The sequence below is a fragment of the Kosakonia sp. HypNH10 genome (genome assembly GCF_029850615.1).
Classification (GTDB): Bacteria; Pseudomonadota; Gammaproteobacteria; order Enterobacterales; family Enterobacteriaceae; genus Kosakonia; species Kosakonia cowanii.
Map to the genome: position 1 here is coordinate 115,344 of NZ_JAOTIU010000003.1, position 115,343 is coordinate 230,686.

Genomic DNA, 115,343 nt, shown 5'->3' on the forward strand with positions numbered 1-115,343 from the left:
CAGTAAAGAAGTCCTGAGTAAAACGTTTCGTTGAATACAGCTTCTCTGCCGAACCTTATATTAGTGCCTCAAGCAGTAATGTCTCAGTTTTCTCAGTCAATGCCTGCGGGCGAAGTATATACATTAAGGAATTTTGCAAATGGCAAAGATTAAAGGTCAAGTTAAGTGGTTCAACGAGTCTAAAGGTTTTGGTTTCATTACTCCGGCTGACGGCAGCAAAGATGTATTCGTACATTTCTCTGCTATCCAGGGTAACGGCTTCAAAACTCTGGCTGAAGGCCAGAACGTTGAGTTTGAAATTCAGGACGGTCAGAAAGGCCCGGCTGCAGTTAACGTAACTGCTATCTGATTTCGACACCTCTGAGCTTGAGACGCGTTTCGCGTATCAATGTCAGTTATCAAGCCTCGCCACTGTGCGGGGCTTTTTATTTTCCCTGCTGCAACATTTGACGGTACACTTCGCCCTTTGAAAAAGTCTGTCTCCCCGGAGTGTTTATGCCATTCAGTTGCCCCCTTTGCCACGCACCGTTAAGCCGCCACGAGTGCGCATTTATCTGTCCGCAGCGGCATCAGTTCGATATCGCCAAAGAGGGCTACGTCAATCTATTACCCGTTCAGCATAAACGCTCCCGCGATCCCGGTGATAACGCTGAAATGATGCATGCGCGCCGTGCATTTCTTGACGCCGGACACTATCAGCCGCTGCGCGATAAAATATGTAGCCTGTTTGAAGAGACGTTGCCAGCAGAGGCGACGGCGCTGCTTGATATCGGCTGTGGGGAAGGGTACTACACGCAGGCATTTGCCGGGGTAGGCCGCGCGCGCGGCGCGCAAACTGTAGGTCTGGATGTCTCGAAAGCGGCGATTCGCGCAGCAGCAAAACGCTATCCGCAGGTGATGTTTTGTGTCGCCTCCAGCCACCGCTTGCCTTTTGACGATAACAGCATTGATGGGCTGGTGCGCATTTATGCACCCTGTAAAGCGCAGGAGCTGGCCCGCGTGGTGAAACCGCAGGGCGTGGTAATCACCGCCGCACCCGGGCCGCGCCATTTAATGGAGCTGAAGGGGCTTATTTATGATGAGGTGCAGCTGCACGCGCCAAACAGCGGTGAGATCGAAGGGTTTACGCTTATTTCCGAACAGTCACTCGCTTATGAAATGGAACTGACCGGCGAAGAGGCGGTTGCGCTACTGCAAATGACGCCGTTTGCCTGGCGGGCAAAGCCGGAAGTGTGGCAACAGCTGGCGGCGGCAAAAACGTTTCGCTGCCAGACGGATTTCACCATCCACTGTTTACGGCGGAAAAGCTAGCCAGCAAAGTGGCTGTAGAGGATCTGCACGCCGATACCAATGAGCACGACGCCGCCGAGGATCTCGGCGCGTTTGCCGAGTAGCGGGCCGATAAACCGGCCCACCATCATGCCAAGGGTCGACATGATCAGCGTTGCGCAGCCAATTGCCAGCGCGGTAGTGAGAATATTGACCTGCAGGAACGCGAGCCCGACGCCAACGGCCATTGCATCCAGGCTGGTGGCAATCGCGGTGGTGACCAGCAACCAGAAACCGTGGCGGTGCGGCATTTCGGCGTCGCAATCATCGTTACCGCGTACGCCTTCCAGCACCATCCTGCTGCCAAGAAACGCCAGCAGCACGAAGGCTATCCAGTGATTCCACTCGAGGACAAATTGTGAGGCGAGCATCCCGAGACCCCAGCCCAGCAAAGGGGTTATGGTTTCAATCGCGCCAAAGATAAGACCAGTGCGCAGGGCGTCGGAAAATTTAGGATTGCGGAGCGTCGCACCTTTACCGATAGAGGCGGCGAAGGCGTCCATCGACATACCAAAGGCGAGAAGCAGGGTGGCGGATAAATTCATCTGTGCGTCCTGACCGGGAGTTCCATATAACACACCACTGCCCCCAGTAAACAGCAGTTGGTGTGTCAATGGTCTCGCCTGACTGAAAATGTTCAGTCCGTACGTGCCACGTTTTGCAACGAGTATGTTGACACGTACATTTCCGCACGGCGGAAATCGGCTACTCCCCAACGACGGACGCACCTTACCATATTTTTAGAATATAAAACAACAGCAGAAGAATATTCATGGCGGGGCCCGCCGATAACGATTGTCATTTAGCTTGCGACGTGAAAATAACGTTAATAAACATAGGTAATTTCTTACAGGAAATATAGCAGAGGCTATATTAAAGCCTCTTTTTTGTGCAGGGTAAATCGAGAAGGGTATTGTTTAACTTATTGAGTTTTAACCATTAATCTGTAGATTTTTTCGAGGTCGTCTATATTTCGTACACGGATCAGTAATCGTCGCTGCTCTAATTGCATCACCAGCACGCCATCCTCCGATAAATTCATCTCTTTAATACGGTTATATTCAATCCATGCATTAGCAAAGAAGAAACCGTGTGATTTAAAGATGGCTTTCGGGGCGCGGATCCAAAAAAGGTAAATACCCAGCAGCGCCAGCGCAAATAATAACCACATGGTTAATGATGAACCACCATTGACGCTGTTGTTATAAATCAGAATAACCAGCAGGCCGACAAAAATGGCACCATCGGTACGGCTTCTGCGCAGCAGCGGAACGGTGAGCAACGTTTCGCCTTTTCGACGGGGCATCACCACCTCGTCATACAGCGCAAAAGCCAGCAGGGCGGCGACAAACAGCAGCAGCACGCTGTCCGTAATCGTCATCTCGTCTCCTTAAATAAAAAACCGGGGGCAATCACGCCCCCGGTTATGACAACGTCGTTTAAAGACCCAGCAGGCCGATAGCGTAGCCGACAATCCCAATCACGAAGAAGCCGACAATGATCCACAGCGGGTTCACTTTTTTACGCAGCAGCCACATACAGGCGAAGGTCAGCAGCAGCGGCACCAGACCCGGCATCAGCTGGTCGAGGATAGTCTGTACCGTGGTCACCGTGGTTTTACCGGTCTGGTCGGTAATTTCCGATACCACCAGCGGAATATTGACGTGTGTCCACTTGTTGACCAGCGCCCCCATCACAAACAGGCCGAGAATTGACGCCCCCTCGGTCAGTTTTTGCAGGAAACCACCGCCCATATCTTTAACGATATCGATCCCTTTGCGATAACCGTACGCAACGCCGTAATAACGGGTGGCAAGACGCACGATATTAAAGAGGAAGAAGAAGAGCAGTGGGCCGAGCAGGCTGCCGCTCATGGCGATCCCGGCACCGAGGGCTGCAAAGACCGGACGCACAGTACCCCAGAAAATCGGGTCGCCAACGCCTGCCAGCGGCCCCATCAGACCGACTTTGATACCGTTAATGGCACCATCATCGATCTCCGCGCCGTTGGCACGCTGCTCTTCCATCGCCAGCGTCACGCCAAGCACCGGCGCAGCAACGTAAGGGTGAGTGTTAAAGAACTCCAGGTGACGCTTAATCGCCTGGCGGCGGGCTTCGTTATTTTCCGGATAGAGGCGTTTAATCGCCGGTACCATCGAGAAGCAGAAGCCGAGCGCCTGCATACGTTCGAAGTTCCACGAGCCCTGGAAGAGGTTAGAACGCAGGAACACGCTGCGAATATCACTCTGGGTGAGCTTTTTCTCAGTCGGAGTTTTCGTCATATCAACCATGTCGTTCACCTGTTAATCCAGTTCGTTATCAAGATCGTTGGCACCTGCGGCCGGCGCAGCGCCGCCTGCAGAGCGGTTATATTTCGGGCTAAGCTGAATGTAGAGAATGGCCATAACGGCACCGATCACACCCAGCGAAACAAGGTTGAAGTTGGTAAAGGCCGCGGTCACGAAACCAAGGTAGAAGAACGGCATCAGATAGCCTGCGCGCATCATATTGATGACCATCGCATAACCGACCACCACGATCATGCCACCGGCGATATTCAGACCGCTGGTCACCACTTCCGGAATGGCGTTGAGCATGTTCTGCACTTCGCTGGTACCGACAGAGATAGCCACAATCACCGCCGGGATGGCGATACGCATCGCTTGCAGGAACAGGGAGGAGACGTGGATCCAGGAGAGGGCGGTAAGGTTACCGTTATCTGCGGCTTTATCTGCCGCGTGCTGGAAACCAACGGTAATGGTACGCACGATAATGGTCAGCACCTGGCCTGCCGCTGCCAGCGGGATCGCCAGCGCGATACCGGCACCAATACTCTGGTGGCCGCCGATAACCAGAATGGTGGAAATAATCGACGCCAGAGCGGCATCCGGCGCGACCGCCGCACCGATGTTCATCCAGCCGAGGGCGATCATCTCCAGAGTACCGCCGATGATGATACCGGTTTTCATATCACCCAGAACGATACCGACTAACGTACATGCCACCAACGGACGGTGGAACTGGAACTCGTCAAGTATCGACTCCATACCGGCAATACATGCGACGACGAACACCAGCACAATCTGAAGAGTGGTAATCTCCATTGTACTTCTCCTATAGCTAAATCAGACGTAAGTGTGAAAACTGAGTCAATCAGGTCGTCGCGGTTACTTCGCCACTTTGCTGATCAAATCCATCATTTTCAGTTTCGGATCGTTTGAAACTTTACGGACTTCCAGCTCAATGCCGCGATCGTTGAGTTTGCGAAACGCCTCAATATCTTTCTCATCGACGGAAACAGCATTGTTTACCTGGGTTTTGCCCTGACGATAGGCCATACCGCCAATATTAACCGAGGTAATTTTCACGCCGCCCTCGACGATGCGCTCGACATCGGTAGGGTTGGTGAAGAGCAGCATTACGCGTTCACCGGCATATTTCGGGTTGTTATAGACGCGGATCATTTTTGCGACGTCGACAACGTGAGCCGTTACGCCCGGCGGCGCGACCTGCGTCAGCAACGTTTTGCGCACGTTATCCGCAGCCACCTCATCGCTGACAACAATAATGCGGTTGACGTTGGTCTCTTTCGTCCAGCGAGTGGCGACCTGGCCGTGGATTAAGCGGTCATCAATACGCGCCAGACCGATGACCATATAGTCGTTCGGGCCCATTGGTTTCGCGGGGGTAGCGGCTTTCGGGGCTGCCGTCGGCTGAACCGCAGCGGGAGCGGGTTTTTCCACCGGCTGCGCTTTCAGCGCCTTCACGCCTTCGCGTCCGGTCTCGACGGCCAGCGCTACCAGCTCATCGAAGGTTGGGTTGTCATCACGCGCCATCAGCGTTTCGACCAGCATCGGAATGTTGACGCCTGCGATTACTTCATAATGCTCTTTATCGACGACAATGCGGCTGGCGGCGTTAAACGGGCTGCCACCCCATGTATCAACGAGAAACAGCACGCCCTGATTAGTATCCAGCTTTGCCAGCTGCGCCTGATACTTTTCGATCAGTGTTTCCGCGTTCTCGCCGGGAACAAAATCGATCCATCCGACATTCTCCTGCTCGCCGAGCAGCATCTCGGCGGTTTTAAGCAGTTGTTCTGCCGCCCAACCATGTGTGCCTATAACAATAGCAATAGTCACTTGCTACCTCCTTATTCTTGTCGTTAACATCCACGCGATGGATGTATTGTGAATCGGCACCAAAAAAGCGAATCGATTCAGAGATAAACTCAAAGAGAAGTTTAGGAACTTTCGCGAATTATTTTAGAGAGTGAAAAAATAATTTATGTGATGAAGATCCGTAATTTAGGTTTCATAAAATTGAAATTTTGTAGCGCAAAATATCCATACATTTTGCAAAGTCTGGTAAATCTTTGCCAGCTACCCAGGCTCTTTGCTATGTTTAACCTCCGTTTAAGTTACCAGGAGTAAAGGGCAGTAGCCCATCGTATGGATCGTCACCGACGTCAGTTCACTTTTTGGCCGTCCCGCGCCACGCATTCCGGTGAATTTCACCCCCTTTCAAATAGAGTCAATGTCATCACGCCTGCGCATTTTCGCGCGCCGTCTACTGTTTTCCTGAACAGGAGCCTGTCATGGAATTCTTAATGGATCCGCAGATTTGGATCGGTTTGTTGACGCTGGTTGTACTGGAAATCGTGCTGGGTATCGATAACCTGGTCTTTATCGCCATTCTTGCCGATAAACTGCCGCCGAAGCAGCGCGATAAAGCACGTTTGATCGGTCTGTCGCTGGCGCTGGTGATGCGACTTGGCCTGCTGTCGTTGATCTCATGGATGGTCACGCTTACCCAGCCACTCTTCTCTGTGTGGAACCTTACCTTCTCCGGCCGTGATTTAATCATGCTGCTGGGCGGTATTTTCTTACTGTTTAAGGCCACCACGGAGCTTCATGAACGGCTGGAAAACCGCGATCACGATGGCGGGCACGGCAAAGGCTACGCCAGCTTCTGGGTGGTGGTGACGCAGATCGTTATTCTCGATGCGGTCTTCTCACTCGATGCGGTGATCACCGCAGTCGGTATGGTCAATCACCTGCCGGTGATGATGGCGGCAGTAGTAATCGCCATGGCGGTAATGCTGCTGGCCTCGAAGCCGTTGACCAGGTTTGTGAACCAGCATCCGACGGTCGTGGTGCTCTGTCTGAGCTTCCTGCTGATGATTGGTCTGAGCCTGGTCGCAGAGGGCTTTGGCTTCCATATTCCGAAAGGCTACCTCTACGCCGCGATTGGCTTCTCCATCATCATTGAGTTCTTTAACCAAGTTGCGCGCCGTAACTTTCTGCGCAACCAGTCGCGCCTGCCGCTGCGCGCGCGCACCGCGGATGCGATTGTGCGTCTGATGGGCGGTCGTCGTCAGAATACGACGCAAACCGAGACGGACAGCGATGCTTCCGTAACAGTGCCGGAAGGGGCGTTTGCGGAAGAGGAGCGCTATATGATCAACGGCGTGCTGACGCTGGCTTCCCGTTCCCTGCGCAGCATTATGACGCCGCGCGGTGATATCAGCTGGGTGGATGCCAACCTGAGCGTTGATGAGATCCGCCAGCAGTTGCTCTCCTCCCCCCACAGCCTCTTCCCGGTCTGCCGTGGTGAACTGGATGAAGTGATCGGTATTGTGCGCGCCAAAGAGCTGCTGGTGTCGCTGGAAGAGGGCGTCGATGTTGCCGCGATTGCATCTGAATCGCCGGCGATTGTGGTGCCGGAAACCCTCGACCCGATCAAGCTGCTGGCGGTCTTGCGCCGCGCGCGCGGCAGCTTCGTGATTGTTACCAATGAGTTTGGTGTCGTGCAGGGGCTGGTGACGCCGCTGGACGTGCTGGAGGCGATTGCCGGTGAATTCCCTGATGCGGACGAAACGCCGGAAATTATTGCCGACGGCGACGGCTGGCTGGTGAAGGGCACCACCGACCTGCACGCGCTGCAACACACGCTGGATCTCGATAACTTCGTCAATGAAGAGGAAGATATCGCTACCGTTGCAGGCCTTGTCATTGCCGCGCGCGGGCAGATCCCGCCGGTGGGCGAAACTTTTGCCATTGCGCCGTTGCATATCACCGTGATGGAAGCGAACGACTACCGGGTCGATCTGGTGCGTATTGTTAAAGAGCAACCGGCTCACGACGAAGAGGAGTGATCCTCAATCGTCATCAGCGGTGCCAGCCGGTCGTCATGCGCGGCTGGCGTCGCATTCCCGGCTAACCACGCCGGGAAATTCTCAATGGGCATCGGCTGTGCAAAGAGATATCCCTGCAGTGACTGAACCCCCTGCTGACGCAAATATTGCGCCTGCTGCGGGGTTTCTACCCCTTCCGCCACCAGTTCAATATCCAGCCGCTGCGCGAGCGCGATAATAATATCGGTCACTCTGGAGTTCACCGCATCGGTGCCGATCGCCACGGTATAGGATTTGTCGATTTTCAGAATGTCCGGTTGCAGCTTCTCCAGCCAGCTCAGCGAGCTATTGCCGGTGCCGAAATCATCAATCGCGATCTTCACGCCGTTATGATGCAGCTCGCGCATCATGCGCGGATCCACATCCTGCAACGCATCACGTTCGGTCAACTCAATAATCAACTGCTGAACCGGATGGTGAACAAACCACAACCGGTGCAGATCTTTCAGTAACTCGCCATCGCGCAGATGGCTGGGGGCGGCATTAATGCCGATATGAAAGTGGGCGTCGTCCGGAAAGAGGTGGCGGTGTGCCTGCACCTCAGTCAACACATAGCGGGTCAGCGGGGCGATCAAATGCTGCGCCTCGGCGATAGGAATAAACACCTCCGGCGAAATCGCGCCCTGGCGCGGGTTGTGCCAGCGCAGCAGGATCTCCACGCCGACGCACTTCAGGCTCTGGGCATGCAGTACCGGCTGGCAGAAGAGCGCAAATTCGCGGCCGGTTAAGCCAAGGTTAATCTCGCGGGCGAAGCTCATACGGCTGGCGGTGGTAAACCAGGTAATCACGCTGGTTAATAGCGCAATCATCAGCGCCAGCGGCAGCTGTGAAGGCAGGTGTTGCAGCGCCAGCCGCGTTGCACCCGGGCCACTCACGCTCACTGAAAGAGGGAAGAATTGCGAGGTGCGCTGATAGCGCTTCTCATTTTCGGCCAGCGGTAAGCTTTCCAGCAGACCTTTTCCCTGTACCAGATGCCGCCCGGCGACGGAGATCGCAACGCGGGTGATAAGCGGCGGCTGCGGCTCGAGCATTAAGCGGCTCAGCAGTTCAATATTGACCACTTCCATCACGCCGCTCTGCCCGTCGGCGGCGGTGGGGAACCAGACGATCAGCACCGGGCGATCTTTCAGCAGGGATTGGTCCGTGGAGAGGACCAGCAGCGTGGTTTTCGCCGGCAGACTCGGTTGCAACTGATGGACAGGAACATGACGATCGCCAAAGATGCTCGAGCAGTAGAGAATGCCATCGTGGACCAGCGTAATGGAGCGCACCGTCTGCAGGCTGGCGGCGATTTTGCGCAGTTGCAGATGCACCCCGTCACAGGGTTTGCCGACCAGCGGCGAAACCATCTTACGGGTCGATTCCAGCGGCAGCAGCAGGCGATCAAAATTTACCACCGCATGATGGGTAAAAGAGGCGACGCGCTGCTGGTTGAGGTTGCGCTCGGAAATAAAGCGAAAGGCGAGGGTCAATATCAGCGCGACAATGCCCGCCAGCACGCAAACCGTGGCGCGCCGCTGTCGATAGCTTTTGATGATCCGCTGAGCCGTTTGCATGCGCCGATCGCCCGTATTATCCCTGGCCTGATTGCCATGCCAGCACAGTTGAAGTGTAGCGGGGAATTGCTCAGCTTATGCACAAACGGCGGGGAATATTCTCGAACTGTGGCGTAGCGGGTAAAAAAAACGCCGTTCGGTTGAACGGCGCTGAGGGCGGTGAGTTTAGTCGCACTGCACCTTGATCGCCAGACCACCGCGCGAGGTTTCACGGTACTTGGCGTTCATATCCTTCCCGGTCTCGTACATGGTTTCGATAACCTTGTCGAGAGAGACGCGCGGCGCGCTGGTGCGGCGCATCGCCATCCGCGCGGCGTTAATCGCTTTTACCGAGGCAATCGCGTTACGTTCAATGCAGGGAACCTGCACCTGGCCGGCGACCGGATCGCAGGTCAGACCGAGGTTGTGCTCCATACCAATCTCTGCCGCAACGCACACCTGCTCCGGGCTGGCGCCCAGCAGCTCTGCCAGACCCGCAGCCGCCATCGAGCAGGCAACGCCCACTTCGCCCTGGCAGCCCACTTCCGCACCGGAAATGGAGGCGTTCATTTTATAGAGCGCACCAATCGCTCCGGCAGCGAGGAAGTAGCGAATATAGATATCCGGGCTGACGGACTCAATAAAGTGGTCGTAATAAGCGAGCACCGCCGGCACGATACCGCAGGCACCGTTGGTCGGGGCCGTCACGACGCGACCGCCCGCCGCATTCTCTTCGTTAACCGCCAGCGCAAACATGTTGACCCAGTCCACGACGATCATCGGATCGTTGGAGAGCTTATCGCTGGAGACCAGTAGGCGGCGCAGGGCAGAGGCGCGACGCGGCACGCGCAGCGGACCCGGCAACACGCCTTCGGTGTTCATGCCGCGATCGATACAGGCGCGCATGGTGGTCCAGACGTTGGCGAAGTACTCTTCAATCTCTTTTTTCGAGTGCAGCGCCAGTTCGTTCTGCATCACCATCCCGGAGAGAGAAAGCCCGGTCTGTTTGCAGTACTCCAGCATCTGCGTCGCAGAGTTGAACGGGTAAGGCACAGAAACAGAATCGAGCGTCTCTTTGCCAAAATGCTCTTCATCAACGATAAAGCCACCGCCGATGGAGTAGTAGGTTTTGCTGTAAACGGCCTCATCGCCGTTCAGGGCGGTAATGCGCATGCCGTTTTCGTGCAGCGACAGGTTATCGCTGTGAAAACGCATGCCATCATTCTGCGGGAAGTCGACTTCATGGCGACCCTGTGCCAGCAGCAAGCGCCCACGGTTTTCCACATCGCGGATAAAACCGGGGATCGCATCAATATCGACAGTGGCCGGCTCGTTGCCTGCCAGACCCATAATAATGGCGATATCGGTATGGTGTCCTTTCCCGGTAAGGGAGAGTGAGCCGTAAACATCCACCACAACGCGGGTGGTGTTTTCCAGCAATCCTTTTTCGACCAGATCATCGACGAACTGCTTCCCGGCCTTCATCGGGCCAACAGTGTGGGAAGAGGAGGGACCAATTCCCACTTTGAACATGTCGAATAGACTAATCACATTTACACTCCTGACAGGGTTACTGGGTTTCCAGTAACGATGTAATAACTGCGCATAGTGTAAGAGGGAAGGGTGCCAGCAGGTTAACTATTCACATGAATTAAACTAATCGCTGGCCTCTATTAAACTAATAGCGAGTGCGCCGTCACAAAGTGCGCAAAACAGAGTATAGCGCTTATGGCCGCACGCCGATTTGCAGCGCCAGCGAGCGGATAATCCCCGCCGTCATGCCCCAGACAAAATAATGCTGATACCAGGATAACCACACCCGGTGGGCATTGCCGTGGCGATGCACATCCAGCGGATGATAACGCCCAAGTCGCAACGCTTCGGCAAGCGGCATTTCAAACACCGCCGCCACTTCATCTTCACTGGCGCGCCAGGGGAGATCCGGCGGAATAATGCCGACCACTGGCGTAACCTGAAAGCCGGTCACGCTATCAACGGGTGGCAGGACGCCAATCACCTCGACCGACTCCGGCGGGATCGCTACCTCTTCCTGCGCTTCACGCAGTGCGGCGGCAATAAGCGAGGCGTCGGTGCTGTCGACCGCGCCGCCGGGAAAGGCGACCTGGCCGGCATGTTTTCGCAGCATGGCTGAGCGCTGCGTCAGCAGCAGGCCCGGCTCTTCACGCCGCACAATCGGCACCAGCACCGCTGCCTGGCGCGCATTCAGGGTGGCGACATTAAGCTGCGGGCGCATCAGCTGAAAGCGTGATAAAAAGTTATCCAGAGTTAACACCGGTTGCTCCACGAATTACCTCTCAAGTTGCCGCAGGATACGGTTAACTTTATCAAAGGTTTCCTGATATTCCGCATCTTCGTCGCTGTCGGCGACAATTCCGCCGCCTGCGGAGCAGTAAAGTTGCCCGTCACAGGCGGTAATCGTACGGATGGTGATACTGGTGTCCATATTGCCGCAGACGCTGAGGTAGCCGATGCTGCCGCACCAGGCATTGCGCCGGTGCGGCTCCAGTTCATCGATAATCGCCATTGCCCGCACTTTCGGCGCACCGGTGATCGACCCGCCGGGAAACGCCGCGCGGAGCAGATCGCTTGCGTGTCGTCCGGGCGGCAGTTTCGCCGTCACGGTGCTCACCAGGTGATGCACCGCCGGGAAGGGTTCCACCACGAACAGCTCCGGCACCTGCACCGAACCCGGCACCGCCACGCGACCAATATCGTTGCGCATCAGATCGACAATCATCACATTCTCGGCGCGATCTTTTGGCGAGGCGGCAAGGCGGGCGGCCTGTTCAGCATCCGCTTGCGGATCCGCAAGACGCGGCAGCGTGCCTTTAATTGGACGGGTTTCAATCTCATCGCCGGTCAGACGAATAAAACGCTCCGGCGACAGGCTGAGGATCGCCCCTTGCGGCAAACGCAGGAAGGCGCTAAACGGTGCGCGATTCTCACCATTCAGGCGCACAAACGCCTGCCACTCATCGCCGCTATAACTCGCCTGAAAACGTTGTGCGAGGTTGACCTGATAGCAGTCGCCGCTGCGCAGCCAGGCCTGCACCTGGCGAAACTTTTCGCCATACTCCGCGCGGCTCATATTGGCCTGCCAGGCGGAGGTTAAGCGAAACCCGGGCTGTCGCGGCGCGCTCTGCGCCTCAAGCCAGGCCAGGCGCGCATTGACATCGCGGTGGCTTAACAGCGTTACGCGCTGCAATTTGTGATCAACAATCAGCGCCCAGTCATAGATACCGACCGCCATATCGGGGATGGCAATATCCTTTGCGGCCAGTGAGGGCAGTTTTTCAAAACGGCGGCCGAGATCATAACCAAACAGGCCCAGCGCGCCACCCTGGAAAGGAAGGTCGTTCGCGGGTTCAGCATGCAGACCGCATGCATCCAGCGCCTGTTGCAAAAGCCCAAGCGGATCGCCTTCTGACGCGCGTCCGTCCTGATAAGTGATATCGCCCTGCGTTGTCAGCGTCGTGAGCGGATCGGCGACTAAAATATCAAAACGGTTATGGGGATGATCGGCATGCCCCGAATGGAGCAGCATCGCCCACGGTTGCGCGCTGAGCGGTGCGAAATAGAACTCTGCGGCGTCACGGCGCCACGGGAGCGAGAGTTGGGCAGGCGTTAACTGTTTCATGATTCCTGGCTCTTGAGCGTCTTCGCTGGCGTAGTGCACAGACGCGTGGAATAATTAGCGCCGATAATTTATCAGGAGTTGACCATGTTTGCAGGATTACCCGCCCTCAGTCACGAACAGCAGCAGAAAGCAGTCGAACGTATTCAGGAGCTTATGGCCGGCGGCATGAGCAGCGGCGAGGCCATTACACTTGTGGCGCAAGAGCTGCGCGCCAGCCATACCGGTGAGCGGATCGTGGCGCGCTTTGAAGATGAGGAAGACGAGGAGGAGTAATTACACCGCCGCGATAATCTTAATCTCAACTTTATAACGCGGATTCATCAGCTTCGCCTGCACGGTGCAGCGCACCGGTGCATGGCCCGCCACCACCCACGCATCCCAGGCCCTATTCATCGCCGCAAAGTCATCGCTGTCGGCGAGAAAGATGGTGGCATCGAGGATCCGTGACTTGTCGCTGCCCTGTTTTTCAAGCACCGCGTCAATCTGCGCCAGCGTGTTGGCCGTCTGCTCAAAGGCGTCGGCGTCGAGGTTTTCCGGCACGCCAGTGTAGTAAAGCGTCTGGTTATGGATCACCACATCAGACCAGCGGGCTTCCGCGTCAATACGCACAATTGTCATCACCTTTTCCTTCCTGGTTACATAGATTCGCCGGGAAGAGTGCCACAAAAACCTGGCTGGCGTAAATCCGCGCACCCTGACATAATCACTGGCGATTTAACCAGGGGGTAGTGTGACGGACGATTTTGCAACAGACGGCCAGCTTGCCAAAGCGATACCGGGATTTAAACCGCGCGAACCGCAGCGCCAGATGGCTTACGCCGTGACCGAAGCGATTCAAAAAACGCAGCCGCTGGTGGTGGAAGCGGGGACCGGAACCGGTAAAACCTACGCCTATCTTGCGCCTGCATTGCGCGCCGGGAAAAAAGTGATCATCTCCACCGGTTCGAAAGCCTTGCAGGATCAGCTCTACAGCCGCGATCTGCCCACTGTCTCAAAAGCGCTGGAGTACACCGGCCGCACGGCGCTGCTTAAAGGCCGTTCAAACTACCTCTGTATCGAGCGTCTCGAACAGCAAGCGATTGCCGGTGGCGATCTGCCGGTGCAGACGCTGAGCGATGTCATTCTGCTGCGCTCCTGGTCTAACCAGACCAAAGATGGCGACATCAGCACCTGCGTCAGCGTGGCCGAAGATTCCGCCGCCTGGCCGCTGGTCACCAGCACCAACGATAACTGTCTGGGCAGCGACTGCCCGATGTACAAAGAGTGTTTCGTGGTGAAGGCGCGTAAAAAAGCGATGGAAGCGGATGTCGTCGTCGTCAACCACCACCTTTTTCTTGCCGACATGGTGGTGAAAGAGAGCGGTTTCGGTGAGCTGATCCCGGAAGCCGAGGTGATGATCTTTGACGAAGCGCACCAGCTGCCCGATATCGCCAGCCAATATTTTGGCCAGTCGCTCTCCAGCCGCCAGCTGCTCGATCTGGCAAAAGATTTCACCATCGCCTACCGCACCGATTTACGCGATACCGCGCAGTTGCAGAAGTGCGCCGACCGGCTGGCGCAAAGCGCGCAGGATTTCCGCCTGCAACTCGGCGAGCCGGGCTATCGCGGGAACCTGCGTGAACTGCTGGCCGATGCGCGGATACAGCGTGCGCTGCTGCTGCTCGATGACGCGCTCGAACTCTGTTACGACGTGGCGAAACTCTCCCTCGGTCGTTCAGCGGTGCTGGACGCCGCTTTTGAGCGCGCCACGGTTTACCGCGCGCGTCTCAAGCGGCTGAAGGAGTTCAACCAGCCGGGGTTCAGCTACTGGTATGAGTGCACCTCGCGCAACTTTACGCTGGCGCTGACGCCGCTGACCGTCGCCGATAAATTCCAGGAAGTGATGAAAGAGAAGAAGGGGAGCTGGATCTTTACCTCCGCGACTCTGTCGGTTAATGACGATCTGCATCACTTCACCGCGCGGTTAGGCATCGACGAAGCCGAGTCGCTGCTGCTGCCGAGCCCCTTCGATTATCCGCGCCAGGCGCTGCTCTGCGTACCGCGCAATTTGCCGCAGACCAACCAGCCCGGCTCCGCGCGCCAGTTGGCGGCGATGTTAAGGCCGATGATTGAGGCCAACAACGGTCGCTGCTTTATGCTCTGTACCTCGCACGCCATGATGCGCGATCTCGCGGAACAGTTCCGTGCCACTCTCAGCCTGCCGGTACTGTTGCAGGGTGAAACCAGTAAAGGGCAGTTGCTGCAACAGTTTGTTGACGCCGGTAACGCACTGCTGGTTGCCACCAGCAGCTTCTGGGAGGGCGTCGACGTGCGCGGCGATACGCTTTCGCTGGTGATCATCGATAAGCTGCCGTTTACCTCGCCGGACGATCCGCTGCTGAAAGCGCGGATGGAAGATTGCCGTCTGCGCGGCGGCGATCCCTTCGATGAAGTGCAACTCCCGGATGCGGTCATCACGCTCAAGCAGGGCGTCGGTCGCCTGATCCGCGATATTGACGATCGCGGCGTGCTGGTGATTTGCGATAACCGGCTGGTGATGCGTCCCTACGGCGCGGTGTTTCTCGCCAGCCTGCCGCCAGCGCCGCGCACGCGCGATATCCGCCGCGCAGTAGAGTTTCTTGCCCGGCCCGCAGCGGAGTAATTTTCCGCGAAGTGTGGTAAGATGCGCGCCATTTTGTTGAATCTGGACTGCTATACCCATGCGAATTCTGGCTATTGATACCGCCACAGAAGCCTGTTCTGTCGCCCTGTGGAATGACGGTACGACCTTCGCTCACTTCGAACTTTGCCCTCGTGAACATACACAACGGATTCTGCCGCTGGTCAGAGCCGCCCTTGCCGACGCCGATGTTAAGCTTACCGATCTCGACGCGCTGGCCTTTGGCCGCGGGCCGGGCAGCTTCACCGGCGTGCGTATCGGTATTGGTATCGCACAGGGCCTGGCGCTCGGCGCAGAGCTGCCGATGATTGGCGTTTCGACGCTGGCGACGATGGCGCAGGGAGCCTGGCGCAAAACCGGCGCGACCCGCGTGCTGGCCGCCATTGATGCCCGCATGGGCGAAGTCTACTGGGCTGAGTATCAGCGTGATGCCGATGGCGTCTGGCAGGGTGAAGCGACGGAAGCGGTGCTGAAGCCTGAGGCGGTAAGCGAGCGTCTGCAGCAGCTTGATGGCAGTTGGGCGATGGTTGGCACCGGCTGGGGCGCATGGCCTGAATTAGCAGCGAATAGTCCTCTTACGCTGACCGACGGCGAGATGTTACTGCCCACGGCGGAAGATATGTTGCCCATCGCGCGCCAGCTTTTTGCCGCGCAAAAATGGGTTGCCGTTGAACAGGCGGAACCGGTTTATTTGCGTAACGAAGTGGCGTGGAAGAAACTTCCTGGCCGGGAATGAATCTCAGTAGTACTAACTGAGTTAAGGGGTCGCATGATGGCGGGTCAAAAAAGGTTTATGCAGCTGTTACTGGCAGGGCTGGTAACGGTAGCGTTGAGTGGGTGCGTGACGGTGCCTGATGCGATCAAGGGCACCAGCCCGACACCGCAGCAAGATTTAGTGCGGGTGATGAATGCGCCAACGCTCTATGTCGGCCAGGAAGGGCGTTTCGGCGGGAAAGTGATCAATGTGATCAATCAGCAGGGCAAAACCCGACTGGAGATCGCCTCTGTCCCGCTGGATGAAGGCGCCCGCCCGGTGCTGGGCGAGCCCTCTGTCGGGCGAATCTATGCCGACATCAACGGCTTTGTTGACCCGGTCGATTTCCGTAACCAGCTGGTCACCGTGGTCGGGCCGATTACCGGTACCGAAGCGGGTAAAGTGGGCAGCGCCTCCTACACCTACATGGTGATGCAGGTGAACGGCTACAAACGCTGGCGCTTGCAGCAGCAAATCATGATGCCGCCGCAGCCGCTCGACCCGTGGTTCTCCGGCCCGGGAGCCTATCCGTGGCGCACAGGCTACGGTCCATGGGGCTGGTATCCGCCCGAACCCGCTCGTGTACAAACGGTCGTAACAGAGTAATCTCTTGTTTTGACAGGAAAAATAAACAGCGGCCCGGCCGCTGTTTTTGTTTCCTGTATTAGATGACAAAAATAATTAGTGACGCGCTTCGCAACCTTCCGTCCGGTTAATTTTCAAACTGGTACGCTGAGTTAATATAATGTTAATTTCTTGTTTATTAACTGGGGCTGCGATGACAACAAACACTCATTTTAGAGGTGATGCATTGAAAAAGGTTTGGTTAAATCGTTATCCCGCCGATGTGCCTGCGGAGATCAACCCTGACCGTTATCAATCCCTGGTTGAATTATTTGAACACTCAGCAGCCCGTTATGCCGATCAGCCGGCGTTTATCAACATGGGCGAAGTGATGACCTTCCGTAAACTGGAAGAGCGCAGCCGGGCATTTGCCGCCTACCTTCAGGAGGGGCTTGGCCTGCAAAAAGGCGATCGCGTGGCGCTGATGATGCCGAACCTGCTGCAATACCCCGTTGCGCTGTTCGGGATTTTGCGTGCCGGGATGATTGTGGTAAACGTTAACCCGCTCTACACGCCCCGCGAGCTTGAGCATCAGCTTAACGACAGCGGCGCGGCAGCAATTGTGATTGTCTCCAACTTCGCCCACACGCTGGAGAAGGTTGTCGACAAAACCCAGGTGCGGCACGTCATCCTGACCCGCATGGGCGATCAGCTCTCGACGGCGAAAGGGACGGTGGTCAACTTTGTCGTTAAATATATCAAACGGCTGGTGCCGAAATATCATCTGCCGGATGCCATCTCGTTTCGCCGCGCGCTGCAAAACGGCTACCGCATGCAGTATGTTAAACCGGAACTTGTACCCGAAGACCTGGCGTTTCTGCAATACACCGGTGGCACAACCGGCGTGGCAAAAGGGGCTATGCTGACCCACCGTAATATGCTGGCTAACCTCGAACAGGTGAACGCCACTTACGGGCCGTTGCTGCATCGCGGCAAAGAGCTGGTGGTCACCGCGCTGCCGCTTTATCACATCTTTGCCTTGACCATGAACTGCCTGCTGTTTATCGAACTGGGCGGGCAGAACCTGCTGATCACCAACCCGCGCGATATTCCGGGGCTGGTGAAAGAGTTGGGCAAATACCCTTTCACCGCCATGACTGGCGTGAACACGCTGTTTAACGCGCTGCTTAATAATGACGATTTCAGAAAGCTCGACTTCTCCTCGCTGCATCTTTCCGCCGGCGGCGGGATGCCGGTGCAGCAGGCGGTGGCGGATCGTTGGGTCAAACTGACCGGGCAGTATCTGCTGGAAGGGTATGGCCTGACCGAATGCTCGCCGCTGGTGAGCGTCAACCCGCATGACATTGACTACCACAGCGGCAGCATTGGCCTGCCGGTGCCGTCGACCGAAGCGAAGCTGGTGGATGACGACAATAATGAAGTCGCGCCGGGCGAACCGGGCGAGCTCTGCATTAAAGGGCCGCAGGTGATGCTCGGCTACTGGCAGCGTCCTGATTCAACGGATGAGATCCTGCGTGATGGCTGGCTGCACACCGGCGATATTGCGGTGATGGATGACGAGGGCTTCCTGCGCATTGTCGATCGCAAAAAAGATATGATTCTGGTCTCCGGTTTCAACGTCTATCCGAACGAGATCGAAGATGTGGTGATGCAGCACCCCGGCGTGCTTGAAGTGGCTGCCGTTGGCGTGCCGTCCGCGAACAGCGGCGAAGCGGTGAAGCTATTTGTGGTGAAAAAAGAGGCTTCCGTAACTGAAGAGGCGCTGATCGCTTTCTGCCGCCGACAGCTTACCGGCTATAAGGTGCCGAAGCAGGTGGAGTTCCGCCCGGAGTTGCCGAAATCGAACGTCGGAAAGATTTTGCGACGAGAATTACGTGACGAAGCGCGTGCCAAAGTGGACAATAACGCCTGAGCTATCCGTTAGCCTCCCGAACGCCGGTTAAAGCCGGCGTTTTTTATGGGCGCAAACTGAAGAGAAAATGATTTGAATTACCAGATGATAACGACGAACGACGCGCTGGCAGCGATATGTGAAGCCGCCAGTGCGTTTCCAGCCATTGCCCTCGATACAGAATTTGTCCGCACCCGCACGTACTACCCGCAACTGGGTCTGTTGCAGATGTATGACGGCGAACGTGTCACGCTTATCGATCCGCTGACCATTACCGACTGGACGCCGTTTCGCGATCTGCTCACCAATACGGCAATCACCAAGTATCTGCATGCGGGAAGCGAAGATCTGGAAGTATTCCTCAATACGTTTGGCGTGCAGCCGCAGCCGATGATTGATACGCAGATCCTCGCGGCATTCTGCGGTCGTCCGATGTCATGGGGCTTTGCCTCAATGGTGGAGGAGTTTACCGGAACGGCGATTGATAAAAGCGAATCCCGCACCGACTGGCTGGCGCGTCCACTGACCGAGCGTCAGTGTGACTATGCGGCGGCGGATGTCTGGTATCTGCTGCCTATCGCCGGAAAACTGCTGGCGGAAACCGAGCAGGCGGGCCGACTGGCTGCCGCGCTCGATGAGTGTCGTTTAATGATGCAGCGCCGCCAGGAAGTACTGGCACCGGATGAGGCATGGCGTGAAATCACCAATGCCTGGCAGCTGCGCCCGCGCCAGCTGGCCTGTTTGCAACTGCTGGCATCCTGGCGTCTTCGCAAGGCGCGCGAACGCGACATGGCAGTGAATTTTGTCGTGCGCGAAGAGCATCTCTGGGCAGTGGCGCGCTATATGCCGGGCAGCCTCGGCGAGCTGGATAGCCTTGGTCTCTCCGGCAGCGAAATCCGTTTTCACGGTAAAACCCTGGTGGCACTGGTGGCGCAGGCGCAGGAGTTGCCGGAAGAATCACTCCCTGAACCGCTGCGTAATTTGATGGATATGCCTGGCTATCGCAAAGCGTTTAAAGCGATTAAAGCGCAGGTGCAGGCAATCAGTGAAAGCGAAAATATTAGCGTTGAGCTGCTGGCTTCGCGTCGCCAGATTAATCAGTTATTAAACTGGCACTGGAAATTGAAGACGCAAAATAGCCTGCCGGAATTAATCAGCGGCTGGCGCGGTGAATTGATGGCCGATCGTCTTAATGCTTTATTAGCGGAGTATCCGCAATAAGACTGTAAATAATTACAGTATATTTGAGCGGATAAATAAAAAGGCAGAATCTATTCTGCCTTTTTTTATTGCCCTTATTGCGGAGATTATTTCGTCTCTTCCGCTTCCGGCAAGGTGACGTTCAACTCCAGAATAGAAATATCGTCCCCTTTCTGCTCCAGTTGTACCGTGACCATTTCCGGATCGATCTGCACATATTTACAGATGACTTCCAGAATATCGCGCTTCAGCTGCGGCAAATAGTGGGGTTCAGCGTCGCTGCGGCGGCGCTCTGCAACAATAATCTGCAGGCGTTCTTTAGCGATGCTGGCGGTATTCTTTTTTCTGGAGAGAAAAAAGTCGAGTAATGCCATAACTTATCCTCCGAACAGGCGTTTGAGGAAACCTTTCTTCTCTTCTTCAATGAAGCGGAAAGGACGATCTTCTCCCAGCAGACGTTCCACGGCATCGGCGTACGCTTTACCTGCGTCAGCATTGGTATCCAGAATAACCGGCTCGCCCTGGTTGGAGGCCCGCAGAACAGACTGATCTTCCGGGATCACGCCAATCAGTTTGATGCGCAGAATTTCCAGCACATCTTCCATGCTCAACATGTCGCCACGGTTAACGCGGCCAGGGTTGTAGCGGGTGAGCAGCAGATGCTCTTTAATCGGCTCTTCACCTCTCTCCGCACGACGTGATTTGGAAGCCAGAATCCCCAGAATACGGTCAGAGTCACGCACGGACGATACTTCGGGGTTAGTGGTGATAATGGCTTCATCGGCGAAGTAGAGCGCCATCAGCGCGCCGGTTTCGATGCCAGCCGGTGAGTCGCAGACGATAAAGTCGAAGTCCATTTTTTTCAGATCTTCTAATACCTTATCAACGCCTTCACGGGTGAGGGCGTCTTTGTCGCGCGTCTGCGATGCCGGGAGAATATAGAGGTTTTCAGTGCGCTTATCTTTAATCAACGCCTGATTCAGCGTTGCGTCGCCCTGGATAACGTTAACGAAATCGTACACAACGCGGCGCTCGCAGCCCATGATCAGGTCAAGGTTACGAAGGCCAATATCGAAGTCGATAACGACCGTTTTCTTGCCCTTCTGGGCTAAACCAGTAGCGATGGCCGCGCTGGAGGTGGTCTTGCCAACGCCCCCTTTACCCGAAGTAACAACAATAATGCGTGCCATAGGAGTTCCTTGTTAAAAGGGCTTAATCTAAGGGTTGAATTGTCAAAGCGTTACCTGCCAGTTGCAGACGCGCCGCTTTGCCATAAAATTCGGCCGGGATTTGATCGCTCAGCCAGTACTCACCCGCAATGGAGACCAGCTCCGGCGTCAGGTGGGTACAAAATATTTGTGCTTCATTATCACCGCTTGCGCCCGCCAGCGCGCGCCCGCGCATCATGCCGTAGACGTGGATATTGCCATCGGCAATGAGCTCCGCGCCTGCGCTCACGTGGCTGGTGACAATCAGGTCGCAGTTCTGCGCATAAATGCGCTGACCTGAGCGCACCGGGGTATCAATCAGCCGTGTTTTAATCGCCGGCGTGGCGACGGATACTGGTTCAGCAACGGGCTCCGGGCGCGGTTGCGCCTTCTCTTTGCCTTCCGACAGAATAGGAAAGCCAGCGCGTTCAATTTCCGCTTTCAGTTCAGCGTCTTTACAGCCGCTAATACCAACAACATGCAGGCCGGTGGCAGCAATGCTTTTTTGCAATTGCGGCCAGTCAATCGGACCTACCAGTGCTGAGACATTCACCACCACGGGAGCATGCTGCAAAAATGCAGGAGCCTGAGCGATTTTGTCTTCTAACGCCTGACGAATAACCTCGGGTTTTGCATCATGCAAATGAACCACAGATAAGGTAAAACTACTGCCTTTAAGCTCGATGGGCGTGTTTGACATCCTGACCTTACTCATTTTGCTCTAAACACCCGAAAACGGGGTGATATTCTGAAGACTACCGGGCATGTTATAGTCCCTGTTATATTCAGGCAAGTAACCACCTCCTAATTCCGAGTAAAAGTATGTTTTGTGTGATCTATCGAAGTGCCAGGCGTGAACAGACTTATCTGTATGTCGAGAAAAGAGACGATTTTTCCCGCGTGCCGGAAACATTAATGCAAAGTTTCGGCCAACCGCAGTTAGCAATGATTTTACCGCTCGACGGCAGTAAAAAATTAGCCGGCGCGGATCTGGAAAAAGTAAAAGCCGCGCTCAGCGAGCAGGGATATTATTTACAGATGCCACCGCCGCCGGAAAATTTACTTAAAGCCCATCTCGCGGCGAACACTAAGCAATAACCCTCTCTAAAGGCGGCGGATTATTCCACCGCCTTTTTTTAACTCACTTAATCCCTCTCATTTTGCGATTTGACAAACCGCCGGGCGGCGCGGATAGTCATTTTTCGCTCATGTTCAACGTGTTACCGGAGAGGCAAAACATGTATCAACATCATAACTGGCAGGGCGCTCTGCTGGATTACCCGGTGAGTAAAGTGGTATGCGTCGGCAGTAACTATGCCAAGCATATAAAGGAGATGGGCAGTGCGACGCCGGAAGAGCCGGTGCTGTTTATTAAACCTGAATCCGCATTGTGCGACCTTCGACAGCCGCTGGTGCTGCCGACTGAGCTTGGCTCGGTGCATCATGAAATTGAACTGGCGGTGTTAATTGGTGCAACGCTGCGCCATGCCACCGAAGATCATGTTCAACAAGCGATAGCGGGCTACGGCGTGGCGCTGGATCTGACCGCGCGCGACCTGCAAAGCAAACTGAAAAAAGCAGGGCAGCCGTGGGAGAAAGCGAAAGGGTTTGATAACGCTTGTCCCATCTCGGGTTTTATCCCCGCCGCTCAGTTTGAGGGCGATCCGCAAAACAGCTCGCTGGAGCTGAAAATTAACGGCGAGATCCGCCAGCAGGGCAGCACTGCAGACATGATCCACAAAATCGTGCCGCTGATTGCCTATATGAGTAAATTTTTCACCCTGAAAGCCGGGGATGTGATCCTCACCGGTACGCCGGAAGGCGTCGGGCCGCTCAGCAGTGGTGATGAACTCGAGCTGCGTCTCAACGAACACTCTCTCTCGACCCGCGTGCTTTAATGCTTTTGCCGCTCATTCGGGCGGCAAAACTTGCATCCCTCTGCCAGAGTGGTTATAAGGTGCACCCTGGTTACCAACGGCGGATTTTATCATGAGCGACACTCCTTTCTGGCAAAGCAAAACTCTCGACCAAATGACGGACGCGGAGTGGGAGTCGCTCTGTGACGGCTGCGGGCAGTGCTGCCTGCACAAACTGATGGATGAAGATACCGACGAGATCTACTTCACCAACGTCGCCTGCCGCCAGTTAAATATCAAAACCTGCCAGTGCCGTAACTACGAGCGCCGTTTCGAATATGAACCGGACTGCATCAAGCTGACCCGTGAGAATCTGCCGACCTTCGAATGGCTGCCGCCAAGCTGCGCCTACCGCTTGCTGGCTGAGGGGAAAAATTTGCCGGTCTGGCACCCGCTGCGTACCGGGTCGAAAGCGGCGATGCATGCTGAACGTATTTCGGTTCGCCATATTGCGGTGAAAGAGTCCGAAGTGCGCGACTGGCAAGCCCATATCCTGAACAAGCCGGACTGGGCGGATTAAGACTCTGCTTCCCATTACTGCTTTCATCAATAAAAAACGCTCCCGAAGGAGCGTTTTTTTTTACCGACCAAACAGGTCGCGTTTCTTCGGCTTAAAGAACTGCGCAATCAGTACCAGCAGCGCCACCACCAGATAGGCGACGAAGATCCCCAGCAGCCACTGCGGCATGTCGAGGTTCAGAAATTCCCACTGACGCTGCGCGCAATCGCCGGAGGCGACAAACACCTGCGGCAGCCATTTATCCAGCGGCAACCAGCTCGGGAAGCGCGCGGCGAAATCGCAGGTCATAAAAGGGGAGGGGTGAAGCTGGATCTGCGTGTGTTCCCACGCCAGCTGGATGCCGCGAATGGCGCTATAGATCCAGATGGCAAGGGCGGCAAAGCGAAGCGGCGTTTTTGGCGCAATGGCACCGACGATACCGGCACCCATCACACCAAACAGGGCGCAGCGCTCGTAAATGCATAACACGCACGGTTTCAGCAACATGACATGCTGGAACCACAGCGCTGTCATCTCAAGCGCAAAGGCGGTTAACGCCATCAGCAGCCAGGCGCCGCGCCCGTGTGAGCACTTATTTAAATATCGCAACATAATCATTTCCCTGGAGATGCGTAGAGACCGCAGTGTAAACGAAATCAATCTCAAGGCCACTAGCGGGGGCAAAATAATGCGTAATGGAATGTTTAGTCAGCAAAAAGTGAAACATCGCCTACGTCATTTTGGTCGATTTACAGTTAATTATTTGGATTTAAGGCATATTTGCGCGAAATATTCATGTAACAAATTCGCCAAAATAAAACGTTGATCGCCTTTTTTCTTCCACCCCTACGCTACCTGCCCACTGCATGCTTTGGTATGATGAGTGCTCATTGCTTAGCTGTGTTATGGAAATCTTATATGGTCATTAAGGCGCAGAGCCCGGCGGGTTTCGCGGAAGAGTACATCATCGAAAGTATCTGGAATAGTCGCTTTCCTCCCGGGTCGATTCTTCCTGCTGAACGCGAGCTCTCTGAACTGATTGGCGTCACTCGTACCACACTGCGTGAAGTTCTGCAGCGACTTGCCCGGGATGGCTGGCTTACTATCCAGCATGGCAAACCGACAAAAGTGAATAACTTCTGGGAAACCTCAGGTCTGAATATTTTGGAAACGCTGGCACGTCTGGATCACGAAAGCGTACCGCAGTTGATCGATAACTTGCTGTCCGTGCGTACCAACATTTCCACGATTTTCATTCGTACTGCGTTTCGCCAGCATCCTGAAGATGCGTTAAAGGTGCTCGCTACCGCGCGTGCAGTAGAAGATCACGCCGATGCGTTTGCTGAACTGGATTACAACATTTTTCGCGGGCTGGCGTTTGCTTCCGGCAACCCGATCTATGGTCTGATCCTGAACGGCATGAAAGGGCTCTATACCCGCATTGGTCGCCACTACTTCTCCAGCCCGGAAGCGCGTAGCCTGGCACTCGGTTTTTATCATCGGTTGGCAGAGATCTGCGAGCATGCCCAGCACGACCAGGTTTACGAACTGGTTCGTCGCTACGGTCATGACAGCGGAGAGATCTGGCATAAGATGCAGAAAACGATGCCTGGCGATCTCGCACTACAAAGTCGATAGTGACAAAAAACCCCTCACAAGAGGGGTTTTTTTATATCACAGCACGTTGCTTCGCGGCGGACAGCGCTCCAGCAGTTCCACGCTGCCATCTTCGTTTTGCTGCTCCAGCAGAACATCAAATCCCCATAAGCGATGCACATGTTTCAGCACTTCGCGGCGACCTTTATCGAGCGGGGCGCGGTTATGCGGAATGTAACGCAGGGTCAGCGAACGATCGCCGCGCAGATCGACGTTCCAGACCTGAATATTCGGCTCAAGATTACTCAGGTTGTACTGGGATGAAAGTTTCGAGCGGATCTCGCGGTAGCCCTCTTCGTTATGGATGGCGGCAATCTCCAGGTAGTTATTACGATCGTCATCCAGCACGGTGAAGAAGCGGAAATCACGCATGATCTTCGGCGACATAAACTGGCTGATAAAGCTCTCATCTTTGAAATCACGCATGGCGAAATGGAGCGTCTCCAGCCAGTCGGAACCGGCGATATCCGGGAACCAGTAGCGATCCTCTTCCGTTGGTGACTGGCAGATGCGCTTAATATCCTGGAACATGGCAAAGCCAAGGGCGTAAGGGTTAATGCCGCTGTACCACGGACTGTTGTAAGGCGGCTGGAATACCACGTTGGTATGGCTGTGCAGAAACTCCAGCATAAAGCGGTCAGTCACTTTTCCTTCGTCATACAGGTGATTAAGGATGGTGTAGTGCCAGAACGTCGCCCACCCTTCATTCATCACCTGCGTCTGCTTCTGCGGGTAAAAATATTGGCTCACTTTGCGCACAATACGCAAGATCTCGCGCTGCCACGGCTCCAGCAGCGGCGCATTCTTCTCCATAAAATAGAGCAAGTTCTCCTGCGGCTCCGCCGGATAGCGGCGCGCCTGGGCGACGGCCACCTCTTCATCGCGTTTTGGCAGGGTGCGCCACAACATATTTACCTGGCTTTGCAGATACTCTTCCCGGCTTTTTTGCCGTGCTTTCTCCTCCTGCAAGGAGATTTTCTGCGGACGCTTATAGCGGTCAACGCCGTAATTCATCAGTGCATGACAAGAGTCGAGCAGTTTTTCCACTTCGACCACGCCATAGCGCTCTTCGCAATCGGTGATGTATTTGCGCGCGAAGATCAGGTAATCGACAATCGAGCTGGCATCGGTCCAGCTGCGGAACAGGTAGTTATTTTTGAAAAACGAGTTGTGCCCGTAGCAGGCGTGCGCCATCACCAGCGCCTGCATGGTGATGGTGTTCTCCTCCATCAGATAAGCGATACAGGGATTGGAGTTAATCACAATCTCGTAAGCCAGGCCTTGCTGGCCATGCTTATAGAGCCGTTCGGTTTCAATAAACTTCTTGCCGAACGACCAGTGGGGATAATTGATAGGCATGCCGACGCTTGAGTAGGCATCCATCATCTGTTCTGAGGTGATCACTTCGATTTGATGCGGATAGGTATCCAGCCGGTAGAGTTTCGCCACCCGGTCAATCTCTGCCAGGTAATCATCCAGCAGCTCGAATGTCCAGTCGGGTCCATCGCTCAGACGAATAGAATCCTTATTCATTGAGTCAATCGTAGCCATTAGCGCGCCCTCATTGTTCTCGACACTCTCTGTATGGAGCATCTCATTTCAAGCATAGAACACTGATTTAAAAGTGTACGCCAGCCCTCACCAAATCTTCACGATATTCCCGCTCGCTCACCGCGTAAAAAGGTATAGTGGCAAAATATTATGCTGCGGCGATAGAGTGCGCAGCAGGAGATGCTGAATATCCGCAGCCCTTACCGGGCGGCGATGTTGTGAGGAACATCACCATAAAAAAGCCATATGTTGAATAATATTTTCATCTGAGTTATCAATTTGTAATCAGATGATTGTGCTTTACTCACGGGAGAAGGGATATGCGAGTTGTTGTATTGGGCAGCGGCGTTGTTGGCGTCACCAGCGCCTGGTATTTACGCCAGGCCGGACATGATGTCACCGTAATCGATCGCCAGCCGGGGCCTGCACTGGAGACCAGCGCCGCCAACGCCGGGCAGATCTCGCCGGGCTATGCGGCACCGTGGGCTGCGCCCGGCGTGCCGCTGAAAGCGATCAAATGGATGTTTGAGCGCCACGCGCCGCTCGCCATCAAGCTCGACGGCTCCTCATCGCAGCTCAAATGGATGTGGCAAATGCTGCGCAACTGCGACACCCGCCACTATATGGAAAACAAAGGGCGCATGGTGCGTCTGGCTGAATATAGCCGCGATTGTCTGAAACTGCTGCGGGAAACCACCGGCATCCAGTATGAAGGCCGCCAGGGCGGGACGCTGCAACTCTTCCGCACCGCCGAACAGTATGAGAACGCCACCCGTGATATCGCCGTATTGCAGGAAGCGGGCGTGCCGTATCAGTTGCTGGAATCGGCGCGTCTGGCCGAGGTGGAACCAGCGCTGGGCGAAGTGGCGCACAAGCTGACCGGCGGTCTGCGACTGCCCAATGATGAAACCGGCGATTGCCAGCTCTTCACTCAACGGCTGGCGCAGATGGCCGAAGCCGCCGGGGTAGTGTTCCGCTTCAACACGCCTGTCGATCGCCTGCTTTACGAAGGCGAAAAGATCTACGGCGTGAAGTGCGGAGAAGAGGTGGTAAAAGCCGATGCTTACGTGATGGCTTTCGGCTCCTGGTCCACCGGCCTGCTGAAAGGGATTGTCGATATTCCGGTTTATCCGCTCAAGGGCTACTCGCTGACCATCCCGGTGGCGCAAGAGGACGGCGCCCCGGTTTCCACCATTCTTGATGAGACTTACAAAATCGCCATTACCCGTTTCGATCAGCGTATTCGCGTCGGCGGCATGGCAGAGATCGTCGGGTTCAATACCGAGCTGTTACAACCGCGGCGCGAAACGCTGGAGATGGTGGTGCGCGATCTCTTCCCGCGCGGCGGCCATGTTGAGGAGGCGACCTTCTGGACGGGCTTACGTCCAATGACGCCAGACGGCACGCCGGTGGTTGGCCGCACGCCGTTTAAAAATCTGTGGCTCAATACCGGACACGGCACGCTCGGCTGGACAATGGCCTGCGGCTCCGGGCAACTGCTCAGCGATCTGATGACCGGTAACACACCGGCTATCGCCGCAGACGATCTGAGCGTGGCGCGTTATCTTCCGGGGTTCACGCCTGCGCGTGCCCAGCATCTCCACGGCGTACATAGCTGACAGGCGTAAGGAATAGACATGTCTCGTCCGGTTCTGGCGACCCTGGATTTACAGGCGTTAGCCAATAATTTGCAAATAGTACGCCGCGCGGCACCCGACGCCAAAGTCTGGTCGGTGGTTAAGGCAAATGCCTACGGTCACGGCCTGGAGCGCATCTGGTCAGCGCTCAATAAAACCGATGGCTTTGCGATGCTCAACCTTGAAGAGGCGATCCTGCTGCGCGAGCGCGGCTGGAAAGGGCCTCTTCTGATGCTGGAGGGCTTTTTCGATGCAGAGGAGCTGGCGCTTTATGACCAGTACCGTCTCACCAGCGGCGTTCACAGCAACTGGCAACTTAATTTACTGAAAAATGCGAAGCTGCAGGCACCCCTTGATGTCTACCTCAAAATCAACAGTGGTATGAACCGCCTCGGTTTTCTGCCGGAGCGCGTACACAGCGTCTGGCAGCAGTTAAGCAGCTTTGCCAGCGTCGGCAATATCACTTTGATGTCGCACTTTGCTGAAGCGGAGCGTCCGGACGGTATTTCTCAACCGATGCGGCGCATTGAGCAGGCGGCAGAAGGGCTGCCGCTACCGCGATCGCTCGCCAACTCTGCCGCGACGTTATGGCACCCGGAAGCGCATTTTGACTGGGTTCGCCCCGGCATTATCCTTTACGGTGCCTCACCATCGGGCAGGTGGCAGGATGTGGCGAACAGCGGTATTCGCCCGGTAATGACGCTGAGCAGTGAGATCATTGCCGTCCAGACGCTGAAGAGCGGCGACGCCGTCGGCTACGGATGCCGTTACCGTGCGCAGACGGAGCAGCGTATCGGCGTGGTGGCGTGCGGTTATGCGGATGGTTATCCGCGCCAGGCACCCACCGGCACACCGGTGCTGGTGGATGGCATTCGCACCACGGTAGTTGGTGCGGTCTCAATGGATATGCTGACGGTCGATCTCACGCCGTGCCCGCACGCCAGCATCGGCGCGCCGGTGGAGCTGTGGGGCAGGGATATCAAGATTGATGACGTGGCGGCGGCGGCCAATACGGTCGGGTACGAGTTGATGTGCGCCTTGGCACCGCGTGTACCCGTTGTGACAATGTAACTTTCAGCGAGGCGCTTACTCCGCCTCGCTTTCCACCACTTTAACACCCACTTTTGATACTAAATTTTCACTCTTCTCGGCGACTGTCCAGATCATGCCGGCAAACTCAACCTGATCGCCCACCACCGGAGCAGCACCCAGCAGTTGTTGCACAATCTCACCGAGGGTTTGCTGGTTATCGCGATGCTCAAGCCCCTCATCAAGACCATAAATCATCGCAATGTCGGCAAATTTGGCATTCGCTTCGAGGATAAAGTCACCAAAGAAGCGCTGATCCAGCGACACCGGCGGTGATTCACTGAAGAGCTTCCCGAGAGCCGGAAGATCTTTTTCGCGGCCAATCACGCAGAGCACATCGCCTTCGCGTAACCGGGTGCTGCCGGTCGGGTGCAGCAGGCTGTTATCACGGAACAGCGCCGCAATGCGCGTCTCTTCCGGCATGTGCAGGTCGCGCAGCGCCGCGCCAACGCACCATTTGTCGGCACTCAGTTGATAGACGAACTGCTCGAAGGGGTTATCCGGGTGAATATCCAGCCCGACACGCGAAACCGGCCAGCCCACCGGCGGCACCACCACTTTGGCTTTTTTCGCCGCCCAGCCCAGAGACGTTCCCTGGAATAGCAGCGAAATCAGCACCACGAAGAAGGCGACATTAAAGAAGAGGCGGGCATTGTCCAGCCCGGCCATCATCGGGAAGGTGGCAAGAATAATCGGCACCGCGCCGCGCAAACCCACCCAACTGATAAAGACGCGCTCGCGCAGGTTGAAACCGCGAAACGGCAGCAGGCTGGCGAACACGGAAAGCGGGCGGGCGATAAAGATCATCCATGCTGAGAGGATCAGCGCAGAGAGTGCAATCGGCATTAAATCAGACGGCGTCACCAGCAGGCCTAGCACGAGGAACATCGCAATTTGCGCCAGCCAGGCGAGACCATCGAAGTTTTGTAGAATGCCGAAGCGATTACGAATCGGGCGATTGCCCAGCACGAATCCGCATAAATAGACCGCCAGGATCCCGCTGCCGTGGAGCGCCGTGGTAACAGAGAAGATCAAAATCCCGCCGCTCAGCGCTAATAAAGGATAGAGCCCAGGCGGCAGGGCAATGCGGTTGATCATCTGTTGCAGCAGGTAGCCGCCCGCGCCGCCAAGCAGTATGCCAAGGCCGAACTCGCGCAGAATGTGCAGGAAGAAGGTGAAATCAATATTGGCGTGGTGGCTCTGGATCATCTCAATCAGCGTGATGGTCAGAAACACCGCCATCGGATCGTTGCTGCCGGACTCAATCTCAAGCGTCGAGCCAACACGCTCGTTCAGCCCTTTACCGCCGAGCAGCGAGAAGACCGCCGCCGCATCAGTTGAACCGACAATCGCGCCAATCAGGAAGCCTTCCATAATATTGAGCTTGAAGAGCCAGGCCGCCATCATGCCGGTCAGCCCTGAAGTGATCAGCACCCCGACAGTTGCCAGCGAGAGCGCGGGGCCGAGCGCAACGCGAAAAGAGCTGGCGCGGGTACGCATACCGCCGTCGAGCAGGATGATCGCCAGCGCCAGGTTACTGACCATATAGGCCAGCGGGTAGTTGTCGAAGGGAATGCCGCCGATGCCGTCAACGCCTGCCAACATACCAATCGCCAGAAAAATGACCAGAATCGGAATACCAAGGCGGGATGAGAACGAACTCAATAAAATACTGCAGGTTACCAGTACAGAACCCAGAATAAACAGACTAATTATCGCCCCAGCGTCCAATGGTATGCTTCTCCTTCTCTTCTCGGTGAGATCCCGGCACCGACCGGGATTTATTACGGCACATTATAATAACGGCAGAAAAAGCAATTTAATAAGGGCATTAAGGGCTTTTTTTACGCCGAGATTGTGGGATGGCCTGTGAGGGTCAGCGTTGATTTTTCAGCGTGTTGCAAGATGGCGTGCGCACCCAGCGGCAACGTGACGGTTTTCGCTTCGTGTCCGAAGTCCAGCCCGGCGATCACCGGGATTGCCACCCGTGAACGTAACCAGGCCACCATCTTCTCTAAAGTGTAGCCCGCATCGTAATCGTTGGGTTGCGCATGGGAGAAACTGCCGAGGATCAGCGCGCGCTGCTGCGCCAGGATCCCGCTGTAGAGCAGTTGCAGCAGCATGCGTTCAACGCGGTAAGGATGCTCATTGATATCTTCAACCACCAGAATGCCGCCGGGCACCGTCGGCAGCCACGGAGTGCCAATCAGTGAAGTCAGCATGGCCAGGTTTCCGCCCCATAATCTTCCTTCAACATGGCATTGCGGCCCGTCGCCATCCCATTCAATGGTGTAGGTTTTATTGCGTATTGCCCGCCAGAAGTGCTCCTGCGTAAAGGCATTGAGCGGCTCGGCACCAAAATTGCCCGCCAGCATCGGGCCGCTAAAGGTGATGGTACCGCCAGCCGCCAGCAGGCCGCACTGGATAGCGGTAAAGTCGCTGTGGCCGCAAATCACCAGCGGTTGCTGCTGCTGGCGTTTGACCAGCGCCTGCCAGTCAATGTCGGCCAGCAGACGGCTCGCGCCGTAGCCACCGCGTACCGGCATAACGATCAGATTCTCCCCAACCAGGCGGGCGAGGTCATTGATGTCCGCCAGCCTTTCAGCTTCGCTACCGGCAAAACGCTCCTCGCGTCGCGTAATCACCTGTTGATTGTTGACCTGGTGACCCTCGCGGGTAAGCCGCTCAACGGCCAGCGCCGCAGCACGCTGATTAATGCAGTACCCGGAGGGGGCAATTAAATGGAAAGTGGACATGGCATTTCCTTGCTGACATCTCTAAACAAACAGTTATCATGCCGCTAACCCTGGTCATTGTCATCCGCCGTGATGTACAGCTTATATAAGGATTTTCTGGCGTGAAATTAAGATGGTTTGCCTTTTTAGTGGTGCTGCTGGCGGGCTGTAGCTCGACAAAACAGGATTATCGTAATCCCGACTGGAACCCGGAAGTGCCGGTCAAACGGGCGATGCAGTGGATGCCGATTAGTGAAAAAGCTGGCGCGTCGTGGGGCGTTAGCCCGGAACTGATTACGGCGATGATTGCCGTGGAATCCGGCGGCAACCCGGAGCTGGTCAGTAAATCGAATGCGGTGGGTCTGATGCAGCTGAAAGCGTCAACGGCGGGGCGCGAAGTCTATCGTCGTATGGGCTGGAGCGGGCAACCCTCGACGCGCGAGCTGAAAAACCCGGAGCGCAATATCTCAATGGGCGCGGCCTACCTGAGCATTCTTGAACATGGGCCGCTTGCCGGGATCAAAGATCCGCTGGTGATGCAGTATGCGCTGGTGGTCTCTTATGTGAATGGCGCGGGCGCGCTGCTGCGCACCTTCTCTTCGGACCGCCAGGAGGCGATTGACGAGATTAACTCGTTAAGCCCGAAGGGCTTTTTGCAGCACGTAGCGGAAAAACACCCCGCGCCGCAAGCCCCGCGTTATATCTGGAAAGTACAAAAAGCGATGGATGCGATGTAATTAGCGCACCCGGCTGGCGCGTTCGCGCGCCTCGCGCTCCAGCGCAAAGATGATGCGCTGGAGTTCGCGCTCGACGCCCGGGCTGACATTTAAAAAGCGGAAGCTCAGTCTCGGCGTAGCGATGGTGTCATTTTTACCATCCACAACTTTGCGCTCGCCCACGGCAATCAGCTGCGCATCAAAGTAGAACTGCCCCCACGAAGCCATATCCAGCTCAACCTGCGAGAATCGCATGCCTGGCTCGACATTTTCCGGCAATTCACCATCAAGCAGTGCACCCATGCCGCCCAGCGAGAGATCAAACAGACGAAAACGCAACTGGCTCTTATCGGGCAGTTTCGCTTTGCAGAAGTAAGCCGGGTGGAGCGGGGCGCTAATACGGAAATATTCCCGACGTTGAATAAACCACAGCGTTTCCGGGAGCGGCGTAATAAACGCAGGCAGATCCTGATAATTGCCGGTGGTGAGCGCATTAAGCGTGAACTCAACCTTTGCGCCATGGGTTTCAGCGGTAATAGTCACTTTACCGGCACGTTGAACAGCGCTGTTCTCATACTCCTGACTGCCAAAATCCATCACCAGCGCCTCGGGGTTCACCTCGAGAATTTTGCTGATAAATTGACCGCTACCCCAGCTGATACAAACCGGCACCTGCGTTTTTTGCAGGTCGCGCAACACACCCAGCACGGCCAGAGGATTTTGTTTCAGGAACTGCTCACTGTAATTGCTCACGCCGAATGGCTCCTCGATACTGACACAACGTCGATGGTTTATCGGCAATCTATGCCAGAACTTAATACAAATGGTAGAAATTATTTCATTAAATTATGAATTAAATCTGTGAGATGACAGCGCTTTTGCGCAAGACATCTATACTGTACGCAACGCACTACATGGTGGTGTGTTCATTTACACGTCATAAACGAAAGGAGAAAGTGAATATGGGTATTCTCGCGTGGATTGTATTTGGCCTGATTGCGGGCGTAATCGCGAAATTCATTATGCCAGGACGCGACGGTGGCGGCTTTATTCTGACCTGTGTGCTGGGGATTGTCGGGGCAGTGGTCGGTGGTTGGCTGGCAACAATGTTCGGTTATGGCGGCGACATTACGGGCTTTGACATGCACAGTTTTATCGTCGCGGTGATCGGCGCGATTGTCGTGCTGGCGGTTTTCCGCCTTGTACGCCGGTAACGGATCTTCTCTGAAAAAAGGCCGCATAGTTATGCGGCCTTTTTTTATACGCTACTGCGCCACTTTCTGCGCCGCCGGCTCAGCGACAGGCGTGGCATTTTCCGCAGGCTGTTTTTGCGGCACGCTGTTGCACGGTTTCTCTTTCGGGCAGATGAGATCGAGCATTTTTAGCGTCACGCCATTACTCCAGCCAAAGCCATCCTGCAACGGATATTCACCGCCGCCGCCGCCCGTACCGGTGGAGCTGACATCATATTTTTCCACCAGCTTCTGCTCGCGATCGTAAGTGTGCTGAACATTGGTCAGGAAACGCCAGCTAACACTCATCGCCAGTTTTTGATGGTCATAGTTCTGCAACCCGGCGGCTGCGACCCACTGCAACGGCGCCCAACCGTTCGGTGCATCCCACTGTTGACCACTTTTAACAGTAGTCGTGGTGATGCCGCCCGCTTTTAACAACCGCGCCTCGGTTACCGCCGCCACTTTGTCGGCGCGATCTTTCGCTGCCGCGTTAACAAACAGCGGATAGAGCGCCGCGGCGGTCAGCTGATTGCGCACCTTTTTGGTTTTCAGATCGTAATCGGCGTACCAGCCCTCTTTCGTATTCCACAGATTGGTCTCAATGGCTTTTTGCCGGGCGGTGGCCAGCGCGTCATAGTGGCTCGCTTTAGCGCTATCGCCAGAGACCTGATAAGCGCGAGAGAGCATTTTTTCCATCTTAAACATCAACGCATTGAGATCGACCGGCACAATGGTGGTGGTGCGAATCGTGCCAAGTTGTTCAGGATCGTCCATCCAGCGGGAGCTGAAGTCCCAGCCGGAAGCCGCAGCGGCGCGTAAATCACGGTAGATCTCCGTTGCCGGGCGATTCGGGTTGTTTTTCGCTGTCGTCACATCTGCCAGCCACGACTCCGGTCTCGGCGTTGAGGAATCATCCCAGTAGCGGTTCAGAATGCTGCCATCGCTTAATTTCACCACGCGCTTATTCGCCTCGCCCGGCTGTAGCGCATCGGCACCTTCCATCCAGTACTGATACTCTTTCTCCATCTGCGGTAACCAGGTTTTCAGCACCTCATCACCGTCATGCGTCGCCAGTAACTCCACCATCAAAGAGAAGAAGGGCGGTTGAGAACGGCTGAGGTAGTAGCTGCGGTTGCCATTCGGGATATGACCCCAGGTATCAATTTCATAGCCGAAGTTGGCGACCATATCCTCGATTTTGTCCCAGTGGCCGCTTTCGGCAAGGCCGAGCATGGTGAAGTAGCTATCCCAGTAATAGACTTCGCGAAAACGCCCGCCGGGCACGACATAGGGTTTAGGCAGCGGTAAAAGTGAGTCCCATTTGCCCGCGCTATCGGTGGTGCGCGTCAGTTCTGGCCATAAGCCGTTGATATGCTCACGCAGGTTTTGTCCGGCAGGCGGCACATAGGGCTTGCCTTTTTCCGGCAGCGTAAAGTTCACCTCGACAAAATGGCGCAGATCAAAGCTGCTCTGGTTCCGCTGCATGCGGTAATCCGCAAGGATCATCAGTGGGTCGCTCTTGGGAACCGCGTCGGCAAAGGTTTTTTGATCGGGGAAGAGTTTTGCGCTTTGCACATCACTGAATAACGGACCGAGAAGGATGTCGGGAGTTTGCGGCGGGTTTTGCGCTTCAGCCGCGAATATTGGGGCATTTGCGGCAAGTAATGTTCCACCCAATGCAAGTTGCATGACCAGAAAGAGGGTGCGCGGCTGGCGCAAAACAGGTTTTATCATTGATGTCTCCTTAACGAGCAAGCAGCGGACCGCTGCATTCAACCTTGACCAAAACCATAGACGAATCTCAGACAATTCGTGTGCTGTGCCCGGCATTTTGTGTCAATCCGGAGAAATTACCTTTCGCCTCTGAGCGATCCGGCTGTTCAGGGCGTGCCGGGGTAGCGAAGGCTTTGTCTTTACAGAAGAGAAGGCAGCTAGCAAAGAGAACGTACAGCCGATTGTCTTATTTTTAATCAATCAGCCTTAGCTGAATGGATTCGGTTAAGCGTGCTTTATTAGAGTTTAGTCACACTGAATGAAATAAAGTGCAGCCGTCACCTTGTAAAAGCGATTTACTGCAGTAATAGTTTTGTCTGTAACTATCTTTTTTGCTGAATAACAGAATTAAAAGTTGATATATTTCGCAAAAAATCTGGTTGCAGCGAAGAAAAGTCCCAAATAAACATTCTTAGGGCAAAGGTTAGCCAGTCAATGTGGAATATGGGCTACCAAATATTGTAGTATTCGTTCACTGCTTTTGACTTTTAGGAATTATCCTATCTCATATTTCAGGTTGGATACTACCAGATAATGCATATAAAATTTTTATTATTATTCATTACTTTAGGATTATAATTCGCGGTGATGGATTCATGTCAGAACAAAATTTTGCCGTTTTCCTGCTTAAGTGAAATTATTTCTTGAGATTTATCCTAATTTGCAAAAGAATTAAGTAATAGTTTTTCAACGGCTCGGCAATGATATTGAATTGAATTATCCGATCTGTAAAATCATGTCACGATAGTCAATGAAAAGTAATATTGTTGCGGCGGTCCTTGCGGACAGGCTCGTGCGGTAGCTATGCCCTTAATTCATTATCAGGTCGTTTATCGGACAAGGAACTGAGTCACTCATAACGATTTCATTTCCCCTCTCCATAACGATGCACGTCAACACAGTAATATATTTGCAATGGAAAAAACCCTATGAACATGCGAATCGTATTGGCTCTTCTTTTTGTATTTGGCGTCTCTGGCTGTGTAAAACATCCGAAACCCGCGCCTTCCGACGACACGATTGTTACCAGTGAAGTGAATGGCGTAACCCTGACCCACCGTTATGCCGTGCTGCCGCCGAAGGAGTTCGAACCGGTTAAACAAGATTACCGCGCGCTCTACCCGGCATCTGTCATGAGCAAACCTGATTTCGGCGGCAAAGTAATTCGCCAGCTGGAAGCGGGCAAAACCTACGTTGTGCTTGGTCAGGTTGAACACTTCTGGATGGCGCTGGCCGATGAAGGTCAGGAAGAGCTGATTGGCTACGTGCCGATGCGTGCGGTCGTTAAAAGCGATCTGTACGAAAAAACGCTGCGTAACGATCGCCGCAAAGTTCAGCGTAAAAAAGCGAACTGCGTAACGGTCGACGGCAGCGGTAAGGCTTGCAAAAACGTTAAATCCGGGACCTGGATCATCGATTAATCCAGCCGTGATGAGTACCTGCTATGAATAATAATTCGGTTGTACGCCAGATTAGCCTGGTGTTTTTCTTTGTGCTGGCCACCCTGGCCAGCGGTTGTGGATCGTCTTCACACAGCGTACCTACCAGCTATAACCTTCAGTTCAGGGCTCATCCGCAAATCAATGAGTCCGCTCCCCTTAAAGTCAGGGTGTTGCTGTTGAAATCGGACGCGACATTTATGTCCGCCGATTTCTGGTCGCTGCAAAACAACGCCGATACCGCACTGGGCGGCAATCTGCTGAACAGTGATGAGTTCTTCCTGATGCCCGGTCAGCTGTCAAAAACGCTGACCGGCAACAGTTCGCCCGAAGCGCGCTACATTGGCGTGATGGCGGAGTATCAGGCGCTGGACGGCAAAAAATGGCGAATCTCCCTGCCGCTTCCGGTACAGGGGGAGTCTCACTTCTATGAGTTCTGGAAATCGTCAGAAGATGCGCTGGAAGCCAACATCTTTCTCGACGTTAACGGAATACGCGTGATTTCCAAATAGCGCCATCCTGACAGGAATACAGTATGAATAAAGCAGAAAAGGTCGTCTGGACCGAAGGTATGTTTCTGCGTCCTCACCATTTTCAACGCGCGGAAAGCTATCTTCAGCATCATATTCGCGAGTGGGGAACCCTGCAGCGCCCCTATCTTTGGGGCTACCTTGATATCGAACTCGACGACGCGATGCTTCGCCAGGGGTGCATTGCCGTCAGTTATGCCAGCGGCTTACTGCCAGACGGCACCTTCTTCTCTTTCAACGATGCTCGCCAGGCACCAACCCCGCTGGTGATCCCGGATAACCTCACTAACGAACGTGTCGTGCTGGCGCTGCCAGCCCGTCGCGGCGGTCGCGATGAAGTGATTTTCAGCGAAGAGAAAGATTCGCTGGCGCGCTACGTCACCTGGGAGAGCGAAGTCGATGATGACAACGCCATGTCCGTTGGTCCCGCTGCGGTGCAGTTTGGACGCCTGCGCCTGAAACTGATGCTGGAGAAGGACCTCAGCGCAGAGTGGACGGCAATCGGCGTGGCGCATGTGCTGGAGAAGCGCAACGACAACCAGGTGCGCATCGACAACCGCTATATTCCGCCCATGTTAAATGCGGTCAATAATCCTTCGCTCTACGCGGTGATGAACGATCTGCAGAGCCTGCTGATGCAGCGCAGCCAGCAGATTGGGCAGCGTCTGCGCCAGCCTGGACGTTTCAACACCTCTGAAATGGTGGAGTTCTCGCTGCTGGCACTGATTAACCATCACGTCGGGCAGATGTCGCACCTGAAATCGCTGCCGATGATCCACCCGGAAGAGTTATGGCGCAGCTGGCTGGCGTTTGCCACCGAGCTCACCACCTGGACCGCGGCGCGTTCACCGGAAGAGACGCTGCCGATTTATGACCATGACGATCTCGCCGGCTGCTTCAGTAAATTGCAGCTGATGCTGCGCCAGGGGCTGTCGCTGGTAATGGAAGAGCATGCCATCCAGCTGCCGCTCACTGAGCGTACTCATGGCCTGAACATCGCCACGCTGCCAACCACCACCATGGCGCGCGAGTTTGGTTTTGTGCTGGCGGTGAAGGCCAGCGTTCCGGGCGAAATTCTGCAAACTCACTTCCCGGCGCAGATGAAAGTCGCGCCAGTGACCAAAATCCGCGATCTGGTGCAGCTTCAACTGCCTGGCATGAAGCTTCGCAGCATGCCTGTTGCACCGCCGCAAATTCCATGGCACGCCGGTTATAACTATTTTGAACTGGAAAAGGGCGGCGAGCTCTGGAACGAAATGGAAAAATCGGGCGCTTTCGCACTGCATCTGGCGGGCGAATTCCCCGGTCTTGATATGGAATTTTGGGCCATCCGTAGCCCGACGGAATAACACAGCGAGCGCACACTATGCAGCAACAACACGCCTCCGGCAGCGATGCCGTCCTGGCAGGAGCAAGTGGTAACAATGCGTTGGTGGCGGCCGCAAATCCGCTGCTCAATGCGATACCGCAGATCCGCTACTCGGTCTCTCATGACGATCAGAGCGGGCTACGTCAGCACCTGATAGATGAAATTCGCCGTTTTGAAGTGCGCTGCCAGCAATCCGGCCTGGCGTACGAAGTCATCGTGGGCGCACGCTACTGTCTTTGCACCGCTCTGGATGAAGCCGCCGCGCTCACACCGTGGGGCAGCCGCGGCGTGTGGTCCGGCAGCGGCCTGCTGGTGACGTTTCACAACGAAACCTGGGGCGGGGAGAAGTTCTTCCAGCTGCTGGCGCGTCTGTCGCAAAACCCGCGCGAGCATATCGCGCTACTGGAGTTAATCAACTTCTGCCTGCTGCTGGGTTTTGAAGGGCGCTACCGCGTAATGGATAACGGCCGTACACAGCTTGAAACCATCAAGCAGCGTTTATGGCAGATGATCCGCGGCGTGCGGGGCAACTACCCACCGCCGCTCTCGCCGCATCCGGAAGATCAGCCGGTAATGCGCAAACTGTGGCGTCCGGTGATCCCACTGTGGGCCTGCGCCGGGCTGGCCGGTTTCCTCGCCTGCCTCTTCTATATCGTGCTCAACTGGCGGCTGGGCGATAACACCAATCCGGTACTGGCGAAGATCTACCAGACGCAGCTGCCGGAAGTTTCAGTTCAGCAGCCGGTACAGCATGTGCAGCCGGTGCTTAACCTGCGCGAGTTCCTGCGTCCTGAGATCAAGGCCGGCCTGGTGGCGGTGCGTGATGAGGCCGATCGCAGCGTCGTGACCCTGAAAGGTGACGGGCTGTTTGCGTCTGCATCCACGGTTGCGCGCGATAGCTACGAGCCGGTCATCGACCGCGTTGCGCAGGCAATGAACAATGTCAGCGGTAAGATCCTGGTGGTCGGCTTTAGCGATAACGTGCCGATTCGCAGCGCACGTTTCGCCTCCAACTATGAACTGTCGCTTGAGCGCGCGCGCTCTGTGCAGTCGCTGCTGCAAAAACACCTTTCGCAGCCGGAGCGTGTGAAAGCCGAAGGGCGAGGGGAGATGGATCCCATCGCGCCGAACAACTCGGCCGAAAACCGCGCGCGTAACCGCCGTGTCGAAATTACCTTGCTTGTGTCGCCGGAAAATACGGCCGCCGAGCTGAACGGACTGCCGCAAGGAAACTAATGGATGAACATGTTGCTTTCATTGCTGACTAACCGCATTTTGTGGGGTTTCCTTGGCGTTACCGGGCTGGCTGCGGTTATCTGGATGATCGGGCCGCTGCTGTCGGTCGTCGATTCCCGACCGCTGGAGTCCGAACAAAACCGCATGATCGCCATTGCGGTGATGTACCTGATTTGGGTTCACAGCCACATTGTGCCGCGTCTCTATAATGCGTGGCTCAACCGCAAGCTGATGGACAACCTTAAAAGCGAAGAGGCGAAGGATCCTTCTGAGCGTCAACGTCTGACCAGCGACGACCAGGTGCTGAACGACCGTTTCGAAGAGGCGGCACAGGTACTGAAAAAAGCGCACTTTAACCAGCCGGGCCAGCGTGGCCTCTGGACCCAGCGTTTCAGCACTCAGTACCTCTATCAGCTGCCGTGGTATGTCATTATCGGTGCACCAGGCTCCGGTAAAACCACTGCGCTGGTGAACTCCGGCCTGCAATTCCCGCTCGCCGACCGCTTTGGCAAAACCGCGCTGCGCGGTATTGGCGGAACGCGCAACTGCGACTGGTGGTTCACCAATGAAGCCGTCCTGCTTGATACCGCCGGACGCTACACCACGCAGGAGAGCGAGCAGGTTCAGGACGCCAGTGAATGGAATAAATTCCTCGGCCTGCTGCAGAAATACCGCCGCCGTCAGCCGATCAACGGTGTGATTATTACCATCAGTATCGCCGACCTGCTGACCCAGTCGGCTGAAGCCTCGCGCGAGCAGGCGCTCAATCTGCGCAAACGTCTCACCGAACTGCATGAGCAGCTAGGCATCCGTTTCCCGGTCTATGTGCTGGTAACCAAAGCTGACCTGCTTAAAGGCTTCCGCGCCTATTTCTCCGGCTTTGATAAAGCGCAGCGCGATCAGATTTGGGGCTTCACCTTCCCGTGGGAAAAAGCGAAGCTCGCCGATTTCGATCTGCAGGGCAGTTTTATTCAGGAATTTGCCTTGCTGCAACAGCGTCTGGACGCCGGGTTGCCGGATACGATGCTGCGTGAGAGCGATCCGCAGGCGCGTGCCGAGTGCTTCCTCTTTCCGCAAGAGTTTGCCGCGCTGCGTCCGCTACTGTCGGACTATCTGGATACGATTTTTGCCCGCTCCAACTTTGAGACCGAGTTCTCGCCGCGCGGTATCTATTTCGCCAGCGGTACGCAGGAAGGTTTGCCATTCGATCGGGTGATGGGTGAGCTTAACCGCGCCCTCTCGCTGCCGCAGGGCAAGTCGGGCGATAACTGGGATTCCGTCAGCAAAGATGAGCCGGTGCCGGGTGGTAAAGGGCAGAGCTTCTTTATCAAGCACCTCCTGCAGAACGTTATCTTCCAGGAAGCGGGGATCGCCGGGCAGAACCGCTGGTGGGAACTGCGCAGCCGTGCAGTCATCTGGTCTGGTTATGCCGCGCTGCTGGCGCTGCTGGTTATTCTCAGCGCGCTCTGGTTCACCAGCTACGGCAACAACAAAGATTACCTTGATGAAGTCCAGGCGAAAGTGCCGGCGCTCGATCAGGAGATCAAAGCGCTGCGTAACCGCCAGCAGGGCGATCTGTTTGCCTTACTGCCGCTGCTGAATGGCCTTGCCGAGCTGCCGCAGAGTGAAGAGTTCGACATCAATCATCCGCCGATTACCCGCCGGATGGGGCTCTATCGCGGTAACGATGTGTCGGATGCCTCCCAGGCGCTCTACCGAAAAGCGCTGGAGCAGATGCTGCTGCCGGAAGTAGCAATGCGCGTCACCACCTGGCTGCGTAACGACAACGGCAGTGACGTCGAGTACAGCTATGAAGCGCTGAAAGCGTATCAGATGCTCTACCAGCCGAAACATTACGATGGCAAATTCCTGCACTCATGGGTGATGCTCAACCTGGAACGCAATCTGCCGCAGAACGTAACCAAAGCACAGATCCGCCAGCTGGAGTGGCACCTGACGCAGTTGCTGGAGGAGCAGATTGTCGCTTCGCCCTATGCAAAAGATGACGCGCTCATCAGCCGCGAGCAGGCGTTGATTAACCAGCAGCCACTCTCAACGCGTGTCTATGGACGCCTTAAACGCCTGCTGGAGCGTGATGAAAACCTCAAGCCGGTGTCGCTGGCTACGCTGGGTGGTCCGCAGAGTGAACTGGTCTTCTCGCGCAAAAGCGGCAAGCCGGTGAACGACGGCATCCCGGGTCTCTATACGCCAAATGGTTACTGGAACAGTTTCAATGCGCAGATAGCGCCGGTGACCGCCTCCCTGCATGAAGATGACGCCTGGGTATTAGGCTCAACCACGCAGCCGGAAGATAAACAGCAGACCGATAATGCGGTGCGCCAGCTCTACGCTCGCGACTTCATTACCATCTGGGACAGCTTCTTAAGCGACATTCAGCTGAATAACAGCGCCGATCTCAATCAGCGCATCAATACGGCGCGCGTTCTCTCCAGCAATAACTCACCGCTGCGCCGTCTGGTGGTTAACCTAAGCCAGCAGCTGACGCTGGTGCGCGATGACCCTGCTGCGGCGGAGAAAGAGAAAAACCCTGAAAGTAGCAATCGCGGTACACAGATGCTGGAGTCGCTCTTCAGTAATCGTGAAAACAGCGCTGCGGGCAACGCGGCCGCTAACCAGACGCCTGAACAGCGCGTGACCGAGCACTTTGCGCCGATCATTGAACTGGCGCAGCCGCTGGAGAAGGGCGGTAAAACCATCGTCTTTGATGATTTCCTTAAGCAGGTTGATGAACTCTATCGCTACCTGACGGCGGTGCAGGATGCAGCCAACAGCGGTATGCCAGCGCCGGGTGGAGAGGCGATCAGCCGCCTGCAGGCCAGCGCAGGGCGCTTGCCTGGCGGCCTGCAAACCATGTTCAGCAACATGGCGGTCGGCGCGAGCAGCGATACGCAACGCCGTGATATGGAGAATGTGCGTAAGCGTATCAGCGTCGAAGTGGGCAGCTTCTGCCGTCAGGCAATCGCCGGGCGTTACCCGCTGGTGCGTTCTGCCAGCGCTGAAGTGACGCCGGACGATCTGGCGCGCATGTTCGCCCCTGGTACCGGCCTGATGGATGTCTTCTTTCGCGATAATCTGACCAATAAAGTCGATACCACGCAGGCCACATGGCGCTTTATGCCGGGCATCGACGGCAAAACGCTGCCGGGAAGCGAAGGGGTGCTGGTCCCGTTCCAGCAGGCGCAGTCGATTCGCGACGCCTTCTTTGCCAATGGCAGTGCAACACCCTCTTTTCGTACCACGGTGCGTACAGTGCGGATGGATAACACTATCCTCAATATGACGCTGGATGTGGACGGGCAGATCCTGCGCTACAGCCATGGGCCGCAGGCGGTACAAATTGTTAGCTGGCCGGGAACAGGCGGCACCAACCAGGTGCGCATGCAGTTGGGTCTGGCCAATGGTACAACCGCAACACTGGTGACCAACGGCGCCTGGGCGCTGAACCGCTTTTTCGATAAAGCGCGCGTAAGCCCTGGCAGCAGCAGCCTGAGCCGCCAGGCGACATTCACGGTTGACGGGCATCAGGTCACGCTGGAGTTTGCGCCTAACAGTATCCGCAATCCGTTCCAGCTCCCACGATTCGCATGTCCTTGATCCGCAAAGGAACGCCTAATGACTACGACTTCTGCAATTAGCTGGTATGGAAAATTGCCCAGTGCGGGTGATTTTCTCCAGCGCCGCTTTCCCGACGCTCTGCAGCGTCAATGGTCCCACTGGTTTCAGGTGGGATTGATGAACTGGCAAAAAGAGGAGCAGCGCGGCAGTGAACGGCAGTTCAGCAATGCGCCAATCTGGAACTTCGTTGTGCCGCCGATGCTGGGCGGACAGCAGGTTCAGATGGGATGCCTGCTTCCGGGGCGTGACAGCGTTGGTCGCCAGTATCCGCTCTGCGCGCTGATGGCGATTAACCCACTGGAGTGGTCGCCACGTCACCTGGCGCAAGCGGGTGACTGGTATCAGCAGCTCGGGCGCACCATGCTCCACGCCGTGCGCAACGGCTATTCACCGGAGCAGCTCGATCAGGCGCTGCTTGCTATCCCGCCGGTGCAGCTGGCGGAGCCGGAAGCGCGGTCGGAAATTCTTGATGTAATTGGTTATGAAGGCGATGGCGAATCATCGATCGGCTGGCAGCAGGCCGCCGAATGCTTTGATCCGCAGCGTCAGATCAGTTTCTGGTGGACCAACCGTAGCGATGGGTATCCGCTCTACACGCATGTGCACAGCGGCAACTTTACCGGTCAACTTTTTACGCTACTGTTTGAACCGGCAGGCGGCGCAAGACCCGGTCGTCACGGTCTTTACCCACCGATGTTTGATGAATAAGCAGGTTGCGGATGACTATTGAAACATTACTGGCTCCGGTTACTGCGGAGCAGCCGTGCGGCGAAAACCTTGAGTACGACGCCGATTTCCAGGCGATGGAGCAGGCGAGCCTTGGCAAAGCCGAGCAGCAGTTTGGCAGCACCATTATTCCGGCTGAACCGGCTGACTGGACGCGCGTGGAAAAACTGGCCACCGGCTTGCTTTCACGCACCAAAGATATCCGCGTGATGATGGCGTTGACCCACGCCTGGACACGCCGCCGCGGGCTTGAAGGGTATGCGGACGGCTTGCTGTTGCTGGGCCAGGCGCTCTCGCTGTACTGGGATCAGCTCTGGCCATCCCTGACCGACGGCGGCGAGTTTGATCCTTTCTACCGCATTAACGCGCTGGCCGGGTTAAGCGATAAATCATCGCTGACTACCACGCTGCGCCAGTCCGTATTACTGCGCAGCAACGGCGATGAGATTATCGTGCGTGATGCGCAGTCGCTGCTCGACGGCAGCAAAACCGAGTGTGCAGGCTATCCCGGTGGGCGGGTGCGCCTGATTGATGAGTTGACGCGCGGCGGTCAGCCTGGCATTGAAGCTATCGGGCAAATCGAAGGGCGTCTGCAAACCATCCGTACATGGCTGCTGGAACAACTGGGCGAAAGCGGGGTGCCGGAAATGGAACAGTTACTCAAGACCGTGGGTATGATTGCAGGTGTCAGCCGTGCTTCCCGCTCCGATGAGCCTGTGGAGAGCACGTCTGAGCCGCAACCAACGCAGAGCGCTGCGCAACCTGCGGCTGCCGTTCCTTTACCGGCGATGACCGACTGGCGTACCGCGCAGGTCGCCACGCGTGCAGATGCGCAGTTAATGCTGGAGAAGGTAAAACAGTACTTTGCCCAGCATGAGCCGAGCCACCCCGCACCGCTGATGATCGACCGCGTGCAGCGGTTAATCGAGCTGGATTTTATGGAGATCATTCGCGATCTGGCGCCGGACGGCGTCAATCAGCTACAAAATATTTTTGGGCGTCAGGAGTGACGCAAACCGCGTTATGACGGCAGGCGTGTTGCCTGTCATCAAACCTTCACCGCGTATATTCGATGGAGAACATCATGGCAATGAGTAACAGTGGTCAGAAATTTATCGCCCGCAACCGCGCGCCGCGCGTACAGATCGAGTACGACGTGGAAGTTTACGGCGCGGAGCGCAAAATCCAGCTTCCGTTTGTGATGGGCGTAATGGCGGATCTGGTAGGGAAACCGGTGGAGAACTTACCTTCTATTGAAGAGCGTAAATTCCTCGAAATCGACGTCGACAACTTCGATGAACGTATGAAAGCGCTGAAACCGCGCGTCGCGTTCAACGTAGACAACACCCTGACCGGTGATGGCCGTCTGAACGTGGATTTAACCTTCGAAAGCATGGATGACTTCCTGCCGGATGCCGTTGCCCGCAAAGTCGAACCGTTGAACAAGCTGCTGGAAGCGCGTACCCAGCTCTCTAACCTGCTGACCTATATGGACGGTAAAAACGGTGCTGAAGAGCTGATTGCAAAAGTGCTGCAGGATCCGACCCTGCTGAAATCACTCAGCCAGATGCCGAACAGTGACGAGAGCGCGCAAGGTAAAGAGGAATAATTGATGAGCAATCCTTCTCAACAACAAGAACTGCAGCAGGGTGCCCAGTCCTTTAGCCAGGACGAATTCAGCTCTCTGCTCAATAAAGAGTTTCGTCCAAAAACCGATCAGGCGCGTTCCGCGGTCGAAAGCGCGGTGAAAACCCTGGCGCAGCAGGCGCTGGAGAACACCGTTACTTTCTCGTCCGACACCTATCGCACCATTCAGAACCTGATTGCCGGTATTGACGAGAAGCTGTCGCAGCAGATCAACCAGATTATTCACCACGAAGATTTCCAGAAGCTGGAGAGCGCATGGCGCGGCCTGAGCCACCTGGTGAATAACACTGAAACCGATGAGATGCTGAAGATCCGCTTTATGAGCATCTCCAAGCAGGAGCTGGGTCGCAACCTGAAACGCTATAAAGGCGTCGGCTGGGATCAGAGCCCGCTGTTCAAAAAGATCTACGAAGAAGAGTATGGCCAGTTCGGTGGCGAACCGTTCGGCTGCCTGGTGGGTGACTACTACTTCGACCACAGCCCGCAGGATGTGGAGCTGCTGGGTGAAATGGCGCGCATTGGCGCTGCCTCACACTGCCCGTTCATCACCGGTACTGCACCAAGCGTGATGCAGATGGAGTCCTGGCAGGAGCTGGCGAACCCGCGCGATTTGACGAAGATCTTCCAGAACACCGAGTACGCTGCATGGCGTTCGCTGCGTGAGTCTGAAGATGCGCGTTACCTGGGCCTGGTTATGCCGCGTTTCCTCGCGCGCCTGCCGTACGGTATTCGTACCAACCCGGTCGACAGCTTCGATTTTGAAGAAGAGACCGATGGTGCTAACCACAACAACTACACCTGGTCGAATGCCGCTTACGCAATGGCGACCAACATCAACCGCTCCTTTAAAGAGTACGGCTGGTGCACCTCCATCCGCGGCGTTGAGTCCGGCGGTGCGGTAGAAAACCTGCCTTGCCACACCTTCCCGAGCGATGACGGCGGCGTGGACATGAAGTGTCCGACCGAGATCGCCATCAGCGATCGCCGTGAAGCGGAACTGGCGAAAAACGGCTTTATGCCACTGATCCACCGCAAAAACTCCGACTTTGCTGCCTTTATTGGTGCTCAGTCACTGCAAAAACCGATGGAGTACCACGACGCTGATGCCACCGCCAACGCGCGCCTGGCTTCCCGTCTGCCGTATCTCTTCGCCTGCTGCCGCTTTGCGCACTACCTGAAGTGCATCGTGCGTGACAAGATCGGCTCCTTCCGCGAGCGTGATGAGATGGAACGCTGGCTGAACGACTGGGTGATGAACTACGTCGACGGTGACCCGGCAAACTCCTCGCAGGAGACCAAAGCGCGTAAACCGCTGGCTGCTGCAGAAGTGCAGGTGCAGGAGATCGAAGACAACCCGGGCTACTACGCGGCGAAGTTCTTCCTGCGTCCGCACTACCAGCTGGAAGGTCTGACCGTTTCTCTGCGTCTGGTTTCAAAACTGCCCTCGCTGAAAACTAAAGAGGCGTAAGGCTGTAAGACCGTAAGCGCGCTGCGCTTACGGTCTATAAAAAAGGAGAGTTGTTATGAAAGGAATCACTGTTATTACGATGGGTTTGCTTCTCTTTTCTTCATTGTCGGTAGCAACGCAAAAAGTCTATCACTATCCTCAGGCGGAAGCGCTACCCGATGATAGTACGACTATATTTCCGCGAGATCCCGCGTTGCTAACTAGTCAAAATGTTAATTTGACGGGGGAACAGTTCCTTGCCTCATGGCATAACTGGGAAAACGAACGTGAACGCATCAAGGCGGATATGTATCTTCTTGGCGTACTGGATGCAACCGAAGGAAAACTGTGGTGTGGTTACCACCGAGTTAAATCTATTTCGATCCATGAATACTTAAATTATTTTTTCGATAAGCTACCAAAAGAACGGCTTAAAAAAGAGCGGGCTTCCGACTTAATTATTGAAGCGATGACTATCAATAATCGTGGTTGCAAAAAATAATTGAAATGCAGAAAATTAACCAACTTTTTATCTGGCTAAGTGCAATCAATAAATACTGGCAGGACTTCTTTCGGCGCACTTTGAATGCGGGAAAAACCGCGCTCCTGGTGTCTTGCTAACAAAGAGCGATAAATGGGTACCGAACACATCCGAGGTGTCAAGGGGGGCATTAAATTTGCAGCATTTATACTATAGGCCGGAACTGGATAGGCTAATAAAAGATGTTAATTAACTATGCGGGTCATACAGAGATTCAGCATTATCCAGGTGAATAATCTTCATAATTAATTAACATCCGCGAATTATTTTTCTTGTAAAAGAGAAAACGAATTTCTGAAGAAACACCCGTTTTTTCGGAATGTAAAGAGGCAGAGGTAAAATATGGACGGTTTTATTCAGCCCCATTCTTACCCATTTGCCATATAAGCGCTTTTTCGAAAGCAATATTTATCATTAACGAAGAGTAAATATTATGGCTATTGATATGTTTCTGAAGGTCGATGGAGTTACGGGCGAGTCTAAAGACTCCAACCACACCGGCTGGACTGATATCACATCCTTCACTTGGGGTGCATCACAACCAGGCAATATGAGCGTAGGTGGTGGTGGCGGTGCGGGGAAAGTTAACTTTAACGACCTGCACGTAAATGCACTGATTGATAAATCAGCTACCGCCATTCTCAAACATTGCGCAAGCGGCAAACACCTTACCAAAGTTGAACTGTCGGTCTGCAAAGCAGGCGGTCAGCAAGTTGAGTATGCACGCATCACTCTCGAAGATGTGCTGGTGACTTCCGTTCAGTACACAGGTTCTGACGATGGCGATCTGGTAGGTATTTCTTATGCCTTCCAGGCTGCCAAAGTTAAACAGCAGTATTGGGAGCAGTCATCTTCCGGCGGCAAAGGTGCAGAAACAAGCGCTGGCTGGAACATCAAGGAAAATAAAGAATCATAAGACCTGTGGCGATCCCGAAAGGGATCGCTTATTTAAAGGGAATTAGTATGCGCAATCATTTAATTTCAGTTAAGCGCTTATGGGAAAGCGATACATCGACAATTTCAACTTTTGAGATTTCAGGTAGTACAATCAAAGGATATTTTCTGGAGCGTCCAGGGCCAGATACTACAGCTTCTTGCCAATTAAAAAGAATCCCTGAAGGCTCTTATCGGCTAAAATGGCACAGTAGTAATATTGCTTCAGTTAAAGCGCATAACCCTGTGCCTCTCCTTTATAACTCTTCAGTGCCGCAATCGCGTTATATTTTGATTCACAATGGTAATTATCCTTACAACACTGAAGGCTGCTTGTTAATTGGTGGTAGCAAAGGCGATAATTTCGTTGGGGGAAGCGTGACAAAGTTAACAGAACTTAAAGAGTTCTTGAACCAAGAAGGCATTGATAGTTTTACCCTAACGATCACCTCTTGCTATGTTAATTGTGGAAACTAGCATGGAGAAAAATATGTTTAGAGCATTCCTTGTTACAGCTACTCTTATATTGTTTCCATTAAGCAGTTACGCTGTGGAGGTTTTTCATCATGGAATTCTACAAGCATATTGGCTTCAGGTTTTCAATAACGATGGTACAAAAAAAACAGCACAATTAAAGTACCGTTATTTCGTTGTTGGTAATACAGGCCATGTTGATAAAGTAATCAATCTTGATTTCGATGATAACACTGCAGTACTTAATGAATATTTCCCTCATTTGTCATTTGAATTTAAAAATTATTCAGAGGGGCATGCAGAGCAATCAGGAAATGTCACCATTGATGGACTGCAAAAACAGGTCGAATGTGACCGAACCACATACAATGCAAAAATGATTTCTTTTGTGCCCCTGAATGACTCTTTGCCGCCCATTGCGGCGCTTGAGAACAGTGCCAGTTGTGAATCCTGGCCTTGGGCAGAAACTTATATATTAAAAGAGGGTGTAAATGGCTCGCACTTTAAAAAACTGCCTGACAATGGTGCGTTAAATACCCTAGAGATCAAACCCGCTCAGCCGCTTATCAAAATCAAAACAGTAAATGATGAGTGGATACGTGCTGCTATTTTAGATGAGAAAAATGGCGGCCCTAAACGCAAAACAGAAGGTTTTATCAAGCTTGATCAACTTCGACCTGTTAATTAGCAATTTATTTCAGGAATGCAGTTGCGTAAGACACTATGGCATTTTCATTACGAACAACCATTAAATGGGACATCAATATGCCGGTATTAAGAACAGGTAGTAAAGGGCCGCAAGTCAAAGAGCTTCAAACCTTATTAAAGGAAAAAGGCTATTCCATCAGTACAGATGGTATTTATGGACCTCGTACCGAGAATGCAGTACGACTTTTCCAGCAAAAGAGCGGGCTCAATGTTGACGGCATTACTGGTCGACGTACATTGCAGGCGCTCGGTAAGACAGTAACGGAGCGCGCACCAGCACCGCCTGTCGGCGGATCGGTTGAGCGACAGCCATGCGCCGGGATGAACATGTCTCAGAGTGGTTTCGAGACGCTTTTTAAACTGGAAGCACAGCCTAATGTGAGTAATCATCTGCATTGGCCTAAAGGGGCGAGCGGGGTAACATTGGGGCCGGGTTACGACATGAAAGAACGTTCGGCTGCTTCAGTTAAATCGCAACTGCTTGCGCTTGGCTTGTCTAATGATGTCGCTGAAAAAGCGTCCGCCGGGGCGGGTAAATCAGGACATGATGCAAGAGCGTTTGCTAAAGATAACAAATACCTGATTGACCTTACTGCAGAGCAGGAAAAGCAGTTGCTGCGTTTGACGCTACCCAGTTATGTCGCTTCTGTACGTAACCGTATTACCGTTCCGCTAAGGCAGTATGAGTTTGATGCGCTGGTTTGCTTTGCCTACAATCCAGCAACATTTCTTAGTAAGGTCTGCAACTACATCAACAATGGTCAGGTTAGCGATGCCATGACGCTTATTAGTCAGATTGTCATGAGTGGTGGTGACAGGTTGAAAGGGCTAGTTGAGCGTCGCCGCACTGAAGTTAATCTTTATTTAAATGGAAAATACCTATGAGAGTTTCACTGCTTTCTGCGATCGTAATGATAACCGCAGGTATGGGGTTGACCACGGTAGCTCAGGCTGGAGTGCCGGAGACACTGAAAGGAGACTGGCGTGTTGTATCAGGCGAGCCTGATAATCTTGCAACGGTAGTTGTGAACACTAAAGTCGATGACCCTCGCTATGTTGGACGGGTGATTAATTTCAGCAACAATGCGGTGACTGGGGAGCTGGATGGTGCAGTGAACTGTCAGCAGCCCGCCTACACATCCGCATCTCCGATGACGCTTAATGAAGCGATAGCGAAAACGTCAGGTATGCGTAACTTTGCGCCCAAAACACCGGTTGCGAAAGACTTTGGGCTTAAAGCTTCGGGCGATGAGAAAATTACACCTATTTTGCTCAAATGCCAGAAAGGGTACTTAGGCCCCAATGGCGTATCGATGGACAACTGGGTAGCGTTACTCTCTAAAGATACGCTAGTAATGAACTGGGACGATAACAGTTACTTCGTACTAAACCGGGTGAAACCCGGCGAAAAAGTGAGTCCGGGCTTTTCATGTAGCGGAAATCTGAATGCCACTGAAAAAACCATATGCAGCGACAATGAACTTGCGTCATGGGATCGCAGTGTCTCGGAAGCGTTTAGAGTCCGTTTGTTGCAGCAAAAGGAAACCGATCCAAGTGATACGAAAACCTTAGCTGATATAAAATCTGCACAACGCACCTGGTTGGGAAAACGCAATCAATGTAAATCGGACGCTAACTGCCTTAAAAAGAGCATGAAAGAGCGCGTCGAAGCGCTGGTGGACGAGTCGCAATAAATATAGCTTTGTCACTGGATACGCTAAGCCAACATGCTAACCCTTTGATCATCGGGGTTAGCAATCTGTTTATGTCCCAATGCCCGTATTCAAACGCAGCCGCTTTACCCAAAACGGCGCCGTTTGAGTGCACATAACTCCAGCAGGAATACGCGATGCGATTCACTATTATCACCAATAAACCCGGTCATCAGCCGCCGCAAAGCCGCTGCGACTTTTATCCTCCGGGCGGCACCATTGGCCGCGGCACCGACAATAATCTGGTGCTGCCGGATAACGACCGCTCTATTTCCCGTCTGCAGGCCATTGTTCATATCTCCGGCACGGGCGAATGCCGTGTCACCAACCGCGGCAACGTTACGCGCGTTGTGCTCAACGACATTCCGCTGGAGCGCGGCCGCCAGGTCGAGCTTCAGGATGGGGACATTCTCGGTATCGATGAATACCGCATTGAAGTGAGCGATCTCATTCAGGACACGCAGCCGGTGAGCCGCATGGCCGAGGAGATGTATCCGAAGCCGACGCCTGCTCCGGCGGCGAAGCCTGCACCTGCACCGGCCGCTGCGCCGAAAAACGCAGCAGAGAGCGCGCCTGCCTCCGTGCCGACGGAGATTTGGGACAGCCTGATGCAGGAGTTCTCTATCTCCGACAGCATCTCCAGCAGCCGCGCCAAATCCGCCGAGCCGCAAAACCTCAATCCCTTTGCTGAACCGAAAGAGCCGGAGCGCAACCCGGAAGACCCGCTCTCATTATTGGGCAACCATGAGCCGCTGGTGGCACCAAAATCCCTCGATTCGGACAATCTGTTCAACGATGAGCAGCTGTTCAAAAATGACAGCATCTTTAATGACGCCACGCCATCGACCTTAGTCCCTCCGGTTGAACCGGTACAGGCACCGAAAGAGAGTATGTCTGAGAGTGACGAACTCGATCCGCTGGCACTGTTTGGCGGCAGCGGCAGTGCTCCGCAGGCGCGCAGCGACGATCCGCTCGGGCTGCTGAGCGGTGCCGTTCCGCTGGCGAATGCAGATGAGATTGCCCCCGCGAAACCGCAAGAGCCGGTGCAGCCGATCATTACCGATCTGCAGGCCAGCGAGCCGCCGGTAGAGCCGCAGCCGATTATTACCGATCTGCACGCGGAAGATTTGAGCGCTACACCGCTCTTCGCCGAAGAGGAGCCGCTGCCGCTACCGGAAGATGTACAGGAGCCGCAGGATTATGCCGGCATCACGCTGCCAACGCCGCAGGCGGTACAGCGCAGCGCGGCGCAGACGCCGAAAGGGCGCTTGCGTATCGATCCGGTGCAGAGCCCCGGCGCGAAAACAGCGCCTGCCAGCACGTCGGGCGGCAGCGGAGATGTGCTGCAGGGCGAGCTGCTTGAAGCGCTGCTTGAAGGGATGGGGCTTGGCGATATGCAGCCCGTTCCGCAGTTTGATAAAGAGAACATGCGCCAGTTTGGCCAGATGTTAAGTATGTTCTCGCAGGGCACCGTGGCGCTGCTCTCCTCGCGTTCGATCTTAAAGCGCGGCGTGAAAGCGGATATGACCATGGTGCTGGATGATGCAAACAACCCGTTCAAACTGCTGCCGTCGGGTAAAACCGTGCTGATGCAGATGTTCGGCAACCGCATGCCGGGCTTTATGCCGCCGAAAAAATCGGTGCGCGATGCGCTGATCGATCTGCAGGCGCACCAGTTGGGGATGATCTCCGGTATCCGCGCCATTATCGCGGCGATGCTGCAATCCTTTAATCCTGAGCAGCTGGAAGAGGATGCAAAACGTGACGGCGCGACCTCACGTCTTGGCGTGCTCTCCAACCGCAAGGCCGCGATGTGGGACTACTTTGTGCGCACCTATGCGCAAACCGCCGGTGAGATTGACGATGACTTCCATACCCTGTTCGGTGAAGCGTTCCTCCACGCTTACGACATGGAGGTTAACCAGTACAAAGACTCACAAAGCGGATCGGAAGAATGAATATCAGCACCGCCTCAATATCACGACAAGGCGAGCGTGCCAGTAATCAGGATCAGACCGGAGAAACTATCGGCGAGCGTGCCGCCTGTTTTGTCGTCTGCGATGGCATCGCCGGTTTGCCCGGCGGTGACAAGGCGGCCGAACTGGCGCGTAATGCCATCATCACCGAGTTTGACGGCGATGAGCACCTCAATGCCCAGTACATTCGCAACTACATCAACGGCGCGAATCGTGCAATCCGTAAAGAGCAGCAAGCGGTACGGGATTACAACCGCATGGGCACCACTATGGTCAGCCTGTTTATCGATCGCGATTACGAGCTGGCTTACTGGGCCCACGCCGGAGACAGCCGTCTCTATCTCTTTCGCCGCGGCTGGCTCTATCATGTGACCACCGATCACAGCCTGGTCCAGCAGATGAAAGACGCCGGACATCAGGTTGAAGGCATTAACGGTAACCTGCTCTATTTCGCGCTTGGCCTCGGCGAAGATGAGCGCGAGCCGAGCTACAGCGATGTGGTGCCGATTGAAGATGGTGACGCTTTCTTATTGTGTACGGATGGTTTCTGGCACGGCGTCACCGAAGAGCAGATGCAGCAGTCGCTGCATATGGTCAATACGCCCGACGAGTGGCTGACATTAATGAACCAAATCCTGCTGAAAAACGGTGCCGGGTCACAAACCCAGCAGGATAACTACAGCGCCGTGGCGGTGTGGATGGGTACGCCTCAGGAGACCACGCTTTTGCATACGATCTCTGAAGCCGCTCAGTTTTTCCCTCTTCGTGATTGATACAGCTTACAAGGACTTTTATGAAACTTTGGCTACCGGGTTTGGCCCTGCTTGCAGCATGTGGCAGCGCGCAGGCAGAAAACTACCGCATCGTGCAATCGCCTTCGCAAAAACTGGATGTCTGGATCGACAATGTTGAGGATAACACCCCCAAAAGCTGGTGCGGCAAGACGCTGCCGCTGCGCATTGTCACCGGCGGCGAGAAAAAGCCTTCCGTTCTGAATAACTTCTTACCGCGCCTTGGCGCGCTGCTGGAAAACCAGTGCGGTGCCCTGACGCAGGTACACTGGAAACTGACCGACGCGCAGGGCGCGACGCTGGCTGAAGGTACCGCAGATAAAGCCAAAGAGTGGCAGCCTGTAGTCACCTCAAACGGCGCAGCGCCAGCGCAGACCACTGCGCTTCAGCAGCCGGTTGGCCGCCCTGAAGATCTCTCCCCGCCCGCCAACCGTGCGCCGTGGCAGGAGTTCACTTTGCAGGATGGTTGCCATCTGCGCACCTTCTGGCAGGGCGATGCCAGCGCAGCGGCACTCTTCATCCCCGCTAAAGAGGATGGAAAATGCGAGAAGGGCGGCTGGCTGAACGGTCGCAGCGATGTTACCCAAGTCAGCAACGGCGCTGAAAAGAAAATTACCATGACCTTCGTTCACGGTTTCCCGGTGAGCGGCCTGAGCGACAAAGTGGACGCCGACCGTCTGCTGATCACTACCGTCAATAACGAACGTATGGTGGTAAGCGAAGGCAGCCTGGCGCAAAGCTGGATGATCCTGCCTTACGTCAACAGCCTCAATGGCTGGCAGGCCAACGGCACCGTCGCCGTAGAGATTTCACGTGAAGTTGCCAGCGATGCCACGCGCTTAAAAGCGCGGCTCGATGAAGTGCGTAAAGTCTGGACGCCGTGGTTCGAGCCGGGCACCCACCTCAATATTCTGCTGATTGACTCCCTGCATCCGCAGTTGCGCGATCCCGCAGTCGGGACCTACAAAACCGTCAACTAAGGAGCAGCCATGAACACCCTATTTCAACAACTGGCGGGCGAATCCCTGCAGGATAGCCTCGCGCAGCTTGAGAGCCGTATCCGCAGCCAGCCGGGCGACGCCGATTTACGCGCCGCGTTCGCGCAACTGCTCTGTCTTGACGGCAACTGGACACGCGCGCAGGCGCAGTTAAAAAGCTGGCAGGGGCTCAAGCCGCAGGCACAGCCGACCGTCACGCTGCTCGAGCAGGCGATTGAAGGTGAGCGTCAGCGTGCCGACGTAATGGCAGGGCGCGCGCGTCCGGTTGCGCCGGTCGAGCAGTATCCGTGGCTGGCAGAGATGATTAGCGCGCTGGATCCGCAAAGCAGTGATGCCGATGCGCTGCGTGATGCGGCGCTGGAGAAAGCCGAGGCTAATCCAGGGCAGCTCGCCATGCAGGATGGGCAGACGGTAGCGTTCGACTGGCTGATGGATGGCGACAGCCGCTTTGGGCCGGTATGCGAAGCGATCGTAAATGGCCGCTACTTCTGGCTGCCGTTTAGCGCCATCTCCGCGATGCAGTTTCAGCCGCCCGCCAGCGTCACCGATTTAGTCTGGCGTCACACGCTGGTGCGCCTGCGCGATGGTAGCGAACAGGTATGCCAGATCCCGGCGCGCTATCCGCTGGATGCTAACGCAGAAGATCGCTTCAAACTCTGTCGCGTCACCGAATGGCAGCAGCTGGCGGGCGAGTCAGCGCACTACCTCGGAATGGGACAAAAAGTGTGGCTCAATGACGGTGCCGAATATTCGCTGCTCGATCTCGCCACAGTGACCTTCGCTGCGGACGCGACGAATGAGTAACTCTGCGCAACATGATGAGGGCGATCTGCTGCGCAGCGGCTGGCGATCGCGTCGCGGTAAAGAGACCGTCGGCGCGCGCGACAAAATGCAGCCCTCGCTTCTCGATCGCCTGACCGATGACGCACCGGACAAAGCGCAGGAGCCGGCGAATAACAATCTGATCACCCACTCGGCGCTGCGCCGCAACGTGCTGCGCGATCTGCAGTGGCTGTTTAATACCATCAACAATGAAGCGCAGCAGGATCTCTCCGGCTTCGATGAGGTGCGCCGCTCGGTAGTAAACTTCGGGGTTTCGCCGCTGGCAGGCAAGCGGATGTCCGATATCGAATGGAATGATATTCAACGCAAGCTCACCGATGCGATCCTGCACTTTGAGCCGCGTATCCTGCCGCAGGGCCTGCAGGTGCGCTGCATCTCCGATACCAAATCGCTGGATCTGCACAATATCCTGTCGATTGAGATCAAAGGTCGTTTGTGGTGTGTGCCCTATCCGCTGGAGTTCCTTTTTCGCACCGATGTGGATCTTGAAAACGGGCATTTCGAGTTGAAAGACGCGGGGTAATTCATGGAAAGCAAATTACTGGAGTACTACAACCGCGAACTCGCCTGGCTGCGTGAGATGGGCCAGGAGTTTGCCGGACGCTACCCAAAAGTGGCCGGACGCCTTGGCATGCGTGGGATGGATGTATCCGATCCTTATGTCGAGCGCCTGATGGAAGGCTTTGCCTTTCTTACCTCCCGCGTACAGTTAAAAATGGACGCCGAGTTTCCGCGCTTCTCCCAGCGGTTGCTGGAGATGGTCGCGCCGAACTACCTGGCACCGACGCCCTCAATGGCGATTGCCGAACTGCAGCCGGACAGCGCCAAAGGCGATCTGAGCAACGGGTTTGTGGTGCCGCGCGGTACGATGATGGACAGCCAGGTGATGAAGAAGAATGGTGTCACCTGTAGCTACACCACCGCCCACGACGTCACGCTGCTGCCGCTGAAAATTAGCCAGGTTGAGCTTGGCGGCGTGCCTGCCGATCTCCCTCTGGCGCAGGTCGGTTTAAGCCAGCGCGGCGCGCAGAGCGCGTTGCGTATTCGCCTGAGCTGCGATGGCCCGGTCAATCTCAGCCATCTCGATTTCGACCGTCTGGAGCTCTTCCTGAGCGGGCCGGACATGCAGGCGCTGCAACTGCTTGAGCTGCTGATGGAGCACCAGGTAGGTATGGTCTGCCAGGCAAACGCGCCGCAGGCGGCACTGCATGTGCTGGCAGATGACGCGCTGCGCCAGGAGGGCTTTGAGGCTAACCAGTCTCTGCTGCCTGACGACCTGCGCAATTTTGACGGTTACCGCCTGCTGCAAGAGTATTTTGCTTTCCCGTCGCGTTTTCTCTTTATCAGCCTGCAGGGGCTGCGCACCATGCTGGAGAGCAGCGGCGAAGCCAAATCCTTCGATATCATTATCCTGCTTGATAAAGCGGACGGTCAGCTGGAGCGGGTGGTGGATAAGAGCCATCTGGCGCTGCACTGCACGCCGGTCATTAACCTGTTTCCAAAGATCGCCGAGCGGCAGAAACTGAGCGAAAGCCTGCACGAATACCATCTGGTGGTCGATAACATTCGTCCGCTGGATTATGAGATTTACTCGGTTGGCAAAATTCACGCCAGCGTTGATGGTCAGCGCGATGAGCAGACCTTCCGGCCGTTCTGGAGCAGCTGGAGCCAGGATGAGGGCAATTACGGTGCCTACTTCTCAGTGCGCCGCGAGCAGCGCGCGCTCTCTGAGCATGCCCAGCGCTACGGCACCCGCACCGGCTATATCGGCTCTGAGGTCTTCGCCTCGCTGGTGGATGAGCAGCATGCGCCGTGGCGAGAAGATTTACGCTATATCACCGCAGAAGTGCTGTGCACCAGCCGCGATCTGCCGCTGATGCTGCAGCAGGATATGGGGCAGTTTGTGCTGCCCGATTCGCTGCCAGTGAAATCACTCAAGCTGCGCAAAGGGCCGACGCCGCCGCGTCCGGCGCTGGCGGAAGGGCTCAGTACATGGCGTTTAATCAGCCAGCTGCAGATGAACTACCTCAGCCTGATGGATGGCGAAAACGGCGAAGGCGCTGCGGCACTGCGCCAGCTGCTCGGGCTCTATACCCGGCTGGCGGAAGCGCCGGTGGCGCGCCAGATTGAGGGCGTACGCCACTGCGTGCTGGAGCCGGTGCATCGCCGGGTGCCGGAGCCGGGGCCAATTGTCTTTGCCCGTGGTGTTGGCATTACCCTTACCGTTGATGAGCAGGCCTTCTCCGGCTTCAGCCCGTGGCTCTTTGGCAGCGTGCTGGAGCGCGTCTTTGCCCGGCTGGTCGGCATGAACAGCTTTACGGAGTTTACCCTCAAGAGCCAGCAGCGCGGCGAAGTGGGCTACTGGCCGCCGCGTATGGGCAAGAGGGCGCTGATATGACCGACACGCCCGCGCTCAAGCCTGCGATCGTCCGCCTGAACAGCTTGCCGGATGCCTTCTGGCAGAACGTGATGGCGACGCCGTGGCGTTACGATCTCTTTACTCTGCTGCGTCGTGTGGATGCGCGCGGCGGTGAGCGTTACCCGCTGGGGCGCGCGCCGCTGCCGCGCTTTGAGTCACTGCGCGTCGGGCAGACGCCGTCGCTTAGCTTCGCGCCGGCAACGCTCGCCGGGGTGAAAAAGCGCGAAGCGTCGCCTTTGTATGATGTGTCGATTTACAGCTTCGGCCTTTTTGGCCCTAACGGCCCGCTGCCCATCCACCTGACGGAGTATGCGCGCGAGCGTATCGACCACCATCAGGATGAGAGCATGAGCGCCTTTGCCGATCTGTTCCATCACCGGCTGACGCTGCTCTTTTATCGTGCCTGGGCCGATGCGCAACCGACGGTCTCTCTCGATCGCAAAGATAATAATCGCTTCGAGCACTATATCGCGTCGCTGATCGGCATGGGACAGCCAGGACAGCTGGAGAAGGGGACGCTCAGCCCCCATTCCCGCTTCGCGCTGGCAGGGCACTTAACCCGCAACGGACGCGATCCCGAGGGGCTGGCAAAGATCCTGCGCGGCTATTTCAACGTGCCGGTCCACATTGTGGAGAACGTTCCGCAGTGGATGCCGCTCAGCCCGCGCGAACGCGCGCGCCTGCAGGGGGGGCGACACGCGCCGCGTCTGGGGCAGTCTACCTTTCTTGGCGAGGCGGTGCGCGATGTGTGTCATAAATTTCGCATTGAGATCGGCCCGCTACCGGCTGAAACCTACCGGCGCTTTCTGCCGGGAGAGAAGTATGTCGCCGCGCTTCGCGACTGGGTGCGCCAGTATCTGGGCATTGAGTATCAGTGGGCGGTGAAAGTTATCCTGCGCAGCGAAGATGTTGTCGGCGCAGCGCTGGGCGGCGACAGCCGTCTGGGGTATAGCGCCTGGCTCGGTATGCAACCGAGACCAGAAGCGCGTGGAGATTTGGTATTTAGCCCGGAGGGGTAATCCTTCGATTTTGCATCCCTGTCTGACGTCTGCACATAATCATTCGCGTTGCGTTGCACGGTAAGCCGGCGTATCCCGGACGCTTACACCCGTAAGCGACAAAGGAGATGGGGCCGCCATCGACGAGACAGCACGAAGGATGAAGTGCTAATTAATTATGAATAATGGAAGAACCCATGTCAGAAATCAGCCGCGCCGTCTTATTCGGCAAACTCGACACACTCTTATTCACCTCGCTGGAGAGCGCCACCGCGTTTTGTAAACTGCGGGGTAACCCTTATGTGGAGCTGGTTCACTGGCTGCATCAGTTGATGCAGCAGTCGGATGGCGATCTGCAGCAGGTTATCCGCCACTTTTCACTTGATGAGCAGGCGTTAACGCGCGATATCGTCGCGGCGCTGGATAAACTGCCGCGCGGCGCAAGTTCCGTTTCCGACCTGTCAGAGCATATTGATACGGCGGTTGAGCGCGCATGGGTCTACGGTTCGCTGAAATTTGGCGTGACCCGCATTCGCGGCGGACATCTGTTAGCGGGGATCCTGAAAACGTGGAGCCTCGCCAACGTACTGAAAGGCATCTCCCCGCAGTTCGATCGCGTCAGCGCCGATGCGCTGCTGGATAATTTCGACACCATTTGCGCCAACAGCAAAGAGACGCAGCAGGCAACGGTTGCGCTGAATGATGAAAGCGGCGTTGCCGCTCCCGCTCAGCAGGGAACGCTTGCCCAGTATGGCCAGGATCTCACCGCGCGTGCGCGTGATGGCAAGATCGATCCGGTTGTCGGGCGCGATGAAGAGATCCGCCAGATGGTCGATATCCTGATGCGCCGTCGCCAGAATAACCCATTGCTGACCGGTGAAGCCGGGGTGGGTAAAACCGCCGTGGTCGAAGGCCTGGCGCTGCGTATCGCCAGCGGCGACGTGCCTGAGCCGCTGGTTGACGTTCAGCTGTGGCTGCTTGATATCGGCATGCTGCAAGCGGGCGCGGGGATGAAAGGGGAGTTTGAAGCACGTCTGCAGGCGCTGATTAACGAAGTGCAGTCCAGCCCGACGCCGATCATTCTCTTTATCGATGAGATCCACACGCTGATTGGCGCTGGCGGCCAGCAGGGCACCGGCGACGCCGCCAACCTGCTGAAACCGGCGCTGGCACGTGGACAGCTGCGCACCATCGGTGCCACCACATGGGCTGAGTATAAAAAATACATTGAGAAGGATCCGGCGCTGACCCGTCGTTTCCAGACCGTACAGGTCGCCGAGCCAGACGAAGAGAAAGCGGTACTGATGCTGCGTAGCACCGTGTCGGCGCTAGAGAAACATCACCGCGTACTGCTGCTGGATGAAGCCGTGGTTGCCGCCGTGAAGCTGTCGCATCGCTACATTCCGGCGCGTCAGCTGCCGGACAAAGCCGTTGCTCTGCTCGATACGGCCTGTGCCCGCGTTGCCGTTAGCCAGAGTTCACCGCCGCCGCAGCTGGAAGATTGCCAGCACCGCATCGACGCGCTGGACGTGGAGATCGAGATCGCTAACCGTGAAGCCAAAGTCGCCGTTGGCGACAGCGAGCGCGTGGTGAAATTGCAGGCCGATCTGGAGAAACTGGCCGCGCAGCGCGACGAGCTCACGCAGCGCTGGGAGCAGGAGCAGGCGCTGGTAGACAGCATTATCGCCCAGCGTGCGCAACTGCATACCGCGCCGGAAGAGGCGCTGACAGAGTTACGCGCCACCCTTACTGAGCAGCAAAATGCGCTGCGCGCGTTGCAGGGCGACGAGCCGCTGCTCTTTACCTCCGTGGATGCCAACGTAGTTGCCGCCGTGGTCTCTGACTGGACCGGCATTCCGCTGGGCCGGATGGTGAAAGATGAGATCGACGCGGTGCTGAAACTGGCCGATACCTTAAATGAACGCGTTATCGGTCAGCGTCACGGTCTGGAGCTGATTGCCAAACGTGTTCGCACATCGCGCGCGCGCCTTGACGATCCGAACAAGCCGGTCGGCGTATTTATGCTCTGTGGCCCGTCTGGTGTCGGTAAAACCGAAACCGCGCTGGCGCTGGCGGAGTCGCTCTACGGCGGCGAGCAGAACATCATCACCATCAATATGAGCGAGTTCCAGGAAGCGCATACGGTCTCTACCCTGAAAGGCGCGCCTCCGGGCTACGTCGGTTATGGTGAAGGCGGCGTGTTAACGGAAGCCGTGCGCCGTCGTCCCTACAGCGTGGTGCTGCTGGATGAGATTGAAAAAGCGCATCCCGATGTGCATGAGATCTTCTTCCAGGTGTTCGATAAAGGGTGGATGGAAGATGGCGAAGGTCGCCATATCGATTTCCGTAACACCATTATCATCCTCACCTCCAACGTGGGTACCGATCTGATTACCGGCATGTGCGCCGATCCTGAGCTGATGCCGGAGCCGGACGCACTGCGTGACGCGCTGCGCGCACCGCTGCTGCAGGTTTTCCCGCCTGCGCTGTTAGGCCGTCTGCTGGTGGTTCCGTACTATCCGCTGAGCGATGAGATGCTGGCGATGATCGTGCGTTTGCAGCTTAAGCGCATTCAGCGCCGTCTCGAAGAGAACCATGGCATCATTTCCGAAGTGGATGAGAGCGTGGTTGAGCAGATCGTTGCGCGCTGTACGGAAGTGGAATCGGGCGGCCGTATGGTTGACTCCATCCTTACCAACACTTTGCTGCCGCTTATGAGCCAGCTATTACTCGACGCCAGCGCGCGAGACGAGCATTATAAGCGTTTACGTGTCACGTTTGAGCAGGGTGAGTTTCACTGTCAGTTTGCGGCGTAACGCCATTATCAAGAGAGTTTTCCAATATGACGGATCACGATAACAACCGGAGTGTACCGAACGCGTTGCCACCGGGATATCGCTTCAATGAGTTTGAAATTAAAGAAGTGATCGGTGGTGGAGGGTTCGGCATCGTCTATCGCGCCTGGGATCACCAGCTTGAGCGAACCATCGCGATTAAAGAGTTTATGCCCTCTTCGCTGGCAGTGCGTAACGACGACATGACGCTGGTGCTGCGCAGCGAGCGTTTCAGCAAGGCGTTTACCGCCGGTTTGAACAGTTTTATCCAGGAAGCCCGTTTACTGGCCCGTTTTAACCACCCGAACCTGCTGCATGTGCTGCGTTTCTGGGTGCAGAACGACACCGCCTACATGGGGACGGTGTTCTACAGCGGCACGACGCTGTCGCGCCTGCGCGAGAAGAATCCGGCACTGATCAATGAAGCCTGGATCCGCCGCATGCTGCCGATGCTGCTGGGGGCAATCAAGACCATTCACGATGAGGGTTATCTTCATCGTGATATATCGCTGGATAATATCCAGATTCAGGAAAACGGCTTGCCGGTGCTGCTTGATTTCGGCTCCGCGCGCCGCAGTATTGGCTCAGTTTCTGATGAAACCGAAACCATGCTGCGCCCGGGCTACGCGCCGATAGAGCAGTATACCGATGACAACGACAGCGAGCAGGGGCCGTGGACTGATATCTACGCCCTGGGCGCCGTGCTGCATACCATGATTATCGGCTCACCGCCGCCGGTCAGCGTAGTGCGCAGCATTCAGGACACCTATGTCCCGCTGACCCAGCGCGGGCTGCCGGGCTACTCTCACGCGCTGTTGCAGGCAGTCGATCGCGCGCTGGCGCTGAAGATGGAAGATCGTCCGCAGTCGGTGGATGAGTTTGCCGCGCTGATTGAGATGCCGGTCGCCGGGATCGACGATGTGCTGAACGTGAAGCAGCCGGGCACCATGCTGGTGCCGGTTGAAGAGACGCCGGAAAAAGTCGAGGTTGCTGGCTGGCAGCGCTACAAACTGCCTGCGCTGGTCGCGGCAGGGGTGATTGTTGGTGTTGTCGCAGGTGCGCTGCTGTTCAGCAGCAGCTCGGAGCCAGAAAAGGCCGCGACGGAAACAGCAAGCAACACGCAGCCACAGCAGAACAGCACACCTGTTGAGCAGCCGCGCCAGACCGAGCCGGCCGCGCAACCTGCGACACCGCCAGCACAGAGCCAGAGCGAAACGCCGAGCGCCGCACCGGTGGTCTCGCAGGCACCGATAGCGCAACTCTTTGTTCGTATGAACGAGGGCGAGAAACTGACGCTCAACGGCGAAAGCCAGTCCGTTTCACCAGCCACCAACGGTTTTGCCTCCCTGAAAGTGAAACCGGGTCGCTACGAGCTGGTGCTGGAAGGCAATGGTCAGACTCGCAGCCAGACTATCGATATTGCCAACCCGGGCACCTGGCTTATCAATCCGCAGCCGCGTTAGTCGTTGTTCACCCGGGCACCCTGACCCGGTCACGCGCGGGAGCGTCATCCCGCGCGTATCATTTCACCTTGCCGCAGGGAGCAATGGCTTCTTCTTTTCATCACGACCTTAGTCTCGTCCGACATACAAAAAAGACAGAACTATGAATTTATTAACACACAGTAATAACGGTGGCAGTGAATTTACGTTTGTTGTCTCTCGTGCCAGTGCCAAAGCCGATGATAAGGTTCATACCGTCGCCGCCAGAAAGATCCGCGAGCTGGAGATGACGCTCACCGATTTTCACCTCGAATCTACCCAAATGTTAGACGTTGATGGCAATCCCGCCGTCGAGCTCTTTTATCAGTTCAGCAATGACAACCGGATAATTTATCAGCGGCAAACTATCATTTTGCTGGCCGATCCCGCTGCGGGTCAGAAAATGGTCAGCTATGTGGGGACCTGCCCGGGCGAATTCAGTGAGTCTTATCAACAGCAATATCAGGAAATTATTCAAAGCCTGAAATTCCATCGCGCTCGCTAACGCTGCACTGCCAGGCTCACCCTTCATCAAAATCAGATGTCACAGAGGACTTCACCATGCAAGACAGGATCACGGTCAAGCTGCCCGTAGACGGCCTGCTTTTCTGGAAACTCACCGGTCGCGAGGCGCTGTCTGAGGCGTTTGCCTTCTCCCTGACGGTGCTGGGCACCGACGCGCGTATCGACCGCAGCCAGCTGCTCGGCCAGCCGGTGACGGTGAATGTACCGACGCAGGGAATTGCCGGCGGCATGCGCCATTTCAACGGCAAAATCACCCGCGTGGCGGTGAGCGCCACGGAGATGTCCGGAACGCGGTATGCGGTCTACCGGCTGACGGTGGAGCCGGACGTGTGGCCGATGAAGCGCGACCGCAACCTGCGAATCTTCCAGGAGCAGACGGTGCCGCAAATCGTGAAAACCCTGCTTGGCGAATACCAGGTGAACCTTGAGGACCGCCTGACGGGAAGCTACCGGAGCTGGGGCTACTGCGTACAGTACCAGGAGAGCAGTTTTGACTTCATCAGCCGTCTGATGGAGCTTGAGGGCATTGCCTACCACTTCAGTCACGAAGCCGACCGGCATGTGATGGTGCTGACGGACGCCGCCACCGAACACCAGCCCTTCAGTGGGTACGAAACCATTCCCTACCACGCGACGCCGTCCGGCGGCAGCACCAGCGAAGAGGGCATCAGCCAGTGGGCGCTGGAGGACAGCGTGACGCCGGGCATCTACAGCCTCGATGACTACGACTTCCGCAAACCAAACGCCTGGCTGTTCCAGGCCCGGCAGAACCCGGCCTCGCCGCAGCCGGGGAGCATTGACGTCTATGACTGGCCGGGACGCTTTGTCGAGCACGGTCACGGGGAGTATTACGCCCGCATCCGCCAGGAGCGGTGGCAGGTGGAGCACCAGCAGATTCAGGCCACCGCCACGGCAACGGGTATCGCACCCGGCCACACCTTCGCACTTTATAACGCCCCGTTCTTCAGTGACAACGGCGAGTACCTGACCACCGAGGCAAACTACTTCCTCGAGGAGAACCGCTATGCCAGCGGGTCAGACGGCGAGACGGTGCACCGTACCGACTTCACCGTGATTCCCTCGTCGGTGGTGTTCCGCCCGGCACCGGTAACGGCGTGGCCGAAAACTCACGGCCCGCAGACGGCAAAAGTGGTCGGCCCGCAGGGTGAGAGCATCTGGACGGACAAATATGGCCGCATAAAGGTGAAGTTCCACTGGGACCGGCAGGCGAAAGGGGACGACACCAGCTCCTGCTGGGTGCGCGTGTCGAGCGCCTGGGCAGGCCAGGGCTTCGGCGGGGTACAAATCCCGCGCGTGGGTGATGAGGTGGTGATTGACTTCATCAACGGCGACCCGGACCGTCCGATTGTGACAGGGCGCGTCTACAACGAAGCGAGCATGCCGCCATGGTCACTGCCCGATGATTCAACGCGCATGGGCTTTATGACGCGCAGTAAGGATGGCAACAAAGACAACGCCAGCTATCTCTTCTTCGAGGATCGCCCCGGCAGCGAAGCCGTTGAACTGCACTCCGAAAAAGACATGAAGGTCTCCGTCGAAAATGACAAGACGGTCAACGTCGATGGCAACCGCACCACCACTATCCTGAAAGAGCAGAAAGATGATGTTACCGGTGATGCGTCGTTTTATTACCGTGCGAAGCGTACGACCACGGTCGATCAAGAGGAAACCACCACCTTTAATAACAGCCAGACGGAAACCATTAAGAATGGGCGTGCGCTGAATATCACCAGCGGTGGTGATGTTGTTAATATTAAGGATGGTCGTGTTACCGATGTAGCAGGCACGGATTTGCATCATGTGACTGAGCTCGTTACGGAAAAATTTGATGGCGGGCTTAACACTACTATTGCGAAAGGGGTCGCGCTTAATATCACGAGTAACGGGAGCCTACAAAATATAAAAGGTAATGTGTTAGTTAACGTTGAAGGGGATTATACAAAGCTGGTATCAAGAAAGATTGTGATAAAAGCACCCAGTATAGTTTTTGATTCTCCCTCGGTTGAGTATACACATAAAGAAGAGAAAAGTTTTTGGGAGGACTACTTTAGCTTCAAGCTTGTTTCATTGGCATTTAAAGGCGGCGATGCATCAGTATCTTTGTTGTCTTCTGCATTCAAAGGGATGGCCTATAATAAAACTGGCTTTGAAGTTTCTAAACAAGAAGGTAAGGTGGCATTTAGTACAGCTTTACATCATTCTCAAGCAACTTTCCGGAGCATGGCTTTTGCGCTCATGCTGTTAGTATGAATAGATTAAAAGGCAATATCATGGGTTTTTTACTGCTGATTGCAATGGCTGCTGTGTTTTTAATCATTATTTATAAGGGCACGGCAAAATACAATAAGTTAATGCACGATGGTCGCCCTATTATGGCAACGATAGAAAGTGTGACTCCGGTGAGTTCAGATGATGCAGGTAACACAACGATTGTTTATACTCTTAATATCGAAGGGCGACATGTTAAAGGTAAGGAGAAAATCGATACTTTTCATGCTCCACAATTACAGCCGGGCATGAGTATTAAAATAATGTACATAGATGATAATAACTATATGTTTGTTTTTAAAAAATGAAGACGCAAAATTCATAGATTGGGTTTATGTTAATTTATTTTGGAATTTGAGATTTTTCAACTAAATTTATGCGTCGTATAATTACATGGTCTATTCTTGTTTTCAAAAAAATCTTTGTTTTATCTTTTACATAAGAATATAGAGTGCGTTCTGTTGAGTATAATGTCTGTGTTTTCTGTATGCAGGATGAGTCGGACTGTGATTCGATGTGTTTATTTTACGAGTCCCCATACTTAATAAAAAGAGCAAGCGCCATGATTTATGCGCAATATTTACACTTTGTTTTTCCTGTCGTTATTTTTGTCATCGTTTTGTCAATAGTCATTCTTAACTATAAAAACGACCGAATTGAAAAGAAATACTTAGCAATCCAGTATGTGTTGAGACGACGATTACTAAAATAGTCCCCGATACGCCTTAGAAACTTGGCGTTGTTAATATCGAGGTGGATTATGAATTTAAGAGCGTAAATGGCACTGCTCATCGCAATAAAAATGCACGAACAGTGATAAAAACGATGGATTTATATAATTAAAAAATTGGCACAAAGGTTCCCATTGTTTATTTGAAGACAGATCCTTCCTGTAACATGCTAAATAAGAAGAATGAAATGCCACATTAGTTTATAAGTATTCATTTTTCGTGCTGGGTTTCATTTACGTGTTTTATCAATGAAGTCTGGCTGAAAATATAGATGATATTGGTTTGTTAGTAGATTTTGGATGCGTCTGATTTGAATGATTATGTACTAAAGTAAAATTTAATGCCTCGATGTGAGGCAGAGGTTTTATTCATAACTCTGCACCTACTTTTCCGGAAAAATTTAGCGTGGCTCACTTTTTGTTTAATTCATATTTTACTACTATCATAGGTATCGTCATTGTCTGCGCCGGAGTGATTGCTTATTGCTATCACACCGGCGCTATTTACGATAAGTTTAAAAAAGAGGGAATCAGAGTCGAAGCTAAAATAATAAGCAAAGAAAAAATAGGTGCGTCAGGCACAGGGAATACAAAATTCCGTATGATTGTTGAGTTTCCAACCGAGGATGGCATCGTTAGGGCAACGGCTAAAAGATTTTTCACACCTGAGGATCTTATTAAAGTGATGAGAAACAATACCGTTATTCTTTACTATATGCCTCATGCGCCACAAAACGTTCTTCTCATGCCAAACGAAATGGAATGAAGATTTATACTTAAAAGGCCATCTGTTCTTCGGTGTTAATATGCCGACCACCAAAGCACACAATATTAAATAGAAATCAATATGCGAGGCGGATGGATGTCTGAATCGACATTATGGAGTATTGCCCTTTCAGTAATTGTAATAGGTTGGATGGCTTGCAGTGTTATTAAAACAGGTGTTGATGACACGAAGTTTCGAGCCAAAGGGGTAAAGGCAGAAGCGCGGATTATTAATAAAAAAAACATAGGGGTCTCGGGTACTGGCAACATGAGGTTCAAAATGGAGCTTGAGTTCCAGACAACGAATGGAACTACTCGCGCCTGGGCTACGCGGTTTTTTACGCCTGAAGAGCTGATAAAAATAATGAGGAAAAATACTGTCTTATTGTATTACTTGCCGGAAAACCCTAAACAGGTGTTTCTCGTGCCAGAGGATATGGACTAGAGTGTGCTTAATTTTGTTCTGCCCCAACTTAAGATAACGACGTCAATATCTATAGCGCGAAACCTGCGTAGGAGACAATGAATGACTAATTTTTTATGGAAAGAGCATAAAGCGATATGATGGGGTTGCTATTAGCACTCGGGATATTTGCCAGTATCATTATATTGTGTTTTATGTCAGTCGCCAGAAGAGAGAAAATCCTTCGTGAAGGAAGGCCGGTTATGGCCATAATCGAAAAGATAAGACCTGTTGCCACTGATGATGCTGGAAATACAACAGTAGTATATACCTTGAATGTTGAAGGGCGTAAAATTCAGGGGCGAGAAAAAATTGATACCTTCTATGCTCCCCAAATGCAGAAAGGTATGAAAATAAAAATGATGTACATTGATGATAAGAACTTTGTTTTTATTTTTGATAAGTAGTTCTTCTGAAAAATAACTCACTATAGTGGTTTCTTAAAAAACCAGTCTCATAAGTTATTCTTTTTTTAAATTGGATTTAGAGGAGGGTTAATGGCTCTGGAGGAGTACTCTGAATATTTTATGTATGGGGGTGTCATTTTAACAATAACAGTCACCGTATTTTTTTTCTTATTAGAAAGACAACATAAAAGCGATGTTTCAGGAATAAAGCATTATCTCTCCAGCAATCGTTGGCAGGGTGAGGTAATGCAAACAAACATTGAATCGTGGAAAAAAATAAACGCCAGGTACGGGAACGATCATTTTTATGATGTTAACTTTTTCCTGCCCAATGACAAGCAATTATACACAGCGAAAAGCCTAATTGCCTCTGATCAAGCGCATATGCTGAAAAAGGGATTGACTATAAAAGTTAAAAAAGGGGCGAAAGGTAAAATGGCCGTCATTTCAATATGCTTCAATAATGAGTGTTAATTGTGATGGGTAAAAAAGATAGAGTTGTTATTAACTTTTATGAGCTACAAATACAGTTGAAAGATTAATGCAATATATAATGATGATAAAAGTTAACCTAAAATAAACTAACGATATAATTTTTATAATGTCTGTATATCTATGTGGTTACAGCTATTATAATCGTTGTTGAATAATATGTTCTTTTTACTTTAATCGATTTTTGAGCTTCCATTTTGATAGGCACTATGATCAGTAGGATCGTCGATTATTTTATGTGAGGGCAAAGCGTGTCTATTGGCAATGATATTGGGTTGTTGTTAAGTATAGCTGCACCTTGTGCATTAATAGGTTGGGTGTACTATACCGGATCTGTCTATGATAATTTTAAAAAACATGGGGGCAGGACTGTAGCCAAGATAACAAATATAAAGCAGACCTCCACTTCAGGGGCGGGTTCACTACAGTGCGTTTTTAGCTTGTCATTTAAAACATTCGATGGGAAAGAAATTCATACAAACCACACTCAGGTTGTCACAGTGCTGGATTTAATGAAGCTTGAGCGCGAAAGGAAACTAGATATTTACTATAATAAAAAGGATCCGGAAAAAGTTTGGCTGATTTTGAAAGGGCATTATTAATTTTGCATATCTCATCACAGTTGTTATATAGATTTTAGAGTGGTTATGGGGGGTATGTAATCGAATGTTCTCATTCTGAGTGCAATAATAAATTTTTCTGCAGTATAACAGTTTTAAATATATTCGATGCTGATGACTTTTTCTACCAATAATTTGTAAAATTCAGGACGTCTGTATGCTTATCCCAGGCAAGGTGAGATAAACTTATGACTGAGTTCATGTTTGAAATTATTATTTGTGTGCTCATCTTTTCCTTCTTCATCGCTTACGGTTTTTATCTGACAAATAAAAGAGATAAATTGATGGAAGTGGGACGGCCTGTGCTTGCAGAAATTATCAATATTAGACCTGTAAGCAGTGATGGCGCGGGCAATACAACCGTTGTATATGTCCTTAATATAGGAGGCCATCTTTTAAAGGGGACTGAAAAAATTGATACATTCTACGCCCCTCAGTTGCAGAAAGGTAAAAAGATAAAGTTGTTTTATAAAAATGACAAAGAATACATGTTTGTGTTTGATAAATGACCTAAACTCCATTTGTTTTTATTGTGGATGGTTGCATGTGAGCATAGTGTCGAATTGTTCAGGGAGGCGATGGTGTATATTTCTTACTTTGTAACTTATCCCTTGCTCGTTCTATTTTTGGGTATGTTTGTTTTCTTTTGTTATAACTTTATTATGGCAGGCAGAAACGCTGTAACCATAGAGCCTGAGGATTCTGTAGAGGGTTATGGTGAAATAATTAAAATTCGTAGCACCAGTGGCGGAAACGCTTCCTTCGTTAACGTTCTTATCCAGGTGAAATTAATAACAGCTAATGATAAAGTCGTCAACACAGAGGGAAAGGCTGTAATCGATGTTACTAAAATTTCGGAGTATCAAAAAGGTGCGAAAGTGCCATTGGTTTACTCAAGAAAAGATCCTATGAAGATCAAGCTTAAAATACCTTCTCCCCTGGATAGATAAATTAATGGTGTCGTCAGTTATGCCGTAAGGAGGGTTGAGTATGGAAATTTTTTATATAATTTTGATAATCTTCATAGGTCTCTTATTTGGCGTTTTTCCTATGGCAAGATTCCTCTACACTTCGTTATATCCATATCTTAAAAGTGTTTTTATGCAAGAGGCTGTCTTAAATACTGGCATAAGCGTTAACGCGCTAATCATTCACGCCTCTCAAACTAGCAGTTATGATGGACATCTACCGATTTACAGGTTGACACTAAGTTTTGAGACACTGGAACAGCAAACGATAGAATCGACAATCATGAAACCGCTGAATTTTAGCGAAATCGAACGGTTTACTGCCGGAAACTACACGATCATTAAGTACGATCCAATCAATCCTGATCATATTGCTATTACAGATAAACCATTAGTTTTAGGTGATTGAAATTAGTGCATTTTACTTGGCTATCCACCAAAGCAATTTGGCTTTAATATTTTTCGAAAGTTTGAGTGGCGTTTGGAATGCAAGCGTTGTTAATAATTAGTGGTTGCATTTAATGCTAAGAAGTTACAGCTTAATATTTGAGTAAAAATAATGACTGGCGATTGTCAATGAATTTTTATACTCGAAAAAAATACTGTAACATGTTTCTAAACCATGGAAATGACGCAATACAATGATGGCGCAACGGTTCCGATCGTTTATTTGCGCAGCGATCCCACACAAAATAAACATACTCTTGCGAGCGTACTGAAATACCCCTTTTCTCAGACGCCAACACCACTCTTAATCTTCCAAAGGAAGTTATATGAAGATTATCAAACCGCTGCGGCTAAGCGTGCTAAACCGTCCGTTCCGTTTGCATGGCCAGAACCATCTGGGCGTTGCCGTGATGGCGCTTGCTGATATGAGTGCTGCGCCAAAGCTTCGTCCCGAAGTTGAACTCTGGCAACTGGCGGCCAGCGAGCTGCAAACTAGCGGCGGCGTGCTGGATATGGCGATGCCGAAAGCGCGCGCTGAGTTTCTCGCTACCGGTTACGCGTATACGCAGCACCATCAGGATAAAACAGCCTGTGCGGTTCGCATCGAAGTCGACACGCTGACTAAAACCCTCGCCGTTACCGGCGATCGTTACTGGGCAGGCTCAAGGGCGACCGCACCGAAACCGTTTGAACAGATGCGCCTCGACTGGAGCCGCGCGTTTGGTGGTGAAGGATATGAAGAGAACCCGCACGGCATCGGCGCGGTGTTGGAAAACCATAACGGCACGCAGTTCCGTCGCCTGCCAAATATTGAAGCCCTGCAACAACGCGTAGTTTCGCCGCGCATGAAACCGGAGCCGGCAAGCTTTGGGCCGCTGGATCTGACATGGCCGCGCCGTTTCCGCCGGATGGGCAAAAACTACGATGCCCGCTGGCTGCAGAATGATTTCCCCGGTTTTGCCCCGGATATCGACTGGCGCGTGTTTAACGCCGCCAGCCCCGATCAGTGGTGGGAGGAGCGCGACTCGCTGCCGCCGCAGGCCGCCTGGCGCATCTGGAACATGCACCCGCAAAAGCCTGTGCAGGAAGGCACTTTACCGCCGTGGCAGGCGCGCTGCTTTATTCAGCGCCAGCGCGGGGAGGAGATCCTGTTTGATGAGATCGCGCTGCGTGCAACTACCGTCTGGTTCTTCCCCCACCTTGAGCAGATGGTGCTGATTTGGCACGGCAACCAGCGGATCAACGAAGATGATGCCGCCGATGTGCTGCACCTGATGCCGGCGCTGGAAAAAACGGGTGCGACACGCTCCGTTAATCACTACCGCAAAGTTCTCACTCAGCGTCTCGATAAAGAGAAGGGGGCACTGTTTGCCTTCCGCGAAAAAGATTTGGTGCCGGAAGAGGCCATTGGCCCGTGGATCGACAATGAGGTACAGCAAAATCACAGCCCGATGCGCGAGAACCAGAATGCGCGTGCCACGCAGTTGCGCGAGCAGCACCGGGCGCGGCTGGAAGCGCAGGGTAGCGATGTCAGCGACCTGATGAAAGCGTTTGAAGAGCCCGAATTGCCCAAACTTGATGAGCTGCCTGAGTTTATCGACGAGATGGAGCGTAAAGCAGCGGAAATGCAGCAGCAGGCCGAGGCACGTAAAGCGGAGATGGAAGCAAAATATCCTGACGCCGCAAGCGATGAAAATCGCCCGCGTGGCCCGGAATCGATGCACCGTATGAATGATATGCTCGAACGCAACGCTTCGCAGATGAGCGAGAAAAAGCTGGCGCAAAGCCGTGAAGCGCTGCATCAGATGTACCTTATGTCCGCTGCGCAACAGCCGCCGGCGATCAAACTGACCGGCGATATCGCCCTGATCATTCGCCAGCGCGCCGAACGCACCATGGCGCAGGGTGGCGACTTTAGCGGGCTCGATTTAACCGGGGCCGACTTCTCCGGCATGGATCTGCGTGGGGCAAACTTCACTGGCACCCTGCTGGAGTGCGCGAATTTGAGTGATTGTAAGCTTGATGGCGCGAACTTCTCTCAGGCGATGCTGGCGCGCGCCGATTTACAAAATGCCTCATTGCGCGACTGCTGCCTCGACAAGGCCAGCCTGGCGCTGGCGCAGTGTAAAGGCACCGGTTTTCAGGGTGCGCAGTTCAATGAAACCGAGATGACCGGCGCGTTGTTCGATACGTGTGACTTTAGCCATGCCCGCCTGAACAATCTGTTGTTGCGCGAAACAGGTTTCAGCGAGTGCTGCTTTAACCATGCCACTATTGATAGCGGCGTTTTTATGGAGCTGACGCTACCGAAGCCGGATTTCAGCCACGCGGTGATGAATAAAACCAGCTTTATCAAGTGCGAGCTTCAGCATGCCAGCTTCGCTGCGGCTCAACTGGAGAGTTGCTCATGGGTGGAAAGTCAGCTGGAAGAGGCGAATTTCGCGGGTGCCATGCTGGTGACCTGCGCCGTCGCTTCTGGCGGCACGCTTGCCAGAGCGAATTTTAGCGGCGCGCATCTCAAGCAGAGCAACCTGCGCCAGGCCGTGTTAACCGGCGCGCGCTTTACCCGAGCCAGGCTCAATAATAGCGATCTCAGCGAAGCGCAGTGCGAAGCGGCGGATTTTAGCGGCGCAACCCTCACCGGCAGCATGTTTATTCGTACCGATTTTCGCCGTGCACGTCTTAACGAAGCGAATCTGATGGGCGCGATGTTGCAGAAAAGCCGCCTCGAAGGGGCCGATCTCAGCTTTGCCAACCTGTTCCGCGCCGATCTGTCGCAATCTTTTACCAGCGAGACGACGCAGCTCCAGGGCGCTTATACCAAACGGGTTAAAACATTGCCGAAGCGTGACGGGGAGGTGATATGAAGAGATTAACGGCCGCAGAGCTACAGCAGAAAATTAAGGGCGGCGAAGCGATCATGGAACTCAGCCTCGACGACCTCGATCTGCAGGGCTGCGATCTCTCCGGCGCGATTTTTCAGGAGGTGTCATTGCAGGGAGCCAACCTGCAAGGCGCAAACCTCAAAGAGAGCGTTTTTACCGAATGCCAGCTGAGCGGCGCAAACCTTAAAGCCACCCTGCTGGAAGAGACGGTATTTAACCAGTGCGAGATGGCGGGCATCACCGCCAGCGGCGCGACGCTGACCCGCTGCGTCTTTAATGACTGCAATCTGGCAAAGAGTGATTTTTCGCGCATAAGCAGCGAAACCAGCCAGTTTATGCGCTGTGCGCTGGAGCAGAGCCTGTTCAGCGGCTCGACCTTCGATCGCTCCACCTTTTATGAGACCCCGCTTGGCGGAGCAAAGCTCGATAACTGCACTAATCTGATGACCACGCTGTTTGGCATCGATCTGCGTGATGTCGATCTGCATGATAGCCAGTTTGAGCGCACGGTCTTTTTCAACTGCGATCAGCGTGGCAAACACTATGCGAAGCATAAGTTCACCGGTTGCCAGTTTACCGATAACCAGCTTGATGGCGCTGATTTCAGTGGTGCACAGCTTACGCAGTGTAACTTTAAAGGCGCATCATTAAAGCAGGCGCAACTTCGTGGCGTGAATGCCACCCAGGCACTGTTTATGGAAGCGGACTTAAGCGGAGCGCAGGCGCAGGGCAGCCTGTTCGATCAGGCAATTTTTGTCGGCGCGACGCTCAACAAGGCCAGCTTTAAGCAGAGCCGCTTCTTCCAGAGCATCCTGCAGCAGACGGCAGCGCAGGAAGCGGAATTCACCCTGTGTGATTTGACCTATGCGGACTTCTCTGCCGCCGATGTCCGGCTGGCGGATTTTCGCGGTGCGACCTTTTCGCGCACCCGTTTTCATCGCGCCCGGCAGGACAATGCGCGCTTTGCCGATCGTAAAGGCATCCTTGAATATGACGAAGAGTTACTGGCGGCGGAAGCCTGGAGCGCCGAACGCCATAGCAGAATTTACGGAGACTCAGTATGACGAATATTAATCACCAGCTGCTGATGGCGGCGATCCCCGGCGGACAATTCTCCGCACAGGTCACTCACTGCTTTGAGGATGGCAGCCTGATGGTTGAAAGCGAAGGCCGCGGCTGGCACTGCCGTCGCGCCGTGAGCTGCGTCATCGCTCCGCAAGCGGGCGATACGGTGCTAATCAGCGCTGTCGATAACCAGATGTGGCTGCTTGCAGTGCTGGAGCGCCAGAACTCGACCTCTGCCGCAGAACTGAGCGTGCAGGGCGATTTGCATATTGCCAGCCAGGGGGCGCTGAGCCTGAGCAGTGAAGCACTCAATATCAGTGCGGCAAAAGGGGAGTGTCATATCAGCGAAATGAATTACAGCGGCGACAAGATCTCCGCCTGGGTATCCCTCTCGCGTATTGTCGGCAAACGAGCGGAATCGGTCTGGCAGACGGTGACGCAAATCAGCCAGCAGCTGTTTCGCACCACGCGCCAGACGGAGCATGTTCGCGCCGGGCAACTGGATATGAAAGCGGAAGATTATCTGCGCATGCACGCGCAGAATACGGTGATCACTTCAAAAGCGATCACCAAAGTCGATTCTGAACAGATTCATATGGGCTAAGGAGAGAGTATGTTTGCTAACTGCCAGCTGATGGGCGTTGACCTGGCGTTTCCGGACGTCTGTCTGACGCCAATGCCTGCTCCGACACCCATTCCCTATCCGGATATTGCGCTCGGGCCAACGGCGATTCCGAATGCGCTGAATATCCTTTTTATGGGGATGCCCGCGCACAATATGGCTACGGTCACGCCGCTCACCAATGGCGATAACCCTGGCGTCGCAACCGGCGTTGCATCCGGCACCGTGATGGGGCCATCCCGACACCTGACGGGCGCCTTCACCGTTCTGCTAAAAGGCACACCGGCGACGCGCTTAACCAGCGTAAGCCTGCAAAACTCCACTAATGCAATCGGCATGCGTATCGTGCCGAGCCAGTTCAAGGTATTGATGCTGGCACCTTAATCCAACAATTTAAGCAGAGCATTTTTATTAAAAATAGAGGCGCATCGGTTTCACCTGATGCGCCCTGACTATTTTCGAAAACAGCAATTTATTATAAAAATGCTGAGTTATATTTACCAGACTGGTTGTTTACGCAACCTCAGGCAGTGTTTTTTTAATTTTAAGCTAATCGGTTGATTAGGTGGTTAATAATTCACTATCAGATTTCGCATGCTGGGTTTTGTTTTTAAGATTCGCCGCAAAGTTTTTTAATATTAAAATGATTTGAAGCAAGACAGGAGAGGGGAATGGAGTCGATACTGGGTCCGCTTATCATTTTTGGCGTCGTTTTTTGGATTGGATGGTTATTCTATAAAGATGCGCGAATAGAAAAGCATGGTGTTGTTCTCAACGCTAAAATCATTTCTATGCGTGAAACGAGCTCTAATGATGGTGGCAGTTCAAACGTACGTTACTCACTTTTGGTTGATTTTCCTGATGGGCAGAGGCTGGTCGAAGGTAAGAATACCGTTTCTACTTTTTATGGAAGCCAGCTTGAGCCGGGAAAAGAGATTAAAATAAAATACCTTGATGATAATAATATTGCGTTTATCTTTAATAAATAAGCAGGCTGTTTATTTTTATTTTTCACTTGTAGTGAATGATGGCGCTCAGGAAGTTGCTTGTGAATAAATAATCAATCTCAATAATACTCAATTAAGTGAGTGCTGTTAATGGCATACTGGAAATATATCAATTATGTTTTAGGCATGGCCTTTCTGAGTGTATTTTTATATATGGTGTTAAGATCCATTAAAGATGGCATCCTCGAAAGAAAAATCAGAAAAGACGGCGTCTATGTTGATGGCAAAATTACGGCTGTGATGCCGGGGACGCCCACTACAAACGGGTTAGTGAATATTACTGTGGATTATTTTTTTATTGATCATAATGGCATGACCCTGACAAAAGAGAAAGTCTTAACTGTTATAAAAACAGTGGATTTATGTAATTACCAGGTTGGTGAGCCTGTGCCAGTTATTTATCTTAGAACAAACTCTTCAAAGAATTTTTTGAAGGAGACTAAAGGTCTTTTAGATAAGTAATTTTTTCAGAATTACATTTTTTTCATACGGCCAGATGCAATTGAGTTGAACGGTAATTAAAAATCAATCTGAACGATAAGTTATTTGGCTTTTGATTTCAATTAAATATACATATCACCGGCGTGCCGGGAATTACAGATAGTATGTTTTGGGGATATGTTTGTAAAGTAAGTGATGCCTCAGATGTCATGCTGTTTTTATTCAATAGGGTTACCCATGGGGAGATAAATAAAAGAAGCAGGGACGTTATTCGATATCGATAAGCAGTTTGTATTTTACTTGTATCTTGCGGTAGAAACCGCAAGGAAAGAGGGGTTTGAGGCGAATTAAGCCTATATTGAATTCAAAAGAAGGCTGTTGAGAGCGCGAAATACTATCAGGTTTTTTCCTTTGAAGAGGTAATCCCTGAAAGTTGAATGGGTTAAGTTATGGTGATGACATTAATGGGTTTATTAATTGTTATTTTAGCCTTTGCAATATTGGTGATTTATGTTTACATAGATAAAACCAGATATGATAAATTAATGCTCGATGGGTGACTTGTTATGGCAATGATAGAAAACGTGACGCCAGTGAGTTCTGACGATTCAGGTAATACAGCTATCTTTTATACCCTAAAAGTGAAGATAGGTATATGGAAGGTAAAGGAAATATAGATAGCTTTTATGCTCCTCAATTAAAGCCTGGAATGGTAATAAAAATAAAGCACATAAATGACAAAAACTATACTTTAGTTTATTAAGAAATAAAACACCACAATTCTTATGTTAAATCCTTTTCTATAGTAAAACACCTTAGCGCTGTGCGCTTTTTAATTTTTACTCATAGGAGTATAATTGCATATTTATTCTTTTCCAAAAAAATCTCGTGATTTTGTTTTTTTACCTTTGAACATAAAATGTAGTCTGTAGAGAATAATTCCAGTATTTTCCTTTTAATAAGTTAGACTGAGCCGTGACTTAATAAGTTTATACTAAAAGCATCCAGGCTTAGTGAAGGAGTTAGCGCCGTGATATATTTAAAGTATTTGCATTTTATTTTTCCTGCCATTATTGTTGTCATCGTTTTATCAATATTTATTCGTAATTATAAGAACACTAAAAGTGAAAAGGAAATACTTAGTAATCCAGTGTACGTTGACTCGACAATTACTCAAATAGTGCCCGACACGCCTTCGAAACTTGGCTTTATTAACATCGAACTAGATTATGAATTTAATGCCTGGAATGGCGCGACTTACCGTAATAAACATGCACGCACTGTGATTAAAACGATGGACTTATGTAATTACAAAGTAGGTGCAAAGGTGCCGGTTGTCTATCTGAAAACGGATCCCTCCCGTAACATGCTCAATGTGAAGAGTGAAATGTCATGATATTGCATAGACATCCTGTTGCAGAGGTTATTGGTACTTTAGGAGTTTATCAACTCGCTCGTTAGGTAACGGATATGATGTAACGTTTAGGTAATCCCTGTTCTGAATTTTATATCCACTATTAATGAATGCCAGTTAAGATGAAAATGATCATAATATTAGGATAGAGTATGCCAAACTCAATAATATGGAACATTGTTTTCGACTTTAGTTCTTGCTTGGCTAATTTACACTGTCTTCAAGGCAGGGGGTGAAAATAATAAATTCAGGGAGAAAGGTATCAAAATAGAAGCTAGAATAATCTACAAAAATATATCTGGGCTCCTGGTTCCGGCAATGTGAAGTTAAGAAGAGTTAAACTAAACGTGGTTTGATCAGAATGGATACTCGAAGTTTTTACACCAGAAGAATTGATGAAAATAATGAGAAAAAATACTGTGCTCCTGTATTGCTGACCGGAAGATCCTAAGCAAGTTTATCAGGTGCCTCAAGATATGGATTAGAGGCGTTTTCTTTTTTGAACCGTCCACTTTTAGTGACGTCCCCCATCTCAGTATCTCGCTACCCGCATAAGAGCCGCAATGCACAGGTTTTGAACGCAATAGGGCCGAGTAATAAATTAGGGTTACTATTAGCTCTTGGTATCTTTTGCTATCACTCTCTTTTGTTTTATCTGAGTTGGTAAAAGGGAGAGAACTATTTATCAAGAAAAGCCAATTGTGACCATAATCGATAAAATAAATCCTGTTGCTCCCGATGAATCAAGAAATACAACGGTGGCTTATACTTTGGGCTCTTTAATCCGAACGTTAACGTCGAGTGATTTTATTAAAAATAAAGGTGCATCAGTATTGTCTGATGCACTCTCGCTTTCTCCAAAGCCGGAAGCTTTTATAAAAGTACAGCGTTTGATTTTTCTAATAGACATTGATTAAGAAAATGGCAAGGCGAACACAGGGATTTGATAGTATGTTTTCATTATGCACCCTTCATGACACCCCTCGTTATATAATGGTTTCCAGATTAATAAATGACGCACTTATTGCATGTAGGGAAATTCCTGAGGTAGTAAAAGTTACAATTATTAAACCAGATGAGGACATGACAACAGAATATCTCTATCTGGACAAGGGTTTGCTGATGGTGCATGGTTTTACTGATTTCGATAATATTATTTTATATGACAGAGATAAGTTCAAGATGATAACAAATGACAGGCTTGTTATCATCAAGCTTTCCCGTTATGTATGTGGCGTCTGTCCGCAATGTTTGATCGGGACAGGGCTTGTACTATAAGTAAACCTACTGGATTGATAATGTTTGATATAATTTCGAGTGGTGCTAATGCACTTCTGATTTGTATAGGTACATTCGCATTTTTACGAATGCTTATTACTGAAATCATCCCAACAATTAAGAGCGGCTTCGTTGAGAGTCGTGTAGCGAAAAAGGGTATTGCAGTAGAAGGCGACATTATTGCCTCACACCAGACCTCCTCATGGGGCGGTAATAAACCTATTTATCAAATTACAATTCGCTTTAAAACCTACGATGGACAAGAAGTTGAGTCTGCCGTGAAGCAGGCACTATCATTTGATGAAATTGATCGTTATAAGGCTGGTAACGGTATCACACTAAAGTATGATCCGAAGAATCCCAAAAATATTGCAGTTTATGATAAGCCAATCATTTTAGGATCTTGATAATTACAGATTAAATCTGCAAAAAAATCAGTGCCCAAATCACTCTGGTTGGTAACGTGGGCAATGGAGTTGTTACTGAAGTCGCTTATTACTGTTTCGATTTTTTATAGGAGTCTGCTTGAGCCAGGTAAGGAAGTCAAAATAAAATATCTGAATGACAATAATATTGTGTTTGTTTTTTTTGGGGTAAATCTTTAGCCTCACGTCAGGGGTAAATGAATTATTTAGGGATGTCGAGAGGAGTATAGTATTTCTCTATGCTTTTTAAATAAGTTTAGATTGCTTACCTTTTAGCGAGAAGAGGGCTCATGACTACTAATAATATTTTTGTGCGGTAATGTTTTTATTTCACAGCTTCGTTAAATATAAGTTAAAGAAAATACAAGCAGAGAAGAACGCTTTGTTGCTGATGGTAAAGAGGTTAGCGCTACGGTTTTATCTTTGAAAAAAAACAGGTCTTTTTTAAATTATAACCCAGTAGTGGAGATGTCGTTACGCATTGAAGCTGAAATCCAAAAAAGTCATGGCTTGTTGAAAATCATAATAAACGATTATATTAATAACGATGGATGCGTGGCAGGGAGGAAATAAATATCTGGCAAAGACAGATAGTGTTGGAAAAAGGATCGTATTTGTTAAGGATAGTAATGGCAGGCCGTTATTATGTGACGATACTTAGTTTATGCTTTGGTGCCAGAAGGAAAGGTTATATATTAAGAAATATACCTCGGTGTCATACTCTGTATATCAGAAAAGTGGTTGTAGATCGCATGTCGGTGATTCCTGAGAATTAAGTGGCTAATTCTACCGCTATGAGATAAAAATAAAATATTATGACGAATGTAAGCAGAAAAGGATATTAACTTTTGAAACGAGAATTACTTGTTTATATTATTCCGATATTAGCTTTAGCAATGTTCTCTGCTCACGCCTCATCAGATGACAATGTTGTACAACTAAAAGCGTTGAGTGACTTCGCAGACCAGTTGAAAGAGAGCATCGGTCAGGATGTGAATACCGTTGAGCCGATTGTGGGGCATCCGCTTTTTCGTCTGGATCCGGCCAATGAATACTGGCTGACAACCAAACCTTTCACGCTTAATGGCGGGATTACCCTGTCTAATCTTGCTGTGCGATTAGGTCATAACCATCCATCGAAGGTTTCTATCATCCACTATGACGTGAGTAATGGATGTATTTTATTGTCAGACGTTAGAAATATTTATCCGCAGCTAAAGCTCTTTAGCGCGCCACACGGGCACTCGGTTAATGAAACTTTTGCCTGGATCACCCCTTTAGATAAAAACGGTAATGCGACAGCTTTCGCCTTTCCTTATGCCGAACCGGCCTGTCTTAAGAGAATGACGGTGCGAAATTTTGCCGATGACGTATAACTCCAGTGCGCTTTGTAACACTTAACCGTCGACATTCAATCGCTTTTTATAGATTCATTCATCACCTGTGATGTATTTTGATGCGTGCAATTAAAACCTCATAAGAACCAACTTAGGTTGTCAGGGAAAGAGTATGTCATATCACCGTCGCGCCTTTGGCAAAGTGCCATATTACGCTGCTTTATTAACCTGGCTGTTATTTACACTCCCTCATGCTTCAGCCGCGCTTCAGCTTAACCAGTACGATAAGTTAGACACGGTGGAAGGCATTACTGCCGACAAAGCCGTCGTTGCACAGCTTAAAAAGCTGCTGAGGAATGAATACGACACTTTCATTTCTAATTTCGATGTTTATGGCGAGCCGCACCACACTGCGGATGGTGGACTATTTGTTTCTGGCTGGATGCAGCATCTTGCTCAGGAGAACGCCTCGGCCTTCGTCATCTATCCCGATGGTCGGTTGTCTGCAGCATGGATTTTGCCAGATGACAGTGTGGTGAACTACCGTACTAATCACCCCAATGACGCCATCGACAGGGATATTCAACAGTGGGCAAGCCAGTTTGATGGAAAAACGCTCTCGGATATGGCGCCTCAGGCCAGCTCCATCCCTGAGTCTTAGCAATGCTTTTGTTGAACTGTTTATCGGTTCAGCAATGAAAAACGGGTATTTATCAGCGTTCAGCCAGCCTACCTTCTGCGGGTCAACAATTAGCCAACTATGTCGGTAGGTGCCCGGGCGAATTCAGTGAGTCTTATCAACAGCAATATCGGAAAATTATTCAAGGCCTGAAATTCCAGCTCGTCAGATATTGTGTTTCTGCCGGTAAACATTTTCCGAATAAGATATTTCATTAAGGATCGCATCATGCAAGACAGGATTACAGTCATTCTGCCGGTAGACGGCCTGCTTTTCTGGAAACTCACCGGTCGCGAGGCGCTGTCTGAAGCGTTTGCCTTCTCCCTGACGGTGCTGGGCACCGACGCGCGCATCGACCGCAGCCAGCTGCTCGGCCAGCCGGTAACGGTGAATGTACCGACGCAGGGGATTGCCGGCGGCATGCGCCATTTCAACGGCAAAATCACCCGCGTGGCGGTGAGCGCCACGGAGATGTCCGGGACGCGGTATGCGGTCTACCGGCTGACGGTGGAGCCGGACGTGTGGCCGATGAAGCGCGACCGCAACCTGCGAATCTTCCAGGAGCAGACGGTGCCGCAAATCGTGAAAACCCTGCTTGGCGAATACCAGGTGAATCTTGAGGACCGCCTGACCGGCAGCTACCGGAGCTGGGGCTACTGCGTACAGTACCAGGAGAGCAGTTTTGACTTCATCAGCCGTCTGATGGAGCTTGAGGGCATTGCCTACCACTTCAGTCACGAAGCCGACCGGCATGTGATGGTGCTGACGGACGCCGCCACGGAACACCAGCCCTTCAGCGGGTACGAAACCATTCCCTACCACCCGACACCGTCCGGCGGCAGCACCAGCAAAGAGGGCATCAGCCAGTGGGCGCTGGAGGACAGCGTGACGCCGGGTATCTACAGCCTTGATGACTACGACTTCCGCAAACCAAACGCCTGGCTGTTCCAGGCCCGGCAGAACCCGGCCTCGCCGCAGCCGGGGAGCATTGACGTCTATGACTGGCCGGGGCGCTTCGTCGAGCACGGTCACGGTGAATACTATGCCCGCATCCGCCAGGAGCGGTGGCAGGTGGAGCACCAGCAGATTCAGGCCACCGCCACGGCAACGGGTATCGCACCGGGTCACACCTTCGCACTTTATAACGCGCCGTTCTTCAGTGACAACGGCGAGTACCTGACCACCGAGGCAAACTACTTCCTCGAGGAGAACCGCTACGCCAGCGGGTCAGACGGCGAGACGGTGCACCGCACCGACTTCACCGTCATTCCCTCGTCGGTGGTGTTCCGCCCGGCACCGGTAACGGCGTGGCCGAAAACCCACGGCCCGCAGACGGCAAAAGTGGTCGGCCCGCGGGGGGAGAGCATCTGGACAGATAAATATGGCCGCATAAAGGTGAAGTTCCACTGGGACCGGCAGGCGAAAGGGGATGACACCAGCTCCTGCTGGGTGCGCGTGTCGAGCGCGTGGGCAGGCCAGGGCTTCGGCGGAGTGCAAATCCCGCGCGTGGGTGATGAGGTGGTGATTGACTTCATCAACGGCGACCCGGACCGTCCGATTGTGACAGGGCGCGTCTACAACGAAGCGAGCATGCCGCCATGGGCATTACCGGCAGCGGCCACACAGATGGGCTTCCTGAGCCGATCGAAAGATGGCTCGGTGGATAACGCTAATGCCCTGCGCTTTGAAGATAAAGCGGGCGAAGAGCAGGTGTGGTTGCATGCGGAGCGAAATCTTGATGTTGATGTTGAGAATGATGAAACTCACACCATCGAAAAAAATCATACGCAGTTTGTCGGCGAGAACGAAACGCTGCGCGTGGTGCAAGATCAGAAGAGCGGCGTAAAAGTAAATACCCTGAATTTAACCGGCAGCGACAGAAATGATAAAGTTGTCAATTCATTCACCTTATCCGCAGGCATTTCTTTGCGTCTGGAATGCGGTGAGAGCGCCATTGAGTTAACCAACGATGGCAATATCAATATTGTTGGCAATAATTTTAATTTTACCGTCAAACAAACAGGGCAGATAAATACATTGGGCGGTGAGCTTCACCTGAACCCGGATGGAGGGCATGCAGATATAGTTGCACCTGGCTCGGGTCATCAAAGTGCCATACAAGAAGAAGTTGATAGCTTTTTTATTATTAACAGCAATAAGTAAAGGGATACAGAAATGGCTGACTATACTCTTCAGGAAGCGACGATTGCGCTACCGGATATGTTTAAAGATCGCACCATGAATTTATTTACGCTAAATGATAATGGCGCAAGTGAATTCACCTTTGTTGTGTCCCGAGCCAGCGCTAAAAAAGGTGAAAATATTCAGGCTGTAGCGGCGCGAATTTTACGCGAAATGGAAATTACCGTTCCAGAATTTTGTCTTCATTTATCGCAGCCCGTGTCAGTTGATGGTGAACCTGCGGTTGAACTTTTTTACCAGTTTAAAAATGATGGCACGGTTATTTTTCAACGCCAGACGGTAGTCTTACTGGATGAGCAGCCCACAGGCAAAAAAATTGTTTGTTATATTGGCACATGCCCCGATGAATTTAGTCAATATTATCAGCGGCAGTATCAGGATATTATCCACAGCATCAAATTCCATCGTCAGCGGGAAACAGAGCCTGAGCAAATGTTACTTGCTGATGATCGGCGAATCTTCTTTGCTCTCGATACAGAAACGAAGCAGTTAACATCTTTTGACGGTATACAATCTCTCTATCAGCACCTGCCTTTGCAGCGTGCACGGGAAGGCTTATTTTTGATCTATGCTCAGGATGGGCAGGCATTGAGGATCGCTGCCGTACCGGGAAGTGAGCCGGTACGCTATGCGCTGTGGACACTTCCGCAGACGGGCGGACACCATCTAGCGCAGCAGTTATCTGCCTGTCGAACATATGAAGGCGTTGCCGGCCTGGACTCCTTAGAAGGGGTCCGGCGTTTCCTTACACGCAACGGAAGTGATGTTAATCATGGCTGAGTATCAAGCTGCGCGGGTTGATGATCCGATCGCACATACGGCGTCGAAAGGCTGGATGATTGCGGGTCTTATCGGCGGCGCTCTGCTTGGCGTAGCTGCCGTAGCGGTAACTGGTGGTGCTGCGCTGGTCGTCGTTTCTACTGTTGCGGCAAGCGCTTGCGCAGGCGGAGGCCTGGGAGAAGTCCTTGGCAGTATGTCATGGGCTCCCAGGCACGTTACCGGAACGCTGAAAGAAGGATCTCCTGATGTTTTTATCAACAGCCGTAAGGCGATTCGCGCACATCTGTCGCTCGGTGAATGTGATGAACACAGCGGAACACCTCAGCGCGTCGCAGAGGGATCGATAAAGGTTTACATCAATAATTATCCTGCTGCGCGCATTAGCGATCGTTTAACCTGCAGCGCAGAGATCTTCAAGGGTTCCGCCAATGTATTTATTGGCGGTGCAAAGGTGCAAACCGATGAGATCAGCCCGGAGATCCCCGGGTGGGTCAACTGGGTAATGCTGGGGGTTGGTGCAGGCGCGCTCGCCGTGATTGCCGGGCCAGCCATTGCACTGCTTAGCACTGCAGGTGGCATGACCGGAGGAACGCTCGGCAATTACGTTGGCGGTGAGTTTTTTGGTGAGGGCAGCGATGGTCAAAAATGGAGCATGCTACTTGGCGGACTCATTGGCGGTGGCCTGGGTGCTAAAGGCGGGGCGAAGTTTAATGCCTGGCGGGCTGGCAAACCTGTGGCGCAACCTGCTCCCACTCCAGCCGTCTCAGCTCGCCGCGCTGAGCTGAATGCGAAGTTCGAACGCACCGGTAATTTAAATAAAGATATCAACATTCGCGGTAACAGAAAAACGGTTGAAGATTTCATGCGCAAACAGGGTGTTGAAGAGGGTAAAATTGACGCATATATGTCAGGTATTAACCTTGAAGAAAGGGTTTCGGTTGAAACAATTAACCGCGGGAAAATAGCCTATCAGAACCAATCGCCGGGTAACTGGCAGGGCAACTGGTATTCGATGAATGAAAATACCCCACCGACTAAACTCGGAATAAACCCTGTTGGTCAGGTTCGCGGCACAACAGATATAGTGCCGAAAGAGGTCATTGCTTACCAGGCGCAGGAGAAAACGCTGATGCTAAGAAGTACAGCTACTCCAGCTCTTGATACCTGGTCTGTTCCCGGCAAACCTTTCCAAACAGAGGGCGGTGGCATACAATGGTTTACAACACAAAGAGATACCTGGACACCCGTTAAATGACTCAATTAACTGCATTAGATTATGTTGAGAAGGCATTGAGGCTGGCAATCAAAAGACACAGTGCAATAAAAAGTAACCCGGATGCTGGTGCGCTCGAACCTATGTACAGATCAATTGTTGCGCAGCTGGAATATTTGCGAGATGTTGTAAAAGGTACCCAGAAGGATAAAAGTAAGCTACGCGAACTCACTTTTGGTATGTATGCTGTAAAAGAGTTTGAAACTTCCGATGAAATTTTCTTTGAGCGACTGACCGACGCTTTTTATATTGCGTCACAGATTCGAAAAGGATTGAAAGTACAGCTGCCTCATCAAGTCAATAAAAATTTTGCTGAGACGCAAAAAAGACTGGCTTTGTTATATCCGGATGATTTTAATGTCTGATTGTTATTCTGGTTTGGTGCATGTTTTATTATCTGAAATAAAATTTCAATCAGATAAGTAAATTTTCAAAATTAGTCTCATTAGCAAAGTCTATCTCAGACAATGATGGTTAATGCCATCATTGCGGGCAACCGCTTAATGTTGTGCCATTTCGGCACTATAAACTATTTCTCTTTTAAGGGTCGCCAATGATCGATTTGCATGCAGATGACTTAACAATCAGTATCTATAGCGATCGATATAGTCATTACCGCCCCCTTAACGTCCGCAAAATGTTGTCTGAAGCTCCGGATCCTGCCGCCGTAAAATATGATGCCTGGGATAAAGCGCTTCCGCTTCTGACGTCCATTCCTGATGCCCGCGATAAGGCCATTGGCGCATTAGTTGGGCTGGCAGTAGGTAATGCTGTAGGGGCGACGCTTGCATTTCAGCCACGCGATCGCTATAGAGTGAGCGATATGGTAGGTGGTGGAATCTTCGGGCTTAAGGCTGGCGAGTGGACGGGTGATACCTCAATGATGCTGTGCCTTGCAGAAACCTATCTGCAAAATAATACATTGGATTTTAAGGATTTTCGTAATCGCCTGGTGCGTTGGTATAAGCGGGGTGAGAATAGCAGCAATGGCATCTGCTTTGATATCGGCAACACGACCCGTTTTGCGCTTGAGCAATACCTCCTGCATGGTGAAACGTGGATGGGTAATACAGAGAAAAATACTGCAGGTAATGCAGCATTAGTTCGTGAAGCTCCGGTAGCTATATTTCGCCGCAAAACCGTACGCGGAATATGGTTTGATTCCCAGGCGCAAAGCCAGGCAACGCACGGTACGACCGAATCCCTTTCAGCCTGTTTTTTTCTTGGTTTGCTGTTGAATCATTTAATCTACGGTTATGACAAAGAAAAAACGTTTTCACCACACATCGTCCCTCTCGCTTCACGTGTGCTTATCATTAATGCCGGTGAGTACAAACAAAAAACGCGCGATCAGATTCGTTCCAGTGCTTATGTTATCGACACGCTTGAAGCTGCCATGTGGGCGGTATGGAATACGGATAACTTTCGTGATGCGATTTTATTAGCGGCTAATCTGGGCGACGATGCCGACAGCGTTGCGGCTACAGCCGGGCAGATTGCCGGGGCATTATACGGCTACGCGGGTATTCCTCAAGAGTGGAAAGACAAACTGGTTCAACATGAACGGATTGCGAGTATTGCGGGTGAGCTATTTGACCGCGCCCCGGATAAAGATTTTCTTTAAGCAGAGTGAAACATTTACTCTCTTGAATTGCATAGGCGTTTGCAGTATTGCTGCGCTTTCACTTTTAACGAGAAAATTGTCATGAATCACTTAACCCGTAATGAGGGTGAAGCTCTGCACAATTTCCTCTGCAAAGCACTTAAAAACCCCTCGGATATCGAAGCATTAATGACCATGGCACGGGAACATCCGTCGACCATCCTTATGAAAGGAATTATCTGTCATTAAGACCGCAGGGAAAAAATGCTTTATCGACAGCCGACCTTGACGACTTATCGACACTGATGTTCTTTTACGGGCCTTAAGAATTTACAGATTTTTTGGAATGCTGATAGGGATCTAACGCACGCTATGGGTAGACATTCATTTCACTACAGGCTCTACTTTTTCGCCGCGAGCTTTTTGTTCTCCTGCTGCACCGGCGCTGCGTCGGCAACGAATTTTACCGGGCAGTGGCATGGCAATGAAAGCAGCGAGTCCACATTAACGCTGAAATTATCCCAGCAGAGTAATAAAATTACCGGGTCGTATTGTTTTATTACCCAGCGTGGTAACCGCATCGATTGCCCGGATGAACAGCACAATAATCTGCGCGGCGAAGTTGATAACGACACTGCTATTGTTACGTTTGATTCGAGCTTTGGCGGTAAAAACGGCAAAGCCACGCTGGTTATTCATGGTGACAAAATGGCGTGGCATCTTACGCAGCCGCCCGAACGCGGTGACTATTATGCTCCGGAAAATTACGCCCTGGTTAAAGAGACTGTTCACAATGGCGCGACCACGAAAATTATCCGCACAGATAATTTTATGATTGCGATCCGTAATAATTGCGGTGAGTTCCCCACGCCTTGCGATGATCTGCTATATATCGGCGCACGGAACCGAGACAGCCAGCAGATTAGCCTGCATGGTAAAACGCGGCTGGATGGTGCAAACCGCGTCACTGGCGCAGAATTCCATAATGGTGATGTTCTTTACATAGTGGATTATAATCCGCCGAAACTGGTGGTAACTCAGGCGGGTAAAACGCTTGTCAACCAGGCGGGTAGCTGGCTTAAATAGCGGTTCTTTTGACTGATTATGGAAAGGTTAATGCGACGAATAGTTTCCGTTTTTACGCTGCTGTTTGGTTTATCTGCCCAGGCTGCGCAAACGCCGCTGGCGGAAAATGACTTCACCGTTGAAATTAATAAACAGGCAATCACCCTTGGGCAGGATTGGGATCGTAATCTGCTTGCGGCGTTAGGGAAGCAGGTCAGCGAGGATTTTGTCGGTGAAGTGCCATTTGGTGATGAAAATTATAAGTTTTATCGCCACATTTTTGAGGATTTTGATATCTACAGCGCCAACATCGACTGGCAGCAGCGCGGCAAAAGCATTGACAGTTACGTCATCAGCCAGATAACGCTGCACTCCCCGACATTGCACACCGCGCGCGGCGTTGCGCCTGGTGATGCGAAACAGAGTGTGATTGAGCATTACGGCGCAGGGGAGACCGCTAACAGCGACGGTGAAGAGTGGATTACGTATTCACTAAATAGCAAAAACATCGCTTTCGATGTCACCGGCGGTAAAGTGAAGGTCATTAATATCAGTACAGGAAATGACTGAACGGATTGCCTGAATTATTAACTTGCCGGGCAGGGGGGATGAAGATGAAAATCGACAAGCTCATCAAGAAACGCGTCATGCTGCACGATGGTGTGGAAACACGTTTTTTCAATCAAGGTGTCGAGCTGCTCTGCCCGCGTTGTCAGCAAGAGATTGAGCCGGATCTCTACCAGAGCCAGGATTTTGCCCGGCTGCCTGAGCAAATCCAGGTTGCTGTGGCAAGCCGAATCAAAGCCATTACCTTCAACCCTGAGGCTATTACCCGCTACTGCACGCCACTGGGTTCGCTTCTGTACTTGACCCACTGTTGTGAGGGTGGGCAAGGGAAAACGCTGCTTGTCTTCAGTTATAAAGAGCAGCAGCCCGCCCGCTACATCGCTACACTTTATGCGCTGCTGGTGGTTAGCGATGATCAATAATACATTGCAATACCCCAAAAAAGCACCGCCAGACGCCCGCGGCTATTAACGCAATAAAAAACCCCAGCTCGAAACTCCACCAGGGTTTTTCACATATTACTTACCGCTGCTTACAGCCCGCGCACTGCTTGTTCTGGATCTGCTGGAAGAAGTCATTCCCTTTATCATCCACCAGAATAAACGCCGGGAAGTTCTCCACTTCTATCTTCCAGATCGCCTCCATACCCAGTTCCGGGTACGCAACACACTCCAGGCTCTTAATGCTCTGCTGCGCCAGTACGGCAGCCGGGCCGCCAATACTTCCCAGATAGAAACCGCCATGTCTGGCACAGGCATCGGTGACCTGCTGGCTGCGATTGCCTTTTGCCAGCATGATCATGCTCGCGCCATGCGATTGCAGCAGGTCTACGTAGGAATCCATACGCCCTGCGGTGGTTGGGCCAAGCGAACCAGAAGCATAACCTTCTGGCGTTTTTGCCGGGCCAGCGTAGTAGATCGGGTGATCTTTCACGTACTGCGGCAGCTCTTCGCCATTATCAATCAGCTCTTTCAGCTTCGCGTGGGCAATATCGCGCGCCACAATAATCGTGCCGTTGAGCGAAACGCGGGTCGATACCGGGAAGGCAGAAAGCTGGGCGAGGATCGCTTTCATCGGCTGGTTGAGATCGATTTTTGCCACATTGCCTTCACCCTGCTGGCGCAGCTCTTCCGGGATATACTGCGCCGGATTCGACTCCATTTTCTCAATCCAGATCCCGTCGCGGTTAATTTTCGCTTTGATGTTACGGTCGGCGGAGCAGGAGACACCCATGCCGATAGGGCAGGAGGCACCGTGTCGCGGCAGGCGGATCACGCGGATATCATGCGCAAAGTACTTCCCGCCAAACTGCGCGCCAAGTCCGAGATTTTGCGCCTCTTCCATCAATGCCTGTTCCAGTTCAACGTCACGAAATGCCTGACCGTGCTCATTCCCTTCGGTCGGCAAGCCATCGTAGTAGCGGGTCGACGCCAGTTTCACGGTTTTCAGCGTTGATTCAGCGGAGGTTCCACCAATCACAAAGGCGATATGGTAGGGCGGGCAGGCCGCGGTGCCCAGCGTGCGCATCTTCTCCACCAGATAGTTTTTCAGCTTCGCCGGGGTGATCAGCGCCTTGGTCTCCTGATAGAGATAGGTCTTGTTAGCCGAACCACCGCCCTTGGCGATGCACAAGAATTTATACTCGTCGCCGTCAACGCTATAGAGATCGATCTGCGCGGGCAGGTTAGTGCCTGTATTGACCTCTTTGTACATATCCAGCGGCGCATTCTGCGAATAGCGCAGGTTATCTTCGGTGTAGGTGTTATAAACCCCACGCGCCAGCGCGGCTTCATCGCCACCACCGGTCCAGACGCGCTGACCTTTTTTACCCATGATGATCGCAGTACCGGTATCCTGGCAGGTAGGCAGCACGCCTTTGGCCGCGATTTCGGAATTACGCAGAAATTGCAGGGCGACATACTTGTCGTTCTCACTTGCCTGCGGGTCGTTCAGAATGGCGGCAACCTGTTTCTGATGGGACGGGCGCAGCATAAACGCGGCATCGTGGAAGGCCTGCTGTGCCAGCAGCGTTAACGCCTGCGGCTCGACTTTCAGTACCTGCTCACCTTCAAACTCTGCGACAGAGACATGTTCGCGGCTCAGCAGATAGTATTCCGTCTCATCTTTTGCCAGCGGGAACGGATCCTGATAAACAAACGGTTTGTTCGACATAGCTCATTACTCCACAAAAATAAAACCGCCGTGAAAACCCGACGGTTATGAATCAGAACATCATGGTAATCCACGGATAGCCAATCAACAGCAGAGCGGCGAGGAAGATGGCACCGAAGATGGTACCGAGACGCCAGTAATCTTTAGTCGGCAGGTAGCCGCTGCCGTAGTAAATCGGGCTTGGCCCAGTGCCGTATGGGGTGATGATACCCATGACACCCAGCGAGGTGCAGAGCACCAGCACAACGACTTCCATATTGATGCCAGGAATGGTCGCTGCGATGGTCAGCATCGCCGGCAGCAGCGCGGTGGTGTGTGCCGTGGTGCTGGCGAAGAGATAGTGCAGCAGATAGAACGCCAGCAGCAGAGCGATGGTTGCCATGCCCGGAGAGACGCCGCTCATCAGCAGTCCGCCCTCTTTGCCCAGCCAGGCAATAAAACCGGTGGATGAGAGGCCATCAGCCAGCGCGACCAGCGTGGCGAACCAGACAAAGGTGTTCCATGCCGGTTTATTGCTGGTGATATCGTTCCAGCTCAGAACACCGGTCCACAGCATCAGCACCACAACCAGCAGGGCGGCGAGTGCCGGTTCAATAAAGTCGGCGGCGAAAATCCACATCAGCAGCGCACAGCAGACAAAGACCAGCAGCAGAATTTCATTACGGGACATTCTGCCCAGCTTCTCCAGCTCGCGGCTCGCCCACAGCGGGACCTCATCATTCACTTTCACTTCGGGCGGATAGAACCAGTACGCCAGCAGCGGCATAGTCAGAATCAACAGTAGGCCCAGCGGCAGGAAGGCGATGAACCAGGTGCCCCAGGAGATATTAATCCCAACAATGCTTTTCACCAGCGCCAGCGCCAGCAGGTTAGGCGCAAGAGCGGAAAGGAACATAGAGCTGGTGATACAGGCAGCGGTGATCGCCACCCACATCAGATAAGAACCAATACGGCGCGCGCTCGGATCGTTCGGTTTTGAACCATACAGAGGCGGTAGATTGGCAATAATCGGATAGATAGTCCCGCCGCTGCGCGCGGTGTTTGATGGGGTAAACGGGGCCAGCAGCAGATCGGCGAAGGTGATGGCATAGCCGAGCGTCAGGCTGCGGCGACCCAGGTATTTGACGAGGATCAGCGCCAGGCGGCGACCAAACTGGGTCTTATCGTAACCGGCAGCAAACATAAATGCGCCGAAGATAAGCCAGACGGTGGAGTTGCCGAAACCGCTGACCGCCCATTTAAAGGACTGGCCCGCCAGCTTGAATTTCGGGTCTGCCAGCTGTTCCGGACTGAACAGCAGCCACTGACCGCAGAGCGCGATCACTACCACGCCGGTCATACCGATTACGGCACCTGGCAGCGGCTCAAAGATCAGGCCGACAATCACGCCAACGAAGATAGCAAAATAGTGCCATGCGTAAGGCGGTAAGCCTTCTGGCACCGGAACGAACAGTAACAGTATGGCCACGATAATGGGTAGTGCCATCATCACCAGGCGGTTTTTATTACCGGCCTTTGCGCGCTCTGCAGTAGCAGAAGCTGGGGTTGGAGTTTTCTCTTTCATAGTGAGCATCTACAAGTAGTTAAGAATTCGGAGCGATCGCGGAGTAGAGTGTGATTTATTTAGTTTCGAAAGATATTTTAGTTATTAAAATTATCTTCTCTTATTCCGCTGATCTTTATTTATCGCAAAATTGGTTGGCAATAAATAACAAAATAAGTCTTTTTCTATATTGCCCCTGGCGATGGGATTTCAATTGATTAAGATCAATAAAACGAAAAGAGATGTGCTTTTTTTAATATCTGGAATACCCACTATTAATAATGTGGTTAATTTCCAGAAAAGCGAAGAGATGTTAAATATTTGTATTGAAAATCAAGGCTTCCACGCTATGCTTGTCTATTAAGTGATTGATAATAATATATTTTTGGTGATGGTGTCTCGTCGTGCAAGATCTCGTAAGGTAATGATTATGTTACCGGTAATTATAAAAATGTGAACGCAATATTTAAAAATGATAATACAGTGGAGGTAGGTCTGTTATTGCAGGGGTTAAATAGTTTTATAACTAACGTAATTAATTTGGTAAATAAAATTCACGGTATATTAATTACACGACACCAGGATTAATAACCAGAACGAAAATAGATCCGTCACCGAATTCAAGATTTATCAATTTTAGATGTGGAGTTTATTATGACCAGTAACGAACGTATTCTCAGCCCGTTTACATTGCCAAACGGCGTAGAACTGAAAAACCGTTTGTTAATGGCGCCAATGACCACCTGCACAGGTTATTTTGACGGTACCGTTACTAGCGAATTAGTGGAGTATTACCGCGCACGTTCAGGGGCTATTGGCACCATTATTGTGGAGTGTTGCTTTGTCGACGATCTCGGTCTCGCTTTTCCAGGGGCGATTGGGATTGATAGCGATGAAAAAATCGCCGGGCTGGCAAAAATTGCCGCCGCTATTCGGGAGAAAGGTTCAAAAGCCATTCTGCAGATTTACCACGGCGGGCGCATGGTGGAGCCGAAATTAATCGGCGGACGCACACCGATTGCGCCAAGCGCAATTGCCGCGCCGCGCGAAGGTGCCGCAACGCCGGTAGCGATGAGCGCTGCGGAAGTTGAAAGCATGATTGCCAAATTTGGCGAAGCGGTACGTCGCGCCATCCTGGCAGGCTTCGACGGCGTGGAGATTCATGGCGCTAACACTTATCTCATTCAGCAATTCTTCTCTCCCCACTCCAACCAGCGTGACGATGAGTGGGGCGGCAGCCGAGAAAACCGTGCCAGGTTCCCGCTGGCCGTGCTGGATATTGCTCACAAGATGGCACGGCAGTATGCAGATGATGCGTTTATCATTGGCTACCGCTTCTCACCGGAAGAGCTGGAAGTCCCCGGCATCCGTTTTGATGACACAATGTTCCTGCTGGAGAAGCTGGCCGCTCGCGGTCTCGACTATCTGCACTTCTCCGTGGGTGCAGCGCTGCGCTCCTCCATTAATGACACGACCGATCCGACGCCGCTGATCGATAAATATTGCGCGTTGCGCTCAGAAACGCTGGCGCAGATCCCGGTAATGGGCGTTGGCGGCATCGTCAACGCGGCAGATGCGGAAGAGGGGTTGGATCACGGTTACGATCTGATGGCGGTAGGCCGCGCCTGCATCGCCTACCCGGATTGGGCTTCACGCATTGCCAACGGTGAAATCCTTGAGCTCTTTATGGACAGCACCCAGCGTGAAGCCCTGAACATCCCCGAGCCGCTTTGGCGTTTCTCGCTGGTAGAAGCGATGATCCGTGATATGAGCATGGGCGCGGCGAAGTTCAAACCGGGGGTTTTTGCTGAAACCGTGCAGGACGACAGCAACACGCTTGTGTTCAATATCAGTCTTGAAACGGACTGTATTGCGGATATTACGCTGGCAGAAGGCCCGCTTGATGACGTCGAGTTTACCAGCAGCTTTGAAGAGATCCGCAGCCGTATCATCGATGCCAACTCTCCGCACGTGGACGCCATCTCCGGCGCAACCAGTCAGAGCGAGGCGGTGAAAAAAGCGGTGTCGAAAGCGATGGTCAAATCGAGCAAAGCGCGGATCGCGGAAGAGGGCGGTGATGCCAGCGCGCCGAAAAATTACGATGTAGTTGTTATCGGTAGCGGCGGTGCTGGCCTGGCTGCGGCAATTCAGGCACACGATGAAGGTGCCAGCGTACTGATTGTCGAAAAAATGCCGACTATCGGCGGTAACACCATCAAAGCCTCGGCAGGAATGAACGCGGCAGAAACCCGCTTCCAGCGTGTAAAAGGCATTCAGGACAGTAAAGAGCTGTTCTACGCTGAAACCCTGAAAGGGGGCGGCGAGAAGAACGATCCTGCGCTGCTGCGCCGCTTTGTGGAACATGCGCCGGAAGCGATTGAGTGGCTGGCGCGTCGCGGCATTATGCTTAACGACATCACCACCACCGGCGGTATGAGCATTGACCGTACGCACCGTCCACGCGACGGATCGGCGGTTGGTGGCTACCTGATCAGCGGCCTGCTGCGCAACGTTACCAAACGCAATATCGACGTTATGCTGGATACCTCCGTCGAAGAGATCCTCTTTGACGCGGGCGAAGTGCGCGGTGTACGCCTGCTGACCGAGGAGCAGGAGACACTGAATGTTGATGCGAAGAGCGTGATTGTTGCCACCGGTGGCTTCAGCGCCAACAGTGCGATGGTCGTAAAATATCGCCCCGATCTGGACGGTTTCGTCACCACCAACCATAAGGGCGCGACCGGTAGCGGGATTTCTCTGCTGGAACGCCTTGGCGCGGCCACGGTGGATATGGGCGAAATCCAGATCCACCCGACGGTTGAGCAAAACACCTCCTATCTGATTTCAGAATCGATTCGCGGCGGCGGGGCAATCCTGGTCAATCAGCAGGGCAACCGCTTCTTCAACGAGATGTCGACCCGCGATAAAGTTTCTGCGGCCATCATCGCGCTGCCGGAGCACTATGCTTACATTGTCTTTGATGAGCACGTTCGTGCGAAAAACAAAGCGGCGGATGAGTATATCGCCCGTGGTTTTGTTACCAGCGCCAGCTCACCACATGAACTCGCGGATAAGCTGGGCATGGATTATCATGCCTTCCTCGCCACGCTGGAACGCTATAACGGCTTTGTTGAAAAACAGCATGATGATGATTTCGGGCGCACCACCGCACTGCGCGCACCGATTAACGAAGGCCCATTCCACGCCATTCAGATAGCGCCAGGTGTGCATCACACCATGGGCGGCGTGACCATCAACACCGACACCCAGGTGCTTAACAGCGAGCAGCAGGTTATTCCGGGGGCTTTCGCGGCGGGTGAAGTGGTAGGTGGCCTGCACGGTGGCAACCGCATCGGCGGCAACGCCGTGGCAGATATTATTGTCTTCGGTTCGCTGGCAGGACATCAGGCTGCGCTGCGCGCAAAACGGTAACGCATTCACGCAAACTGGCTGCGTCTTATCAGGCCTCTTATTTTTCCTGGCCTGATAAGCGTAGCGCCACCAGTACGCAACAGAAGGAGTATGCAATGTCCGCTAACCCGAGCTGGCGCTACTCAGCCGTGCTGATGGGCTCGCCCATCCTGCTCACGCTCTTTGTCCACGATGAGGCGCTTGCCTCCCGCGTATTTGCCCTGATTAAGCGCTACGAAGATCTCTTCACCGTTAACCGCACCCACTCTGAAGTGATGGCAATCAATCACGCCGCAGGACGGCATCCGGTTGCCGCCAGCCGCCCGGTTTTTGAGCTTATCAAATGTGCCAAAGCCGCCAGCATGATGCCGGGCAGCGCCTTTAATCTGGCCATTGGCCCGCTGGTGAAACTATGGCGAATCGGGTTTAAAGGCGACCGGGTGCCGGAGGCGGATGCGATCGCCGCGCGGCTACGCATCACGCGCGTGCAGGACGTGGTTCTCGATGATGCCGCGGGCAGCGTTTTTCTTGCGCAGGCCGGGATGGAGATCGATCTCGGCGCGATTGCTAAAGGGTTTATTGCCGACAGGGTACGCGACTATCTGCACCAGCAGGGGGTGACCGAGGGGTTAATCAATCTTGGCGGCAACGTGCAGACGCTGGGGACGCCGCAGGGGCGGTGGTCGGTCGGCGTGAAAAAGCCGTTCGCACAGGCGGATGCGCTGATTGGCACGCTTGAGGTTGCCAACCAGTCGGTAGTCACCTCCGGCACCTATGAGCGCTATTTCGAGCAGGATGGTCGACGCTGGCACCATATCCTCGATCCGCGCAGCGGCTACCCGCTGGAAAATGAACTCGACAGCGTGACCATCATCTCCAGCGACTCACTCGACGGCGATATCTGGACCACGCTTATCTTCGGCCTCGGTGTCGAAAAAGGGTGTCAGCTTCTGAAGCAGCGCGAGGATATTGAAGCCCTTTTCGTCACTAAAAAACGCGAAGTGATCCTCTCCTCGCAGCGCCAGTTCCGCTACACCCACGCTGACGACAGTTACCGGTTTATTGACTGTACTGTTTGAGCAGGCTGTACTGCTCCGCAATAAGCTGGTAGCGATAAACCGGCCGACCGGTCGCTCCATAGTGGATAGTGGTATAGAGAATATTAATCTGCGCCAGCCAGATCAGGTATTTACGGCAGGAGACGCGGGAGATATTGACCGCATTCGCCAGTTCATCCGTTGAAAACTCAATTCCCGGATGGGCATCGATCCACTGGCAAATGGTGCGCAGGGTCTGGGCAGTAAGCCCCTTCGGCAGCTTACGGGTGTCTGCAACTTCCGGCGCGCCGCCGTGCAGCAGGCGATCAACATCCGACTGCTCATAGTAGGGGTGCGCATCCATCAGCTTGCGCTTCTCGCGCCAGCCAGTGAGCGCCTCTTCAAAACGCGGGAACTGGAACGGCTTAATCAGATAGTCAACTACACCGTAATGAAGCGAGGTCTGAATGGTGGCAGCATCGGCGGAAGAGGTGATCATAATCACGTCGATTGCGCGCCCGCTGGCACGAATAATCGGCAGCAGATCGAGACCGCTGTCCTGCTGCATATAGACATCCAGCAGCACCAGATCGATCTCAAGCAGCGGATTGTTCACCATCTCCTCGGCCTGACGCAGCGTTGACGCCGTGCCGCAGCACTGAAAACCGGCTATCTGCGCCACGTACATGCGGTTCAGCTCGGCAACCATGGCATCATCGTCAACAATTAATACATTTATCACGCGTTCTTCCTTTCACTATCCCACGGGAGATGGACAAAAAATTGGGTAAACACACCGGGTTCAGATTCCACGCTCAGGGTACCGCCAAGTTCAGCCAGCTGCTGGCTGGCGAGGAAAAGCCCGACGCCGCGGTTTTCACCCTTGGTGGAGAAGCCTTTGCGAAAAATAGCGTCGATATTGCCCGGCGCAATACCCGGCCCGTCATCGCTTACTTCACCTGCCAGCCAGCCATCCTGGTAATGCAGGAATAGCCCGACTTCACCCTCCTGCTGGCCGCTCATCGCATCCAGCGCATTTTCAATCAGATTACCGAGTACGGTGACCAGCACCGTCACCTGTTTCTCATTCGGGTTATCCGGCACGTGGCTCTCATCCGCCAGCGTCAGGGTAAAACCGCACTCCTTGGCGCGGTTGATTTTACCGAGCAGAAAACCGGCCACTACCGGCGACTTGATCTGATGCTGGATCGCGCCGATATCACTCTGGTAGTTCTGGGCCGTTTGCAGCACATACTCCTGCAGCTTGTCATAGCGCTTCATATTTAACAGACCGAGGATGACATGCAACTTGTTCATGAATTCGTGCGAGGTGGTTCGCAAGGCATCGACATAATTGACCATCCCATCGAGCCGCTGCATCAACTGGCTCACCTCGGTCTTATCGCGGAAAGTACAAATCGCGCCGATAATACTCTCCTGGCTGCGTACCGGTACGGTGTTACTGAGTAGGAGGCGACCATTGCACCCCAGCTCGCGATCGAAAATAGGTGTGCCGGTCTGCAACACGCTCAGCAGATCGGCCAGCAGAGGTTGATGCGTGCCGGAGCCCTGCGCCGTACTGCTGAGTAACATCCGCCGCCCGGCATGGTTCAGCAGCGTCACGCGCCCGTCGGCATCGACCGCCATCACCCCCTCTTTAAGGGACTGCAACATCGCCTGGCGCTGTTTAAACTGGGCTGAAATCTCGTACGGCTCCAGCCCGAGCAGAATGCGCTTTAACACCCGCACCACCTGCCAGACGCCAACAAAACCCACCAGTGCGCTGAATATTAAGATCCACATCGCCGCCTGGCGGCTACGGCTGACCTGCTCATCGACTTCGCTTAACGAAATGCCGACCACCACTACACCGATCTGCTGGTGGCGCTCATCATAAACCGGGGTAAACACGCGCAGCGCCGGGGCCAGTACGCCGCGGTTAACCGCGGCATTCTCGTGGCCCTTTAACGCAGGCTGCAGATCCTCGCCAATAAAGTTCTGCCCGATCATGCTGGCGTTCGGGTGCGCATAGCGAATGCCCTGCATATTAGTCACCACCGCATAGAGCAGATCGTTTCGCGCCGCCACCGCCTGCGCAAGAGGCTGAATAACATTACTATTAGGCGGTAGTAACAGCCCGCGCCTGATTTCCGGGGCATTGGCAAGGGTACGCGCCACCGCGAAGCCGGTTGCTTTCACGCCGTCGCGCGTGGCGTTGCTGATTTGCCAGAACCAGAGGGCGCAGGCCAGCAGCAGCACGGAACCCGTCACGCTGCACACCATAAGTGTAACCATGGTGCCGAACTTCATTGGCCGTTTGCGCGAGGAGGTCGCCGTGGGCGCTATTTGAGTCATGCCGAACCCGAATCATTTATCTGAGAAAAGTTATTATCGCCGATGGGCGGCAATTCATAAAGCCGTGTGATAAATGAGGAAAAATAGTCGCGCCGGGAAGCGTGACCCCACTCGCAAGCGGGAAGCGGAAATAACCTTATAGTGTGTAGGGAACCTTTAACAAGGAGCAGGGTATGAGCAGTAAGCCAAACAGTTCAATGGAGGCGCGTCGTAATAGCCGCACCGGCGACATCGACCGCCTCGCCACGCTGGATATGCTGACGCTTATCCATCAGGAGAGTGCAGAGGTCACGCAGGCGGTTAGCGCCTGCCTGCCGGCGATCGCCCGGCTGGTTGATAACGCCAGCGCGACGCTTAACCAGGGCGGAAGAGTGGTGCTTGCCGGGGCGGGTGCGTCGGGGCGGGCGGCAGTACATACCGTCGAGGCGTTCGCGCCGGATAGCCAGCACGGGCTGCTGGCGTTAATGGCCGGTGGCGAACGGGCGGGGAAAAGAGAGCAGGATCGCGCCGCGAGCGACTACGCCCGCGGCAGTAACGATCTCAATGCGCTGGGGCTAACGGCGCGCGACATGCTGGTGGTGCTGTCGTTAAGCGGCAAAACACCGTGGGCAAACGGTGCGCTGCAGCAGGCAAGGGCGGCTGGTGTACGCGTGGCGTTGATCACCCGTGCACAGGCGTGCGAGGCGGCGCAGCACGCCGACATTGTCATAGCGCCCGATACCGGGGCCGAAGCGGTAAGCGGTTTTAGTGAGCCAAAAGCGCAGCTGGCGCAGCAGCAGATCCTCAGCATGTTTTCTACCGGGCTGGCCATTCGTTGCGGGCGGGTTTACGGCAATCTGCGCGTCGATATAGCGCCGGTGAATCTGCACTGGGCCGAGCGACAAATCGCCGTAGTCATGGCGGCAAGCAACTGCGCACGTGAAGAGGCGAAACGTGCGCTGGCACAGGCGAATAATGAGTGTCGCACTGCCATTTTAATGCTGCTGACCGGGGTGAATGCTTCGCGGGCGCAGGTCCTGCTGGCTGAGAATCATCGCCATTTGCGTCTGGCGATCGCCGGGGCAAAAAGTGAAAGGGTAGACGCCTGATAATGGCTATTCGGCCGCTGCGCGCGGCCGTTATTTATTTTCCATTTAATTGAAATGCACTAAATTTTATTTCTCCCCTTAAGATAAATTCCCGCCAAAATAAGTCCACACAGAGTGCGCCACTACTTTTTTTAATTAAAAAAAGCAAAGAGCAAATAAAAACAAAATTATTCTATTTTGTGAATGATATTTTAAATTAACGTAAAAATACGTTAATATGCGTCACCACGAATCACTTGTTGTTACCTAACCGAATAATTATGCCTGCAATGAAAAAAACAATTATTGCCTTCAGCGCCGTCGCGATGCTCGTCAGCTCTGCGACCAGCGCATGGGCGGAAGAGAACCAAAAAACCGACTTCCTGCTGATTGGCGGCGGTATCATGAGCGCCTCTCTGGGCACCTGGCTGCAGACCCTGCAACCTGAGTGGAAACAGGTGATGGTCGAGAAGCTCGACGGCGTTGCGCTTGAGTCCTCCAACGGCTGGAATAATGCCGGTACCGGTCACTCGGCAAATATGGAACTGAACTACACGCCACAGCGTGAAGACGGCTCCATTGATGTCACCAAGGCGCTGGAAATTAATGAACAATTTATGATTTCCCGCCAGTTCTGGTCTACCCAGGTGAAGCGCGGTATTTTAACCAACCCGCACTCCTTTATTAATTCCACGCCGCATATGAGTTTTGTCTGGGGCGATAATGTGGATTATCTGGCGAAGCGTTATGCCGCATTGCAGCAAACCACGTTATTCCAGGGAATGAAATTCTCCACCGATCATCAGCAAATTAAGCAGTGGGCACCGCTGGTGATGGAAGGGCGCGATCCGCAGCAAAAAGTGGCTGCGACCTGGACGCCGGTCGGTACCGATGTGAACTATGGCGAAATCACCCGCCAGCTGATCGGTAGCCTGAAAAAGAGCAAAAACTTCTCGCTGCAAACTTCGTCTGAAGTCACCGATTTCAAACGTAATGCCGATAACTCCTGGCATGTGACCATCAAAGATGTGAAAAGCGGCGATGAGCACACCATTGATGCGAAATATGTCTTTATCGGTGCTGGCGGCGGCGCGCTGAAGCTGCTGCAAAAAACAGGTATTCCGGAAGCGGACAACTATGCGGGCTTCCCGGTAGGCGGCTCTTTCCTGATGACCGAAAACCCGGCGGTGACCAACATTCACCGTCAGAAAGTGTATGGTCAGGCTTCCGTGGGCGCACCGCCGATGTCGGTTCCGCATATCGATGCGCGCGTCATTGACGGTAAACGTGTGGTGCTGTTCGGGCCATTCGCGACCTTCTCAACTAAGTTCCTGAAAAATGGCTCCTTCTTTGATCTGCTGAGCACCACCACCACCAGCAACTTTATGCCGATGACCCACGTGGGTCTGGATAACTTTGACCTGGTGAAATACCTGATGGGTCAGGTGATGCTGAGCGACGATGACCGTTTTGAAGCGCTGAAAGAGTACTATCCGCAGGCGCGTAAAGAGGACTGGAAACTGATCCAGGCCGGTCAGCGCGTACAGATCATCAAGAAAGATGAAGATAAAGGCGGCGTGCTGAAGCTGGGCACCGAAGTGGTGGTCGATCAGCCGAAAACCCTCTCTGCGCTGTTAGGCGCATCGCCGGGTGCCTCTACCGCTGCGCCAATTGCCCTGAACGTCATCAAGAAGATGTTCCCGGAGCAGTTCAACTCGCCGGAGTGGCAGAGCAAGATCAAAGAGGTTGTGCCGAGCTTTGGTCAGCATCTGAACGGCAACGTCGCACTGACGCAGCAGGTGTGGGATGACACCGCCGCCGCACTGGAGCTGACCAAGCCGCCGGTTATCGACATGAAAGACGCGCAGGCGGCGACGCCAGCCGCGCCGAAGAGCGAAAACGCGCCACAGCATGATATGGCGCTGTAAATAAGAGAGGCGCACCGCGGTGCGCCTTTTTTTATGCCCTAAAGATGGCGGGCAAACCACGCGGTTTGCACCTTGCTGACATGCTCAAACGCCTCTCCGCTGTAAATATCATAATGGCGCGCACCGGCCTCTTCGTGCAGCGCTTTCTCCGTTGCTGCCACCGCTTCAAACAGCGCCCGGCCTTGTGCTGGCGGGTTGACACTATCTTCCGCCGCAATCACCACCAGCGTCGGACAGGTCACCTTTGCTGCCCACTCAGCGGGGTGATAATTCACCGTTTCGCGAACGGTCAAAAAAGGAATTTTGATATCCATCTGCGGGAAGCGGACGCGGTTCTCCTCAAAGAATGCTTTCGATTCGGCATCGGAAAGCACGCGGGTGATCGCCACCATCATCTCTTTGCCGGTCGCCTGCTGTTTCTGCGCCATCTTATCCAGCGTGTCGATAAAAGCGCGCTTTTCGCCTTCATTCATATGGCCGGTGACGATCGCTTCACCGTCGGCAAAGGCCAGCTGGCTGACCACGCATTTTATACGCGCATCCTGCGCGGCAGCAGCGAATACATGGCAGCCGCCAAATGAGGTGCCCCATAATCCGATGCGCCCGGTATCCAGCGCGGGCTGCTCGGCGACCCACGCCACAACCGAAAGAATATCTTCAATCTGCATAGCCGGAACCAGCCGTCCACGCTCCCCTTCGCTGTCGCCAAAGCCGCGATAATCGAAGGTTACGGTAGCAAAACCGGCCGCGGTGAAGGCTTCGGCGAAAGCCGGCAGCAGAATCGGCTGGATGCCGCAAAAGCCGTGACACAATACGACGGTGGGGTGGGGGCCTGCCGCAGCAGGCGTGCGCAGGGTAAGAGCGATGCCATTGGCGAGCGAATAAGTTGAAGTATCCATATAACCTATGATTTCCTTTTTATCATTTGTCTGAATAATCAAACGCTTAACGGTGAGTGGCTATCTTACTCGCCCGCGTCTGTTATCGCCAGATATCAATCAACAGATAATCCGCTGTGCCATGCCAGCCTATTTTTTAATGACGAAGCCGCAATGATAAAGCGTTAAATCATTTCGTAGGCCCTGTGCGCAGAGTGCGTTGAGAATAATCGCAACAACAGGAAAAGTGTCTCTGTTTACTTCCCGCGTCTCGCTTTATATATTTCACGCAGTTTTAAATCATCACTATGGCCCGGTTAACAGAATCACGCTATTTCAAAAAAGGCGGGATTATTACCGCCCTGCGTGAGTGTCAGCCTTATTTCGGAGAGAAAAGAGTGACCCCAAAAATTAAAGCGGCGCTTTGCGTTGCCGCCGCGCTTTTGTCCTTTAGCAGCATAAATGTGGCTTCAGCCAGTGACCGCATGGTCAGGATCGTCAACGGCACACCCGCGCAACCCGGCGAATTTCCTGAGTTTATCACCATCAACGCTAACAATACGCTCGCCGGACACCGTTGCGGAGGTGTACTGGTTAATTCCCGTTGGGTATTAACCGCCGCCCACTGCGCCACGATGTTTGATTTAACCGAAGCCAATATTTTAATTGGCGCAGAAAGTTACCAGCCGCTGAAAATAAAAGAGAGTGTGCCGGTTGAGAAAGTTGTTGTGCACCCCTCATATGATGAGTGGACAATGGAGGGAACGGCTAAATATGATATCGCCTTAATTAAACTGGCCCGCGAAACCACCAGCACCGATTTTGCGCTACTCACCGGAAATAATGCTGGCGATGAGCCTCCCGCGGCGCTGACGGATATTCCGCTTACCGGTGTTGGTTTTGGCGTGAATGAAAATGGCCTGCAACCCAATGTGCTCTATAAAGGGCACCTGAGCGTGCTGCCAGATAGCCAGTGTATCGATGTCCCGCAGTTCTATCCGCCGACTTATTTCGAGCCGCAGATGCATATCTGTGCTGGTTACGCCACCGCCGGGGGCGATTCGGGCGGCCCGCTGTTTGCTGATTACAACGGCAGCCGTTACGTTGTCGGCATTGTCTCGCGGGATCTGATTCTGCCAGCGCAGCAGTTCACCCGTGTCAGCTACTATGCGGACTGGATCAACGCCACCGTTGCCGGGTAATTTTGGTAATGAAGCCAGGCTGCCGCTTAGCGGCCTGGCTGCTCCTTCTCCAGCCGCCGGTAGAGCGTGCTGCGCGAAATGCCCAGCTTCTTCGCCGCGAGGCTCATATTGCCCTGCGCTTCGGCAATCGCCTGCCGTGCATCGATCTGCCCTGCGGCTTCTGTTTTAACGACGGTGATCGGTTCGCCCGGAAGATCGCTAAGCGTAATGCGATCGCCATCTTCCGCCAGCGCCATCAGCACGCGCAGCTGGCTCAACAACTGGCGCACGTTACCTGGCCACGGTCGCTGTGCCAGTGCGTTGAGCACCTCATCGCTTAATGTCAGCCCGCGGCGGGCAGCGCCCAGCTCATGCCACAGTTTTTCAATAAAGCCCGTCAGGTGCGGCCACGCGCGCAGCGGCGGGATCGGCAGGTGAAACTCCTGAATGCGATAGAGCAGATCCTCGCGGAAGCTTCCGGCCTGCACCCGGGCGGCGAGATCCTGGTGGGTGGCGCAAATCAGCGTGAAGTTGACCTCCACACTGCTGTTGGCGCCGAGCGGCGTCACGCGCTTCTCCTGTAGCACCCGCAACAAGCGGGTTTGCAGGGCCAGCGGCATATCGCCAATCTCATCAAGGAACAGCACGCCGCCATCGGCTTCGCGACATTTACCGATATAGCCCTTCGGGTTTGCGCCGGTAAACGCACCGGGCACATAGCCGAAGAGTTCAGACTCAATCAGCGGCTCGGGCAGCGCCGCGCAGTTGATGGCGACAAATTTCCCCTCATGCCACTGGCTGCGCTGAAAAAGTTCCCGCGCCAGATGCTCTTTGCCGCAGCCCGTTTCACCGGTAATGCACAGGGCGATCCCGGCGTTGACGATGCGCAGCGCTTTCTCCTCCTCGCGCGCCATGTGATCCGGCTGATACACCGTGCGTGGTGCGCTGTAGCGTCGGGTAGGCAGCGTCTGGCGGGCATAATAGTGCCGCGCGTGGCTCGATTCGAGGGCGCAATCACCGGCTTTTGCACTGAACCCCGGAAAGAGGGCGCCAATATCCATCGCGCCAAAGTGGTTCGCGGTGAGGGAAAACTCCTCCATCGCCAGCCGGTTTGCGCCGAGCAGTGTATTGTCTTCAAAAATAAGCAGCAGCTCCTGGGCGCTGCCGAGCACCGCCCGGTCGTGATGCAGGCTTAATAACCAGCGATTTGCGCCGAGCGCGCCGCTGGCCCAGCTATGTTCAATCTGGCACACCGCGCGGCGGATCAACGCCGAAGCATCGCGGCGTGGGGTTTGCGCCGGGGTGGAGAGATCCAATACCCCGGCAATCTGCCCGTCGGGGCGGAACACTGGCGCGGCGGAGCAGAACAGCCCGGCGTTACGGCTAAGAAAGTGTTCGCCGCCGGAAACTTCGCACGGCCGTTGTAATGCCAGCGCCGTGCCGATGGCATTGGTGCCGCGCGCGTGTTCGCCCCACAAATGGCCCGGCGAGAGGGCAAAGCGCTGCGCTTTATGCAGAAAGTCGCTATTACCGTAAGTCTCCAGCACCAGGCCGGTGGCATCGGACAACACCAGAATCGATGGATGGCTGGAGAGTTGCGGACGCAGGCGCGCCAGCAGCGGGGCGACCAGGTGGTTCACCCAGCCATTCTCCGCGCGGGCGTCATTGAGCAGAGAGGAGGCCACCCAGGGCTGCACGTCATCATCCCGGGTTAATCCATAACGTGAACTGCGCTGCCAGGAATCTTCCAGTTGATGCGGCAGGCTGACCTCGTGCGAGGCGGGGGACAACGATCGGGCGCGTGATGGCATGTTACTCTCCGATAATTGAAATGTTGCAATTGTGTATCACATGAGTGTCGCGTATGTAGCGACGTGCAACACACTTCCCGTAATCGCCATCACACTTTTTTGTTACCGCACTTTACATTTCCGCAACGAAAATCCTATTACCTGTTGATTTTTATAATGTTTTTAGCTTTTTGTTGACAGCGTATAAACGGTTGGCATAACAACTGCTTATATCCTGCTGTCCACACACGCTGTGAGACGCCTCTTCTGTACCGATAATAACGAGGAACATCTTATGAAATATCTGCACCCTGGCCTTGATGGCGCGAAAGTCTCTTACAAGCCGCGTTATGGCAACTATATTGGCGGCGAATTTGTCGATCCGATTGAGGGCCGCTGGTTTACGAATACCTCGCCGGTGACCGGAGAGGTGATTGCCGAGTTCCCGCGCTCCGGGGCGGAAGATATCGAAAAAGCGCTCGACGCCGCCCATGCCGCCGCCGAGAGCTGGGGCAAAACCAGCGTGCAGGATCGCGCCAATGTGCTGCTGAAAATTGCCGATCGCATCGAAGCCAACCTTGAGCTGCTGGCGTTAACGGAAACCTGGGACAACGGCAAACCGATCCGCGAAACGCTGGGTGCCGATATTCCTCTTGCTGTCGATCACTTCCGCTACTTTGCCGGCTGCGTCCGCGCGCAGGAGGGGACAGCGGCAGAGATCGACAGCAATACCGTCGCCTACCATATCTATGAACCGCTCGGCGTGGTCGGGCAGATTATCCCGTGGAACTTCCCGATCCTGATGGCGGCCTGGAAGCTGGCTCCGGCGCTGGCTGCCGGTAACTGCGTGGTGCTGAAACCCGCTGAACAGACGCCGCTGGGCATCTGCGTGCTGATGGAAGTGATTGGCGATCTGCTGCCGAAAGGGGTGCTGAACGTGGTGCACGGTTTCGGTATGGAAGCGGGCGAGCCGCTGGCGCGCAGCAAGCGCATCGAAAAAATTGCCTTCACCGGCTCAACGCCGATTGGTCGCCATATCCTCGCCTGCGCGGCTGAAAACATCATCCCGAGCACCGTCGAGCTGGGCGGTAAATCCCCCAACATCTACTTTGAAGATGTGCTGAATGGCGACGCCGAGTATATCGACAAAGCGGTTGAGGGCGTGGTGCTCGGCTTCTTCAACCAGGGCGAAGTCTGTACCTGCCCGTCGCGCGTGCTGGTGCAGGAGTCCATCTACCCGCAGTTTGTTGAAAAAGTGATTGCCCGCATGGAGAACATCCGTAAAGGCGACCCGTTCGACACCGAAACCATGATTGGCGCGCAGGCATCTCAGGAGCAGTACGACAAAATCCTCTCCTATATCAACATTGCCCGTGAAGAGGGCGGCGAAATCATCGCCGGCGGCGCGCACCTTGAGCATGGCGATAAGCTGGAGAAGGGTTACTACATCCAGCCGACGCTGATCAAAGGCCACAACAAAATGCGCTGCTTCCAGGAGGAGATCTTCGGGCCGGTAATCGGTATCACCACCTTTAAAGATGAAGCGGAAGCGCTGCAAATTGCCAATGACACCGAATATGGCTTGGGTGCCGGGCTGTGGACGCTGGATATCAACCGCGCGTGGCGGATGGGGCGTGCGATCAAAGCGGGTCGCGTGTGGACCAACTGCTACCACCTCTATCCGGCGCATGCGGCGTTCGGCGGCTACAAAAACTCGGGCGTGGGGCGTGAAACGCACAAACTGGCGCTCAGTCACTATCAGCAGATCAAAAACCTGCTGGTCAGCTACAGCGGTTCCCCGCTGGGTCTCTATTGATTATCCATCAGGATGAGGATGAGAAAATGCAACTGAAAAGCATGAAGGCCGCCGTCGTGAAGGCGTTTGGTCAACCGTTGGTGATTGAAGAAGTGATGGTGCCCGCCGTGGCACCGGGCAAAATTCTGGTCAAAATCGCCGCCACCGGGGTGTGTCATACGGATCTGCACGCCGCGGAAGGTGACTGGCCGGTAAAACCCAACCCGCCGTTTATTCCGGGCCATGAAGGCGTCGGCCATGTGGTTGCGGTAGGCGCGGGCGTGACGCATATCAAAGAGGGCGATCGCGTTGGCGTGCCGTGGCTCTACTCGGCCTGCGGGCATTGCGAACACTGCCTCGGCGGTTGGGAGACGTTGTGCCATGGTCAGCAGAACTCCGGTTATTCGGTCAACGGCAGCTTTGCTGAATATTGCCTGGCCGACGCTAATTATGTCGGCATCCTGCCGGATAACGTCGGTTTTAACGAAATCGCGCCGATTCTCTGCGCCGGAGTGACGGTCTATAAAGGGCTGAAGATGACCGAAGCCCGCGCCGGGCAGTGGGTGGTGATCTCCGGCATTGGCGGGCTGGGTCACCTGGCGATTCAGTACGCAGTGGCGATGGGGATGAATGTCGCAGCGGTCGATATTGATGATGAGAAACTGGAGTTTGCCCGCCGTCTTGGCGCTTCGGTCGTGGTGAATGCCCTGAACGAGGATCCCGGCACCCGTTTTCACGAGGAGTTTGGCGGCGCGCATGGCGTGCTGGTCACGGCGGTGTCGCCGAAGGCCTTCGCGCAGGCCACTACCATGATGCGCCGCGGCGGCACAATGGTGCTGAACGGTCTGCCGCCGGGGACGTTCGATCTGTCGATCTTCAATATGGTGCTGGATGGCACCACGGTGCGCGGGTCGATTGTCGGTACGCGTAAAGATCTGCAGGAGGCGCTCGATTTCGCCGGGCGCAACAAGGTGCATGCCGAGATCGCCGTGGAGCCGCTGGAGAACATCAACGATATTTTCGATCGCATGCGCGCCGGGAAAATCACCGGCCGTATCGTGGTGGATATGGCGATGTAAAAATTGCCGGATGGCGCGTAAACGCTTATCCGGCCTACTTCGTTTCAGCAACATGGGGTTCGTAGGCCTGATAAGGCGAAGCCGCCATCAGGCAATGAACCTGGCATGCTGCTTCGGTGGAAGGATTCCGTTCACCAGGCGTTCGGGAGTTTCATTAATCTCTTATGCGGTGAACGGGACAAGGGAAGCGGCCGCGCTCCCCTTGTCAATCCCCGCGGCCCCGCGAGGAAATCGGTGCTTCGCACTGCGCTCACCTCCCGCGTGCCTGACTGCGGCCGGCTCGACTCGACTTGCTCACCCCTACGGGGATTCGCTCCCTGTCTCGGTTCGCCTCTGTCCGCCATCCATGGCGTCCAGACCTTGTCATTCACGCTTCGGTTCGCCGATTTCAGCGGGGGTCAACACCCTCGCTGTGAGACCGGAGGTAAAGGCAATATCGGTGTTGCTGAAGGCTCGTTTTTGTAGGCCGGATAAGGCGTAGCCGCCATCCGGCAATCGGTGCCGCGGAGAAATTGCCGGATGGCGCGTTACACGCTTATCCGGCCTACGCGGTTTCAGTAGCTCCGTTTTTGTAGGCCGGATAAGGTGAAGCCGCCATCCGGCAAGCGATGCCGCGGAATATGCCGGATGGCGCTGGCGCTTATCCGGCCTACGCCGTTTCAGTAACGCCGTTTACGTAACCGCCATCCGGCAATCCGCTTACAGCCCGCGCTTCGCCATTAGCGCCGCCAGCTCTACCAGGCGGTTGGAGAATCCCCACTCGTTATCATACCAGGCGAGGATTTTCACCATATTGCCGCCAATCACCAGCGTTGAGAGCCCGTCGATAATCGATGAACGCGCATCGCCCTGATAGTCGCTGGAGACCAGCGGCTCATCGCTGTAACCGAGGATCCCTTTAAGCGGCCCGGCGGCTGCCGCTTCGCGGAAGGCGTTATTCACCTCATCTGCCGTCACATCGCGCTTCAGCGTCACGGTCAGGTCAACAATCGACACCACCGGCACCGGCACGCGCAGGGAGTAGCCGGTCAGGCGACCTTCGAGTTCCGGGATCACTTTCCCCAGCGCTTTTGCCGCGCCGCTGGAGTAGGGGACAATTGAGAGCGCCGCCGCGCGCGCGCCGCGCAGATCTTTCTCCGGCTGGTCGTGCAGCGCCTGGCTGTTGGTATAAGCATGGGTAGTGTTCATCAGGCCATGCTCAATACCAAAGTGCTGATGCAGCACCTGGGCGGCGGGAGCCAGGCCGTTAGTGGTGCAACTGCCGTTGCTCACCACATGGTGTTTTTGCGGATCGTACTGCCCGTCGTTCACGCCCAGCACAATGGTTAAATCGTCGTTTTTACCCGGCGCGGAGATAATCACCCGCTTTGCGCCGCCGCTGTTGATATGTACTGCCGCTTTCTCACGGTCGGTAAAAAAGCCAGTCGCTTCAATCACAATCTCTGCGCCCACGTCGCGCCACGGAATCAGGGCCGGATCGCGCTTGCTAAACACGCGGATCGCTTTGCCATCAACTCTCAGCTCGCCTTCGCCCGCCTCAACCGGCACCGGCAGGGTGCCGGAAAGCGAGTCGTACTTAAGCAGGTGCGCGAGGGTTTTACTGTCAGTGAGATCGTTAATCGCCACAATCTCAACCTCGGCATTGCCCAGCGCTGCGCGTAACACGTTGCGGCCGATGCGGCCAAAACCATTAATGCCAACCTTAACCATGATGCTCTCCTTCCATTCGGGATCTGCATTCACTGTAGGCCTGGCATCTTTTGGCGTAAATGACAAAAAAGGATCACTTTACGCCAAAGTGCGGCGGTGGAAGCGCTGGCGATATTCGCCGGGGGTGAGGTGCAACTGGCGCTCAAAAGTTCGGCGCAGGTTGATGCTGCTGCCAAAGCCGGTTTGCAGGGCGATGCGCTCCAGCGTGTCGCGGCTCTGCTCGAGCCTGTCGCGGGCGGCGGCAAGACGCGCTTCGGCCACATAGCGCGCCGGGGAGATGCCGGTTTCGCGGGTAAAGACGCGGGTAAAATTGCGCGGGCTCATCGCCACCTGTTCGGCCAGCGCCTCAACGCTTAAATCCGCCGCCAGGTTTTGCACAATCCAGCTTTGCAGGGTGCTGATTGGCCCGCTGTTTTCGGCCTGTTGCAGATGGTAGCGGCTGAACTGCAACTGTCCGCCGGGGCGGCGCAGATACATCACCAGATCCTGCGCCACATCGCGGGCGAGGGTAAACCCGTAATCCTCCTCCACCAGCGCAAGGGTGAGATCGAACCCGGAGCTGACGCCGCCGGAGGTCCAGACCGGGCCATCCTGAATATAGAGCGGGCCGCTTTCAACCGTGATAGCGGGGTAACAGCGCTGCATCGTCTCCAGCAGCCGCCAGTGGGTTGTCGCGCGGCGACCATCCAGCAGACCCGACTGCGCCAACAGCATTGCGCCGCCGCAGATAGAGACCACGCGGCGCGCGTGGGGGGCGGCAAGACGCAGCCAGTCCACCACCGCCGTGCCTTCCTCTTCATCGTTACCGCGACCGGTGATCATAATGGTGTCCCAGGGCTTGCGCGGATCGATCTCCGGCAGCCGGTGGTCGGCTAACAGGTTTAAACCGGACTGGCCGTGGATCACCGGGTGAGGTTGGGTGGTGGCAATACGCAGGGTATAACGAGGTTCACCGGCACCGTCCGGGTGCAGGCGATTGGCCTGCATCAGAATGTCGGCAATACCGGCGGATTCAAACAGCATGCCGCCATCGGGCACAATAATCAGGAATGTTTTCATGTCCTGAAAAGTACGCTGATAACAAAAGAAGTCAACAGGCGGACAGAAAAATGCCCGGCGCATAAAGGCCGGGCAAGTCAGGCAAGGCACGTAGCGGGAGGGTCTTTACCCTCTGTTACTCATGTTGTTCAGCCAGCTCCTGCACCTGCTGGCGATTCGCCATCCTTGCGACGAGGTATTGCTGGAGCGGATCGAGCTTCGCTTCACGGTGCGTCTGCGGCGCAGTCTCTTCATTACTGGCCACCTGTACCGGTACGAAGGGTTTTTCCAGGCGAGTACGTTCAAACTCATCCTGCACCTGCCAGCCGAGATCGGCGCTGGTGCGCGAATTAACACGGACATTCCTTACAAGTTTCAGGTTCTGTTGCATATCTCGTTCCTCATCGGTGACGGCAGCACATCTCGCGAATCGGCGTGCCGACATTGCCGCAATATGTTCCAGGAGTCGTGGGTCATAGTGACCGCGCCAGTTAAAATTTACGCCGCTGTTGCGCACCATGAGCGTTAAATTAGTTCAGTACGGCTAATCAAAGTGTTAAATCAAGGGATTAGGTCATTCTTATAACAATAACCGTGCTTGTTATGGCGGCTAATTTGCTGCGTAATAACAAGGGATCGCCCTGCCTGACTTTTGCCGTACCGTTTACCTTGGTGTGCGCATACTATTCTGGCTGATAACGTCTTTAAATTTACCGGAGATTAAGCCGTTGTCATTTAAAGCAATTATCAGCCCTAACGAAGTGGGGAATTATTCCACTTCTGCTTTCTGGTTAATTTTGCTGGTGGCGATTTTAGTCAGGAGATTATCAGTATTTTTCTCCTCTTCCAGCGTTTGCGCCAGCAGCTCAGCGGCTTTCTTATAGCCCAACTGTTTTGCCAGCGTGCAGAGCGTGCCGTAAGAGGCAATTTCGTAATGCTCTACTTTTTGCGCCGCGGCAATCAGGCCGGCATCGCGCAGGGTGCCTTTTTCGCTCGCTTCGATCACTTCGTTCGCTTCTTCAACCAGACCTTCCATCGCGTGACACTTCATGCGTTTCAGTTTCACGTTGGCTTCTGCTTCCAGCAGCATATCGATACGTTCAATCTGACCGTGGGTCTCTTCGAGGTGCTGTTTAAAGGCCTGTACCAGTTCAGCGTTAGAGGCTTCACGCGCCATTTTGGTCAGTGCGCGCGCCAGCTGCTTCTCGGCGCTGTAAATGTCAGACAAGCCATGAATAAAAAGGTCGTTAAGCGTATTAATCTGCATAATATCCACCCAATAATAGCGTTAAAAATAGCGAGCCATCGCTGGCTCGCCAGTTATTAATCTTTAATTTCAAAGCAGTGATTTTCCATCACAGCAATATTAGTTATTGCCGGACTTACGGCCGCCGCTGTGGCTATTCTGGCCGCCTTTTTTCCCTGCTTCGGAAGCGCGCTGCGGATCGTT

Annotated in this window: 108 protein-coding genes, 1 pseudogene and 1 riboswitch (2 of these 110 cut by a window edge); of the genes and pseudogenes, 79 read left to right on the top strand and 30 right to left on the bottom strand. The window is 53.5% G+C overall.

Features of this window, described 5'->3' with window-relative positions:
* From N7V53_RS09980 to rlmA, 3 genes and pseudogenes are all read left to right on the top strand, one after another.
* Positions 1–98, top strand: a pseudogene (locus N7V53_RS09980) (DUF2627 domain-containing protein); its annotated part reaches 14 nt to the left of the window's first position; the annotation flags it as partial.
* Between the two features lie 41 nt (positions 99–139).
* Entirely contained in the window at positions 140–349 is a 210-nt protein-coding gene (gene cspE / locus N7V53_RS09985; RefSeq protein WP_001062678.1) for a transcription antiterminator/RNA stability regulator CspE, read from the top strand.
* A gap of 146 nt (positions 350–495) precedes the next feature.
* Positions 496–1,311: a 23S rRNA (guanine(745)-N(1))-methyltransferase gene (rlmA, locus tag N7V53_RS09990; protein ID WP_279793256.1), complete on the top strand. Its 816-nt coding sequence runs from the start codon at positions 496–498 to the stop codon at positions 1,309–1,311.
* On the opposite strand, the gene mntP is transcribed toward rlmA, so the two are convergent.
* The 5 genes from mntP to manX all read right to left on the bottom strand — a co-directional run bounded on the left by mntP (position 1,308) and on the right by manX (position 5,471).
* Positions 1,308–1,874: a manganese efflux pump MntP gene (mntP, locus tag N7V53_RS09995; protein WP_023480176.1), complete on the bottom strand. Its 567-nt coding sequence runs from the start codon at positions 1,872–1,874 to the stop codon at positions 1,308–1,310. The two genes, rlmA and mntP, sit on opposite strands and share 4 nt — an antisense overlap.
* 6 nt (positions 1,875–1,880) lie before the next feature.
* Positions 1,881–2,055, bottom strand: a riboswitch (yybP-ykoY riboswitch).
* Between the two features lie 196 nt (positions 2,056–2,251).
* Positions 2,252–2,710: a DUF986 family protein gene (locus tag N7V53_RS10000; RefSeq protein ID WP_279793257.1), complete on the bottom strand. Its 459-nt coding sequence runs from the start codon at positions 2,708–2,710 to the stop codon at positions 2,252–2,254.
* 58 nt (positions 2,711–2,768) lie between these two features.
* Positions 2,769–3,620 carry a PTS mannose transporter subunit IID gene (locus N7V53_RS10005; RefSeq protein WP_023480044.1) on the bottom strand — a complete coding sequence of 284 codons (852 nt, stop codon included), beginning with the start codon at positions 3,618–3,620 and terminating at the stop codon, positions 2,769–2,771.
* A gap of 12 nt (positions 3,621–3,632) precedes the next feature.
* A complete protein-coding gene (locus N7V53_RS10010; RefSeq protein ID WP_279793258.1) occupies positions 3,633–4,433 on the bottom strand; it encodes a PTS mannose/fructose/sorbose transporter subunit IIC in 801 nt (266 codons plus the stop codon).
* Positions 4,434–4,496: 63 nt separating this feature from the next.
* Positions 4,497–5,471, bottom strand: coding sequence for a PTS mannose transporter subunit IIAB (manX, locus tag N7V53_RS10015; RefSeq protein WP_023480026.1), 975 nt, complete (start codon positions 5,469–5,471; stop codon positions 4,497–4,499).
* A gap of 455 nt (positions 5,472–5,926) precedes the next feature.
* Between manX and yoaE the strand changes: the two genes are divergently transcribed.
* Positions 5,927–7,486 carry a CNNM family cation transport protein YoaE gene (yoaE, locus tag N7V53_RS10020; protein WP_023480087.1) on the top strand — a complete coding sequence of 520 codons (1,560 nt, stop codon included), beginning with the start codon at positions 5,927–5,929 and terminating at the stop codon, positions 7,484–7,486.
* Here the strand turns inward: yoaE and N7V53_RS10025 are convergent.
* The 4 genes from N7V53_RS10025 to pabB form a co-directional block, all read right to left on the bottom strand.
* Positions 7,468–9,081 (bottom strand): EAL domain-containing protein, encoded by a 1,614-nt coding sequence (locus N7V53_RS10025; protein ID WP_279793259.1) that lies wholly within the window; start codon positions 9,079–9,081, stop codon positions 7,468–7,470. The two genes, yoaE and N7V53_RS10025, sit on opposite strands and share 19 nt — an antisense overlap.
* Positions 9,082–9,246: 165 nt before the next feature.
* The gene (sdaA, locus tag N7V53_RS10030) at positions 9,247–10,611 is read right to left on the bottom strand and encodes an L-serine ammonia-lyase (protein WP_279793260.1); all 1,365 of its coding nucleotides are present in this window, start codon (positions 10,609–10,611) and stop codon (positions 9,247–9,249) included.
* 175 nt (positions 10,612–10,786) lie between these two features.
* Positions 10,787–11,365, bottom strand: a complete 579-nt coding sequence (locus N7V53_RS10035; RefSeq protein WP_023480029.1) for a CoA pyrophosphatase — start codon at positions 11,363–11,365, stop codon at positions 10,787–10,789.
* 3 nt (positions 11,366–11,368) lie between these two features.
* Complete coding sequence (gene pabB / locus N7V53_RS10040; RefSeq protein ID WP_279793261.1) at positions 11,369–12,718, bottom strand: aminodeoxychorismate synthase component 1; 1,350 nt, start codon at positions 12,716–12,718, stop codon at positions 11,369–11,371.
* An 84-nt stretch (positions 12,719–12,802) separates the two neighbouring features.
* Here pabB and N7V53_RS10045 point away from each other — a divergent pair, with 84 nt between their 5' ends.
* Positions 12,803–12,991, top strand: coding sequence for a YoaH family protein (locus N7V53_RS10045; protein WP_023480153.1), 189 nt, complete (start codon positions 12,803–12,805; stop codon positions 12,989–12,991).
* Here the strand turns inward: N7V53_RS10045 and N7V53_RS10050 are convergent, their stop codons facing one another.
* Complete coding sequence (locus N7V53_RS10050; RefSeq protein WP_279793262.1) at positions 12,992–13,336, bottom strand: RidA family protein; 345 nt, start codon at positions 13,334–13,336, stop codon at positions 12,992–12,994.
* A 112-nt stretch (positions 13,337–13,448) separates the two neighbouring features.
* On the opposite strand from N7V53_RS10050, the gene N7V53_RS10055 reads away from it, so the two are divergent.
* The 5 genes from N7V53_RS10055 (at position 13,449) to rnd (ending at position 19,828) form a co-directional block, all read left to right on the top strand.
* Positions 13,449–15,359, top strand: a complete 1,911-nt coding sequence (locus tag N7V53_RS10055; protein WP_279793263.1) for an ATP-dependent DNA helicase — start codon at positions 13,449–13,451, stop codon at positions 15,357–15,359.
* 58 nt (positions 15,360–15,417) lie between these two features.
* Complete coding sequence (tsaB, locus tag N7V53_RS10060) at positions 15,418–16,113, top strand: tRNA (adenosine(37)-N6)-threonylcarbamoyltransferase complex dimerization subunit type 1 TsaB (protein WP_279793264.1); 696 nt, start codon at positions 15,418–15,420, stop codon at positions 16,111–16,113.
* A 36-nt stretch (positions 16,114–16,149) separates the two neighbouring features.
* The gene (locus N7V53_RS10065; protein WP_279793564.1) at positions 16,150–16,737 is read left to right on the top strand and encodes a Slp family lipoprotein; all 588 of its coding nucleotides are present in this window, start codon (positions 16,150–16,152) and stop codon (positions 16,735–16,737) included.
* Positions 16,738–16,942: 205 nt separating this feature from the next.
* Positions 16,943–18,628 (top strand): long-chain-fatty-acid--CoA ligase FadD, encoded by a 1,686-nt coding sequence (gene fadD / locus N7V53_RS10070; protein WP_279793266.1) that lies wholly within the window; start codon positions 16,943–16,945, stop codon positions 18,626–18,628.
* 72 nt (positions 18,629–18,700) lie between these two features.
* A complete protein-coding gene (rnd, locus tag N7V53_RS10075) occupies positions 18,701–19,828 on the top strand; it encodes a ribonuclease D (RefSeq protein ID WP_124968077.1) in 1,128 nt (375 codons plus the stop codon).
* 86 nt (positions 19,829–19,914) lie between these two features.
* On the opposite strand, the gene minE is transcribed toward rnd, so the two are convergent.
* The 3 genes from minE to minC are packed head-to-tail and all read right to left on the bottom strand — an operon-like array spanning position 19,915 to position 21,715.
* On the bottom strand, positions 19,915–20,181 hold the full coding sequence (gene minE / locus N7V53_RS10080) for a cell division topological specificity factor MinE (RefSeq protein ID WP_004384978.1): 267 nt from the start codon (positions 20,179–20,181) through the stop codon (positions 19,915–19,917).
* A 3-nt stretch (positions 20,182–20,184) separates the two neighbouring features.
* Positions 20,185–20,997: a septum site-determining protein MinD gene (gene minD / locus N7V53_RS10085; RefSeq protein ID WP_023480081.1), complete on the bottom strand. Its 813-nt coding sequence runs from the start codon at positions 20,995–20,997 to the stop codon at positions 20,185–20,187.
* 22 nt (positions 20,998–21,019) lie between these two features.
* A complete protein-coding gene (gene minC, locus N7V53_RS10090; RefSeq protein WP_279793281.1) occupies positions 21,020–21,715 on the bottom strand; it encodes a septum site-determining protein MinC in 696 nt (231 codons plus the stop codon).
* A gap of 122 nt (positions 21,716–21,837) precedes the next feature.
* Between minC and N7V53_RS10095 the strand changes: the two genes are divergently transcribed.
* The 3 genes from N7V53_RS10095 (at position 21,838) to N7V53_RS10105 (ending at position 23,451) form a co-directional block, all read left to right on the top strand.
* Positions 21,838–22,113, top strand: a complete 276-nt coding sequence (locus N7V53_RS10095; RefSeq protein ID WP_279793282.1) for a YcgL domain-containing protein — start codon at positions 21,838–21,840, stop codon at positions 22,111–22,113.
* A 140-nt stretch (positions 22,114–22,253) separates the two neighbouring features.
* Complete coding sequence (locus tag N7V53_RS10100) at positions 22,254–22,913, top strand: fumarylacetoacetate hydrolase family protein (protein ID WP_279793283.1); 660 nt, start codon at positions 22,254–22,256, stop codon at positions 22,911–22,913.
* Between the two features lie 91 nt (positions 22,914–23,004).
* Complete coding sequence (locus N7V53_RS10105) at positions 23,005–23,451, top strand: YcgN family cysteine cluster protein (protein WP_023480182.1); 447 nt, start codon at positions 23,005–23,007, stop codon at positions 23,449–23,451.
* A gap of 60 nt (positions 23,452–23,511) precedes the next feature.
* Here the strand turns inward: N7V53_RS10105 and dsbB are convergent, their stop codons facing one another.
* Positions 23,512–24,042 carry a disulfide bond formation protein DsbB gene (gene dsbB, locus N7V53_RS10110; protein WP_124968081.1) on the bottom strand — a complete coding sequence of 177 codons (531 nt, stop codon included), beginning with the start codon at positions 24,040–24,042 and terminating at the stop codon, positions 23,512–23,514.
* 306 nt (positions 24,043–24,348) lie between these two features.
* On the opposite strand from dsbB, the gene fadR reads away from it, so the two are divergent.
* Entirely contained in the window at positions 24,349–25,068 is a 720-nt protein-coding gene (gene fadR, locus N7V53_RS10115) for a fatty acid metabolism transcriptional regulator FadR (protein ID WP_023480058.1), read from the top strand.
* Between the two features lie 36 nt (positions 25,069–25,104).
* Here the strand turns inward: fadR and N7V53_RS10120 are convergent, their stop codons facing one another.
* On the bottom strand, positions 25,105–26,637 hold the full coding sequence (locus N7V53_RS10120) for a SpoVR family protein (protein WP_023480055.1): 1,533 nt from the start codon (positions 26,635–26,637) through the stop codon (positions 25,105–25,107).
* Between the two features lie 320 nt (positions 26,638–26,957).
* Between N7V53_RS10120 and N7V53_RS10125 the strand changes: the two genes are divergently transcribed.
* The gene (locus tag N7V53_RS10125; RefSeq protein WP_076770002.1) at positions 26,958–28,256 is read left to right on the top strand and encodes a D-amino acid dehydrogenase; all 1,299 of its coding nucleotides are present in this window, start codon (positions 26,958–26,960) and stop codon (positions 28,254–28,256) included.
* An 18-nt stretch (positions 28,257–28,274) separates the two neighbouring features.
* Positions 28,275–29,345 (top strand): catabolic alanine racemase DadX, encoded by a 1,071-nt coding sequence (dadX, locus tag N7V53_RS10130; protein WP_279793284.1) that lies wholly within the window; start codon positions 28,275–28,277, stop codon positions 29,343–29,345.
* A 15-nt stretch (positions 29,346–29,360) separates the two neighbouring features.
* Here the strand turns inward: dadX and N7V53_RS10135 are convergent, their stop codons facing one another.
* Both N7V53_RS10135 and ldcA read right to left on the bottom strand, forming a co-directional pair.
* The gene (locus tag N7V53_RS10135; RefSeq protein WP_279793285.1) at positions 29,361–31,094 is read right to left on the bottom strand and encodes a potassium/proton antiporter; all 1,734 of its coding nucleotides are present in this window, start codon (positions 31,092–31,094) and stop codon (positions 29,361–29,363) included.
* Between the two features lie 113 nt (positions 31,095–31,207).
* A complete protein-coding gene (gene ldcA, locus N7V53_RS10140; RefSeq protein ID WP_279793286.1) occupies positions 31,208–32,119 on the bottom strand; it encodes a muramoyltetrapeptide carboxypeptidase in 912 nt (303 codons plus the stop codon).
* A 101-nt stretch (positions 32,120–32,220) separates the two neighbouring features.
* Here ldcA and emtA point away from each other — a divergent pair, with 101 nt between their 5' ends.
* On the top strand, positions 32,221–32,835 hold the full coding sequence (gene emtA / locus N7V53_RS10145) for a membrane-bound lytic murein transglycosylase EmtA (RefSeq protein ID WP_023480169.1): 615 nt from the start codon (positions 32,221–32,223) through the stop codon (positions 32,833–32,835).
* On the opposite strand, the gene N7V53_RS10150 is transcribed toward emtA, so the two are convergent.
* Positions 32,836–33,567, bottom strand: coding sequence for a flagellar brake protein (locus N7V53_RS10150; RefSeq protein WP_279793287.1), 732 nt, complete (start codon positions 33,565–33,567; stop codon positions 32,836–32,838).
* A gap of 209 nt (positions 33,568–33,776) precedes the next feature.
* Here N7V53_RS10150 and N7V53_RS10155 point away from each other — a divergent pair, with 209 nt between their 5' ends.
* Positions 33,777–34,028, top strand: coding sequence for a GlsB/YeaQ/YmgE family stress response membrane protein (locus N7V53_RS10155; RefSeq protein WP_023480073.1), 252 nt, complete (start codon positions 33,777–33,779; stop codon positions 34,026–34,028).
* A 51-nt stretch (positions 34,029–34,079) separates the two neighbouring features.
* Here N7V53_RS10155 and N7V53_RS10160 read toward each other — a convergent pair whose 3' ends face one another.
* Positions 34,080–35,783: an alpha,alpha-trehalase gene (locus tag N7V53_RS10160; protein ID WP_279793289.1), complete on the bottom strand. Its 1,704-nt coding sequence runs from the start codon at positions 35,781–35,783 to the stop codon at positions 34,080–34,082.
* Positions 35,784–36,751: 968 nt separating this feature from the next.
* Between N7V53_RS10160 and N7V53_RS10165 the strand changes: the two genes are divergently transcribed.
* From N7V53_RS10165 to N7V53_RS10430, 54 genes are all read left to right on the top strand, one after another.
* The gene (locus N7V53_RS10165) at positions 36,752–37,243 is read left to right on the top strand and encodes an SH3 domain-containing protein (protein ID WP_279793291.1); all 492 of its coding nucleotides are present in this window, start codon (positions 36,752–36,754) and stop codon (positions 37,241–37,243) included.
* A gap of 23 nt (positions 37,244–37,266) precedes the next feature.
* On the top strand, positions 37,267–37,773 hold the full coding sequence (gene tssJ, locus N7V53_RS10170; RefSeq protein ID WP_279793292.1) for a type VI secretion system lipoprotein TssJ: 507 nt from the start codon (positions 37,267–37,269) through the stop codon (positions 37,771–37,773).
* Positions 37,774–37,796: 23 nt separating this feature from the next.
* On the top strand, positions 37,797–39,140 hold the full coding sequence (gene tssK, locus N7V53_RS10175) for a type VI secretion system baseplate subunit TssK (RefSeq protein ID WP_023480188.1): 1,344 nt from the start codon (positions 37,797–37,799) through the stop codon (positions 39,138–39,140).
* Positions 39,141–39,157: 17 nt separating this feature from the next.
* Positions 39,158–40,396 carry a DotU family type VI secretion system protein gene (locus N7V53_RS10180; protein ID WP_023480133.1) on the top strand — a complete coding sequence of 413 codons (1,239 nt, stop codon included), beginning with the start codon at positions 39,158–39,160 and terminating at the stop codon, positions 40,394–40,396.
* Between the two features lie 3 nt (positions 40,397–40,399).
* Entirely contained in the window at positions 40,400–44,011 is a 3,612-nt protein-coding gene (tssM, locus tag N7V53_RS10185; RefSeq protein ID WP_279793294.1) for a type VI secretion system membrane subunit TssM, read from the top strand.
* A gap of 18 nt (positions 44,012–44,029) precedes the next feature.
* A complete protein-coding gene (tagF, locus tag N7V53_RS10190; RefSeq protein WP_124968090.1) occupies positions 44,030–44,740 on the top strand; it encodes a type VI secretion system-associated protein TagF in 711 nt (236 codons plus the stop codon).
* An 11-nt stretch (positions 44,741–44,751) separates the two neighbouring features.
* Positions 44,752–45,768, top strand: coding sequence for a type VI secretion system protein TssA (gene tssA, locus N7V53_RS10195; protein ID WP_270222502.1), 1,017 nt, complete (start codon positions 44,752–44,754; stop codon positions 45,766–45,768).
* A 74-nt stretch (positions 45,769–45,842) separates the two neighbouring features.
* Positions 45,843–46,367, top strand: a complete 525-nt coding sequence (gene tssB, locus N7V53_RS10200; RefSeq protein WP_023480163.1) for a type VI secretion system contractile sheath small subunit — start codon at positions 45,843–45,845, stop codon at positions 46,365–46,367.
* Positions 46,368–46,370: 3 nt separating this feature from the next.
* Positions 46,371–47,873, top strand: coding sequence for a type VI secretion system contractile sheath large subunit (gene tssC, locus N7V53_RS10205; RefSeq protein ID WP_023480123.1), 1,503 nt, complete (start codon positions 46,371–46,373; stop codon positions 47,871–47,873).
* Positions 47,874–47,928: 55 nt separating this feature from the next.
* Complete coding sequence (locus N7V53_RS10210; protein WP_124968092.1) at positions 47,929–48,354, top strand: Rap1a/Tai family immunity protein; 426 nt, start codon at positions 47,929–47,931, stop codon at positions 48,352–48,354.
* 472 nt (positions 48,355–48,826) lie between these two features.
* Entirely contained in the window at positions 48,827–49,309 is a 483-nt protein-coding gene (locus N7V53_RS10215; protein WP_279793296.1) for a type VI secretion system tube protein Hcp, read from the top strand.
* Between the two features lie 47 nt (positions 49,310–49,356).
* Complete coding sequence (locus N7V53_RS10220) at positions 49,357–49,803, top strand: DUF5675 family protein (protein WP_279793297.1); 447 nt, start codon at positions 49,357–49,359, stop codon at positions 49,801–49,803.
* Between the two features lies 1 nt (position 49,804).
* Positions 49,805–50,488, top strand: a complete 684-nt coding sequence (locus tag N7V53_RS10225; RefSeq protein WP_279793298.1) for a hypothetical protein — start codon at positions 49,805–49,807, stop codon at positions 50,486–50,488.
* Between the two features lie 35 nt (positions 50,489–50,523).
* Positions 50,524–51,393: a peptidoglycan-binding protein gene (locus N7V53_RS10230; protein ID WP_279793299.1), complete on the top strand. Its 870-nt coding sequence runs from the start codon at positions 50,524–50,526 to the stop codon at positions 51,391–51,393.
* On the top strand, positions 51,390–52,202 hold the full coding sequence (locus N7V53_RS10235; RefSeq protein WP_279793300.1) for a lysozyme inhibitor LprI family protein: 813 nt from the start codon (positions 51,390–51,392) through the stop codon (positions 52,200–52,202). Before N7V53_RS10230 ends, N7V53_RS10235 begins: the two co-directional genes overlap by 4 nt.
* A gap of 155 nt (positions 52,203–52,357) precedes the next feature.
* Complete coding sequence (gene tagH, locus N7V53_RS10240) at positions 52,358–54,178, top strand: type VI secretion system-associated FHA domain protein TagH (protein ID WP_279793301.1); 1,821 nt, start codon at positions 52,358–52,360, stop codon at positions 54,176–54,178.
* Positions 54,175–54,969, top strand: a complete 795-nt coding sequence (locus N7V53_RS10245; RefSeq protein ID WP_023480106.1) for a protein phosphatase 2C domain-containing protein — start codon at positions 54,175–54,177, stop codon at positions 54,967–54,969. The genes tagH and N7V53_RS10245 overlap by 4 nt, the downstream gene beginning before the upstream one ends.
* Positions 54,970–54,989: 20 nt before the next feature.
* Positions 54,990–55,967, top strand: a complete 978-nt coding sequence (locus N7V53_RS10250; protein WP_279793302.1) for a hypothetical protein — start codon at positions 54,990–54,992, stop codon at positions 55,965–55,967.
* A 9-nt stretch (positions 55,968–55,976) separates the two neighbouring features.
* Positions 55,977–56,789, top strand: coding sequence for a type VI secretion system accessory protein TagJ (locus N7V53_RS10255; protein ID WP_124968096.1), 813 nt, complete (start codon positions 55,977–55,979; stop codon positions 56,787–56,789).
* Positions 56,782–57,351, top strand: a complete 570-nt coding sequence (tssE, locus tag N7V53_RS10260; protein WP_023480027.1) for a type VI secretion system baseplate subunit TssE — start codon at positions 56,782–56,784, stop codon at positions 57,349–57,351. Before N7V53_RS10255 ends, tssE begins: the two co-directional genes overlap by 8 nt.
* A gap of 3 nt (positions 57,352–57,354) precedes the next feature.
* Positions 57,355–59,226: a type VI secretion system baseplate subunit TssF gene (gene tssF / locus N7V53_RS10265; RefSeq protein WP_023480090.1), complete on the top strand. Its 1,872-nt coding sequence runs from the start codon at positions 57,355–57,357 to the stop codon at positions 59,224–59,226.
* Entirely contained in the window at positions 59,223–60,266 is a 1,044-nt protein-coding gene (gene tssG, locus N7V53_RS10270; RefSeq protein ID WP_279793303.1) for a type VI secretion system baseplate subunit TssG, read from the top strand. The genes tssF and tssG overlap by 4 nt, the downstream gene beginning before the upstream one ends.
* Before the next feature lie 176 nt (positions 60,267–60,442).
* Positions 60,443–63,061: a type VI secretion system ATPase TssH gene (gene tssH / locus N7V53_RS10275; protein ID WP_270222496.1), complete on the top strand. Its 2,619-nt coding sequence runs from the start codon at positions 60,443–60,445 to the stop codon at positions 63,059–63,061.
* A 26-nt stretch (positions 63,062–63,087) separates the two neighbouring features.
* Positions 63,088–64,542 (top strand): serine/threonine-protein kinase, encoded by a 1,455-nt coding sequence (locus N7V53_RS10280; RefSeq protein WP_279793305.1) that lies wholly within the window; start codon positions 63,088–63,090, stop codon positions 64,540–64,542.
* A 142-nt stretch (positions 64,543–64,684) separates the two neighbouring features.
* Positions 64,685–65,065 (top strand): DcrB-related protein, encoded by a 381-nt coding sequence (locus N7V53_RS10285; RefSeq protein ID WP_023480152.1) that lies wholly within the window; start codon positions 64,685–64,687, stop codon positions 65,063–65,065.
* A 56-nt stretch (positions 65,066–65,121) separates the two neighbouring features.
* Positions 65,122–67,356 carry a type VI secretion system tip protein TssI/VgrG gene (gene tssI, locus N7V53_RS10290; protein WP_279793306.1) on the top strand — a complete coding sequence of 745 codons (2,235 nt, stop codon included), beginning with the start codon at positions 65,122–65,124 and terminating at the stop codon, positions 67,354–67,356.
* Between the two features lie 20 nt (positions 67,357–67,376).
* Positions 67,377–67,682: a hypothetical protein gene (locus N7V53_RS10295; RefSeq protein ID WP_279793307.1), complete on the top strand. Its 306-nt coding sequence runs from the start codon at positions 67,377–67,379 to the stop codon at positions 67,680–67,682.
* An 828-nt stretch (positions 67,683–68,510) separates the two neighbouring features.
* A complete protein-coding gene (locus tag N7V53_RS10300; protein ID WP_279793308.1) occupies positions 68,511–68,870 on the top strand; it encodes a hypothetical protein in 360 nt (119 codons plus the stop codon).
* Positions 68,871–68,966: 96 nt separating this feature from the next.
* A complete protein-coding gene (locus N7V53_RS10305) occupies positions 68,967–69,314 on the top strand; it encodes a hypothetical protein (protein ID WP_279793309.1) in 348 nt (115 codons plus the stop codon).
* A gap of 221 nt (positions 69,315–69,535) precedes the next feature.
* On the top strand, positions 69,536–69,739 hold the full coding sequence (locus tag N7V53_RS10310) for a hypothetical protein (RefSeq protein WP_279793310.1): 204 nt from the start codon (positions 69,536–69,538) through the stop codon (positions 69,737–69,739).
* 90 nt (positions 69,740–69,829) lie between these two features.
* Positions 69,830–70,213 (top strand): hypothetical protein, encoded by a 384-nt coding sequence (locus N7V53_RS10315; protein WP_279793311.1) that lies wholly within the window; start codon positions 69,830–69,832, stop codon positions 70,211–70,213.
* 269 nt (positions 70,214–70,482) lie between these two features.
* Positions 70,483–70,833 (top strand): DUF3592 domain-containing protein, encoded by a 351-nt coding sequence (locus N7V53_RS10320; protein ID WP_279793313.1) that lies wholly within the window; start codon positions 70,483–70,485, stop codon positions 70,831–70,833.
* A gap of 206 nt (positions 70,834–71,039) precedes the next feature.
* Positions 71,040–71,360, top strand: a complete 321-nt coding sequence (locus N7V53_RS10325; protein WP_279793314.1) for a hypothetical protein — start codon at positions 71,040–71,042, stop codon at positions 71,358–71,360.
* Between the two features lie 69 nt (positions 71,361–71,429).
* Positions 71,430–71,801 carry a hypothetical protein gene (locus N7V53_RS10330; protein WP_279793315.1) on the top strand — a complete coding sequence of 124 codons (372 nt, stop codon included), beginning with the start codon at positions 71,430–71,432 and terminating at the stop codon, positions 71,799–71,801.
* A gap of 40 nt (positions 71,802–71,841) precedes the next feature.
* Complete coding sequence (locus tag N7V53_RS10335; RefSeq protein ID WP_279793316.1) at positions 71,842–72,228, top strand: DUF3592 domain-containing protein; 387 nt, start codon at positions 71,842–71,844, stop codon at positions 72,226–72,228.
* A gap of 364 nt (positions 72,229–72,592) precedes the next feature.
* Positions 72,593–75,133 (top strand): DUF2169 domain-containing protein, encoded by a 2,541-nt coding sequence (locus tag N7V53_RS10340; RefSeq protein ID WP_279793317.1) that lies wholly within the window; start codon positions 72,593–72,595, stop codon positions 75,131–75,133.
* On the top strand, positions 75,130–76,215 hold the full coding sequence (locus N7V53_RS10345) for a pentapeptide repeat-containing protein (RefSeq protein WP_279793318.1): 1,086 nt from the start codon (positions 75,130–75,132) through the stop codon (positions 76,213–76,215). The genes N7V53_RS10340 and N7V53_RS10345 overlap by 4 nt, the downstream gene beginning before the upstream one ends.
* Positions 76,212–76,820, top strand: coding sequence for a DUF3540 domain-containing protein (locus tag N7V53_RS10350; RefSeq protein ID WP_279793319.1), 609 nt, complete (start codon positions 76,212–76,214; stop codon positions 76,818–76,820). The genes N7V53_RS10345 and N7V53_RS10350 overlap by 4 nt, the downstream gene beginning before the upstream one ends.
* A 9-nt stretch (positions 76,821–76,829) precedes the next feature.
* Positions 76,830–77,222: a DUF4150 domain-containing protein gene (locus tag N7V53_RS10355; protein WP_007371701.1), complete on the top strand. Its 393-nt coding sequence runs from the start codon at positions 76,830–76,832 to the stop codon at positions 77,220–77,222.
* A gap of 287 nt (positions 77,223–77,509) precedes the next feature.
* On the top strand, positions 77,510–77,827 hold the full coding sequence (locus N7V53_RS10360) for a hypothetical protein (protein ID WP_279793320.1): 318 nt from the start codon (positions 77,510–77,512) through the stop codon (positions 77,825–77,827).
* A gap of 108 nt (positions 77,828–77,935) precedes the next feature.
* Positions 77,936–78,307, top strand: a complete 372-nt coding sequence (locus tag N7V53_RS10365) for a hypothetical protein (RefSeq protein ID WP_279793321.1) — start codon at positions 77,936–77,938, stop codon at positions 78,305–78,307.
* A 2,094-nt stretch (positions 78,308–80,401) separates the two neighbouring features.
* Positions 80,402–80,617: a hypothetical protein gene (locus tag N7V53_RS10370; protein ID WP_279793322.1), complete on the top strand. Its 216-nt coding sequence runs from the start codon at positions 80,402–80,404 to the stop codon at positions 80,615–80,617.
* A 34-nt stretch (positions 80,618–80,651) separates the two neighbouring features.
* Positions 80,652–80,978 (top strand): hypothetical protein, encoded by a 327-nt coding sequence (locus N7V53_RS10375; RefSeq protein WP_279793323.1) that lies wholly within the window; start codon positions 80,652–80,654, stop codon positions 80,976–80,978.
* A 20-nt stretch (positions 80,979–80,998) separates the two neighbouring features.
* Positions 80,999–81,385, top strand: a complete 387-nt coding sequence (locus tag N7V53_RS10380) for a DUF3592 domain-containing protein (protein ID WP_279793324.1) — start codon at positions 80,999–81,001, stop codon at positions 81,383–81,385.
* An 866-nt stretch (positions 81,386–82,251) separates the two neighbouring features.
* Positions 82,252–82,779, top strand: coding sequence for a hypothetical protein (locus tag N7V53_RS10385; protein ID WP_279793325.1), 528 nt, complete (start codon positions 82,252–82,254; stop codon positions 82,777–82,779).
* Between the two features lie 133 nt (positions 82,780–82,912).
* On the top strand, positions 82,913–83,401 hold the full coding sequence (locus tag N7V53_RS10390) for a hypothetical protein (RefSeq protein ID WP_279793326.1): 489 nt from the start codon (positions 82,913–82,915) through the stop codon (positions 83,399–83,401).
* A gap of 246 nt (positions 83,402–83,647) precedes the next feature.
* The gene (gene tssI, locus N7V53_RS10395) at positions 83,648–85,582 is read left to right on the top strand and encodes a type VI secretion system tip protein TssI/VgrG (protein WP_279793327.1); all 1,935 of its coding nucleotides are present in this window, start codon (positions 83,648–83,650) and stop codon (positions 85,580–85,582) included.
* 12 nt (positions 85,583–85,594) lie between these two features.
* A complete protein-coding gene (locus tag N7V53_RS10400; protein WP_279793328.1) occupies positions 85,595–86,401 on the top strand; it encodes a DcrB-related protein in 807 nt (268 codons plus the stop codon).
* A complete protein-coding gene (locus N7V53_RS10405) occupies positions 86,394–87,656 on the top strand; it encodes a polymorphic toxin type 46 domain-containing protein (RefSeq protein ID WP_279793329.1) in 1,263 nt (420 codons plus the stop codon). The genes N7V53_RS10400 and N7V53_RS10405 overlap by 8 nt, the downstream gene beginning before the upstream one ends.
* Positions 87,653–88,039 carry an immunity protein Tsi6 family protein gene (locus N7V53_RS10410; protein ID WP_279793330.1) on the top strand — a complete coding sequence of 129 codons (387 nt, stop codon included), beginning with the start codon at positions 87,653–87,655 and terminating at the stop codon, positions 88,037–88,039. Before N7V53_RS10405 ends, N7V53_RS10410 begins: the two co-directional genes overlap by 4 nt.
* A 188-nt stretch (positions 88,040–88,227) precedes the next feature.
* A complete protein-coding gene (gene tri1, locus N7V53_RS10415) occupies positions 88,228–89,298 on the top strand; it encodes an ADP-ribosylarginine hydrolase Tri1 (RefSeq protein WP_279793331.1) in 1,071 nt (356 codons plus the stop codon).
* 351 nt (positions 89,299–89,649) lie between these two features.
* Complete coding sequence (locus tag N7V53_RS10420; protein ID WP_279793332.1) at positions 89,650–90,363, top strand: hypothetical protein; 714 nt, start codon at positions 89,650–89,652, stop codon at positions 90,361–90,363.
* A 30-nt stretch (positions 90,364–90,393) separates the two neighbouring features.
* Positions 90,394–90,912 carry a hypothetical protein gene (locus N7V53_RS10425; protein WP_279793333.1) on the top strand — a complete coding sequence of 173 codons (519 nt, stop codon included), beginning with the start codon at positions 90,394–90,396 and terminating at the stop codon, positions 90,910–90,912.
* Between the two features lie 44 nt (positions 90,913–90,956).
* Positions 90,957–91,331, top strand: a complete 375-nt coding sequence (locus tag N7V53_RS10430) for a hypothetical protein (RefSeq protein WP_279793334.1) — start codon at positions 90,957–90,959, stop codon at positions 91,329–91,331.
* 100 nt (positions 91,332–91,431) lie between these two features.
* On the opposite strand, the gene fumA is transcribed toward N7V53_RS10430, so the two are convergent.
* Entirely contained in the window at positions 91,432–93,081 is a 1,650-nt protein-coding gene (fumA, locus tag N7V53_RS10435) for a class I fumarate hydratase FumA (RefSeq protein ID WP_279793335.1), read from the bottom strand.
* A gap of 52 nt (positions 93,082–93,133) precedes the next feature.
* Positions 93,134–94,645 carry an anion permease gene (locus N7V53_RS10440; RefSeq protein ID WP_279793336.1) on the bottom strand — a complete coding sequence of 504 codons (1,512 nt, stop codon included), beginning with the start codon at positions 94,643–94,645 and terminating at the stop codon, positions 93,134–93,136.
* 633 nt (positions 94,646–95,278) lie between these two features.
* Between N7V53_RS10440 and N7V53_RS10445 the strand changes: the two genes are divergently transcribed.
* Positions 95,279–98,056, top strand: coding sequence for a flavocytochrome c (locus tag N7V53_RS10445; RefSeq protein ID WP_279793337.1), 2,778 nt, complete (start codon positions 95,279–95,281; stop codon positions 98,054–98,056).
* 95 nt (positions 98,057–98,151) lie between these two features.
* Positions 98,152–99,114: an FAD:protein FMN transferase gene (locus N7V53_RS10450; protein ID WP_279793338.1), complete on the top strand. Its 963-nt coding sequence runs from the start codon at positions 98,152–98,154 to the stop codon at positions 99,112–99,114.
* Here the strand turns inward: N7V53_RS10450 and dcuR are convergent.
* Positions 99,095–99,814, bottom strand: a complete 720-nt coding sequence (gene dcuR / locus N7V53_RS10455; RefSeq protein ID WP_023478324.1) for a two-component system response regulator DcuR — start codon at positions 99,812–99,814, stop codon at positions 99,095–99,097. The genes N7V53_RS10450 and dcuR overlap by 20 nt on opposite strands.
* Complete coding sequence (locus N7V53_RS10460) at positions 99,811–101,427, bottom strand: sensor histidine kinase (RefSeq protein WP_279793339.1); 1,617 nt, start codon at positions 101,425–101,427, stop codon at positions 99,811–99,813. The genes dcuR and N7V53_RS10460 overlap by 4 nt, the downstream gene beginning before the upstream one ends.
* A 173-nt stretch (positions 101,428–101,600) precedes the next feature.
* Here N7V53_RS10460 and N7V53_RS10465 point away from each other — a divergent pair, with 173 nt between their 5' ends.
* Together N7V53_RS10465 and mqo are read left to right on the top strand one after the other, a co-directional pair.
* Entirely contained in the window at positions 101,601–102,515 is a 915-nt protein-coding gene (locus N7V53_RS10465; protein ID WP_279793340.1) for an N-acetylmuramic acid 6-phosphate etherase, read from the top strand.
* A gap of 260 nt (positions 102,516–102,775) precedes the next feature.
* The gene (gene mqo / locus N7V53_RS10470; RefSeq protein ID WP_076769981.1) at positions 102,776–104,422 is read left to right on the top strand and encodes a malate dehydrogenase (quinone); all 1,647 of its coding nucleotides are present in this window, start codon (positions 102,776–102,778) and stop codon (positions 104,420–104,422) included.
* Positions 104,423–104,460: 38 nt separating this feature from the next.
* Here the strand turns inward: mqo and N7V53_RS10475 are convergent, their stop codons facing one another.
* Positions 104,461–105,321, bottom strand: a complete 861-nt coding sequence (locus tag N7V53_RS10475; protein WP_279793341.1) for an alpha/beta hydrolase — start codon at positions 105,319–105,321, stop codon at positions 104,461–104,463.
* Positions 105,322–105,785: 464 nt separating this feature from the next.
* Here N7V53_RS10475 and N7V53_RS10480 point away from each other — a divergent pair, with 464 nt between their 5' ends.
* Positions 105,786–106,502: a serine protease gene (locus N7V53_RS10480; protein WP_279793342.1), complete on the top strand. Its 717-nt coding sequence runs from the start codon at positions 105,786–105,788 to the stop codon at positions 106,500–106,502.
* 26 nt (positions 106,503–106,528) lie between these two features.
* On the opposite strand, the gene N7V53_RS10485 is transcribed toward N7V53_RS10480, so the two are convergent.
* Positions 106,529–108,292: a sigma-54-dependent Fis family transcriptional regulator gene (locus N7V53_RS10485; RefSeq protein ID WP_279793343.1), complete on the bottom strand. Its 1,764-nt coding sequence runs from the start codon at positions 108,290–108,292 to the stop codon at positions 106,529–106,531.
* Positions 108,293–108,566: 274 nt separating this feature from the next.
* On the opposite strand from N7V53_RS10485, the gene N7V53_RS10490 reads away from it, so the two are divergent.
* A complete protein-coding gene (locus tag N7V53_RS10490) occupies positions 108,567–110,087 on the top strand; it encodes an aldehyde dehydrogenase family protein (protein WP_270221054.1) in 1,521 nt (506 codons plus the stop codon).
* A gap of 26 nt (positions 110,088–110,113) precedes the next feature.
* Positions 110,114–111,145 (top strand): alcohol dehydrogenase AdhP, encoded by a 1,032-nt coding sequence (gene adhP, locus N7V53_RS10495; protein ID WP_279793344.1) that lies wholly within the window; start codon positions 110,114–110,116, stop codon positions 111,143–111,145.
* A gap of 699 nt (positions 111,146–111,844) precedes the next feature.
* Here adhP and gap read toward each other — a convergent pair.
* The 5 genes from gap to N7V53_RS10520 all read right to left on the bottom strand — a co-directional run.
* Positions 111,845–112,855 carry a type I glyceraldehyde-3-phosphate dehydrogenase gene (gene gap / locus N7V53_RS10500; RefSeq protein WP_279793345.1) on the bottom strand — a complete coding sequence of 337 codons (1,011 nt, stop codon included), beginning with the start codon at positions 112,853–112,855 and terminating at the stop codon, positions 111,845–111,847.
* 78 nt (positions 112,856–112,933) lie between these two features.
* Positions 112,934–113,914: a helix-turn-helix domain-containing protein gene (locus N7V53_RS10505; RefSeq protein ID WP_279793346.1), complete on the bottom strand. Its 981-nt coding sequence runs from the start codon at positions 113,912–113,914 to the stop codon at positions 112,934–112,936.
* A 115-nt stretch (positions 113,915–114,029) separates the two neighbouring features.
* Positions 114,030–114,284 carry a hypothetical protein gene (locus N7V53_RS10510; RefSeq protein ID WP_279793347.1) on the bottom strand — a complete coding sequence of 85 codons (255 nt, stop codon included), beginning with the start codon at positions 114,282–114,284 and terminating at the stop codon, positions 114,030–114,032.
* 378 nt (positions 114,285–114,662) lie between these two features.
* Positions 114,663–115,160, bottom strand: coding sequence for a ferritin-like domain-containing protein (locus N7V53_RS10515; RefSeq protein WP_034812573.1), 498 nt, complete (start codon positions 115,158–115,160; stop codon positions 114,663–114,665).
* A gap of 99 nt (positions 115,161–115,259) precedes the next feature.
* Positions 115,260–115,343 carry the end of a general stress protein gene (locus N7V53_RS10520; protein ID WP_034812569.1) on the bottom strand. 102 nt of this gene lie beyond the right edge of the window, so 84 of the gene's 186 nt are visible here — the last part of the coding sequence; the start codon falls outside the window, past its right edge — the gene reads right to left on this strand; it ends in the stop codon at positions 115,260–115,262.

Coding starts and splice junctions, on each gene's coding strand:
- N7V53_RS10310 (WP_279793310.1), top strand. CDS start 69,536: ATGGCCATAATCGAAAAGATAAGACCTGTTGCCACTGATGATGCTGGA.
- tssA (WP_270222502.1), top strand. CDS start 44,752: ATGACTATTGAAACATTACTGGCTCCGGTTACTGCGGAGCAGCCGTGC.
- dadX (WP_279793284.1), top strand. CDS start 28,275: ATGTCTCGTCCGGTTCTGGCGACCCTGGATTTACAGGCGTTAGCCAAT.
- N7V53_RS10065 (WP_279793564.1), top strand. CDS start 16,150: ATGGCGGGTCAAAAAAGGTTTATGCAGCTGTTACTGGCAGGGCTGGTA.
- N7V53_RS10380 (WP_279793324.1), top strand. CDS start 80,999: ATGTTTGATATAATTTCGAGTGGTGCTAATGCACTTCTGATTTGTATA.
- tssM (WP_279793294.1), top strand. CDS start 40,400: ATGAACATGTTGCTTTCATTGCTGACTAACCGCATTTTGTGGGGTTTC.
- tssF (WP_023480090.1), top strand. CDS start 57,355: ATGGAAAGCAAATTACTGGAGTACTACAACCGCGAACTCGCCTGGCTG.
- gap (WP_279793345.1), bottom strand. CDS start 112,855: ATGGTTAAGGTTGGCATTAATGGTTTTGGCCGCATCGGCCGCAACGTG.
- mntP (WP_023480176.1), bottom strand. CDS start 1,874: ATGAATTTATCCGCCACCCTGCTTCTCGCCTTTGGTATGTCGATGGAC.
- tagF (WP_124968090.1), top strand. CDS start 44,030: ATGACTACGACTTCTGCAATTAGCTGGTATGGAAAATTGCCCAGTGCG.
- N7V53_RS10450 (WP_279793338.1), top strand. CDS start 98,152: ATGTCCGCTAACCCGAGCTGGCGCTACTCAGCCGTGCTGATGGGCTCG.
- N7V53_RS10475 (WP_279793341.1), bottom strand. CDS start 105,321: ATGGATACTTCAACTTATTCGCTCGCCAATGGCATCGCTCTTACCCTG.
- ldcA (WP_279793286.1), bottom strand. CDS start 32,119: ATGTCCACTTTCCATTTAATTGCCCCCTCCGGGTACTGCATTAATCAG.
- N7V53_RS10045 (WP_023480153.1), top strand. CDS start 12,803: ATGTTTGCAGGATTACCCGCCCTCAGTCACGAACAGCAGCAGAAAGCA.
- N7V53_RS10465 (WP_279793340.1), top strand. CDS start 101,601: ATGAGCAGTAAGCCAAACAGTTCAATGGAGGCGCGTCGTAATAGCCGC.
- N7V53_RS10220 (WP_279793297.1), top strand. CDS start 49,357: ATGCGCAATCATTTAATTTCAGTTAAGCGCTTATGGGAAAGCGATACA.
- N7V53_RS10285 (WP_023480152.1), top strand. CDS start 64,685: ATGAATTTATTAACACACAGTAATAACGGTGGCAGTGAATTTACGTTT.
- N7V53_RS10295 (WP_279793307.1), top strand. CDS start 67,377: ATGGGTTTTTTACTGCTGATTGCAATGGCTGCTGTGTTTTTAATCATT.
- N7V53_RS10180 (WP_023480133.1), top strand. CDS start 39,158: ATGCAGCAACAACACGCCTCCGGCAGCGATGCCGTCCTGGCAGGAGCA.
- tssK (WP_023480188.1), top strand. CDS start 37,797: ATGAATAAAGCAGAAAAGGTCGTCTGGACCGAAGGTATGTTTCTGCGT.
- tssE (WP_023480027.1), top strand. CDS start 56,782: ATGAGTAACTCTGCGCAACATGATGAGGGCGATCTGCTGCGCAGCGGC.
- N7V53_RS10210 (WP_124968092.1), top strand. CDS start 47,929: ATGAAAGGAATCACTGTTATTACGATGGGTTTGCTTCTCTTTTCTTCA.
- N7V53_RS10340 (WP_279793317.1), top strand. CDS start 72,593: ATGAAGATTATCAAACCGCTGCGGCTAAGCGTGCTAAACCGTCCGTTC.
- N7V53_RS10400 (WP_279793328.1), top strand. CDS start 85,595: ATGGCTGACTATACTCTTCAGGAAGCGACGATTGCGCTACCGGATATG.
- N7V53_RS10410 (WP_279793330.1), top strand. CDS start 87,653: ATGACTCAATTAACTGCATTAGATTATGTTGAGAAGGCATTGAGGCTG.
- N7V53_RS10430 (WP_279793334.1), top strand. CDS start 90,957: ATGAAAATCGACAAGCTCATCAAGAAACGCGTCATGCTGCACGATGGT.
- N7V53_RS10095 (WP_279793282.1), top strand. CDS start 21,838: ATGTTTTGTGTGATCTATCGAAGTGCCAGGCGTGAACAGACTTATCTG.
- tssI (WP_279793306.1), top strand. CDS start 65,122: ATGCAAGACAGGATCACGGTCAAGCTGCCCGTAGACGGCCTGCTTTTC.
- cspE (WP_001062678.1), top strand. CDS start 140: ATGGCAAAGATTAAAGGTCAAGTTAAGTGGTTCAACGAGTCTAAAGGT.
- N7V53_RS10155 (WP_023480073.1), top strand. CDS start 33,777: ATGGGTATTCTCGCGTGGATTGTATTTGGCCTGATTGCGGGCGTAATC.
- N7V53_RS10365 (WP_279793321.1), top strand. CDS start 77,936: ATGGCATACTGGAAATATATCAATTATGTTTTAGGCATGGCCTTTCTG.
- N7V53_RS10375 (WP_279793323.1), top strand. CDS start 80,652: ATGTTTTCATTATGCACCCTTCATGACACCCCTCGTTATATAATGGTT.
- N7V53_RS10215 (WP_279793296.1), top strand. CDS start 48,827: ATGGCTATTGATATGTTTCTGAAGGTCGATGGAGTTACGGGCGAGTCT.
- N7V53_RS10440 (WP_279793336.1), bottom strand. CDS start 94,645: ATGAAAGAGAAAACTCCAACCCCAGCTTCTGCTACTGCAGAGCGCGCA.
- N7V53_RS10165 (WP_279793291.1), top strand. CDS start 36,752: ATGAACATGCGAATCGTATTGGCTCTTCTTTTTGTATTTGGCGTCTCT.
- N7V53_RS10335 (WP_279793316.1), top strand. CDS start 71,842: ATGGAAATTTTTTATATAATTTTGATAATCTTCATAGGTCTCTTATTT.
- N7V53_RS10445 (WP_279793337.1), top strand. CDS start 95,279: ATGACCAGTAACGAACGTATTCTCAGCCCGTTTACATTGCCAAACGGC.
- tssC (WP_023480123.1), top strand. CDS start 46,371: ATGAGCAATCCTTCTCAACAACAAGAACTGCAGCAGGGTGCCCAGTCC.
- adhP (WP_279793344.1), top strand. CDS start 110,114: ATGCAACTGAAAAGCATGAAGGCCGCCGTCGTGAAGGCGTTTGGTCAA.
- rlmA (WP_279793256.1), top strand. CDS start 496: ATGCCATTCAGTTGCCCCCTTTGCCACGCACCGTTAAGCCGCCACGAG.
- N7V53_RS10510 (WP_279793347.1), bottom strand. CDS start 114,284: ATGCAACAGAACCTGAAACTTGTAAGGAATGTCCGTGTTAATTCGCGC.
- N7V53_RS10355 (WP_007371701.1), top strand. CDS start 76,830: ATGTTTGCTAACTGCCAGCTGATGGGCGTTGACCTGGCGTTTCCGGAC.
- N7V53_RS10350 (WP_279793319.1), top strand. CDS start 76,212: ATGACGAATATTAATCACCAGCTGCTGATGGCGGCGATCCCCGGCGGA.
- N7V53_RS10105 (WP_023480182.1), top strand. CDS start 23,005: ATGAGCGACACTCCTTTCTGGCAAAGCAAAACTCTCGACCAAATGACG.
- tssG (WP_279793303.1), top strand. CDS start 59,223: ATGACCGACACGCCCGCGCTCAAGCCTGCGATCGTCCGCCTGAACAGC.
- N7V53_RS10420 (WP_279793332.1), top strand. CDS start 89,650: ATGGGTAGACATTCATTTCACTACAGGCTCTACTTTTTCGCCGCGAGC.
- N7V53_RS10280 (WP_279793305.1), top strand. CDS start 63,088: ATGACGGATCACGATAACAACCGGAGTGTACCGAACGCGTTGCCACCG.
- N7V53_RS10255 (WP_124968096.1), top strand. CDS start 55,977: ATGAACACCCTATTTCAACAACTGGCGGGCGAATCCCTGCAGGATAGC.
- N7V53_RS10515 (WP_034812573.1), bottom strand. CDS start 115,160: ATGCAGATTAATACGCTTAACGACCTTTTTATTCATGGCTTGTCTGAC.
- N7V53_RS10505 (WP_279793346.1), bottom strand. CDS start 113,914: ATGAAAACATTCCTGATTATTGTGCCCGATGGCGGCATGCTGTTTGAA.
- N7V53_RS10360 (WP_279793320.1), top strand. CDS start 77,510: ATGGAGTCGATACTGGGTCCGCTTATCATTTTTGGCGTCGTTTTTTGG.
- N7V53_RS10225 (WP_279793298.1), top strand. CDS start 49,805: ATGGAGAAAAATATGTTTAGAGCATTCCTTGTTACAGCTACTCTTATA.
- N7V53_RS10345 (WP_279793318.1), top strand. CDS start 75,130: ATGAAGAGATTAACGGCCGCAGAGCTACAGCAGAAAATTAAGGGCGGC.
- N7V53_RS10005 (WP_023480044.1), bottom strand. CDS start 3,620: ATGGTTGATATGACGAAAACTCCGACTGAGAAAAAGCTCACCCAGAGT.
- fadR (WP_023480058.1), top strand. CDS start 24,349: ATGGTCATTAAGGCGCAGAGCCCGGCGGGTTTCGCGGAAGAGTACATC.
- tssB (WP_023480163.1), top strand. CDS start 45,843: ATGGCAATGAGTAACAGTGGTCAGAAATTTATCGCCCGCAACCGCGCG.
- N7V53_RS10490 (WP_270221054.1), top strand. CDS start 108,567: ATGAAATATCTGCACCCTGGCCTTGATGGCGCGAAAGTCTCTTACAAG.
- tri1 (WP_279793331.1), top strand. CDS start 88,228: ATGATCGATTTGCATGCAGATGACTTAACAATCAGTATCTATAGCGAT.
- tagH (WP_279793301.1), top strand. CDS start 52,358: ATGCGATTCACTATTATCACCAATAAACCCGGTCATCAGCCGCCGCAA.
- N7V53_RS10010 (WP_279793258.1), bottom strand. CDS start 4,433: ATGGAGATTACCACTCTTCAGATTGTGCTGGTGTTCGTCGTCGCATGT.
- yoaE (WP_023480087.1), top strand. CDS start 5,927: ATGGAATTCTTAATGGATCCGCAGATTTGGATCGGTTTGTTGACGCTG.
- N7V53_RS10100 (WP_279793283.1), top strand. CDS start 22,254: ATGTATCAACATCATAACTGGCAGGGCGCTCTGCTGGATTACCCGGTG.
- N7V53_RS10480 (WP_279793342.1), top strand. CDS start 105,786: ATGGTCAGGATCGTCAACGGCACACCCGCGCAACCCGGCGAATTTCCT.
- tssJ (WP_279793292.1), top strand. CDS start 37,267: ATGAATAATAATTCGGTTGTACGCCAGATTAGCCTGGTGTTTTTCTTT.
- N7V53_RS10390 (WP_279793326.1), top strand. CDS start 82,913: ATGTCATATCACCGTCGCGCCTTTGGCAAAGTGCCATATTACGCTGCT.
- minE (WP_004384978.1), bottom strand. CDS start 20,181: ATGGCATTACTCGACTTTTTTCTCTCCAGAAAAAAGAATACCGCCAGC.
- N7V53_RS10305 (WP_279793309.1), top strand. CDS start 68,967: ATGTCTGAATCGACATTATGGAGTATTGCCCTTTCAGTAATTGTAATA.
- N7V53_RS10125 (WP_076770002.1), top strand. CDS start 26,958: ATGCGAGTTGTTGTATTGGGCAGCGGCGTTGTTGGCGTCACCAGCGCC.
- fumA (WP_279793335.1), bottom strand. CDS start 93,081: ATGTCGAACAAACCGTTTGTTTATCAGGATCCGTTCCCGCTGGCAAAA.
- N7V53_RS10160 (WP_279793289.1), bottom strand. CDS start 35,783: ATGATAAAACCTGTTTTGCGCCAGCCGCGCACCCTCTTTCTGGTCATG.
- N7V53_RS10025 (WP_279793259.1), bottom strand. CDS start 9,081: ATGCAAACGGCTCAGCGGATCATCAAAAGCTATCGACAGCGGCGCGCC.
- N7V53_RS10235 (WP_279793300.1), top strand. CDS start 51,390: ATGAGAGTTTCACTGCTTTCTGCGATCGTAATGATAACCGCAGGTATG.
- N7V53_RS10405 (WP_279793329.1), top strand. CDS start 86,394: ATGGCTGAGTATCAAGCTGCGCGGGTTGATGATCCGATCGCACATACG.
- N7V53_RS10250 (WP_279793302.1), top strand. CDS start 54,990: ATGAAACTTTGGCTACCGGGTTTGGCCCTGCTTGCAGCATGTGGCAGC.
- N7V53_RS10485 (WP_279793343.1), bottom strand. CDS start 108,292: ATGCCATCACGCGCCCGATCGTTGTCCCCCGCCTCGCACGAGGTCAGC.
- N7V53_RS10245 (WP_023480106.1), top strand. CDS start 54,175: ATGAATATCAGCACCGCCTCAATATCACGACAAGGCGAGCGTGCCAGT.
- tssI (WP_279793327.1), top strand. CDS start 83,648: ATGCAAGACAGGATTACAGTCATTCTGCCGGTAGACGGCCTGCTTTTC.
- minD (WP_023480081.1), bottom strand. CDS start 20,997: ATGGCACGCATTATTGTTGTTACTTCGGGTAAAGGGGGCGTTGGCAAG.
- N7V53_RS10120 (WP_023480055.1), bottom strand. CDS start 26,637: ATGGCTACGATTGACTCAATGAATAAGGATTCTATTCGTCTGAGCGAT.
- tsaB (WP_279793264.1), top strand. CDS start 15,418: ATGCGAATTCTGGCTATTGATACCGCCACAGAAGCCTGTTCTGTCGCC.
- N7V53_RS10230 (WP_279793299.1), top strand. CDS start 50,524: ATGGCATTTTCATTACGAACAACCATTAAATGGGACATCAATATGCCG.
- minC (WP_279793281.1), bottom strand. CDS start 21,715: ATGTCAAACACGCCCATCGAGCTTAAAGGCAGTAGTTTTACCTTATCT.
- N7V53_RS10325 (WP_279793314.1), top strand. CDS start 71,040: ATGACTGAGTTCATGTTTGAAATTATTATTTGTGTGCTCATCTTTTCC.
- N7V53_RS10050 (WP_279793262.1), bottom strand. CDS start 13,336: ATGACAATTGTGCGTATTGACGCGGAAGCCCGCTGGTCTGATGTGGTG.
- N7V53_RS10460 (WP_279793339.1), bottom strand. CDS start 101,427: ATGACTCAAATAGCGCCCACGGCGACCTCCTCGCGCAAACGGCCAATG.
- N7V53_RS10315 (WP_279793311.1), top strand. CDS start 69,830: ATGGCTCTGGAGGAGTACTCTGAATATTTTATGTATGGGGGTGTCATT.
- dsbB (WP_124968081.1), bottom strand. CDS start 24,042: ATGTTGCGATATTTAAATAAGTGCTCACACGGGCGCGGCGCCTGGCTG.
- N7V53_RS10000 (WP_279793257.1), bottom strand. CDS start 2,710: ATGACGATTACGGACAGCGTGCTGCTGCTGTTTGTCGCCGCCCTGCTG.
- N7V53_RS10330 (WP_279793315.1), top strand. CDS start 71,430: ATGGTGTATATTTCTTACTTTGTAACTTATCCCTTGCTCGTTCTATTT.
- tssH (WP_270222496.1), top strand. CDS start 60,443: ATGTCAGAAATCAGCCGCGCCGTCTTATTCGGCAAACTCGACACACTC.
- pabB (WP_279793261.1), bottom strand. CDS start 12,718: ATGAAACAGTTAACGCCTGCCCAACTCTCGCTCCCGTGGCGCCGTGAC.
- N7V53_RS10425 (WP_279793333.1), top strand. CDS start 90,394: ATGCGACGAATAGTTTCCGTTTTTACGCTGCTGTTTGGTTTATCTGCC.
- mqo (WP_076769981.1), top strand. CDS start 102,776: ATGCCTGCAATGAAAAAAACAATTATTGCCTTCAGCGCCGTCGCGATG.